Source organism: Erythrobacter sp. S267 (assembly GCF_057365045.1).
Window position 1 is genome coordinate 731115 of the sequence record NZ_CP200298.1, and the last position, 111210, is coordinate 842324.

116 protein-coding genes, 1 tRNA gene and 1 pseudogene (1 of these 118 cut by a window edge) are annotated in these 111210 nt (G+C 61.3%); 62 read left to right on the forward strand and 56 right to left on the reverse strand.

Annotated features, from left to right (window positions below):
• A protein-coding gene (locus AC0V6X_RS03195; RefSeq protein WP_486183151.1) for a prolyl oligopeptidase family serine peptidase crosses the window boundary here: on the reverse strand, window positions 1-608 show its 5' end (the start). The gene continues 1510 nt to the left of window position 1, outside the view; 608 of the gene's 2118 nt are visible here — the first part of the coding sequence; it begins with the start codon at window positions 606-608; the stop codon falls past the left edge of the window.
• 206 nt (window positions 609-814) lie between these two features.
• Between AC0V6X_RS03195 and AC0V6X_RS03200 the strand changes: the two genes are divergently transcribed.
• Window positions 815-1492: a methyl-accepting chemotaxis protein gene (locus AC0V6X_RS03200; protein ID WP_486183152.1), complete on the forward strand. Its 678-nt coding sequence runs from the start codon at window positions 815-817 to the stop codon at window positions 1490-1492.
• A gap of 4 nt (window positions 1493-1496) precedes the next feature.
• On the opposite strand, the gene AC0V6X_RS03205 is transcribed toward AC0V6X_RS03200, so the two are convergent.
• The 6 genes from AC0V6X_RS03205 to AC0V6X_RS03230 are packed head-to-tail and all read right to left on the reverse strand — an operon-like array spanning window position 1497 to window position 6407.
• Window positions 1497-1754 carry an ATP synthase F1 subunit epsilon gene (locus AC0V6X_RS03205; RefSeq protein WP_486183153.1) on the reverse strand — a complete coding sequence of 86 codons (258 nt, stop codon included), beginning with the start codon at window positions 1752-1754 and terminating at the stop codon, window positions 1497-1499.
• 4 nt (window positions 1755-1758) lie between these two features.
• Window positions 1759-1941, reverse strand: a complete 183-nt coding sequence (locus tag AC0V6X_RS03210) for a glutathione S-transferase (RefSeq protein WP_486183154.1) — start codon at window positions 1939-1941, stop codon at window positions 1759-1761.
• A gap of 5 nt (window positions 1942-1946) precedes the next feature.
• Window positions 1947-3404 carry a F0F1 ATP synthase subunit beta gene (gene atpD / locus AC0V6X_RS03215; protein ID WP_486183155.1) on the reverse strand — a complete coding sequence of 486 codons (1458 nt, stop codon included), beginning with the start codon at window positions 3402-3404 and terminating at the stop codon, window positions 1947-1949.
• Window positions 3405-3426: 22 nt separating this feature from the next.
• Window positions 3427-4296: a F0F1 ATP synthase subunit gamma gene (locus AC0V6X_RS03220; protein WP_486183156.1), complete on the reverse strand. Its 870-nt coding sequence runs from the start codon at window positions 4294-4296 to the stop codon at window positions 3427-3429.
• A gap of 14 nt (window positions 4297-4310) precedes the next feature.
• The gene (gene atpA, locus AC0V6X_RS03225; RefSeq protein WP_486183157.1) at window positions 4311-5840 is read right to left on the reverse strand and encodes a F0F1 ATP synthase subunit alpha; all 1530 of its coding nucleotides are present in this window, start codon (window positions 5838-5840) and stop codon (window positions 4311-4313) included.
• A 12-nt stretch (window positions 5841-5852) separates the two neighbouring features.
• Window positions 5853-6407 carry a F0F1 ATP synthase subunit delta gene (locus AC0V6X_RS03230; RefSeq protein WP_486183158.1) on the reverse strand — a complete coding sequence of 185 codons (555 nt, stop codon included), beginning with the start codon at window positions 6405-6407 and terminating at the stop codon, window positions 5853-5855.
• A 251-nt stretch (window positions 6408-6658) separates the two neighbouring features.
• On the opposite strand from AC0V6X_RS03230, the gene AC0V6X_RS03235 reads away from it, so the two are divergent.
• On the forward strand, window positions 6659-7486 hold the full coding sequence (locus AC0V6X_RS03235; protein WP_486183159.1) for a TauD/TfdA dioxygenase family protein: 828 nt from the start codon (window positions 6659-6661) through the stop codon (window positions 7484-7486).
• 33 nt (window positions 7487-7519) lie between these two features.
• Here AC0V6X_RS03235 and AC0V6X_RS03240 read toward each other — a convergent pair whose 3' ends face one another.
• Window positions 7520-9127 (reverse strand): S1 family peptidase, encoded by a 1608-nt coding sequence (locus AC0V6X_RS03240; RefSeq protein WP_486183160.1) that lies wholly within the window; start codon window positions 9125-9127, stop codon window positions 7520-7522.
• An 81-nt stretch (window positions 9128-9208) separates the two neighbouring features.
• Between AC0V6X_RS03240 and ada the strand changes: the two genes are divergently transcribed.
• The 5 genes from ada to AC0V6X_RS03265 all read left to right on the forward strand — a co-directional run bounded on the left by ada (window position 9209) and on the right by AC0V6X_RS03265 (window position 13451).
• Entirely contained in the window at window positions 9209-10261 is a 1053-nt protein-coding gene (ada, locus tag AC0V6X_RS03245; RefSeq protein ID WP_486183161.1) for a bifunctional DNA-binding transcriptional regulator/O6-methylguanine-DNA methyltransferase Ada, read from the forward strand.
• Window positions 10262-10263: 2 nt separating this feature from the next.
• On the forward strand, window positions 10264-11007 hold the full coding sequence (locus AC0V6X_RS03250; RefSeq protein WP_486183162.1) for an isocitrate lyase/PEP mutase family protein: 744 nt from the start codon (window positions 10264-10266) through the stop codon (window positions 11005-11007).
• A 94-nt stretch (window positions 11008-11101) separates the two neighbouring features.
• Window positions 11102-11899, forward strand: coding sequence for an acyl-CoA thioesterase (locus AC0V6X_RS03255; protein WP_486183163.1), 798 nt, complete (start codon window positions 11102-11104; stop codon window positions 11897-11899).
• Between the two features lie 23 nt (window positions 11900-11922).
• Window positions 11923-12303, forward strand: a complete 381-nt coding sequence (locus AC0V6X_RS03260; protein WP_486183164.1) for a nuclear transport factor 2 family protein — start codon at window positions 11923-11925, stop codon at window positions 12301-12303.
• A gap of 89 nt (window positions 12304-12392) precedes the next feature.
• Window positions 12393-13451, forward strand: a complete 1059-nt coding sequence (locus tag AC0V6X_RS03265; protein WP_486183165.1) for a serine hydrolase domain-containing protein — start codon at window positions 12393-12395, stop codon at window positions 13449-13451.
• Here AC0V6X_RS03265 and AC0V6X_RS03270 read toward each other — a convergent pair.
• The 5 genes from AC0V6X_RS03270 to AC0V6X_RS03290 all read right to left on the reverse strand — a co-directional run bounded on the left by AC0V6X_RS03270 (window position 13448) and on the right by AC0V6X_RS03290 (window position 19115).
• Window positions 13448-13900 carry a hypothetical protein gene (locus tag AC0V6X_RS03270; RefSeq protein WP_486183166.1) on the reverse strand — a complete coding sequence of 151 codons (453 nt, stop codon included), beginning with the start codon at window positions 13898-13900 and terminating at the stop codon, window positions 13448-13450. The genes AC0V6X_RS03265 and AC0V6X_RS03270 overlap by 4 nt on opposite strands.
• Window positions 13901-13914: 14 nt before the next feature.
• Window positions 13915-14547 carry a glutathione S-transferase family protein gene (locus AC0V6X_RS03275; protein WP_486183167.1) on the reverse strand — a complete coding sequence of 211 codons (633 nt, stop codon included), beginning with the start codon at window positions 14545-14547 and terminating at the stop codon, window positions 13915-13917.
• Window positions 14548-14564: 17 nt separating this feature from the next.
• Window positions 14565-16136, reverse strand: coding sequence for a cryptochrome/photolyase family protein (locus AC0V6X_RS03280; protein WP_486183168.1), 1572 nt, complete (start codon window positions 16134-16136; stop codon window positions 14565-14567).
• Window positions 16137-16201: 65 nt separating this feature from the next.
• Window positions 16202-16846, reverse strand: coding sequence for a hypothetical protein (locus AC0V6X_RS03285; protein WP_486183169.1), 645 nt, complete (start codon window positions 16844-16846; stop codon window positions 16202-16204).
• Window positions 16847-16937: 91 nt separating this feature from the next.
• The gene (locus AC0V6X_RS03290; protein WP_486183170.1) at window positions 16938-19115 is read right to left on the reverse strand and encodes a primosomal protein N'; all 2178 of its coding nucleotides are present in this window, start codon (window positions 19113-19115) and stop codon (window positions 16938-16940) included.
• A gap of 44 nt (window positions 19116-19159) precedes the next feature.
• Between AC0V6X_RS03290 and AC0V6X_RS03295 the strand changes: the two genes are divergently transcribed.
• Complete coding sequence (locus AC0V6X_RS03295; RefSeq protein WP_486183171.1) at window positions 19160-19843, forward strand: DUF4197 family protein; 684 nt, start codon at window positions 19160-19162, stop codon at window positions 19841-19843.
• A gap of 6 nt (window positions 19844-19849) precedes the next feature.
• Here AC0V6X_RS03295 and AC0V6X_RS03300 read toward each other — a convergent pair whose 3' ends face one another.
• On the reverse strand, window positions 19850-20524 hold the full coding sequence (locus AC0V6X_RS03300; protein WP_486183172.1) for a DUF2490 domain-containing protein: 675 nt from the start codon (window positions 20522-20524) through the stop codon (window positions 19850-19852).
• 195 nt (window positions 20525-20719) lie between these two features.
• On the opposite strand from AC0V6X_RS03300, the gene fsa reads away from it, so the two are divergent.
• From fsa to AC0V6X_RS03340, 8 genes and pseudogenes are all read left to right on the forward strand, one after another.
• Entirely contained in the window at window positions 20720-21373 is a 654-nt protein-coding gene (gene fsa, locus AC0V6X_RS03305; protein WP_486183173.1) for a fructose-6-phosphate aldolase, read from the forward strand.
• A 64-nt stretch (window positions 21374-21437) separates the two neighbouring features.
• Window positions 21438-23288: a cobaltochelatase subunit CobT gene (gene cobT, locus AC0V6X_RS03310; protein ID WP_486183174.1), complete on the forward strand. Its 1851-nt coding sequence runs from the start codon at window positions 21438-21440 to the stop codon at window positions 23286-23288.
• A 134-nt stretch (window positions 23289-23422) separates the two neighbouring features.
• Window positions 23423-23911, forward strand: coding sequence for a hypothetical protein (locus AC0V6X_RS03315; RefSeq protein ID WP_486183175.1), 489 nt, complete (start codon window positions 23423-23425; stop codon window positions 23909-23911).
• Window positions 23908-24570 (forward strand): nitroreductase, encoded by a 663-nt coding sequence (locus AC0V6X_RS03320; protein ID WP_486183176.1) that lies wholly within the window; start codon window positions 23908-23910, stop codon window positions 24568-24570. The genes AC0V6X_RS03315 and AC0V6X_RS03320 overlap by 4 nt, the downstream gene beginning before the upstream one ends.
• A gap of 34 nt (window positions 24571-24604) precedes the next feature.
• Window positions 24605-26080: a cysteine--tRNA ligase gene (gene cysS, locus AC0V6X_RS03325; RefSeq protein WP_486183177.1), complete on the forward strand. Its 1476-nt coding sequence runs from the start codon at window positions 24605-24607 to the stop codon at window positions 26078-26080.
• Window positions 26077-27015, forward strand: coding sequence for a D-2-hydroxyacid dehydrogenase (locus AC0V6X_RS03330; RefSeq protein ID WP_486183178.1), 939 nt, complete (start codon window positions 26077-26079; stop codon window positions 27013-27015). The genes cysS and AC0V6X_RS03330 overlap by 4 nt, the downstream gene beginning before the upstream one ends.
• Before the next feature lie 118 nt (window positions 27016-27133).
• A pseudogene (locus AC0V6X_RS03335) lies at window positions 27134-28793 on the forward strand (acetolactate synthase large subunit).
• A gap of 17 nt (window positions 28794-28810) precedes the next feature.
• Window positions 28811-30187 (forward strand): aldehyde dehydrogenase family protein, encoded by a 1377-nt coding sequence (locus AC0V6X_RS03340; protein ID WP_486183179.1) that lies wholly within the window; start codon window positions 28811-28813, stop codon window positions 30185-30187.
• A 114-nt stretch (window positions 30188-30301) separates the two neighbouring features.
• Here AC0V6X_RS03340 and AC0V6X_RS03345 read toward each other — a convergent pair whose 3' ends face one another.
• Both AC0V6X_RS03345 and AC0V6X_RS03350 read right to left on the reverse strand, forming a co-directional pair.
• A complete protein-coding gene (locus AC0V6X_RS03345; RefSeq protein WP_486183180.1) occupies window positions 30302-30736 on the reverse strand; it encodes a hypothetical protein in 435 nt (144 codons plus the stop codon).
• On the reverse strand, window positions 30726-31004 hold the full coding sequence (locus AC0V6X_RS03350; RefSeq protein ID WP_486183181.1) for a hypothetical protein: 279 nt from the start codon (window positions 31002-31004) through the stop codon (window positions 30726-30728). The genes AC0V6X_RS03345 and AC0V6X_RS03350 overlap by 11 nt, the downstream gene beginning before the upstream one ends.
• A gap of 167 nt (window positions 31005-31171) precedes the next feature.
• Between AC0V6X_RS03350 and AC0V6X_RS03355 the strand changes: the two genes are divergently transcribed.
• From AC0V6X_RS03355 to AC0V6X_RS03365, 3 genes are read left to right on the forward strand one after another with little or no spacing between them, the layout of a single operon-like run.
• Window positions 31172-31849: a S24 family peptidase gene (locus tag AC0V6X_RS03355; RefSeq protein WP_486183182.1), complete on the forward strand. Its 678-nt coding sequence runs from the start codon at window positions 31172-31174 to the stop codon at window positions 31847-31849.
• 54 nt (window positions 31850-31903) lie between these two features.
• Window positions 31904-32206, forward strand: a complete 303-nt coding sequence (locus tag AC0V6X_RS03360) for a hypothetical protein (protein ID WP_486183183.1) — start codon at window positions 31904-31906, stop codon at window positions 32204-32206.
• A gap of 59 nt (window positions 32207-32265) precedes the next feature.
• The gene (locus AC0V6X_RS03365; RefSeq protein WP_486185503.1) at window positions 32266-32907 is read left to right on the forward strand and encodes an MBL fold metallo-hydrolase; all 642 of its coding nucleotides are present in this window, start codon (window positions 32266-32268) and stop codon (window positions 32905-32907) included.
• On the opposite strand, the gene AC0V6X_RS03370 is transcribed toward AC0V6X_RS03365, so the two are convergent.
• Complete coding sequence (locus AC0V6X_RS03370; RefSeq protein ID WP_486183184.1) at window positions 32904-33221, reverse strand: metalloregulator ArsR/SmtB family transcription factor; 318 nt, start codon at window positions 33219-33221, stop codon at window positions 32904-32906. The two genes, AC0V6X_RS03365 and AC0V6X_RS03370, sit on opposite strands and share 4 nt — an antisense overlap.
• 87 nt (window positions 33222-33308) lie before the next feature.
• Here AC0V6X_RS03370 and AC0V6X_RS03375 point away from each other — a divergent pair, with 87 nt between their 5' ends.
• Complete coding sequence (locus AC0V6X_RS03375) at window positions 33309-34325, forward strand: acyl-CoA desaturase (protein ID WP_486183185.1); 1017 nt, start codon at window positions 33309-33311, stop codon at window positions 34323-34325.
• Here AC0V6X_RS03375 and AC0V6X_RS03380 read toward each other — a convergent pair.
• Window positions 34231-34626, reverse strand: a complete 396-nt coding sequence (locus AC0V6X_RS03380) for an MAPEG family protein (RefSeq protein WP_486183186.1) — start codon at window positions 34624-34626, stop codon at window positions 34231-34233. The genes AC0V6X_RS03375 and AC0V6X_RS03380 overlap by 95 nt on opposite strands.
• A gap of 248 nt (window positions 34627-34874) precedes the next feature.
• Between AC0V6X_RS03380 and rpmF the strand changes: the two genes are divergently transcribed.
• The 6 genes from rpmF to AC0V6X_RS03410 all read left to right on the forward strand — a co-directional run bounded on the left by rpmF (window position 34875) and on the right by AC0V6X_RS03410 (window position 38958).
• Window positions 34875-35057, forward strand: coding sequence for a 50S ribosomal protein L32 (rpmF, locus tag AC0V6X_RS03385; RefSeq protein ID WP_486183187.1), 183 nt, complete (start codon window positions 34875-34877; stop codon window positions 35055-35057).
• Between the two features lie 26 nt (window positions 35058-35083).
• Window positions 35084-36190, forward strand: a complete 1107-nt coding sequence (gene plsX, locus AC0V6X_RS03390; RefSeq protein WP_486183188.1) for a phosphate acyltransferase PlsX — start codon at window positions 35084-35086, stop codon at window positions 36188-36190.
• The gene (locus AC0V6X_RS03395; protein ID WP_486183189.1) at window positions 36187-37179 is read left to right on the forward strand and encodes a beta-ketoacyl-ACP synthase III; all 993 of its coding nucleotides are present in this window, start codon (window positions 36187-36189) and stop codon (window positions 37177-37179) included. The genes plsX and AC0V6X_RS03395 overlap by 4 nt, the downstream gene beginning before the upstream one ends.
• A 137-nt stretch (window positions 37180-37316) precedes the next feature.
• Window positions 37317-37613, forward strand: coding sequence for an integration host factor subunit alpha (locus AC0V6X_RS03400; protein ID WP_486183190.1), 297 nt, complete (start codon window positions 37317-37319; stop codon window positions 37611-37613).
• Between the two features lie 48 nt (window positions 37614-37661).
• Window positions 37662-38102 carry a MerR family transcriptional regulator gene (locus tag AC0V6X_RS03405; protein ID WP_486183191.1) on the forward strand — a complete coding sequence of 147 codons (441 nt, stop codon included), beginning with the start codon at window positions 37662-37664 and terminating at the stop codon, window positions 38100-38102.
• 13 nt (window positions 38103-38115) lie between these two features.
• Window positions 38116-38958 carry a DUF4253 domain-containing protein gene (locus tag AC0V6X_RS03410; RefSeq protein ID WP_486183192.1) on the forward strand — a complete coding sequence of 281 codons (843 nt, stop codon included), beginning with the start codon at window positions 38116-38118 and terminating at the stop codon, window positions 38956-38958.
• 3 nt (window positions 38959-38961) lie between these two features.
• Here AC0V6X_RS03410 and smc read toward each other — a convergent pair whose 3' ends face one another.
• From smc to AC0V6X_RS03430, 4 genes are all read right to left on the reverse strand, one after another.
• Window positions 38962-42384: a chromosome segregation protein SMC gene (gene smc / locus AC0V6X_RS03415; RefSeq protein ID WP_486183193.1), complete on the reverse strand. Its 3423-nt coding sequence runs from the start codon at window positions 42382-42384 to the stop codon at window positions 38962-38964.
• A 21-nt stretch (window positions 42385-42405) separates the two neighbouring features.
• A complete protein-coding gene (locus tag AC0V6X_RS03420; protein ID WP_486183194.1) occupies window positions 42406-43182 on the reverse strand; it encodes a thioredoxin domain-containing protein in 777 nt (258 codons plus the stop codon).
• A gap of 145 nt (window positions 43183-43327) precedes the next feature.
• Window positions 43328-44074 (reverse strand): thioredoxin domain-containing protein, encoded by a 747-nt coding sequence (locus AC0V6X_RS03425; protein ID WP_486183195.1) that lies wholly within the window; start codon window positions 44072-44074, stop codon window positions 43328-43330.
• On the reverse strand, window positions 44071-44697 hold the full coding sequence (locus AC0V6X_RS03430; protein WP_486185504.1) for a DUF721 domain-containing protein: 627 nt from the start codon (window positions 44695-44697) through the stop codon (window positions 44071-44073). The genes AC0V6X_RS03425 and AC0V6X_RS03430 overlap by 4 nt, the downstream gene beginning before the upstream one ends.
• 29 nt (window positions 44698-44726) lie before the next feature.
• Here AC0V6X_RS03430 and AC0V6X_RS03435 point away from each other — a divergent pair, with 29 nt between their 5' ends.
• Window positions 44727-45791, forward strand: a complete 1065-nt coding sequence (locus tag AC0V6X_RS03435) for an A/G-specific adenine glycosylase (RefSeq protein ID WP_486183196.1) — start codon at window positions 44727-44729, stop codon at window positions 45789-45791.
• Here the strand turns inward: AC0V6X_RS03435 and AC0V6X_RS03440 are convergent.
• A complete protein-coding gene (locus tag AC0V6X_RS03440) occupies window positions 45788-46009 on the reverse strand; it encodes a hypothetical protein (RefSeq protein ID WP_486183197.1) in 222 nt (73 codons plus the stop codon). The two genes, AC0V6X_RS03435 and AC0V6X_RS03440, sit on opposite strands and share 4 nt — an antisense overlap.
• A 136-nt stretch (window positions 46010-46145) precedes the next feature.
• Between AC0V6X_RS03440 and AC0V6X_RS03445 the strand changes: the two genes are divergently transcribed.
• From AC0V6X_RS03445 to AC0V6X_RS03480, 8 genes are all read left to right on the forward strand, one after another.
• A complete protein-coding gene (locus tag AC0V6X_RS03445) occupies window positions 46146-47483 on the forward strand; it encodes a serine hydrolase domain-containing protein (RefSeq protein ID WP_486183198.1) in 1338 nt (445 codons plus the stop codon).
• A complete protein-coding gene (gene nudC, locus AC0V6X_RS03450; protein WP_486183199.1) occupies window positions 47483-48400 on the forward strand; it encodes an NAD(+) diphosphatase in 918 nt (305 codons plus the stop codon). The genes AC0V6X_RS03445 and nudC overlap by 1 nt, the downstream gene beginning before the upstream one ends.
• 9 nt (window positions 48401-48409) lie before the next feature.
• A complete protein-coding gene (locus AC0V6X_RS03455) occupies window positions 48410-49099 on the forward strand; it encodes a DsbA family oxidoreductase (RefSeq protein ID WP_486183200.1) in 690 nt (229 codons plus the stop codon).
• Window positions 49096-49920 carry an SDR family NAD(P)-dependent oxidoreductase gene (locus AC0V6X_RS03460; RefSeq protein WP_486183201.1) on the forward strand — a complete coding sequence of 275 codons (825 nt, stop codon included), beginning with the start codon at window positions 49096-49098 and terminating at the stop codon, window positions 49918-49920. Before AC0V6X_RS03455 ends, AC0V6X_RS03460 begins: the two co-directional genes overlap by 4 nt.
• 10 nt (window positions 49921-49930) lie before the next feature.
• Window positions 49931-50818, forward strand: a complete 888-nt coding sequence (locus tag AC0V6X_RS03465) for a DUF1295 domain-containing protein (protein WP_486183202.1) — start codon at window positions 49931-49933, stop codon at window positions 50816-50818.
• 76 nt (window positions 50819-50894) lie between these two features.
• Entirely contained in the window at window positions 50895-51392 is a 498-nt protein-coding gene (locus AC0V6X_RS03470; RefSeq protein ID WP_486183203.1) for a c-type cytochrome, read from the forward strand.
• Window positions 51393-51417: 25 nt separating this feature from the next.
• Window positions 51418-52089, forward strand: a complete 672-nt coding sequence (locus AC0V6X_RS03475; RefSeq protein ID WP_486183204.1) for a cytochrome b/b6 domain-containing protein — start codon at window positions 51418-51420, stop codon at window positions 52087-52089.
• Between the two features lie 74 nt (window positions 52090-52163).
• A complete protein-coding gene (locus tag AC0V6X_RS03480) occupies window positions 52164-52742 on the forward strand; it encodes a hypothetical protein (protein ID WP_486183205.1) in 579 nt (192 codons plus the stop codon).
• On the opposite strand, the gene AC0V6X_RS03485 is transcribed toward AC0V6X_RS03480, so the two are convergent.
• Together AC0V6X_RS03485 and mgtE are read right to left on the reverse strand one after the other, a co-directional pair.
• Window positions 52739-53128, reverse strand: a complete 390-nt coding sequence (locus AC0V6X_RS03485) for a DUF1489 family protein (protein ID WP_486183206.1) — start codon at window positions 53126-53128, stop codon at window positions 52739-52741. The genes AC0V6X_RS03480 and AC0V6X_RS03485 overlap by 4 nt on opposite strands.
• A gap of 30 nt (window positions 53129-53158) precedes the next feature.
• A complete protein-coding gene (gene mgtE, locus AC0V6X_RS03490; RefSeq protein ID WP_486183207.1) occupies window positions 53159-54598 on the reverse strand; it encodes a magnesium transporter in 1440 nt (479 codons plus the stop codon).
• A 133-nt stretch (window positions 54599-54731) separates the two neighbouring features.
• Between mgtE and AC0V6X_RS03495 the strand changes: the two genes are divergently transcribed.
• Complete coding sequence (locus AC0V6X_RS03495; protein WP_486183208.1) at window positions 54732-55178, forward strand: peptidylprolyl isomerase; 447 nt, start codon at window positions 54732-54734, stop codon at window positions 55176-55178.
• Between the two features lie 237 nt (window positions 55179-55415).
• On the opposite strand, the gene AC0V6X_RS03500 is transcribed toward AC0V6X_RS03495, so the two are convergent.
• Both AC0V6X_RS03500 and AC0V6X_RS03505 read right to left on the reverse strand, forming a co-directional pair.
• Entirely contained in the window at window positions 55416-56303 is an 888-nt protein-coding gene (locus AC0V6X_RS03500; RefSeq protein WP_486183209.1) for a hypothetical protein, read from the reverse strand.
• A gap of 55 nt (window positions 56304-56358) precedes the next feature.
• Window positions 56359-56754 carry a hypothetical protein gene (locus AC0V6X_RS03505; protein WP_486183210.1) on the reverse strand — a complete coding sequence of 132 codons (396 nt, stop codon included), beginning with the start codon at window positions 56752-56754 and terminating at the stop codon, window positions 56359-56361.
• Between the two features lie 135 nt (window positions 56755-56889).
• Between AC0V6X_RS03505 and miaB the strand changes: the two genes are divergently transcribed.
• The 5 genes from miaB (at window position 56890) to AC0V6X_RS03530 (ending at window position 61860) form a co-directional block, all read left to right on the forward strand.
• Window positions 56890-58212 carry a tRNA (N6-isopentenyl adenosine(37)-C2)-methylthiotransferase MiaB gene (miaB, locus tag AC0V6X_RS03510; RefSeq protein WP_486183211.1) on the forward strand — a complete coding sequence of 441 codons (1323 nt, stop codon included), beginning with the start codon at window positions 56890-56892 and terminating at the stop codon, window positions 58210-58212.
• A gap of 145 nt (window positions 58213-58357) precedes the next feature.
• Window positions 58358-59401: a PhoH family protein gene (locus AC0V6X_RS03515; RefSeq protein WP_486183212.1), complete on the forward strand. Its 1044-nt coding sequence runs from the start codon at window positions 58358-58360 to the stop codon at window positions 59399-59401.
• Window positions 59402-59887: an rRNA maturation RNase YbeY gene (gene ybeY, locus AC0V6X_RS03520; protein WP_486183213.1), complete on the forward strand. Its 486-nt coding sequence runs from the start codon at window positions 59402-59404 to the stop codon at window positions 59885-59887. It abuts the gene before it with no gap.
• A 35-nt stretch (window positions 59888-59922) separates the two neighbouring features.
• Window positions 59923-60879, forward strand: coding sequence for a hemolysin family protein (locus AC0V6X_RS03525; protein ID WP_486183214.1), 957 nt, complete (start codon window positions 59923-59925; stop codon window positions 60877-60879).
• A gap of 96 nt (window positions 60880-60975) precedes the next feature.
• Complete coding sequence (locus AC0V6X_RS03530) at window positions 60976-61860, forward strand: LysR substrate-binding domain-containing protein (protein WP_486183215.1); 885 nt, start codon at window positions 60976-60978, stop codon at window positions 61858-61860.
• Here the strand turns inward: AC0V6X_RS03530 and AC0V6X_RS03535 are convergent, their stop codons facing one another.
• The 7 genes from AC0V6X_RS03535 to AC0V6X_RS03565 all read right to left on the reverse strand — a co-directional run bounded on the left by AC0V6X_RS03535 (window position 61861) and on the right by AC0V6X_RS03565 (window position 66473).
• Window positions 61861-62802 (reverse strand): lysophospholipid acyltransferase family protein, encoded by a 942-nt coding sequence (locus tag AC0V6X_RS03535; RefSeq protein WP_486183216.1) that lies wholly within the window; start codon window positions 62800-62802, stop codon window positions 61861-61863.
• Window positions 62803-62844: 42 nt separating this feature from the next.
• Window positions 62845-63267 (reverse strand): Fur family transcriptional regulator, encoded by a 423-nt coding sequence (locus AC0V6X_RS03540; RefSeq protein ID WP_486183217.1) that lies wholly within the window; start codon window positions 63265-63267, stop codon window positions 62845-62847.
• Window positions 63268-63511: 244 nt separating this feature from the next.
• On the reverse strand, window positions 63512-63949 hold the full coding sequence (locus tag AC0V6X_RS03545) for a Ros/MucR family transcriptional regulator (RefSeq protein ID WP_486183218.1): 438 nt from the start codon (window positions 63947-63949) through the stop codon (window positions 63512-63514).
• Between the two features lie 156 nt (window positions 63950-64105).
• On the reverse strand, window positions 64106-64603 hold the full coding sequence (locus AC0V6X_RS03550) for a GNAT family N-acetyltransferase (RefSeq protein WP_486183219.1): 498 nt from the start codon (window positions 64601-64603) through the stop codon (window positions 64106-64108).
• The gene (gene tsaB / locus AC0V6X_RS03555; RefSeq protein WP_486183220.1) at window positions 64600-65241 is read right to left on the reverse strand and encodes a tRNA (adenosine(37)-N6)-threonylcarbamoyltransferase complex dimerization subunit type 1 TsaB; all 642 of its coding nucleotides are present in this window, start codon (window positions 65239-65241) and stop codon (window positions 64600-64602) included. Before tsaB ends, AC0V6X_RS03550 begins: the two co-directional genes overlap by 4 nt.
• Window positions 65242-65278: 37 nt before the next feature.
• Entirely contained in the window at window positions 65279-65887 is a 609-nt protein-coding gene (locus AC0V6X_RS03560) for a malonic semialdehyde reductase (protein ID WP_486183221.1), read from the reverse strand.
• A 4-nt stretch (window positions 65888-65891) separates the two neighbouring features.
• The gene (locus AC0V6X_RS03565; RefSeq protein ID WP_486183222.1) at window positions 65892-66473 is read right to left on the reverse strand and encodes a NifU family protein; all 582 of its coding nucleotides are present in this window, start codon (window positions 66471-66473) and stop codon (window positions 65892-65894) included.
• Between the two features lie 100 nt (window positions 66474-66573).
• Between AC0V6X_RS03565 and AC0V6X_RS03570 the strand changes: the two genes are divergently transcribed.
• From AC0V6X_RS03570 to AC0V6X_RS03595, 6 genes are all read left to right on the forward strand, one after another.
• Complete coding sequence (locus AC0V6X_RS03570; protein ID WP_486183223.1) at window positions 66574-69627, forward strand: M16 family metallopeptidase; 3054 nt, start codon at window positions 66574-66576, stop codon at window positions 69625-69627.
• Between the two features lie 162 nt (window positions 69628-69789).
• Complete coding sequence (locus AC0V6X_RS03575) at window positions 69790-71166, forward strand: class II 3-deoxy-7-phosphoheptulonate synthase (protein WP_486183224.1); 1377 nt, start codon at window positions 69790-69792, stop codon at window positions 71164-71166.
• Window positions 71167-71252: 86 nt separating this feature from the next.
• Window positions 71253-72467 carry a sensor domain-containing diguanylate cyclase gene (locus tag AC0V6X_RS03580; RefSeq protein ID WP_486183225.1) on the forward strand — a complete coding sequence of 405 codons (1215 nt, stop codon included), beginning with the start codon at window positions 71253-71255 and terminating at the stop codon, window positions 72465-72467.
• A gap of 199 nt (window positions 72468-72666) precedes the next feature.
• A complete protein-coding gene (gene egtB, locus AC0V6X_RS03585) occupies window positions 72667-73893 on the forward strand; it encodes an ergothioneine biosynthesis protein EgtB (RefSeq protein ID WP_486185505.1) in 1227 nt (408 codons plus the stop codon).
• Window positions 73894-73897: 4 nt separating this feature from the next.
• Window positions 73898-74884 (forward strand): L-histidine N(alpha)-methyltransferase, encoded by a 987-nt coding sequence (gene egtD, locus AC0V6X_RS03590; protein WP_486183226.1) that lies wholly within the window; start codon window positions 73898-73900, stop codon window positions 74882-74884.
• 40 nt (window positions 74885-74924) lie between these two features.
• Entirely contained in the window at window positions 74925-75875 is a 951-nt protein-coding gene (locus AC0V6X_RS03595) for an NAD(P)/FAD-dependent oxidoreductase (protein WP_486183227.1), read from the forward strand.
• Window positions 75876-75881: 6 nt separating this feature from the next.
• On the opposite strand, the gene AC0V6X_RS03600 is transcribed toward AC0V6X_RS03595, so the two are convergent.
• The 5 genes from AC0V6X_RS03600 to yghU form a co-directional block, all read right to left on the reverse strand.
• Entirely contained in the window at window positions 75882-76043 is a 162-nt protein-coding gene (locus tag AC0V6X_RS03600) for a metallothionein (RefSeq protein ID WP_486183228.1), read from the reverse strand.
• A gap of 12 nt (window positions 76044-76055) precedes the next feature.
• On the reverse strand, window positions 76056-76370 hold the full coding sequence (locus AC0V6X_RS03605; protein ID WP_486183229.1) for an ArsR/SmtB family transcription factor: 315 nt from the start codon (window positions 76368-76370) through the stop codon (window positions 76056-76058).
• 490 nt (window positions 76371-76860) lie between these two features.
• Window positions 76861-76935, reverse strand: a tRNA-Gln gene (locus AC0V6X_RS03610).
• Window positions 76936-77001: 66 nt separating this feature from the next.
• Window positions 77002-78423, reverse strand: a complete 1422-nt coding sequence (locus tag AC0V6X_RS03615; RefSeq protein ID WP_486183230.1) for an MFS transporter — start codon at window positions 78421-78423, stop codon at window positions 77002-77004.
• A gap of 102 nt (window positions 78424-78525) precedes the next feature.
• Complete coding sequence (gene yghU / locus AC0V6X_RS03620; RefSeq protein WP_486183231.1) at window positions 78526-79389, reverse strand: glutathione-dependent disulfide-bond oxidoreductase; 864 nt, start codon at window positions 79387-79389, stop codon at window positions 78526-78528.
• 402 nt (window positions 79390-79791) lie between these two features.
• Here yghU and AC0V6X_RS03625 point away from each other — a divergent pair, with 402 nt between their 5' ends.
• From AC0V6X_RS03625 to AC0V6X_RS03635, 3 genes are all read left to right on the forward strand, one after another.
• Window positions 79792-81849: an NAD(+) synthase gene (locus tag AC0V6X_RS03625; protein ID WP_486185506.1), complete on the forward strand. Its 2058-nt coding sequence runs from the start codon at window positions 79792-79794 to the stop codon at window positions 81847-81849.
• 97 nt (window positions 81850-81946) lie between these two features.
• A complete protein-coding gene (locus AC0V6X_RS03630; RefSeq protein ID WP_486183232.1) occupies window positions 81947-84238 on the forward strand; it encodes a methyl-accepting chemotaxis protein in 2292 nt (763 codons plus the stop codon).
• An 83-nt stretch (window positions 84239-84321) separates the two neighbouring features.
• On the forward strand, window positions 84322-85659 hold the full coding sequence (locus AC0V6X_RS03635; protein WP_486183233.1) for an MFS transporter: 1338 nt from the start codon (window positions 84322-84324) through the stop codon (window positions 85657-85659).
• 31 nt (window positions 85660-85690) lie between these two features.
• Here the strand turns inward: AC0V6X_RS03635 and AC0V6X_RS03640 are convergent, their stop codons facing one another.
• Window positions 85691-86287 carry an FMN-dependent NADH-azoreductase gene (locus AC0V6X_RS03640; protein WP_486183234.1) on the reverse strand — a complete coding sequence of 199 codons (597 nt, stop codon included), beginning with the start codon at window positions 86285-86287 and terminating at the stop codon, window positions 85691-85693.
• A gap of 82 nt (window positions 86288-86369) precedes the next feature.
• Window positions 86370-87086, reverse strand: coding sequence for a pirin family protein (locus AC0V6X_RS03645; RefSeq protein WP_486185507.1), 717 nt, complete (start codon window positions 87084-87086; stop codon window positions 86370-86372).
• 118 nt (window positions 87087-87204) lie between these two features.
• Here AC0V6X_RS03645 and AC0V6X_RS03650 point away from each other — a divergent pair, with 118 nt between their 5' ends.
• Window positions 87205-88098 (forward strand): LysR family transcriptional regulator, encoded by an 894-nt coding sequence (locus AC0V6X_RS03650; RefSeq protein ID WP_486183235.1) that lies wholly within the window; start codon window positions 87205-87207, stop codon window positions 88096-88098.
• Window positions 88099-88124: 26 nt separating this feature from the next.
• Here AC0V6X_RS03650 and AC0V6X_RS03655 read toward each other — a convergent pair whose 3' ends face one another.
• The 5 genes from AC0V6X_RS03655 to trhO are packed head-to-tail and all read right to left on the reverse strand — an operon-like array spanning window position 88125 to window position 90975.
• Window positions 88125-88553 carry a hypothetical protein gene (locus tag AC0V6X_RS03655; protein ID WP_486183236.1) on the reverse strand — a complete coding sequence of 143 codons (429 nt, stop codon included), beginning with the start codon at window positions 88551-88553 and terminating at the stop codon, window positions 88125-88127.
• Window positions 88554-88559: 6 nt separating this feature from the next.
• On the reverse strand, window positions 88560-88937 hold the full coding sequence (locus AC0V6X_RS03660) for a hypothetical protein (protein ID WP_486183237.1): 378 nt from the start codon (window positions 88935-88937) through the stop codon (window positions 88560-88562).
• 41 nt (window positions 88938-88978) lie between these two features.
• Window positions 88979-89653 carry a glutathione S-transferase gene (locus AC0V6X_RS03665; RefSeq protein ID WP_486183238.1) on the reverse strand — a complete coding sequence of 225 codons (675 nt, stop codon included), beginning with the start codon at window positions 89651-89653 and terminating at the stop codon, window positions 88979-88981.
• 3 nt (window positions 89654-89656) lie between these two features.
• Window positions 89657-90034 carry a hypothetical protein gene (locus AC0V6X_RS03670; RefSeq protein WP_486183239.1) on the reverse strand — a complete coding sequence of 126 codons (378 nt, stop codon included), beginning with the start codon at window positions 90032-90034 and terminating at the stop codon, window positions 89657-89659.
• Between the two features lie 14 nt (window positions 90035-90048).
• Entirely contained in the window at window positions 90049-90975 is a 927-nt protein-coding gene (trhO, locus tag AC0V6X_RS03675) for an oxygen-dependent tRNA uridine(34) hydroxylase TrhO (RefSeq protein ID WP_486183240.1), read from the reverse strand.
• 124 nt (window positions 90976-91099) lie between these two features.
• Here trhO and AC0V6X_RS03680 point away from each other — a divergent pair, with 124 nt between their 5' ends.
• Together AC0V6X_RS03680 and AC0V6X_RS03685 are read left to right on the forward strand one after the other, a co-directional pair.
• Entirely contained in the window at window positions 91100-92053 is a 954-nt protein-coding gene (locus AC0V6X_RS03680) for a hypothetical protein (RefSeq protein ID WP_486183241.1), read from the forward strand.
• 16 nt (window positions 92054-92069) lie between these two features.
• A complete protein-coding gene (locus tag AC0V6X_RS03685) occupies window positions 92070-92708 on the forward strand; it encodes a hypothetical protein (protein ID WP_486183242.1) in 639 nt (212 codons plus the stop codon).
• A gap of 3 nt (window positions 92709-92711) precedes the next feature.
• Here AC0V6X_RS03685 and AC0V6X_RS03690 read toward each other — a convergent pair whose 3' ends face one another.
• The 3 genes from AC0V6X_RS03690 to AC0V6X_RS03700 form a co-directional block, all read right to left on the reverse strand.
• Window positions 92712-93806: a branched-chain amino acid aminotransferase gene (locus AC0V6X_RS03690; protein ID WP_486183243.1), complete on the reverse strand. Its 1095-nt coding sequence runs from the start codon at window positions 93804-93806 to the stop codon at window positions 92712-92714.
• An 890-nt stretch (window positions 93807-94696) separates the two neighbouring features.
• Window positions 94697-95272 (reverse strand): hypothetical protein, encoded by a 576-nt coding sequence (locus tag AC0V6X_RS03695; RefSeq protein WP_486183244.1) that lies wholly within the window; start codon window positions 95270-95272, stop codon window positions 94697-94699.
• Between the two features lie 12 nt (window positions 95273-95284).
• Window positions 95285-95884 carry a hypothetical protein gene (locus AC0V6X_RS03700; protein WP_486183245.1) on the reverse strand — a complete coding sequence of 200 codons (600 nt, stop codon included), beginning with the start codon at window positions 95882-95884 and terminating at the stop codon, window positions 95285-95287.
• 34 nt (window positions 95885-95918) lie between these two features.
• On the opposite strand from AC0V6X_RS03700, the gene AC0V6X_RS03705 reads away from it, so the two are divergent.
• Window positions 95919-96695 carry a TlyA family RNA methyltransferase gene (locus tag AC0V6X_RS03705; RefSeq protein WP_486183246.1) on the forward strand — a complete coding sequence of 259 codons (777 nt, stop codon included), beginning with the start codon at window positions 95919-95921 and terminating at the stop codon, window positions 96693-96695.
• 184 nt (window positions 96696-96879) lie between these two features.
• Here the strand turns inward: AC0V6X_RS03705 and AC0V6X_RS03710 are convergent, their stop codons facing one another.
• The gene (locus AC0V6X_RS03710; protein WP_486183247.1) at window positions 96880-97539 is read right to left on the reverse strand and encodes a DUF6969 family protein; all 660 of its coding nucleotides are present in this window, start codon (window positions 97537-97539) and stop codon (window positions 96880-96882) included.
• Between the two features lie 85 nt (window positions 97540-97624).
• Here AC0V6X_RS03710 and AC0V6X_RS03715 point away from each other — a divergent pair, with 85 nt between their 5' ends.
• The 3 genes from AC0V6X_RS03715 (at window position 97625) to AC0V6X_RS03725 (ending at window position 99384) form a co-directional block, all read left to right on the forward strand.
• Window positions 97625-97897 carry a pentapeptide repeat-containing protein gene (locus tag AC0V6X_RS03715; protein WP_486183248.1) on the forward strand — a complete coding sequence of 91 codons (273 nt, stop codon included), beginning with the start codon at window positions 97625-97627 and terminating at the stop codon, window positions 97895-97897.
• A gap of 384 nt (window positions 97898-98281) precedes the next feature.
• Window positions 98282-98830 (forward strand): TspO/MBR family protein, encoded by a 549-nt coding sequence (locus AC0V6X_RS03720; protein ID WP_486183249.1) that lies wholly within the window; start codon window positions 98282-98284, stop codon window positions 98828-98830.
• A 305-nt stretch (window positions 98831-99135) separates the two neighbouring features.
• Window positions 99136-99384, forward strand: coding sequence for an accessory factor UbiK family protein (locus AC0V6X_RS03725; RefSeq protein WP_486183250.1), 249 nt, complete (start codon window positions 99136-99138; stop codon window positions 99382-99384).
• Between the two features lie 11 nt (window positions 99385-99395).
• Here the strand turns inward: AC0V6X_RS03725 and AC0V6X_RS03730 are convergent, their stop codons facing one another.
• The gene (locus AC0V6X_RS03730) at window positions 99396-100019 is read right to left on the reverse strand and encodes a dimethylsulfonioproprionate lyase family protein (protein WP_486183251.1); all 624 of its coding nucleotides are present in this window, start codon (window positions 100017-100019) and stop codon (window positions 99396-99398) included.
• Entirely contained in the window at window positions 100016-101464 is a 1449-nt protein-coding gene (locus tag AC0V6X_RS03735) for a hypothetical protein (protein ID WP_486183252.1), read from the reverse strand. The genes AC0V6X_RS03730 and AC0V6X_RS03735 overlap by 4 nt, the downstream gene beginning before the upstream one ends.
• 160 nt (window positions 101465-101624) lie before the next feature.
• On the opposite strand from AC0V6X_RS03735, the gene recO reads away from it, so the two are divergent.
• From recO to AC0V6X_RS03750, 3 genes are read left to right on the forward strand one after another with little or no spacing between them, the layout of a single operon-like run.
• Complete coding sequence (gene recO / locus AC0V6X_RS03740; RefSeq protein WP_486183253.1) at window positions 101625-102224, forward strand: DNA repair protein RecO; 600 nt, start codon at window positions 101625-101627, stop codon at window positions 102222-102224.
• A 12-nt stretch (window positions 102225-102236) separates the two neighbouring features.
• Complete coding sequence (gene leuB / locus AC0V6X_RS03745; RefSeq protein ID WP_486183254.1) at window positions 102237-103301, forward strand: 3-isopropylmalate dehydrogenase; 1065 nt, start codon at window positions 102237-102239, stop codon at window positions 103299-103301.
• Between the two features lie 14 nt (window positions 103302-103315).
• Window positions 103316-104407, forward strand: coding sequence for a glycosyltransferase (locus AC0V6X_RS03750; protein ID WP_486183255.1), 1092 nt, complete (start codon window positions 103316-103318; stop codon window positions 104405-104407).
• Between the two features lie 103 nt (window positions 104408-104510).
• Here AC0V6X_RS03750 and AC0V6X_RS03755 read toward each other — a convergent pair whose 3' ends face one another.
• Both AC0V6X_RS03755 and AC0V6X_RS03760 read right to left on the reverse strand, forming a co-directional pair.
• Window positions 104511-105872 carry a phospholipid carrier-dependent glycosyltransferase gene (locus tag AC0V6X_RS03755; protein ID WP_486183256.1) on the reverse strand — a complete coding sequence of 454 codons (1362 nt, stop codon included), beginning with the start codon at window positions 105870-105872 and terminating at the stop codon, window positions 104511-104513.
• 44 nt (window positions 105873-105916) lie between these two features.
• Window positions 105917-106357: a hypothetical protein gene (locus AC0V6X_RS03760; protein ID WP_486183257.1), complete on the reverse strand. Its 441-nt coding sequence runs from the start codon at window positions 106355-106357 to the stop codon at window positions 105917-105919.
• A 110-nt stretch (window positions 106358-106467) separates the two neighbouring features.
• On the opposite strand from AC0V6X_RS03760, the gene AC0V6X_RS03765 reads away from it, so the two are divergent.
• Window positions 106468-107013: a TetR/AcrR family transcriptional regulator gene (locus AC0V6X_RS03765; RefSeq protein ID WP_486183258.1), complete on the forward strand. Its 546-nt coding sequence runs from the start codon at window positions 106468-106470 to the stop codon at window positions 107011-107013.
• A 12-nt stretch (window positions 107014-107025) separates the two neighbouring features.
• Window positions 107026-108243 carry a trans-sulfuration enzyme family protein gene (locus tag AC0V6X_RS03770; RefSeq protein WP_486183259.1) on the forward strand — a complete coding sequence of 406 codons (1218 nt, stop codon included), beginning with the start codon at window positions 107026-107028 and terminating at the stop codon, window positions 108241-108243.
• A 64-nt stretch (window positions 108244-108307) separates the two neighbouring features.
• Here the strand turns inward: AC0V6X_RS03770 and AC0V6X_RS03775 are convergent, their stop codons facing one another.
• A complete protein-coding gene (locus tag AC0V6X_RS03775) occupies window positions 108308-110968 on the reverse strand; it encodes a bifunctional aconitate hydratase 2/2-methylisocitrate dehydratase (RefSeq protein ID WP_486185508.1) in 2661 nt (886 codons plus the stop codon).
• Window positions 110886-111071 carry a hypothetical protein gene (locus AC0V6X_RS03780; protein ID WP_486183260.1) on the reverse strand — a complete coding sequence of 62 codons (186 nt, stop codon included), beginning with the start codon at window positions 111069-111071 and terminating at the stop codon, window positions 110886-110888. Before AC0V6X_RS03780 ends, AC0V6X_RS03775 begins: the two co-directional genes overlap by 83 nt.
• Window positions 111072-111210: the final 139 nt, after the last annotated feature.

Consider the following 111210-nt stretch of genomic DNA (forward strand, 5'->3'; position numbering starts at 1 on the left):
CTGACCATCAGCGTGTTTTCATCAACCCACTGCACGCCGCCCTGGCTCTTCTCAGGCAGTTCGAAACCGCCTTCGACGAAGGTGCCGGTTGCCATGTCAAATTCGCGCATGATGGTTGCGTCTTCGCCGCCATCGGAGAGCGCGATCATGCACTTGTTGAGATCAGGCGGCAGGCAGGTGGAACCTTTATAGACCCACTCGCGCCCTTCCTCAGCCGCCAGCGCATCAATGTCGAGCACCGTTTCCCACTCAGGATTGTCGGTGGTGTAGCTTTCGATTGTCGTGCGACGCAGCAGGCCCTTGGGATTCTCCTTGTCCTGCCAGAAATTGTACAGGCCATCGGGGCGGAAGCTGACGAAGGGGATGCGGTCTTCGCTGTCAAAGATGGCGAGCGCTTCGCTTTTCAGCGTTTCAAAGCGCGCGTCTTCTTCGAGCACGCCAAGGGTCCGCTCGTTTTCCTTTTCGACCCAGGCAAGCGCCTCGTCGCTGCGGGCTTCTTCGAGCCAGATATAGGGGTCTTGGTCCGGGCCGGGGATGCCGTCATCCATTTCAGCGGTGTCTTCGGCGTGGCCATCGGCGACGGCAGAAGTGGTTGTGCTAACAGTCATGATAGCGGCCAGCGAAAGAGCGATTGCGCGGGTAGAGACAAGTTTCAAACGTCCTCTCCTAAAGGGGGAAATGTTGCAGCCGGTTGTGGCGCGGAATGGTGCGCTTGTGAAGGGGGAAGCGGTGCGCTCTACGGACAAACACACAGGATCGCCTTTCGCTCATCTCAACCGCGATGGCGCAATCCTGCTGACGAAGGATACCCTCCATGACAGACCCCAAATTCATTCAGGCCACATGGGACATGGTTTGCCGATCAAGGCTCATGATCCAGATGGACATTGAGGGCCGTGTCCTGTGGGCTAACGACAAATTCTTGAACGAGATGGGATACGCCCTCGACGAGGTGGTCGGCCAGATGCATCGGATGTTCTGTTCTGACGAGATTGCAGAGAGCGAAGAATACGCCAATTTCATCCCCGACTTGATCAAAGCGGGCTGGGTTGAGGGAACCTATCTGCGCCGTAACCGCGCGGGAGACGACATCTATATCAAGGCGATCTACAGCGTCGCTTATGACGAAGACGGGAACCCAGATCGAATCCTGAAAGTCGCCAGCAACGCGACAGAACAGGTCAAACTGCGCAAGCAGGTCAAAAAGCAGCTGAGCGAGAGCGAAACACTGCGCCAGAATCTGTCCAAAGAGCGTCAGGCGCTAGAGGATTTGCTGTCCAAGGTGAGCGGTGTTGTGCGCTCAATCGACGAAATCGCCGACCAAACCCACGTGCTGGCCTTGAACGCCACGATTGAGGCGGCGAAAGCGGGGGAGAATGGACGTGGCTTTGAGGTTGTTGCAAGCGAAGTCAAAAAGCTCGCTGACGACACGCGCTCCGCCACACAATTTGCCGAGGAATTGATCGCCGCGCAGGAGCTGGACGCGGCCTGAGAGATTAGGCTTCGACGTGCTCCGCCAGCACGGTCAGCCCAGCATCGCCAACTTCGGCAAAGCCGCCGCGCACTTCGATGACTTCCGGCTCGCCGCCTTCGGTCTTGTAGACCTGCACCGCCCCATCGCGGATCGTGCTCATGAAAGGCGCGTGGCCTTCGAGCACGCCGAACTCACCCTCAGTTCCGGGTACGACGACCATGTACACGTCCTGCGAGAGGACCTGCTTGGCCGGGGTTACGAGTTCAAAGTGCAGTGCCATTGTTTCAGTTTCCATCCAAAGCCGCGTCAAAAGCGGAAGTGGCTTTCTCAAATTTGTCGCGGCAGCCCGGGTTGCAAAAGCCCACAACCTTGCCGCGATACAGTGTCAGACTGTCCGCAGAGACCGGATCGCCCGACCAAGGACACACCGCGTTGGTGCAGTCCTTGAGGTCGAGCCTATCCGACATCTCTATTAGTCTTCCTCAGCCAGCTTGGCGGCTTTCTCGACCACCATGTCGATGCCGCCGACCATGTAGAAGGCCGCTTCGGGGAGGTGATCGTATTCACCGTCCACAACCGCCTTGAACGACTTCACCGTGTCTTCCAGCTGCACGAACAGGCCCGGAATGTTGGTGAAGACCTCTGCCACGTGGAACGGCTGCGAGAGGAACTTCTGGATCTTACGCGCACGGGCAACGGTCAGCTTATCTTCTTCGGAAAGCTCGTCCATGCCGAGAATGGCGATGATGTCTTGCAGCGACTTGTACTTCTGCAGCGTTTCCTGAACGCGGCGCGCCGTGTCGTAGTGCTCTTGGCCGACAACGGCAGGCTCGAGAACGCGGCTGGTCGAGTCCAGCGGGTCCACGGCCGGGTAGATACCCAGCTCAGAGATAGCGCGCGACAGCGTGGTGGTCGCGTCCAAGTGAGCAAACGAGGTTGCAGGCGCAGGGTCGGTCAAGTCATCCGCGGGAACGTAGATGGCCTGGACCGAGGTGATCGACCCCTTGTTGGTCGAGGTAATACGCTCTTGCAGGTTACCCATGTCGGTAGAGAGCGTCGGCTGATAGCCCACTGCCGAAGGAATACGGCCGAGCAGCGCCGACACTTCCGAACCGGCTTGGGTGAAGCGGAAGATGTTGTCGACGAAGAACAGAACGTCCTGACCTTCCTGGTCGCGGAAGTATTCTGCCATGGTCAGACCCGACAGAGCAACACGTGCGCGCGCACCGGGAGGCTCGTTCATCTGGCCGAAGACCAGCGCCACTTTGGAGCCTTCGCTGATCGCGTTACCGTCTTCGTCCTTGGCGATAACGCCTGCGTCGAGGAATTCGTGATAAAGGTCGTTACCCTCACGGGTACGCTCACCAACGCCTGCAAACACGGACACACCGCCGTGGCCCTTTGCGATGTTGTTGATGAGTTCCTGAATGAGCACGGTCTTGCCCACGCCAGCGCCGCCGAACAGGCCGATCTTACCGCCCTTCGCGTAAGGGGCGAGGAGGTCGATGACCTTAATACCGGTCACGAGAATAGCCGCGTCAGTCGACTGGTCGACAAAGGCAGGCGCATCAGCGTGGATCGGAGCGGTGCTGTCCGCGCCAATCGGGCCACGCTCGTCAATGGCTTCGCCAACCACGTTCATGATGCGGCCGAGTGTCTTCGGACCAACCGGGACAGAGATCTGCTTGCCGGTGTTGATCACTTCATTGCCGCGAACAAGGCCTTCGGTCGCGTCCATAGCGATGGTGCGAACGGTGTTCTCGCCAAGGTGCTGAGCAACTTCGAGGACGAGCGTCTTGCCGTCATTCTTAGTCTCAAGCGCGGTCAGAATGGCGGGCAGTTCGCCGGGGAACTGCACGTCGACGACAGCGCCGATGACCTGGCTGATCGTGCCGTTAGTGGTCTGGTTGAGTACGGGTGCGGTGGCCATTTCGTTTGTCCTTAGCCTTAAATTACAGCGCTTCAGCGCCAGCAATAATCTCGATGAGTTCAGTCGTAATCGCGGCCTGGCGGCTGCGGTTGTATTGGATCGTCAGCTTGTTGATGAGGTCGCCTGCGTTGCGCGTTGCGTTGTCCATGGCGGTCATCGAAGCGCCTTGCTCCGAAGCCTCACGCTCAAGCAGAGCGCCGAAGATCTGCGTCTTCACGTAACGCGGCAGCAGCTCTTCGAGGATTTCCTCTTCGCCCGGCTCATATTCGACCACAGCGCCGCTGTCGTCGGTGGCCTCGGGCGAGGGGACTGGGATCAGCTGGTTGACGGTGGGTTCCTGAGCGAGTGCCGACTTAAAGGTCGGGTAGATCAGGTGAGCAACATCAAACATGCCGCCTTCGAACAGCTCGACCAGCTCAGCCGCAATCGCGTCGGCTTCTTCGAAACCGGGCGTTTTGACGGTTGAGGTGTCGAAGCCGCCGCCAATCTTGTCAGCATAGTCGCGCTTCAGAGGGGCACGGCCTTTCTTGCCGACGAGGTAGAAGTCCACCTCTTTACCTTCTGCGAGCAGCGCCTCCGCCTTGGCTTTGGCAGCCTTGACGATGTTGGAGTTGAGACCGCCGCACAGGCCTTTGTCGGTGTTGACGACAACCAGCAGGTTGCGCTTGTCCGATCCGGTGCCAGCGAGCAGCTTTGGCGCGCTATCGCCCGAGACTTTGCCAGCGAGCGAGGCCATCACCGCACCCAGACGCTCCGCATAGGGACGTCCGGCTTCGGCAGCAGCCTGCGCACGGCGCAGCTTCGCCGCGGCGACCATTTGCTTCGCCTTGGTGATCTTCTGAGTCGACTTAACCGACCCGATTCGATCCTTGAGTTCCTTGAGTGAGGGCATCTGCCGCTAACCCCTTATGCGAACTGCTTGGCGAAGGCTTCAAGACCCGCGACCACGCTGGCCTTGGTGTCGTCTTCGAACTTGCCGCTGTCGCGGATCGCGGAGAGCACATCGGCATGCTCTGAGCGGAAGAAGGCAAGCATTTGCTCTTCATACTCGCCCACGCGCTCGACCGCGATGCTGTCGATGAAGCCGTTGGTCCCGGCAAAGATCGACACGGTCTGCTCTTCAAACGGCATCGGGTTGAACTGCTTCTGCTTCAGCAGCTCAGTCAGGCGCGCACCGCGGTTGAGCAGTTTCTGCGTCGCGGCGTCGAGGTCCGAGCCGAACTGCGCAAACGCTGCCATCTCACGATATTGTGCAAGGTCGAGCTTCATCGAGCCAGAGACCTTCTTCATCGCCTTGGTCTGGGCAGCACCGCCCACACGGCTAACCGACAGACCCACGTTAATCGCGGGACGGATGCCCTGGTAGAACAGGTCGGTTTCGAGGAAGATCTGGCCGTCGGTGATCGAGATCACGTTGGTCGGAATGTAGGCCGACACGTCGCCTGCCTGCGTTTCAATGATCGGAAGCGCGGTCAGCGAGCCGCCACCTTCGGACTTGTTCATCTTAGCCGCACGCTCAAGCAGGCGGCTGTGGAGGTAGAACACGTCACCCGGATAGGCTTCACGGCCCGGAGGACGACGCAGCAGCAGCGACATCTGACGATAGGCAACAGCTTGCTTTGAAAGGTCGTCGTAAACGATCACGGCGTGCATGCCATTGTCGCGGAAAAACTCACCCATGGCGCAGCCAGTGTAGGGCGCAAGGTACTGAAGCGGAGCAGGCTCCGAAGCGGTCGCGGCGACAACAATGGAATATTCCATCGCGCCGTTCTCTTCGAGCTGCTTCACGATCTGAGCAACGGTCGAACGCTTTTGGCCAACGGCGACATAGACGCAGTAAAGCTTCTTGCCTTCGTCGTCGCCCGCATTGACGCCCTTCTGGTTGATGAAGGTGTCAATCGCGACAGCGGTCTTACCGGTCTGACGGTCACCAATGATCAGCTCGCGCTGGCCACGGCCAACCGGGACCAGAGCGTCAACCGCTTTGAGGCCCGTCTGCACCGGCTCGCTAACCGATTCGCGCGGGATGATGCCTGGCGCTTTCACTTCGACGCGCTGACGGGTCACATCAGTGATCGGGCCCTTGCCGTCGATCGGATTACCCAGAGCGTCAACCACGCGGCCCAGCAGACCCTTGCCGACGGGAACGTCCACAATGGTCTCAGTCCGCTTGACGGTGTCGCCTTCCTTGATCTCGGCATCAGAGCCGAAGATCACGACGCCGACATTGTCAGCTTCGAGGTTCAGAGCCATGCCCTGAACGCCGTTGGCGAATTCGACCATCTCACCAGCTTGCACCTTGTCGAGGCCGTGGATGCGGGCGATCCCGTCACCCACACTCAGCACGGTGCCAACTTCGCTGACTTCAGCTTCGGTACCGAAATTGGCGATCTGGTCTTTGATGACCTTGGAGATTTCTGCGGCGCGGATTTCCATGTGTGTAGTCCTTTAAGCCTTCATGGCCTGCGATAGTGAATTCAAACGGGTGCGGATCGAGGCGTCGATGCGCTGCGATCCAATGGTGACGACCATGCCGCCCAAAAGGTCGGGATCGACGTCAGATGTAAGCATGACAGTGCGCCCCTGGCGGGCGGTAAGCTTGTCTTTCAGCGTTGAGAGCTGCGCATCGCTGAGCGGGTGAGCGCTGGTGACATTCGCGCTGACTTCACCGCGCTGCGTGGCGGCGATGGTTTTGAACGCTGTGATCATGTCGGGCAGCTTCGACAGGCGACGATTGCCTGCGAGCACGCCGAGAAACTTGGCGGTGAGGTCCGACAGCTCGAGATGCTTCGCCACCGCCGCAACCGCGTCAGCCTGTTGAGCGCGCGAGAGTTCGGGGTTGGTGGTTGCAGCCACAAGCTCAGCGGACTCGGCCAGAGCAGCGCCGAGCGATTCGAGGTCGCCCTCTACCGCTGTCACGGTTCCGTTTTCGCTGGCCAAATCGAACAAGGCCGAGGCGTAACGCCCAGCAAGGCTAGCCTGAATACCGGCGGAAGTTTCCACGCGCTTTGTGTCCTCTTTGAGGAAAGAAAAAATACGTTCAGCTTATCGGGGCGGGGCCAGTCTCATGAGAGAACCGAATCTCCCTTAGAAAAAAGGGGCGGAAACGGGCCTGATCCCAAAGCTGGCGCGCGCCTAGCAAAGGGGGTGAAAGGATGCAAGCGGGGTTGCGAAGAGTCTTGCGCATGCTTGCACATTCAAGCGAAATCGGCTATGCCCTGACCGAACGGTAAGTAAGCAATGGGAATAGAGAGATGCAACTGACACCGATGGCGCCCAAATGTGGGGTCGAAGTATCTGGAATTACACTCGCTGCATGCAGCGATGGCGAAATGGATGCGGTCAAGCAGGCCATTTATGAACACGGAGTGGCAGTCTTCCGCGATCAGGAGTTCACTCCGGAAGATCACATCACCTTTGGCCGCCGCTGGGGCGGGATCGATGTGAACAACTATTTCCCGCTGCAAGACGATTACAACGAAATCGCTATCGTCAAGAAAGAGCCGGACCAGCAGACCAATATTGGCGGGGCGTGGCACACTGACCATTCCTATGACCAGATCCCGGCGATGGGATCGGTGCTGGTCGCGCGCCATCTGCCCCCATCAGGCGGCGACACGATGTGGGCGCATATGGGCGCTGCCTATGATGCTCTGCCCGATGACATCAAAGCCGAGATCGAAGGGCTGGAGGCGTTCCACACCGCCGATCACGTCTATAAAGAAGACGGCCTCTACGCGCAGACCGACATGGGCAAGAGCCTGCGTGGTCAGGACCTCAAAACGGGTGCCGTACACCCGGTCGTCATCCGCCACCCGCAGACGGGCCGAAAGATGCTCTATGTCAATGGCGGCTTCACGATCAATTTCGTCGGCCAGACCCGTGAAGAGAGCATGCCGCTGCTGCAAAAGCTGCTCGACGCCGCGCTGACTGATGACAATCAGTGCCGCTTGCAGTGGAAGCCGGGAACGATTGCAATCTGGGACAACCGCACGACGTGGCACAACGCGATCAACGACTATCAAGGCCACTATCGCGAAATGCACCGCATCACTCTGAGCGGCGACGCGCTGGCGGCCTGACACGGCTCACGTCACTCAAGGGTAGGTGTCAGCCTACTCCCCGTCACCAAACTCCGCATCAAACGCCGCCTGCACGGGTGTCACCCGCTTCGTCTCGCAGGAATAGACCAGCCGTTCGTTCGGGCGGTCGGGGAGTTGCGCCAACAGCGCGGATTGCTGATCGCCCAGTGTCCGCGCGGCATCGGTCACACCGCAAGCGGGCGGGGTGTATTGGCCGCGCGCCTCGCGTGCTGCCTCCATGGCGTCGCGGCTCAGCAAGTACCGATCCGTGCGGAAGGTGCGCGTTTCGGGGTCGTAGACGCTGACGGAGACCGCCGCTTCATCGCCCGGCACAAAGACCCGCGTCCACTCGCCTGAGACGAGGCCATACTGCGTGCGTTCGTTGACGCAGCCATTGGCGGCCCAGTCGAACTCAACGTCATCGGTGCGCGCGCCTGTCACTCGGCTGCGTTCAGGCACAAGCGTGCAGATCAGCGTACCGTCGCCCGCTGGCTCTCCGGGCGGGGGAGGGGCATCGGGGTCTGCAACCTCGCCTAGTAGGACCGCAACGCGCTCTTCCACCTCGGAATAGCTGGGCCGCGTGATCCAGACGAGCGCTGCGGCGATCACCGCCGCGCCCGCAACGCCCGCTGCGATGATGGCTCGGTTGCGCAGCTCCGGTCGGTCAGCGATCCCGGCCCGGCATTGTGCTGCGACATAGCCAGCGCCGATCCCGATCAGCAGCAGGATCATGGCGAGCGCCATCGCATTCTCACGTTCTTCCATCACTTCGATCTGGGCCTGCGTCATCGCTGCCGCCCGCTTTTCACGCAGTTCCGCCTCGCGCGCCTCTTGCCTTGCTTTGGCCTCCGCCCGCTGCGCATCGAAGCGCGCGCGTTCGGCTGCGTTCAGCTCATCAATAGAGCGGCAGGGCAGGGCATTGACCGAGGTTTCCACCCCGTTTTCGCGCAGGAAGGGGAGCAGCTCTCGCAAGGACACGGCGAAGTAAAACTCCGCATCCGAACCATCCGAATCCGCACCGAAGGAATTGACGCCCAGCACCCGCCCGCAGCCATCGAGCAGTGGCCCGCCCGAATTGCCGCGCGCAATGGGGGCTGTGTGGAGGATCGTATCGAACTGACGGCTGGGGCGCTCTCCTGATAGGAACCCGCGGCTTTTCACCGGCGGCTGCGCGCGGAAGATGTCGCGCATCTCCAACCCTTGGGCCAAATCGACGTTCATGGGGTAGCCGACGGCAGAGACCTCGCCCAAATTGCTCACCGCACCGCCCGCCAGCGTTAGCGGGGGCAGGCGCAGGGAACCGTCGGTGATCTCCAGCAACGCCAAGTCATTGCGCGGACTGACTGCAACGGCGCTCGCAAAGGTCGCTGCATCGCCTTCACTGGGCACGATCCCGATGCGAAGCGTGTCGTCGAGCAGCGCCTCGCGGATCACGTGGGCGTTGGTCACGATCCGCGTTGGCGTAACCGCAAAGCCGCTCCCATGCGTGATGGGGATAACCTCATCCCCGCTGCTGTCGATCAGCACGACGCGCACGACCCCACGTGCAGCTGCGTCAATATCGCCCGGGTCAGCCAGGGCAGGAGTGGGGATCAATACCAGCGCAATAAGCGCGATCCAAAGGCGGGAGAGACATGTCATCACCTGCCCCTTATGACGCTGCTGACATTGACCGCAAGCTTCGGGATGCGCTTATGTCCGGCGGTGAGCATAGGGACGGGCATGACGAACTTGACCGACATCTCAGATGAAGACTCCTGGCGGGCGGTTCTCGCCAAAGACCGCCGTTTTGACGGGGCGTTCCTCACCGGCGTGCATTCGACCGGCATTTACTGCCGCCCGTCGTGCCCAGCGCGCAAACCCTTGCGCAAGAATGTGCGCTTCTACGCCAATGCGGCGGATGCGGAGGCGGCGGGCCTCAGGCCATGCAAACGCTGCTCCCCCAACACCCAGAGCGCGGAGGAAGCCTGTGTGCTGGCCGCCATCGCCGCCATCCGTGCCTCTGTGGAGGAAGGAAAGGGCGCGATGACTCTAGACGAGCTGGGCGATCTCACCGGTTACTCACCGACCCATTTCCAGCGCCTGTTCAAACGCACCGTGGGCCTGTCCCCCGCCGCCTTTGCACGCGCTTTGCAAGAGGAGCGGGTCAAGTCCGCTCTGGAAGAGGGTGCGAGCGTCACGCAGGCGCTGTATGATGCGGGCTATTCCTCGCCCTCGCGCTTTTACGACAACACGAAGGACAAGCTCGGCATGACGGCAAGCGATTGGAGCAGCGGCGGCGCAGGGCGGACCGTGCATTGGAAGGTCATCGCGACCTCGCTTGGAGAGATGCTGGTCGCCGCGACCGACAAAGGCGTGTGCACCCTCTCCTTTGACGAGGGCGAAGAGGAATTGCGCGCCCGCTTTCCCAAGGCGGAATTGCGCGAGGCTGGGGAGGACTTCAAGGCACTGTTCGATTCTGTTGTCGCCGCAGTCGAGCAGCCGGGTAGCGACAATTCGCATATCCCGCTGGATGTGAAGGGCACCGCGTTCCAGCAACGTTGCTGGGAGGCTTTGCGCCAAATCCCTCCCGGAGAAACCCGTTCCTACGGCGAGCAGGCCGCGATGCTCGGAAACCCCAAAGCCAGCCGCGCGGTCGGCAGCGCGAACGGCGCGAACAACATCGCCGTCCTGATCCCGTGCCACCGGGTCGTGCCAGCCAGTGGCGGCGTGGGCGGCTATGCTTACGGGCCTGAAATCAAGGCCGAACTTCTGAAACGCGAAGGCCGAGAATAATCATGACAAGAGACGATTTTGCAGCGCTGCACATCAGCAGCGCACCCTTGGTGTTGTTCAATGTCTGGGACGCTGGCAGCGCAAAGGCGGTGGCGCAGGCGGGCGCCAGTGTAATCGCAACAGGCAGCCTCTCGCTCGCCGGAGCGCAAGGGTTCGACGATGGCGAGGCGATTGCCTTTGCCGACTTGTTGCGCACCGTGCGCCAAATCCGCAGCGTCACCGATCTACCAATCAGCGTTGATGTGGAGACAGGCTATGCCGATGACCTCAACACGCTGAAGGCAAATGCCGAGGCGCTGCTAGAGGCCGGTGCAATCGGCTGCAATCTGGAGGATCGGTTGCTTGACGGCGATGCACTCCGCGATCCGGCGGAGCAGGGTGAGAGGATAGCGGCGCTCAGCAATGCGGGCCTGTTCGTCAATGCGCGCACCGACCTGTTCCTGTCGCCTCTGATGCGCGGCGAGGATCCGAATACTGGTGAGCTAGTGGGAGCCGCGCTTGAGCGGGCAGAGGTCTATGCGAGCGCCGGAGCAGGGAGCCTGTTCGTACCCGGCCTCAGCGCAGCGGACCTGATCGCGGACCTTTGCGAGCGATCACCCCTGCCAGTCAACGTCATGCGCCTACCCGGCATGGCCGGCAACGCAGAGCTAGCCAAGCTGGGCGTCGCGCGGATCAGCTACGGCCCCGGCCCCTGGCGCGACGCGATGGCGGCAGTGACGGAGGGGGCGCGGGAGGCGTTTGGCTAGGCTAGTGTCTTGGCTTGTCCGGGAACGAAAATGAACTGATACGTTCAGTTATTCGGATGCGCTTCTGTATCCTGCCTCAGCTGGACGATCCTGTATGCCTGAATTTCCGCTCGACACTGCAACCAAGCTGACCGCGATTTCCGACACCACGCTGCAATCCTCTGGCGGGGCGGCCTATTGGAATTTCCAGTCGGCCTTTGGTGGTTGGGCGCTCGCTCTGGGCTATTCTGCGGTGCAGGCGGCGAAGCCTCAGGAGGGGATGCTTACAGGCGCGACGGCGAGTTTTATGAAGCCGCTCCCTCAGGCTCCGATCAACATCGATCTGCGCACCATGCGGGAGGGGCGGCGGACCTCGTTTTTTCGCACTGAGTTCACCGCCGTAGACGCGCCCGATGCGCCGATTTTTGCAGCGGATTATGTCTTCTCCAGCATGAAGGAAAAGCCGCTCGATTACGCCTGCGACTTTCCCGATGTGGAGGCTCCTGAAGATGCCCCGCGATTGCCTGACACGCCGGGGCCAAAGTTCCTGAGCCGGTACGATCAGCGCGTGGCTTTGGGCCAACCATTCTCCGCGCAGGAGCGCCCGCACTCCGCCTTTTGGGTGCGCGATGCAGCCGAGCGGCCATGGGATGCGAAGGCGCTGCTCGCGGTCTCCGATACGCCCATGCCGCGCACCTTTTTCCTCGATCCGACCCCACGTTTCGGCGCGACGGTGCAGTACGACTTGCAGGTGTTCTGCTCGGCCGAGGACTTGGGCGCGATTGGCAATGACTTTCTGCTGATCGAGGCGACCAGCGACCGCGTCTTTAGCGGCCGCTTCTCCGCGACAACGCGCATCTGGTCGCCGGACAAACGCCTGCTTGCGATTTCGAACCAGATGGCGTTTTACTGATCCCACTTAGGACAGGGGACACCATGACCGACAACGCACAAATCGCCCGCGCCTTGTTCAACGCCTTCCAAAGCGGCGACTTAGAGGCGGCCGGCGCGCTGCTCTCCGACGATTTCGCAGGCTCCCAGAATGGCGGCCCGGCTATGGACCGTGCGACCGTGCTGGGCTTCACTGCGGCGGTGCGGGCCAAGGTGCCCGATTTCCGCTACGAAGATTGCGTGTGCGAGGCGACTTCCAGCGGCTTTGTCGAAGAGCATACAGTGCGCGGCACTTTGCCCGATGGGGATCAGATCAACCTTCGGCTCTGCGTGGTCGGCACGGTCGAAGGCGGGCAGATCACCGCGATCCGCGAATATCTCGACAGCGCGGGCGCGGCGGGGCTGGCGAAGGCGCTCGCCGGATAAGGCCTTTTCGACGAGCGTCGAGGCATCTGTGTTGACGCAAGGCTATGGCCGCTTACCCCTTGGTCCTGCTGTATAAAGAGGAGAGAACGATGCGCATTGCAGCTTACGGGTTGGGAGGCCTCGTCATTCTGGCCACAGGCCTGTTTGCCTGGGCGCTTTGGATGACCCAAGTGCCTGCTGTCGCCGCGAGTTCCTCCGATCTTGGGCCTGAGCTTGAGGCATGGTTCGATGCCCGCCACGAATCTCGCCGACCGCAGTTCAACGGCGCGGCGTTGGTCATCCATGATGGCGAAGTCATTGTCCGTAAGGCGTGGGGAGTGGACGGCGATGGCCGCGCTCTGACACCGGACTCGCAATTCCGCCTCGCCTCGGTCTCGAAAAGCTTCACCGCTGCCGCGATCCTGAAGCTGGCGCAAGACGGCCTGTTGGACCTAGATAAGCCGGTTGGTGAGCAGATTGAGAACTGCCCCATGCAAGCCACTCCGGCACATTTGCTGCGCCACATTTCGGGCGTTGAGGACAATTACTTCGAGAAGGCAGACCCTGCGCAGGTTACGACAATATCAGCGGTGTTCTACGGCGTCTGCGAGACAGTCGAAAGCGCTGTGGCCCCCTCAGAATTCGCGTACAACAACACTGCTTACGTGTTCCTTGCAGGGCTCGTCGAACGCAAGACGGGCAAAATGTTCGAGACCTATCTCGCTGAAGAAATCCTCACGCCACTCGGCATGGAGAAGACCCGCGTTTGGAACCTTGTGAGCGGTGATGACTTCGCCGCCCGCGCCACCAGCTTCAACGAAGACGGCAAGATGGTTCCGACAAATCTGGACGGTGTGGCGGGTGATGGAGCGGTCTTCTCAACCGTGGACGACCTGGCAAACTGGGCGCGCTTCTGGCGCGATGACCGCTTGCTCTCGGCCGAACTGAAGGATCGCGCGACCGGCAGAGGACTGGGCGACGACTACTACTTCGGCCTGGGCCGCACCGGTGCCATCGTTTCTCACAATGGCGGCTGGCTCGGCGCGCGGACCTATCTGGGCTTCGAAGACGACGGAGCCGATGGCGACGTCGTCATCCTGCTCGACAATTCATCCTCGATCTATGTCGATGACATGGTTAGCGAGGTTTGGGCGGTCTTGGAGGACTAGGCTTCCTTTACGGGTGTGAAGGGCACATCCGCTGCCAACAGAGCCTGAGTGATCCGCGAGGCGTGCTGGGCGAGAGCTTCATCTTCCATCGGCACAACCTCTTTCAAACCGACCGGGCTTTGGGGCGTTTCGGGCCGCCAACCGCCTGCGCCATTTGCCGTGCGGGCAAAAACAGACGTCATGTTGGGATTGCCCCAGGCGATTACGTAGACGCTGATCTCGTCGCTGTCTGATCCATCCAGAATGGCGGCCCGAAGCGCGTCGCTGAGGGCTCGGACCCCGGCCGATTTGGCTTTGGCTTGCTGTGTTCGTTCATCCAACCCTCGGTCATGCTCGACCACCGCACACATCAGGAGCGGTGCGTGTTTCACAAGATAGAGCCGGTGAAACTCAAAATCGCCCAGCGGGTGGGTGATCGCGGCGAAGTCATCAACTATTTCTAGGGGCATAATTATTTCCTCTCTCAATCCAGCTTAGGCGGGAAGCCTGGCTCGGCCTTGGCGATTGCTCGCTGGTAGGCCTCACGCGAGCCGATCCTGTGCAGATACGCTTTCAGGTTCGGCATGTGGTCGATGCTCATGTCGTTGAACGCGCGCGCCGTCGTTAGCGAGAAGCCGAGCATGATGTCTGCGGTCGAGAAATTCGCGCCGCCGAAATAGTCGGTCTCACCCAATGCTTTCTCGATATGCGCCCAGGCGTTGGTGATGCGCTTGGCGAGGGGAGGGGGCATTTCCGCGCCCACGGCACCCACCGCGATGCTCATCATCCCGTTGGTCATCAGCGTCGCATTGGCGAAGTGATACCAGTAGAGATGCTGCGCGAAATCCGGGCTGTCGGGGCCGGGGACCAGGGGTGTGTCAGGCGCGTATTTGCCCACGATATAGTCCATGATCGCGCCGCTCTCACCCAGCACAAGGTCGCCATCCGTGATGACCGGGGCAATCTCCATTGGGTGCAGCGCCTTCAGCTCTGGCGGGGCGAGACGCGTTTCGGGGTCGCGGTTGTAGAGTTTCAAATCGTATTCGAGGCCCAGCTCCTCACACAGCCAGACGATGCGTTCGGATTGCGAGATCCGCAGGTGGTGGACGGTGAGCATGCTCGGGAAAACTCCTGTTATGAATTGCGCGCCCATCCTTCGCGGGCTGGCTCCAGCGTGTCGAGGAATTTTTCCGCGCTCTCCAGATACTCGCCCTTCTTTTCATCGCCCATTCGGTCCCAGGTTGTAAAGATGCGGCCTATGCGGTGGTTGCTGGACAGCCGATCGCGGTGGCGGTCCATGAAGTGCCAATAGAGCGGATTGAAGGGGCAGGCACCTTCGCCGGTTTTCTTGGACACGGAGTAGGCGCAATCCTTGCAGTAGTCGGACATCTTGTTGATGTAATTGCCTGAGGCCGCATAGGGCTTGGTCGCGAGTTTGCCCCCATCGGCATAGAGGATCATGCCCGACACATTGGGCAGCTCGACCCATTCATAGGCGTCGGCATAGACGGCCAAGTACCAGTCCTGCACCGCCTTGGGATCGATCCCTGCGAGCAGACAGAAATTGCCGAGCACCATCAGCCGCTGGATGTGGTGCGCGTGGGCGTTCTCATGCGTGGAGCGGATGCAATCGGACAGGCACCGCATATCGGTCTCACCGGTCCAGAAGAACTCGGGCAAGGGGCGCGTCGCATCCAGCTCATTGGCGTCGGCGAGGCCGGGCATAAAATGCCAGTAAAAGCCGCGCACATATTCGCGCCAGCCGATAATCTGACGGATGAAACCCTCGACCGAATTGAGCGGGGCCTTGCCGTCCTCATATGCCTTCTGCGCACGCTCGCACAGCTTGATTGGATCGAGCAGGCCGAGATTGATGCTGGTCGAGAGCATCGAGTGATAAAGGTCGTCCGACCCGAACACCATCGCATCCTGATAGGGGCCGAAATTCTCGATCCTTGTCGTGAAGAAGGCGTCGGCGGCCTTCTCGGCCTCATCCGCTGTCACTGGCCATTCGAACGGAGTGAGCGCGCCGAAGTGATCGCCGAATTTCGCCTCGACCAGGTCTAAGACTTCCTGAGTGATGTCGTCGGGCTCGAATTTCGGGCGCTTGGGAATGAACAGGTCATCCCCGTCCATGCTCTCGCGGTTTTCGGCGTCATAGTTCCATTTGCCGCCGATAGGCTTCCCATCGCCGTCCATAAGTAGGCCGGTCTTCTTGCGCATCTCGCGGTAGAAATGCTCCATGGTCAGCGCCTTGCGGCCCTCAGCCCACTGATCGAACTCGGCATGTGAGCACACGAAGCGGTCATCGGCGAGGATTTCTACGTCGCAGGCGAATTTGTCTGGCCATTGCTCAAGCGCTTGCTGCACCCGCCATTCGCCCGCTTCGACCACGCGGATGGAGCGCGGATCGTGGCGTTCGACCGCGCGTGCAACCTCGCCCGTGAAATCCCCTGAATTGCCCTCATCGTCGAGCTTTATATAGTCGACGCTCCACCCATCTGCGCGCAGCTCAGCTGCAAAATGGCGCATGGCGGAAAAGATCAGCGCGATCTTTTGCTGGTGGTGTTTGACGTAGGTCGCCTCGTCCCAGACCTCCATCATCAGGATGACGGTGTCGTCTTTGGTGCAGCCTTTGATTGAGGCGAGGGTGCGGGTCAGTTGGTCGCCCAAAACGGGCACAAGAACGCAAGATTTTGAAGCCATGCGCAAGATACGCACGGGATGCCAAAAGGGTGCCGAACCGCGTGCGTTTTACGTGATGGCTCTGCCTATTCGGCGCCCGGTATCTCTGGGACTTCCCGGAGCACCACGGCGTCTGAGGGAGGGGGCGGGAGAACGCCAAAATCGGTCTCGGCAAAGCTGACGGGCGGTTCAAACTCGAACTGTCCCGGGCCCACTTTCACCAGCGTCTCACCGTAGCAGGACCGGTTGCGCGACAAGTGGCCATCGGCGCGAAAGGCTTGCAGGGCTTCCTCGGCGCTGTTGCGGAAATAGACTTGCGGGCTTTGATGTCCCTCAGGGCCGTTGAACCAGGCCCAGGCGCTTGGCGAATGGCCGTGCAGATGCATCATCCACTGCGCCACCACCTCATCGGCGTGATAGGCGGTGAGTGTGTCTGGCCCTTCGAAGACAATCGGTTCGGCGGTGCTGAGTTTGTAGAAGTGGTCGATGCAGCCATTGGGGCCTTTGACCTGCGCGACGGCGATCAGCGCGTACCATGTGGTGACGCCCGATCCTACGGCCTGCACGCGGTCATCTTGGACGATGGTGGATTTTGGGGCGACTTGCGGGGTGCTTGATGCGGAGTCTTCCGCTTCGGACGCGGCTACGGGCTCGCTCACGGCGTCTTGAGCCATGGCGGCGCTGCCCACCAATGCGAGGGCGGCTGCGGTGAAAATGGCGCGATGCTTCATTGGTCGCTCCCCTAGGAAATCTGCACGGGGAAGGGCCTAAACAGCCAATGGTAAGAATTGCCTTAAGGGCGCGCGCACTCGAAGGGCGCGTTCACACGAAGCTGTAGGGGTCGATATCGACGCCGATGCGCACTCCGGGGGCGAAATCTTGAGCGGCCAGCCAATCGCGCAGCACCTTTTGCAGATTCGCACTGCGCCGCGCGTTGATCAGGAAGCGGTAGCGGTAGCGGTTTCGCAGCAGCGCCATGGGAGCGGGCGCAGGGCCGAGGATCATCAGATCGTTCACATGCGGGCGGTTGTGGCCAAGGATATTGGCTGCCTCGCGCGCTTCCTTCTCGTCTTCGCTAGAGAGGATGATCGAGGCCCAGCGCCCGAACGGAGGCGCGCCTGCATCGCGCCGAGCTTCGGTCTCCGCTTCGTAAAAGGCGTCGCGGTCTCCATCGGCGAGGGCGGCGATGACGGCGGCCTGTGTGTGGCGGGTTTGGATGAAGACTTCGCCCGGTTTGGCTCCGCGTCCCGCTCTCCCTGCGACCTGAGCGACCTGTTGGTAGGTACGCTCGGCGGCGCGCAGGTCTCCCCCTTCAAGGCCGAGGTCCGCATCGACCACGCCCACCAGTGTCAGCTCGGGAAAGTGGAAGCCTTTGGTCACCAATTGCGTGCCGACGATCACATCGATCGCCTTGGCTTGCACTTCGGCGAGGAAATGCGCGGCGCGTTCGGGGGAGCCGAGCGTGTCGGAGGTGGCGACGGCCACGCGGGCTTCTGGGAAGCGCTCGGCTACTTCGTCTGCGATCCGCTCCACGCCGGGTCCGCAGGCGACGAGACAGTCCGCCTCTCCGCAATCGGGGCATTCCTGCGGCACTTGCCCCTCGAACCCGCAATGGTGGCAGGCGAGGCGCGAGGATAGGCGATGCTCGACCAGCCAAGCGCTGCAATTGGGGCATTGGAACCGGTGTCCGCAATTGCGGCACAAAGTGAGCGGCGCATAGCCGCGGCGGTTGAGAAACAGGAGCGATTGCTCGCCTTTCTCCAGCCGGTCTTCGAGCGCCTCGACCAGCGGTTCAGCCAGCCAGCGACCCGCGCCCGGTTTGTCTATGGTGAGGTCGATCAGCTTGATGTCCGGCAGCTGCGCACCACCGAACCGGCTCGGCAATTCCAGCTTGGTGTAGGTGCCGGTGTTGGCCATGTGCAGGCTTTCGAGCGCGGGCGTTGCGCTGGCGAGGACCACCGGGATCTGCTCGAACCGCGCGCGCATCACCGACACGTCGCGGGCATTGTAGCGCACGCCGTCATCCTGCTTGAAGCTGATCTCATGCGCTTCGTCGACGACGATCAGGCCGAGGTCGGCATAGGGCAGGAAAAGGGCCGAGCGCGCGCCCACCACGACTTGCGCGGACCCTTCGGATATAGCGCGCCATGCCCGCCTGCGCTCGGTTGATTTCAAGGAGGAGTGCCACTGGACGGGCGCGGCTCCAAAGCGATCCTCAAACCGCGCAAGGAAATTCTCGGTAAGCGCGATTTCAGGCAGGAGCACCAGCACCTGCCGCCCCATACGCAAGGCTTCGGCGACAGGTTCGAAATAGGTTTCCGTCTTGCCGGAACCAGTGACCCCGTCGAGCAGGAAGGGTTCAAACTTGCGCGCCTCCACCGCCGTCACCAGTGCCTTGGCGACGCGCATTTGATCGTCTGACAGGGCGGGCTGGTGATGGTCGGGATCGGCGGGCGGGTAGGGGCGGTCGATGGCGACGCTGACCGGCTCAATCACGCCTTGATTGACGAGGCCGCGCAAGACCCCTTCGGAGACGCCTGCAATCCCCGCCAGCTCTCGGATGGTCGCCTGCTCACCGTCAAGCGCTTCGATGGCCGCTTGGCGTTGCGGGGTCATGCGTTCCGGCGCTCCACCGGATAGGCGGTATTCGGTCGTGGTGGTAGGCCCGCCAAGCGCGCCTCCGCTCGAAAGCACCATGCGCGCGACACTGGCGAGGGGCGCGCAGTAATACTCGGCCGTCCACTCAATCAGGCGTCTGAGAGGCTCGGACAAAGGCGGCACATCGACCACCTCTCGCAGCGCGCGCAGTTTGGAGGCATCGACCTCCGCCCCCGGCAAGCGCCCTTCGTCCCACACAACGCCCGTCACGGTTCGCGGCCCCAAAGGCGCGGAGACGACGCTTCCCGGCACGACCTTCATCCCCTCCGCCAACTTGTAATCAAGCGGGCCGAGCGCAGCATTCAGGACAAGGAGGCGGACGCGGTTCATCTTGCGCTTCATATGGGAGGAGTTAGACCGGCAAAACAAGCACCGGAGTGAGGGATATGAACGCAATCAACAGACGCAACCTATTGGGCACAGCTATGGCGGGAGGCGCACTGCTGACCTTACCCGGCTGCGTAACCGGCTTCCCTCAGCTCAGCATGACCGAGGTGATCCGCAGATTGCTCCTGCGCGCCAGCGATGGTGCGTTTGCGCGCCTGACTGAGCAGGGTGGCTTCTGGGACGAACAGGTAGCACGGCTCGGCCTTGGCAATTTGCTGGGAACCAGAGGCGATGTGCTGGGCAGCATTCTAACCTCCAGCCTCGTCACTGACCGGCTTGAGGATGTGTTTGCCGATATCGCGGTCGAAGGCTCTTTTGTCGCGGCGCCCATCGTGCGCGATGCGGTCGAGACGATCGGCTGGGAGAACGCCTTGGCGCTGGTGCGCGGAGGCCCGACCGCGGCCAGCGATGCCCTGCGCGGCGAGATCGGAAGCGGCCTTGTCAATGCGATGGTGCCAGAATTGGGCGATGCGATCCGCGTCGCTCAAGACCCGTTGGTTGGCCAATTGCTCAGCGCGGCGACAGGCACCGATATTGGCGGCATGGCCACGCAGCTTGCAGGAACTATCGACGATGCTGTGTGGGGCGAGATTGCACGCGAAGAGTCGGCAATCCGCGCCAATCCTGAAGCCACGAACGACCCTGTTTTGATTGGCGCGTTCGGGGTTGGCTCTCGGCTCTAGGTCGGCTTAGAAGCGCGCGGTCACGCCCAGATTGACGATGTGGTCCATCCGGTCCTCACCGTCGCGAAAGACATTCTGGTTGAGATAGCCGGGCGTGAAGGTCACTCCTTCTGCGACCGGCACCGACACGCCCACAAAGTTCCGCCACACGGCCACGCCTTCACGGTTGAAGGCCACGTCGTTGAGGCCAATGAACGGCTCTGTGTAGAGCACCAGATTGTTGTTCTCGGAGATCGGCGTCGTCAGTTGCAGCTGGTTGCGATAGCGCCATCCGGTCGCGTCGCTCTCTTCAAAGAAGCGTTGCTCCAAACGGTTACGGCTGGTCAGCCGAGTGCCGCCTTCGTTGATGAGAGTGACCGTCACCTCTTGGTAGAGGCGGTGCTCGTTCACTTCGACCGGGCCAATGGGGTCGGTCAGGATGAAAGCATAGCCACCGCCCACGCGCACGCCGTCCGCCACATTGGTGCCGATGTAAGAACGCAGCAGCAGCTGGCCGAGGCGATCCGCATCGTTGGTGAAACGCTCTTGCGCTTCCAACCGCAGGATCGTGTCGCCGTCTTCGTCGAGGTCGATGAAGATGAACTGCCCACCCCAGATGTTGAAATCATCCTCCGCCATGGCAGGGGACGCAGACATAGCAGCACCGGCAGCGGCTAGGGTGAGGGCGAGCTTCTTCATCATGGAATTGGCCTTTGATGTGTTGAGCGCAACAGCACTCCGGGAAAGGCGAGCCGACTAGCAGCCACAGGCCGCATAATATCAGTTCACAAGACAGTGTAAGCCACTTGGCCTACATCTGGCGGACCCCCTACAGCTTGTGCCAATCAACGCGCGAAACGCGACTCGCACATTGCAACCTGAGAGAGGCCCGAACCCATGAAATTCTTCGCTGACACTGCCGAGATTGACGACATCAAGGAACTGGCCGCGACCGGCCTGCTTGACGGGGTGACGACCAATCCCTCGCTGATCCACAAGTCGGGCCGCGATTTCATGGAAGTGACCAAGGAAATCTGCGGGCTGACCGATGGTCCCGTCTCCGCCGAAGTGGTGGCGCTCGACCACGAAACCATGATGCGCGAGGCTGAGGTGCTGCGCAAAATTGCGGACAATGTCTGCATCAAGGTGCCTCTGACAGTTGATGGCCTTAAAACCTGCAAGGCGCTGACCGAGGATGGCACGATGGTCAATGTGACCCTGTGCTTCTCAGCCAATCAGGCGATGCTTGCGGCGAAGGCGGGGGCGACCTTTATCTCGCCTTTCGTCGGGCGGCATGATGATAACGGCTTTGACGGGATGGACCTTATCTCCGACATCCGCCTGATCTACGACAATTACGCCTTCGACACCGAGATCCTGGTCGCGAGTGTCCGCCACCCGACCCACATTCTGGAAAGCGCCAAGATCGGCGCTGACGTCATGACGGCGCCGCCCAAGGTCATCATGGCGCTGTTCAAGCATGTGCTGACCGACAAGGGCATCGAAGGCTTCCTCAAGGACTGGGAAGCGACCGGGCAATCCATTGTCTGACGTAACGTTAAGCGGTTTAGACGTTTGACGGGCGCGGTATTTGCCCCCATTTGCTCAGGCTCAAATGGCTGAAGAATCCCCCCTCGATCGTTTCAAACAGGCCCTGACCGGAGCCTCCCGCGCCATCTCCAAGGATGCCGAGGTTGAGGTTGCGTGGAGCGCGGACGTACCCGGAGCGTCGGGCAACCGCTTCCGCGTGCCTCTGCCGGGCCGCGATCTGCCGTCCGATCAAGTCACCGAAGCGCGCGGCTTTGCCGACAGCTTTGCACTGAAATTGCGGCACCACGATGCGGGACTTCACGCACGCAGCGCTCCGCCTGAGCCGGTGGCGCGCGCCTGCTATGACGCGATCGAGCAGGTGCGGTATGAGGCTTTGGGCGCGAACCGTTTTGACGGGATCAAGTCCAACCTCGACAGCGCAACGGAAATGCGCCTTGCGACCGACAACATCGTGCGCGCTCAGAACGCGAGCGAAGTGCCGCTGCAAACTGCGCTCTCTTTGCTGGTGCGTGAGGAACTGACTGGAGAGGCCGTCCCGGACAAGGCGCAAGCGGGCCTCAGCCTGGTGCGCGAGTTTATCCTCGAACAGCTCGGCGGAGACTTGTCGGCGCTGACCGAGCAGCTTGGCGATCAGAAGGCATTTCAGGAAATCGCCCTCCAGATGCTGCGCGACCTCGACCTGACGCAACCCTCAGACACGCCCGACGAGAGCGATGAGGATGACGACGGCGAGGACGAGGACGGCAACGAGGAAGATCAGGATCAGGGCGACGAGCAGCAGGAAGGCGACGCCGATCCCGATTCCGCCGAAGTCGCTGGCGAAATGGCCGAGGGTGACGGCGAGGGCGATGCCGATAACGACTACGCCCCGGACGAGGAAATGCACGACGGCGAACCGGGTGAGGAGGGCGACGCTTCCGACGCGCCCGTCCGCCCAAACCGTCCGCAAACCGACATACCCGATGGCCTCGACTACAATGCCTTCACCGAGAAATTCGACGAGGAAATCGAAGCGCCCGAACTATGCGATGCCGAAGAGCTGGACCGGTTGCGCGCCTATCTCGACAGCCAGCTGACCGGGCTTCAGGGCGTGGTGACACGGCTCGCCAACCGCCTCCAGCGCCGTTTGATGGCACAACAGAACCGCAGCTGGGACTTTGATCAGGAAGAGGGCGTTTTGGACGCCGCGCGCCTCTCCCGCGTGATCGTCTCACCCGGTACCGCGCTCTCCTACAAGGTGGAACGCGACGTCGAGTTCAAGGACACGATCGTCACTCTGCTGATCGACAATTCCGGCTCCATGCGCGGGCGTCCGATCAGCATTGCGGCGATCAGTGCCGACATCCTTGCGCGCACTCTGGAGCGCTGCGGGGTCAAGACCGAGATCCTCGGCTTCACCACAAGAGCGTGGAAGGGCGGGCAGGCGCGGGAGGCGTGGCTGGCCGATGGCAAGCCGCAAAATCCCGGCCGTCTCAATGACTTGCGCCACATCATTTACAAACAGGCTGACGAGCCATGGCGCCGCGCGCGCCGCAATCTCGGCCTGATGATGCGCGAAGGACTGCTGAAAGAGAACATCGACGGCGAAGCGCTGCTCTGGGCGCACTCCCGCCTGATCTACCGCCCCGAAGAGCGCCGCATTCTGATGGTGATCTCCGACGGCGCTCCCGTGGATGACTCGACCTTGAGCGTGAACTCAGCAGGCTATCTCGAAGCGCATTTGCGCGGCGTGATCGACTGGATCGAAAAGGTCTCGCCCATCCAACTCGTCGCCATCGGCATCGGCCACGACGTCACGCGCTACTACCGCCGCGCCGTGACGATCATGGATGTCGAGCAGCTAGGCGGCACGATCATGGAGCAGCTCGCCGAATTGTTCGAGGATGAGAAGGGCACAGGCAGGGGGCGTCGGTGAGCCAGAGCTTGGTCACCCAAACAGGTGTATCGAGTGAATGCCCATTCTGTCTTGCGCGAAGCTCTGCTTTGCCAGCTTTGGGCACCCATGTGGTATTCTTTGGGGGGCGCGAAGTTGGTTTGGAAGGACGGCTCGTGCAACATCAGCTCGGTGGGCGAGAAATACTCGCAATCCAGCTAGATCCAAATGATGAGAGTTCCATTACATCAATTTCTCCAGACCATGATTTGCCTCGCCCGCTTGATTGTATCCGTGTCCCATCGTGGTTCCCGCCATTCAGTTTGGCTAGGGTGGCAAGGCTCGAAGAGCTCGTGCATGAATTCTGCGAAGCATCATTTATCGGATCAAGTTTTCATTGGTCGGATAGCAGATGTGCTGCATTGGTTGCGGCCATCTGGCACGGTCGCTTTGACATCACTCCCAACGAGTTGAGCGCAGTATTGCTCGCGCATGGCATGCCGACTTCGCTGCAATCACGGTTTGAGGACTTTTTTGCAGCGGGAAGAAGCAGTTTAATCGCCGGCTCAGGCAGAAAACCGGTAAAGTCATGGCGTGCACCAAACGATGTAAGCGACCATTTCAACCGCATTTTGCGCTTTAGCTACAATTGGACAAGCAAATGAACGTAACCGAAGCCGTCACCAGCCGCCGTTCTGTGCGGGAGTTTCTCGACACACCGGTCGATCTTGACACGATTCGCCGGGTTATGGACAAGGCTCGCTGGGCGGCGTCGGGGTGTAATTATCAGCCTTGGGAAGCGACGGTGCTCACCGGACAGCCGCTCAAGGATTTGCAGGCCAAGATCACGACCACGCCTCCGCAAGAGCTTGAGTATGACTGGAACGCGCCTCTGGCTGAGGACGATTACAAATCGCGCCTCCACGGTATCTCAAAGGGCATGTTCGAAGCGCTCGGCATTGCGCGCGACGATAAAGCCGCGCGGATGGCGGCGATGGGGCGCAATGCGACCAGCTTTGACGCGCCCGCTGTGCTCTTCGTCTACTTCCCACGCCTGATGAAAGAGCCGCAATGGTCGGACACGGGCATGTGGCTCCAGACCGTTGCCCTGTTGCTGCGCGAGGAGGGGCTGGACAGCTGCTTTCAGGAGTTCATGGCCTACTATGCCAATGTCATCCGCGACCACCTTGGCCTCGACCACGATCGCTACATGCTCTTTTGCGGCATGGCGATCGGCTACCGCGACCCGGAGGCGCCGGTGAACAATTTCGAGCGCGAGCGCGTCGCTCTGGACGATCAGGTCAAGTTTGTCGGTTTCGATTGACCGGGGGGCCTCGGCCTAGCAAAGACCCCGCATCATGACGTCACCTACTTCTGGCCTCAAGCTCTTCAACTCGCTGACGCGCGAGCTCGAAACCTTCACCCCCGTCCATCCTGGCGAGGCGCGGGTCTATTCGTGCGGGCCGACGGTCTACAACTACCAGCATATCGGCAATATGCGCGCCTATGTCTTTGCGGATACGCTGGGGCGGACGCTGCAATATAAGGGCTACAAACTCACCCATGTCGTCAACATCACCGATGTGGGCCACCTGACCTCCGACGCCGATGAGGGCGAGGACAAGATGGAGAAGATGGCGGCGACGCAAGGCAAGAGCGCGTGGGACATCGCCGCCTTCTATCAGGCCGATTTCGAGAATGATCTGGCGCGCCTCAACATCCAGCCGAAGCAGCATCCCAAGGCGACTGAATATGTCGCGGAGATGATCGAGTGGGGCAAGCAGATGGCGGATGAGCACTGCTACGAACTCGACAGCGGGCTCTATTTCGACATCTCAACCGTTGCCGATTACGGCAAGCTCGCGCGCGCTGTGACCGAGGAGGGTGAGGGCCGGATCGAGAAGCTGGAGGGCAAGCGCAACGCGGGCGACTTCGCGATCTGGCGCAAGACCCCGGCAGGCGAGACGCGGCAGATGGAGTGGGATAGTCCGTGGGGTAAGGGCGCTCCGGGCTGGCACTTGGAATGCTCGGTCATGGGCGAGAAGCTGCTGGGCTTCCCCTTCGACATTCACACGGGCGGGATCGACCACCGGGAGATCCATCACCCGAACGAAATCGCACAGAACCAGGCGTTTTCGACCTGCGGTTCGTGCTGTGCAGCGAGTGAAGCGGGGCTGGATGACGCGACCAATTCCGGTGCCAACATCTGGATGCACAACAACTTTCTCGTCGAGCGATCCGGCAAGATGTCCAAGTCCTCCGGAGAGTTCCTGCGCTTGCAACTGCTGGTCGACAAAGGCTTCCACCCGCTCGCCTACCGCTTGATGTGTTTACAGGCGCATTATCGCTCGGAGCTTGAGTTCAGCTGGGAAGGACTTGAGGCGGCTCTGACGCGGCTGAAGAGGATGGTGATGCAGGCGGAGCGGCTCGCCGATGCCGATGCTTCGCCCGTCGCCGAGCATCCCAAATTTGCCCAGCCGCTCGCCAAGTTCGAGGAGGCCATGTCCGACGACCTCAATACCGCGATTGCTCTGACCGCGCTCGAAGATGCGCTCAGCGTCAAGAAAGTTGATGCCGGGATCAAGCGGGCCGTGATCGAGAGCATGGACGCGGTGCTGGGCCTCAACCTGTTTAGTCTCACCCGCGAAGAACTCCGCATCCGCCCGGTCTCCGCCGAGATCACCGAAGCCGAGATCGAGGAGGCGCTCGCTCGCCGCAAGGCTGCGCGCGCGGAGAAGGACTTCGCTACCTCCGACGCCATTCGCGACGAACTCGCCGCCAAAGGCGTAGAGGTGATGGACGGCGACCCCTTGGGCTGGGAGTGGAAGCTATGACCACACTCGCCATCTCAGGCCTCATCCGTCCGCTGCTTGAACCGCAGCTTCCTAAAGACCTCGATGTGCGCTGGTTCATGACCCACGAAGAGGCGCTGGAGGCGGTCAAGGGTGCGGAGATCGGCTGGTTCGATTCTAACAATAAGGATGACATGGTGAAGTCGCTGGAGGCGGCGACGGATTTGAAGTGGCTGAACTCGATCTATGCAGGGCTCGATTTTCTGCCGATGGATGTGCTGATCGAACGCGGGATCACCGTCACCAATGGCGCAGGCATCAACGCGATCACGATTGCCGAATATGTCATCATGGGCATGCTCAACATCGCCAAGGGCTACCGCGAAGTGGTGCGGGCGCAGGAGCGGCGTGAGTGGTTGCTCGACAGTCCCGGCAAGCGCGAACTGGCGGGCGGCAAGGCGCTGCTGCTTGGCTTTGGCGCGATCGGCAAGCTGATCAAGCCGCGGCTTGAAGCCTTCGATGTCGATGTGACCGTGGTGCGCCGCACCCCCTCTGACGGTGTGCTCTCTCCGGACCAATGGCGCGGGAAACTCAGCGAGTTTGACTGGGTCATCCTCGCCGTACCTGCAACGCCGGAGACTGACGGGATGATCGGCGCAGACGAGCTATCCGCGATGAAACCGGACGCGGTGCTGGTGAACGTTGCGCGCGGAGAAGTCGTCGACCAGCCGGCTCTGATCGAGGCGCTCAAAGGCAAACAGATTGGCGGCGCATTCCTCGACGTGACCACGCCTGAGCCATTGCCTGAGGACCACGAGCTGTGGACGCTCGACAACGCGCATATCTCAATGCACCTGTCGGGCCGGGCGCAGGACAAGATGTTCATCCGCAGCGCCCAGCGCTTCTTGGAGAACCTCGCCAATTACCGCGCAGGCAAGCCGGTCGCGCCGATCTTCGATCCCAAATTGGGATACTGATCGCCGCCATTTTCCCCGACCCCCTTGGAATTTGGCGCATTCCTGCAATACTCCGCCCTCGGATGGGAGCATCACTCAGTGCAATCGGGTGGTGCATGAATTGGGGGGAATTCACGAAATGAGCGATACCAAAAAAGCGTCTGACGTCTTCATCGACTGTCTGGAGGCAGAGGGCTGCGAGTATATCTTTGGCGTCCCGGGGGAGGAGAACCTCGATTTCCTCGAACTCGTTGGGCCGCTCTGGCAAGATCAAGTTGATCCTCACCCGCCACGAACAGGGCGCTGGCTTTATGGCTGCGACCTATGGGCGGCACACCGGCAAGACCGGTGTGTGCGTCGCGACGCTTGGGCCGGGGGCGACGAACTTCGTGACCTCCGCCGCCTATGCTCAGCTTGGCGGGATGCCAGTGCTGATGATCACGGGGCAAAAGCCGATCAAGAAGTCCAAACAGGGCCGCTTCCAGATCGTCGATATCGTCTCGCTGATGGAGCCGGTGACGAAGTACTCGATCCAGATCGCAGCCGGAGACAACATCCCCAGCCGCGTGCGCGAAGCCTATCGCCTGGCAGAGGAGGAGAAGCCGGGCGCAACCCTGATCGAACTGCCCGAAGATATCGCCGAGGAACCCACCACCGACTACAAGCCGCTGCCCAAAAGCGTCGCCCGGCGTCCGTCGGCGGAAGCAAAAGCCGTGCGCGCGGCGGTCAAGGCGATTGAGGCGGCGAAGAACCCGATCATCGTCATCGGTGCAGGCGCGAACCGCAAGATGGCGGGGCGGATGCTCGAACAATTGGTCGAGAAGACCGGCATTCCCTTCCTTACCACCCAAATGGGCAAGGGCGTCATCGATGAACGCCACCCCAAATTCGTGGGCTGTGCGGCTTTGTCAGCAGGCGACTTTGTGCACCGCGCGGTGGAGGCTTCGGACTGCATCATCAATGTCGGGCACGACGTGATCGAAAAGCCGCCCTTCTTCATGAAGGACAATGGCGTCACGGTGATCCACGTCTCGACCAAGACGGCGGAGGTCGACCCGGTCTACTTCCCTCAGATCGAGGTGATCGGCGATATCGGCAACGCGATCTGGCAGATCAAGGAAGACATCGTCCCGAACCGCTCGTGGAATTTTGACCAGCTGCTCGCCTATCATCAGGCAGAGCTGGACCACACCCAGAAGCTGGCCGAGGATGACCGCTTCCCGATCTTCCCGCCTCATCTTGTGCAGCAAGTGCGCGACTGCGTGCCGCATGACGGGATCATCTGCCTCGACAATGGCGTCTACAAGATCTGGTTCGCTCGCGGCTACACCGCCTATCTGCCCAACACCGTGCTGCTCGACAATGCGCTGGCGACGATGGGGGCAGGCCTGCCGTCTGCAATGATGAGCGCGATGCTCTATCCCGACCGGCACGTCATGGCGATCTGCGGCGATGGAGGCTTCATGATGAACTCTCAGGAGATGGAGACCGCAGTGCGCCTCGGCCTCAACCTGACAGTGCTGATCCTGCGCGACGATGCCTATGGGATGATCCGGTGGAAGCAGGCCAATATGGGCTTTGACGATTTCGGCCTGACCTATGGCAACCCCGATTTCGTCCAATATGCCGAGAGCTATGGCGCGAAGGGGCACAGGGTTGAAAGCTCGGAGCATCTGAAAGAGCTCCTCGCCCATTGCCGCGACACGCCCGGCGTCCACCTGATCGATTGCCCTGTCGACTACACTGAGAACGACCAGATCCTGAACATCGACATCAAGAAACTGAGCGCAGAGCTTTAATCGGGAGGCCCTGTGCCATGAAACAAGTCGTCAATCCGTTTGACCTGTCGCCCATTGGCAGCGTGCCGGAGGTCGATGCGGCCACGGTTGAGGAATATCTCGCCAAGGCCCATGCGCTCTCGCGTGATCGTTCGCGCTGGAAGAAGCCGCATGAGCGTGCGGCGATCCTCCACCGTGCGCGCGACATCATGGCTGATCGCCGCGATCATCTTGCGATGCAGGTGGCGGCGGAAGGGGGAAAGCCTCTGATCGATGCGCGGGTCGAAGTTGACCGCGCGATCAACGGGATGGAGCTGTGCATCCACGAAATCGGCTCTGTGAAAGGCACTGAGATCCCGATGGGCCTGACGCCTGCGGGCGACGGTCGCACGGCATGGACCACGCGCGAGCCGATTGGCGTTGTCGTCGCGGTCTCCGCTTTCAACCACCCGCTCAACCTGATCGTCCATCAGGTCGCGCCCGCTGTCGCAATGGGCTGTCCAGTGCTGGTGAAGCCCGCTTCCGACACGCCGCTTTCGTGCTTTGAGTTCGTCTCGATCCTGCACGAAGCGGGTTTGGAAGAGGACTGGGCAAGGGCGGTCATGTCCAGCCGCGAGGCGTCAGAGGCGATGGTGACCGACCCGCGCGTGGCCTTCTTCAGCTTTATCGGATCAGCCGGAGTGGGCTGGGGCCTGCGCTCCAAACTCGCGCCGGGCACGCGCTGCGCTCTGGAGCATGGCGGCGTCGCGCCGGTGATTGTCGATCCCAGCGCGGACCTGGACAAAGCCGTGCCGAGCCTCCTCAAAGGCGGGTTCTATCACTCCGGTCAGGTCTGCGTGTCGGTCCAGCGCATCTTCGCGCATTCCTCGATCGTCGGCGAACTCTCCGCACGCCTCGCAGAGGGAGCCAAGGCGCTCAAAGTCGGGAACGCGATCCACGAGGACACTGAATGCGGGCCGCTGATCCGCCCCAAGGAAGTCGACCGTGTCGCGCAGTGGGTCGAGGAAGCGCGCGCAGGCGGGGCGCAAGTGCTGTGCGGGGGAGAGAAACTCTCCGACACCACTTACGCGCCCACCGTGCTGCTGAACCCCGCGCCGGATGCGACAATCTCAACGAACGAAGTCTTTGGCCCAGTCGTCTGTGTCTATTCCTATGACGACGTTGACGCCGCGATTGCACAAGCGAACTCGCTCGACGTGGCGTTTCAGGCGGCGGTCTTCACCAACGATCTAGCCGCCACGATGCACGCCTATCGCGGGTTGGATGCAAGCGCGATCATGGTCAACGACCACTCCGCCTTTCGCACTGACTGGATGCCCTTTGCCGGGCTTCGCCAATCAGGCCACGGGGTCGGAGGTATACCCTACACCTGCCATGAAATGACCATCGAGAAAATGATTGTGATTAATTCCTGAGGTTTGGGCGGACCCATCCGGGCCCGCCTCCTCGGCGCTATTCCTTCGCTTCGCTACGGGCACCTGCGGACGCGCAGTCGCGCTTTGATTGCCATGGCCAAGAGGCGAGCATCATCAACTCTCCTCCAACAACAGCAGCACCGCGGTCACCACCATGCGTTCATCAGCGCCAAATTGGTGGTCGACTTCCTTGATCGTCGCATCGGCGACCAGCTGGCCGGGGATGGTGAATTCGTGCTCGGGCAGCTCGGCGATGAAGTCTTCACCTGCTTCCACCGCTTGCGCTCCGTTAAAGTCCAGCATCACCTCATGGCGCGTCCCGGAAAAGGTGATGGAGGTCCAGGTGGTCTCTTCATGGGTAAGCAGATCGGCCTGACCCTCTGCCAGCATCAACAGCGCCTCACGCACCCGGTCTGACGTTGTGCGGCGCGGGCGATAGCGGCGCGCGACGGGGCGCGCTTTGGGCGTGTCGGTACGCGAAGACGCATCAGCGGACTTGGTTTCAAACCGCGCGGCAGGGGCGGCGAGCAGGGTCGGATCATACAGCATAGGAATAGGCCTTCGTTTCAAAAGTGCTGGGAGTGTTGGCAGAGCGATTGGAGGCGTTGGCGGTGGCCTCGGCGTGGGCCTGCGCGCGGGCCTGCGCGGCGGCATATTGGTCCATCCATTGAACCGTGCGTTCGGTCGTCGCGGTCCGGGGCACGCGGCCCATGCGCAGGTCGAGAACAAAGCGCGGATCGCCTGCCGCTAGCCTCCCGAACTTGGTCGCGGCCATGTCATGTTGGCGCAGGAACTTCTCGACTTTCTGGAGCAGCATTTATGTGATCCCTTCTCGTGTTGAGGCCAGAATTAGCCAAAGTCACAAGAGCCATTGCCTGCACCGCGAATCGCTCAATGTTCCATTTATGTTCCATGCGAAATCCTACTTGTCTAGGAAAAATCTTTCGTGTAGGAATTGAAATAGGAAATCAGAAGGAGTGCGCCGTGGACGAGATCGCTTTGGACGCGCGGAAACGCTTGCTTGAATTGTCGCAGGAGCGTGGGGCGAGCCTCGCTTCGCTCTCGGAATTGCTGGGGCGGAATGCGAGTTACCTCCAGCAATTTATCCGCAAGGGCTCTCCCCGGAAGCTGGAGGAGGGCGACCGTCGGACGCTGGCGGAATTCTTCGGCGTGGAGGAAGCGGAGCTGGGCGGTCCGGCGGGATCGATTCCGCGATCAAAGGAAAAATCCTACACACCCTCCCGGGTGGACGCGCAAGAGGAGTGGGTCGAAGTCGCCCGCCTCAACATCGGCGCCTCAGCCGGTCCCGGTGCACTGCCCGACAGCGAAGCCGCCTTCGACGCGTTTCGTTTCTCGCGACGCTGGCTTGCCGAGCAGGGGCTGGAGGGCGCGCAACTCTCCGCCATCCAGGTCGAGGGGGACTCGATGGAGCCGCTGCTCAACAATGGCGACGAAATCCTCATCGACCGCGCCCCGCGCACCTTTCGCGACGGCGTCCATGTTATCCGCCTGGGCGACACCCTGATGGTCAAACGCGTGGCGCAAGCCGGAGCAGGGCGCTTCTCCCTGCTGAGCCAAAACCTCGCCTATCCGCCGGTGGATGTGGACGCGGGCGAGATGGAGGTGATTGGCCGAGTCGTTTGGAAGGGGGGACGGATTTAAGCGCGATTTAAGACATTTAGAGTAAGACCATGCCTCTGATCGAGAGGGGCGCTCATGCTACGGTTCTTAACCAACCACACCGAATTCTGCGTGATGTTCGTCATCGTGCTTTTTGCCGTGCGCAAGCTGACCGGCGCGAGTGTGCCCGCAATTTCCTACGCGACAATCGCCTGGGCGGTGGTCATCATCTGGACCACCGAGTTTCCTTTCTGGCCTCTCGGCGAAACGCTCACGCACCTTCAACTCGCCGTTGGTTCTGTGGTGAGCTTTGTTGTGATTTCCGGCGTCGCGCTCGTCTTCGACCGCACCGGCCTCGTCAAACAACCCGAACAGCCGCAACGCCCGCTTGAGTTCTAAGCTCGCTTGCGAGTTGGGGTGAGGGCAATTAGATCACCCTCATGACCAAACTTCCTCCCATGAAAGCCGCGATCATTCCGGTGACGCCGCTTCAGCAAAACTGCTCGCTCATCTGGTGCACGAAGACCATGAAGGCGGCGCTGACCGATCCGGGCGGTGATCTCCACAAGCTGAAGGACGGCATCGCCAAGGCGGGCGTCACGCTCGAGAAAATCCTCATCACCCACGGCCATCTTGACCATTGCGGTCAGGCGGGGATGCTGGCGGAGGAGCTGGGCGTGCCTATCGAGGGCCCGCACAAGGATGACCTGTTCTGGATCGAGCAGCTCGACAATGACGGCGCGCGCTACGGGATGGAGGCGAAGAGCTTCACCCCAGACCGCTGGCTGGAACAGGGCGATAAAGTCACTGTCGGAGAGCTGACACTCGACGTCATCCATTGCCCCGGCCACACGCCCGGCCACGTCGTCTTCATCCACGGGCCAAGCAAGTTTGCGATTGTGGGCGACGTGCTGTTCCAAGGCTCCATCGGCCGCACCGACTTCCCGCGTGGCAACCACCAGGACCTGATCGACTCGATCACGAAGCGCCTCTGGCCGCTGGGCGAAGACATAACCTTCATCCCCGGCCACGGCCCGACCAGCACGTTTGGTCAGGAGCGCAAGACGAACGCGTTCGTAAGCGATTACGCGTTATCTTAGGTGGGGTCCTGATCTTCCGCCGCCATCTTTTGGCTCTCACGCTTTAGCGGGCGAGAGACGGGACAAACCTCCTGCACATAACTATTGAGCGTGTTGGTTAGATTCTCGCGCACCAGCCGGTAATGGACATATTGTCCGCGCTTTTCACTCTCTACGAGCCCGGCGTTCTGCAAGACGGATAGGTGCTGGGAGACAGCGGGTTTGGAAATGTCGAAGCGTTCGGCGATCTGCCCCGCAGTCAATTCTGACTCCGAGAGGTAGGCAAGGATCTTGCGGCGAACCGTAGAGGCGAGGGCTTCAAATACCTTTTGCATGTGCTTTGGCATATAAGCACTTGCCTAATTCCTTACTAGGGTGCAAAGGCAATTAAGAATTACATTAAATACCTATGGAGTGAGCCGATGAACCGCCTCCAAACCCGAGACCGCTGTGAAGTGAACTGGATCGCCCAAACGCCGGACGCTGATCCGGCAAATGGCACGGTAAAGTGGGACCCGGTTCACAGCCTTTGGAATGGCGGAATGCGTGTGGCTTCGCTGGTGTTGATCCCGTTCTTTACCACACCCTCTGCCGTCATCGTCGGGCTAGGTCTCACTGGCGTTATGCTCTTGCTAGGCCATTCGGTGGGTTTCCATCGCTTGTTGATCCATGGCAGTTTTGAAACGGCGCCTTGGATGAGGCGCATTCTGATCTGGTGCGGGACTGTCGCAGGAATGAGTGGGCCCTTGTGGATTGTGCGCACCCACGACCTGCGCGACTGGGCGCAGCGTCAGAGTGTGTGCCACGACTATCTCGCCCATCGCCGCCCTATGCTGCACGATGCGTGGTGGCAGCTGCACTGCACCCTAAAGCTCGACAATCCCCCGGATTTCAATCTCGCAAGGCTGGAAGAGAGCCGCTTCATCCGGTGGCTTGAGAGGACTTGGATTTTGCAGCAATTGCCTGTTGCAGCACTGCTCTATTGGGCAGGCGGCTGGCCGTTTGTCGTTTGGGGTGTCTTCGTGCGCATTGCTCTTACGGTCCACGGCCATTGGCTTGTCGGGCACTTGGCGCATCGCCGAGGCCCGCAAAGTTGGGAAGTACGTGACGCTGGCGTGCAGGCGCATGACGTCCCATGGGCGGGACTCATCACAATGGGAGAGGCATGGCACAACAACCATCACGCCTTTCCCGGAAGCGCCCGGATTGGCCTCAAGCCCGGTCAAAGCGATTGGGGCTACCGCTTCATTCAAATGATGGAACGGCTAGGATTAGCTTGGAACATCTGCTTGCCGCAGCACATGATTGGTCGTGGGAAGCAATTGCGTGTGGTCGGAGCCTCTTCTACATCACCCCACCAGCAATCAGTGCAGCAACCACGCCAAGGCCCACCAGCGTCAGCATCGAAACGATCGTCCCGATCATCCGACCTTTGCTAAGGCCTCCGCCATCCATGCCGATGCCGTGGGCGACGCGGGCGAGGATGAAGGCTCCGGCGACGTAGTGCAGCCAGCCTGTGCCGTGGCCGGCGAGTTCTATCGTGGCGATCAGGATCAGGACAAGGGGTGCGTTCTCAACGAAGTTGGAGTGCGCGCGCATGCGGCGGATCACGGCCTCGTTATCTTCGTCCCCGACAAAGATCTTCTCCTGCGTCCTCACGCGCCCGACGCGCACCATCAGCCACACATTCAAGATTGCCGCCGCCGCTGCGGTCGACAAAGTCACTGGAAGCATTTCCATGAAAACAAGCCCTCTCGTTAAATCCCTTTATCCGTGTAGCCTGCTAGAGCGGGCTAGCCCAGCTTGCAACGGCGGCTTGCAACCTCCGATTTTTCCGCTATATCGCGCGCTTTCCCGCCACATTGGCATGGACGCAGCGCATGGGCCTGGTGCTTGTGCGAAAGGCGGTCTTGCCCTAGAGGCGTCATCACAGTTTCGCGCGGTTTCCTCGCGCTTTTGAACGTTTTAATTGAGAAAGTGGCGTAGCCATGGCTGTTCCTAAGAGAAAAGTTTCCCCGCATCGTCGTGGCAATCGCCGCGCACACGATTCGCTCAAAGTCGAAGCATTTATTGAATGTTCGAATTGTGGCGAGCTCAAGCGTCCGCACATGATGTGCCATCACTGCGGCTATTATAATGGCCGTCTGGTGATTGAGCCCAAGGGCATCTAAGCCGTTACTGAACAAGGACAAGGCGCATGACACACCCGCGTATCGCAGTCGACGCGATGGGCGGCGATGAAGGCGTGCGCGTCATGGTTGAGGGCGCGGCGCTTGCCCGGCGTAACCATCCTGAGTTCAAATTCTTGCTGGTGGGTGATGAGACGCGGATCAAAGCCGCGCTCAAAGACCATCCCGGCATGGCAGGCGCGTCCGAAATCCTCCATTGCGACGATGTGATCAGCGGGGACGAACAGCCTTCCAAAGCGATCCGCCGCGCGAAAACCACCAGCATGGGCTTGGCCGTCAATGCGGTGAAGGAAGGCGCGGCTGGAGCAGCGGTCAGCGCAGGCAATACCGGCGCTCTCATGGCGATGAGCAAGATTGCGCTGCGCACTATGCCCGGCATTGATCGCCCTGCGCTTGCGGCACTGATGCCGACGCTTGAGAAGCATGATGTCGTCATGCTCGACCTTGGCGCCAATACCGAGGCTAACGCGCGCAACCTTGTGCAGTTTGCGGTGATGGGTGCAGCCTATTCGCGGATCGTCAACGGGTTTGAGAAGCCGTGCGTGCGTCTGCTCAATATCGGCACCGAAGAGATTAAGGGCACAGAGGCTCTGCGCGATGCAGCGGCGCTGCTGACCGAGGCGACAACGGCCGCGGATAGCGAAATCGCTCTCAAATTCGATGGCTTTGTCGAAAGCGACAAGATCAACCGCGGTGAGACCCATGTGGTTGTGACCGACGGGTTCTCTGGCAACATTGCTTTGAAGGCGATTGAGGGCTCGGCGCGGTTCGTGACCGATCTGCTCAAGCAGGCTTTCACCAGCTCGATCCGATCGAAGTTTGGTTTCCTCGTATCGCGTCCTGCGACGGAGCTGCTGCGCCATCACCTCGATCCGAATAACCACAATGGTGCGGTGTTCTTGGGGCTCAACGGCGTAGTGGTGAAGAGCCATGGCAGCGCGACGGCAAAGGGTGTGGCCCATGCCGTGGCGGTGGCCGCGCGGCTGCTGGAGAACAATCTGACCCAGCGCATTGCCAAGGATTTGGCCGAGCTGGGCGAGGATGCGTTGAAGAGCAACGGTGCCAAGACTCCTCTGAAGGCCGGCGAAACCAAGGACAGCGGGGCAGAGGCGTGACCGGCCAAAAAGCTCCAGGGTCTCGCATTCTGGGATCCGGCTCGGCGCTGCCCGACCGCGTCGTCACCAACGAAGAACTCGCGGCCAAGGTCGACACTTCTGACGAATGGATCGTCGAGCGAACCGGCATCCGCCAACGCCACATAGCGGGCGAGGACGAAACAACTGCGACGCTGGCCACAGCGGCGGCGCGCGCGGCTCTTGATGATGCAGGACTGACCCCGGCTGATATCGACCTGATCGTGCTTGCCACTGCGACGCCGGACAACACGTTTCCGGCGACCGCCACGAAGGTGCAGCACGCGCTGGGATGCCCCAACGGGCCTGCCTTCGACGTAGGCGCTGTTTGTTCAGGCTTTCTCTACGCTTTGACCACTGCCGATTCGCTGCTGACGACCGGCGCTGCGAAGCGCGCATTGGTGATCGGCGCAGAAACTTTTAGCCGCATCCTCGATTGGGAAGACCGCACAACCTGCGTCCTTTTCGGCGATGGAGCGGGCGCGATTGTGCTGGAGGCTCCCAGTCACGGTGTCTCGGCTGGGCAGGAGAGCGCGGGCGTTCTGGCCAGCCGCCTCCACGCCGATGGAGCGCAGCACGACCTGCTCTATGTCGATGGCGGACCCTCAACCACGCAGACGGTCGGCCATTTGCGCATGAAGGGCCGTGAAGTGTTCCGCCATGCGGTGGTGAACCTGTCGAGCGTATTGAACGAAGTGCTTGATGAAGCGGGTGTTTCGGCCGGTGAGGTCGACTGGATCGTGCCCCATCAAGCGAACAAACGTATCCTCGATGCGACCGCCAAAAAGCTCGCAATTCCGCCGGAAAAGGTGATCGTCACGGTCGATAGACACGCCAATACTTCCGCCGCTTCAGTGCCGCTCGCCTTTGACGTGGCGCGCAAGGACGGGCGCATCAAATCGGGCGATCTCGTGATGTTCGAAGCGATGGGCGGCGGCTTTACTTGGGGCGCGAGCCTCGTGCGTCTGTAAACCGACCGTTCGGTCAGGTTTTGGCCCGTGGGGACAAACTGTAGCGGCCCCGGCGTGACTGTTGCGAAATTTACAATTCTTCCATACACTCCGCGCGATAAAGGGGTAAGACCACCGCAAAGGGAGGCAGGCAAAAAATGCGTTCAATGGGCACGTTGACCAGGGCTGATCTGGCTGAGACGATCAACCGCAAAATGGGGCTGAGCAGAGCGGAATCGCTCGATCTCGTCGAAGCTATCTTGGACAAGATGTCCGATGCGCTTGCCGATGGCGAAAACGTCAAGATCTCCGGATTTGGCAGCTTCGTCCTCCGCGACAAGAACGAACGCGTTGGCCGCAATCCCAAAACCGGCGTCGAAGTGCCGATCACACCGCGCCGGGTGATGACTTTCCGCGCGAGCCAATTGCTCAAGGAAAAGATTGCCAAGGGTTGAGGCTTTTCAGGCCTGACTTTTTGCGCACTATGATGGGAGAGAGGCTCAATGGTTGATTTCGATGACGGGAAGGATCGCGCGGCGCTCCGGACAATCGGCGAAGTCAGCGAAGCGCTCGGAATCAAGCAACACGTATTGCGCTATTGGGAGCAGCAATTTGCTCTGCTGCGCCCGATGAAACGTTCCGGCGGGCGGCGCTATTACCGCCCCAGCGACATCGAAATGGTCGAAGCGATCAACCGCCTCGTCAATGAAGAGGGCTACACGCTCAAAGGCGCGGAAGCTGTTTTGCGGGCGGGCGGTGCGCCGGACGGGGCCGGTGTCAATCGTCGCAAGGGCGATGACCGGCGGGTCGGTGATCGGCGTTCTCAAGGCGAGCAAACGTCGGACGCTGTCGCAACCTCCATTCCAGCTAAGGCCGACTATTCCGAAGCCATCGCTAAGCTGAAAGGCCTGCGCGATCGGCTTTCTAAGGCGATCGAAGCCTAACCCGATCACAGCCATGGCATTCGGTCTCGGCAAGCTATTGTCACGCTTCAAACGCGCGCCAAAACCGCTCCAGCTCATCCCTTTTTCCGACAATCCGCCGCGCCGTCTGCATGATCTGATCTGCGACGGCGTGATGGCGGAGAACCTGCCCGACTTCGTGACCTTGCTTGAGATTCACGCGAAGCTGCAGGCCAAGCATCCCGACAAGCGCATCCTCGCGACGCTCGATGATCCGGGACAGGCGGTCTATACCTCTTTCCATGCGACCTTCAGCCATCGCCTAGACTCCACAGAGGGCCATGACCTGAGCGGCCTCCCGCCTGAGTGTTTCCAAGATGGTGAACACATTGGCTCTTTCACCACCGAAGAGGAGTTTCCCTTCAAGCTCGCCAATCTGAAGAAGGCAGCGGAGGGGATCCGCTTCGAGGACGCGCGCGGCGTGATGTATTGGCCAAGCGGTGACTATGCGCCGACGCTGGATGGGGCGAACCGCGATCCTGAAGAGGCGCTGCGGATCAACCGGGATCGAGAAAGCCATTTCCAATTCGTTCCCGTCACGCGCGCGGCGGATGCACTGGCGGCTTTGCCTAACGGTTATTTCTACGGCTCGCTAAACCCGATGCAGAGCTATGCGGTCGCGCAGCATCTAGAAGACGTGCACGGCTTTGAGTTGTTTGGAATCGGCGCAAGCTACTTTGGCTTCAAGCGTGATACGCCTGTGTCCGGAGAGGCCGCCACGAGCCTCGCTGCGGATATCGTAAGCCTGTATCAGAACGCACCAAGCGATGGAGTGGAGCGGCTGGCCGCGGCGATTAAGGGCAAGGACTGGCTGCTCGTCGCCTATACGGAGAGCTAGGCTCTACTCCGCCGCCAACAATTCCGCCTGACCCAGATCCACACTGACGAGGCGCGAGACGCCCTTTTCCGCCATGGTCACTCCGAACAGACGGTGCATCCGGCTCATCGTGACGGCGTTGTGGGTGACGATCAGGTAGCGCGTCTTGGTGGTGCGGACCATGGAATCGAGCAAGTCGCAGAAGCGCTCCACATTGGCATCGTCCAGCGGCGCATCGACCTCGTCCAGCACGCAGATCGGCGCTGGGTTGGTGAGGAACAGCGCGAAGATCAGAGCCGTGGCAGTCAGCGCCTGCTCACCGCCTGACAGCAGCGATAGCGATTGCAAACGCTTGCCCGGCGGCTGGGCGTAAATCTCCAGCCCTGCCTCCAAGGGATCGTCTGAATCGACCAGCGCGAGATGCGCCTGACCGCCTTGGAACAGACGGGTGAAGAGGACGCGGAAATGCCCGTCCACTTCCTCAAACGCGGCGCGCAGACGCTCGCGCCCTTCGCGGTTGAGGTTGCCGATGGAGCTGCGCAGCCGCGCCACGGCCTCGGTCAGTTCTTCCTGTTCGGAGGCATTGGCGCCGTGCTCTTCCTCGATCCGCGCAAGTTCTTCGGCAGCGACGAGATTGACCGGCCCGATGCGTTCGCGTGAGGCGACGAGACGATCCATCTCCTCGGACTCTTCCGTAGCGGGTTTGACGTCTTCCTCGGCGAATTCAAAGCGTTCGCACAGTAGCGGGGGAGGGCACTGGAACCGTTCACCCGAAATCCGCGCCATCTCACTGCGGCGCGCTTCTTCGTTCTCGGCCCGTGTCGCCAGCGTCGCCCGTCCTTCGCGCGCCACGGCCAGAGCCTCCTGCGCATCGGCAAGCTGGCGGTCGATCACAGTGCAGGCCGCTTGGCATTCATCCATCGCGGCCTGCGCCGCTTCTAGCTCCTGAGTGAGGCGGGCTCGGACCTGATCGCCCTGCTCGATCTCTTCCATTAGCGCGGCTGGCTTGGCAGCGATGATGGCGTGCTCTTCCTCGATTTCTTCGAGACGACGTCCAGCCTCCGCCACCCGCGCTGCCGCTTCGCCCGAGCGTGCTTTCCAGTTCGACTGATCCGCCTGTTGCGCCGCGAGCCTTTCGCGCGACACCGCAAGTCCTTGGTCATGCGCTGCAAGCTCTGCGAGGGCTGCCTGGACTGAGGATTTTGCCGCTTCGTGCCGGTCACGCGCGGCGTCGAGCTTCGCCCGGCCCGCATCGGGAGCGGGGAGGTCAGCGCGGGCTTTCTCTGCCTCGGCGAGTTCGGATGCCGCCACGGTCTGTTGTTCCGCAAGATCAGCCTCGGACGCGGCGAGTTCTTCAAGCCGCGCGGCAATGCGCTCCTTCGCGCTCTCCGCCGAGTCTAGCGCCCGCAGCGCCTGCCGCTCCGCATCGACCGCGCCCGAAAGCTCACGTTCGCGCGCCACCAGTCCGGTTTGCAGTGCAGAGAGTTCCTCGCGCGCAGTCGTTTCATTGGTCGCCGCCAGTTCTGCCGCCGCGCGCAGGTCCGGGAGTTGTGCTTCGAGGTCGGATAGGCGATTCGCCGCCTCCAGCTGAGCCGCCTGCGCCGAACCTTCTCCGCGCGCGACAAAGCCGTCCCAACGCCGAAGCGCGCCGCCCTTCGTGACGAGCCATTCTCCGGGATTGAGCGCCCGCCCGTCATCCTCGTCCGTGCAATGCACCAAAGCGAGGCGCGCGCGCAGTTCGTCAGGGCAAGCGGTGATATGGTCAAGCAGGCTGTCGGTAACGCGTCCGGGCTCAGACCCGCCGGTCCAGAACCGTCCATCCGAACCGTCCGGCGCTGCACCCAGAGGCGACTTCGCATCGCGGCCCAGCACGGCGGCGATGGCGCGTTCGTAGCCCTTTTCCACGCGCACTTTGTCGAGCGCTGCAGGCAATCCTTCGCGGCCCTTGGCGCGTTTCTCCCGCGCATCGCGGTCGCGGACAAGGGCGTTGTATTCGCGTTCAATCCCTGCGAGTTCGGCGCGCGCTGTGGCGAGGGTTGCGGCTGCGTCATCGCGCGCGGTTTGTAGCTCGGCTTTGCTGGCCCGTTCGGCCTCCAAGGTTTCGCGCAGAGTGGCGACTGCGTTGGCCGCTTGCTCGGCCGCTTTGCGCGCAGCCACGACGGCCGCTTCGGGGTCTTCACCGCCGGAGATGTCGGCGCGCGTCGTCGCGATCCGTTCCGCCTCGCGCGCTAGGCGGTCGATCCGGCCCTGCGCCTGTTCAATCGCGGCTTCGGCGACGCGCCATTCCGCTTCGACGCCTGCATGGTCGGCGGTTGCCTTGGCGAGGTCGAGTTCGGCGGTGCGGCTGGCGCGTTCGGTGTCCTCGGACTTGGCGGCAAGGGCAGGGCGCGCGGCCTCTGCCTCGGTCACGCGGGCCTGTGAGGCGTCAAGCTCCCGCTCCAGCCGTTTCAGAGCTTCCGCCGCGTCATTGGTCAGCCGGTCGGCGGCCACGCGGTCTTCCTCAAGCCGGGTTTTCTGCCGGTCGAGATCAGCAAGGCGCGTCTCCGCCGCTTCCAGCTTCTCCGACAGAGCCGCCATCCGGTGGCCATGCGCGGTCGCATCGTCGCGGCGGTCGGTCAGTTCCTCGCGCGCTTCGGCAAGGGTTGCAGCTGCCTCGGCCTGCTCCTTTTGAGCCGCGTCAGTCGCCTGCTTGGCTGCCGTGACCCGCGCCTCCGCACCCTCGGCTGCCGCGCGCGCTTCTTTCGCGGAATGCGCTGCATCGCGCCAGCGAGCGAAGAGCAGCCGCGCCTCAGCGTGCTCAATCTGCTCGGTCAGCTTGGTGTAACGTTCGGCCTGCTTCGCTTGACGCTTCAAAGAGGCCATTTGCGAGTCCAGACCCGCCATCAGGTCTTCCAGACGCTCGAGGTTCTTCTCGGTCGAGCGCAACTTGCTCTCAGCATCCTTGCGCCGGACATGCAGCCCTGCGATCCCGGCAGCTTCTTCGAGCATCATGCGCCGTTCGGCTGGTTTGGCGGCGATGACTTGCGCGATCTTGCCCTGGCTCACCAGCGCAGGTGAATGCGCCCCCGTCGCCGCATCGGCAAAGGTCAGCGCGACGTCTTTGGCGCGCACGTCGCGGCCATTGACGCGGTACGCGGAGCCTGCGCCGCGTTCGATCCGGCGGGTGACGACTAGCTCTTCGTCGTGTTCGTCAGAGGCGTGGAGGACCACTTCGGCAAAGGCACGGGCCGGACGACTGTCGGTCCCTGCAAAGATCACATCCTCCATCCCGCCTGAACGCATGGATTTGGGCGAGTTTTCACCCATCACCCAGCGGATCGCTTCGAGCAGGTTGGATTTGCCGCAACCATTGGGGCCGACAACCCCGGTCAGGCCCGGTTCAATGCGCAGTTCAGCCGGCTCTACAAAGCTCTTGAATCCAGAGAGTTTGAGGCGGCTGATCTGCATATCGTGGTGGTTGTCCCCGTCTTACTCAGCAGCCGCAGCTTCAGTCGCCGCGCCTGCCGGACGCGCGCCGCGCCGTTGCAGAGCGGGTTCGATATCAGTCCAGCTGATGCCGTCGACCCGGCTGCCGTTGAGGATGAAGGTCGGCGTGCCTTGGATGTCAGCTTCGCGCGATTGGGTCGTCACCCGGTCAACCATCGCCTGCATCGCCTCTCCATCGCCAAGGCATGCGCGGCCCTGATCTGCCGACACTCCGCGCGCGGCGAAGAAGTCGAGCAGGCCGGTGACCTCGGCAATAGCGACAAAGCGTTGGTCAATCGGAAGCTGTCCAGCGGCCTGAAGACCGGCGGGATCGCGCTGCATGCCCTGTTGCACCGCGCCAAGGTTCTGCCAGACCTCATCTGAGAGCGGCTGATACCGTTCATCCGGGCCGCACATGGCGAGCCCAGCGATGACCACGTCGAACGTATTGAGGAACACTTCGTTCTGCTCAAAACTGACATTACCGGTGGCGATGTATTCTTTGAGGCCCGGCTTGCCATTGATCGCGAAGCTCGCGCAGGCGGGGCAGGTGTGCGATGCGTATTCGACCAGTTTCAGCGGTGCTTCGGGATTGCCGACAACATAGCCACCCTCTTCGCTGATCATGACGGTGGTGTTCCAATCAGAGCCTTCCGGTGCAGCGATTGGGGTCAACACTTCTCCAGTGTCCACGTCGTCAGTGTCTCCACCACAGGCAGCGAGCGCCAGCGCGAGCGGCGCAGCGAGGGCGAGGCGAAGGGAAGTAGAGCCAAATTTCATGTCGAACTTGTCCTTAGATTCGAGGCAAAGACTATAGCCGCACGCTTCTAGAGCGGAAGCGCATCTGGGGAAGGGCTTGTGCAAAAATGTGTCGTTTTTGTGAAATCAGCTGGTTTTGAGTGCTTCTCGCGCGGTTCGTAGGCAATCATTGTTCCGGTTCGGGACGAAATTCGCCCGACAGCACCGCATAGAGCGCGTCCCAATCGTGCACCCCTTCGAGGGTTTCTCCGTTGAGTGCGAAGCCGGGCGCGTTTGCAGGCGCGAATTCCTCTTCGTCGGCCCCGGAGTTTTCGATCAGGGCCTGCACGGAGGCTTCATTGCGCAAGCAGCGGTTGATCTCGCTCCTCGACACGCCCCGGTTTGCAAGCATGTCATCAAGGTCGAGCGTCGCGGCGAGGCTGAGCCGAGCGCGCGACGTCTTCTGCTCCCAATAGATGCGTTGTGAGTGCGGTGCGCGCTGCAACGTGGGCAACCAGCGATCCTGACCCATCAGGAACAGTCGGTGGCGGTTGCGAAAGCCATCAATCCCGCCGCAGCCGGCGAGCAGTGCGATGGTGAGGTCGACATTGTTCTGGATAACGGGTCGCACTTCGACGCTCATCAGACCCGGCGCAAGCAGAGCGAGGTCCAGTCCGCCGCCGCCTTCGCGTTCAAACTGCGCGCATTCCTCGCAGGTGTAGCTGGTGAACAGGATCAGCTTCGCCTCGGCATCGGGATTGCCGATCAGATGCCCACGATCAGTTTTCTGGACCTCAATGTGCCAATTGTTGCGCTCCCCCGGCTTGGCAAAGGCGCTCAAGGGATTGGCGAGGCTCTCGCCCTGATTTTGCGCGCTGGCAGGCAGGGCGAGGAGGGCGAGGGCAGAAAGGCTGCCCAAGAGAGCTTTGGTCATTTGCCTTCGTCCCGCTTTTTCTTGGCCTTCTCATCAACCGAACGGGCGAGCGATTCCAGCACCGTGCGCAGTTCAGGATCGCCAATGTCGCGCAAACTGTCGCCCAGCTCCATCGGAATGGGCTTGAGCGATGGCGGCGGTTTGGGTCGTGCTTCTTGCTCGGGCGGTTTGACGTCGCCCTGACGGATTTTGGCGCGGGCAACAGCGTTGTAGCCGAAAAAGCGGTTCACCCGCTCGATGATCTCCGGCAGCACTTGCTGGATCAGCGGCGCGTGAGCGGGCTTTACCACCAATTGCAGGATGCCTTCTGATTTCTCTCCGGGAGGGAATCGGATTGCCTCGGGTGAGCAGATGAGGGCATGCGTGGGCCCGACAATTTCGGGCCAGCGGGTAACGACTGAGCTTTGGACGAAGCCGAAGCGTCGGAACGCTGTTCGGCCGATATTGGGCATCAGATCGCCAATCGCTTTGGCGGAGCCACCGCGGGGGCGCTCATAGGGGCGTGCAGTCTTGCCGCCCGGTTTGCGGACGCGACGACGCGGGGTGCCTTTGGGCTTCCCCGCTGGCGTCCCGGAAGGTGAGCCTTTCGGCGTCCCCGGACTTTTGGTGTCGTCGCTTCCCATCTTGAGTGCAGCCATGCCATAGGCGCCGCGTGACTGCCAGAGCCGATACATCACCTATCTCCGACCTGTTGCTCGATTGGTACGACGCCCATGCACGCGCGCTGCCGTGGCGGGTGCCTCCGGGACGGGCGCGGCCGGATGATCCGGCGTTTCCCTATCGCGTGTGGCTGTCGGAGGTGATGCTCCAGCAGACCACGGTGGCGGCGGTGAAGCCCTATTGGGAGAAATTCACGCAGCGTTGGCCCACCGTCTTTGATCTCGCCGAGGCGCAGGATGACGAGGTAATGGCTGCGTGGGCGGGGCTGGGCTACTATTCGCGCGCCCGTAATCTGGTGAAATGTGCAAAGGTGGTCGCTGAGCAGGGCGGCTTTCCTGAGACTGAGGAGGAGCTGCGCGAGCTGCCAGGCCTTGGAGCATACACCGCCGCCGCGATCGCCAGCATCGCTTTCGGTCAGCGTGCCGTCGTGGTCGATGCTAATGTCGAGCGGGTTGTGGCGCGATTTTTTGCTCTGGATAACCCATTGCCCGGCGTACGTAAGGCGATCCGGGCGAAGGCCGAAGGCATCACGCCGCAGGAGCGCTCAGGCGACTTCGCGCAGGCGATGATGGATCTGGGCTCGCAAATCTGCACTTCCAAAGCTCCGCGATGCCTGCTGTGTCCGCTGACTGAGGAATGCGCAGGCCGTAAGGTGGGAGAGCCGGAACGCCTGCCCGTCAAACCTCCCAAGAAGGCCAAGCCCGAACGGGTCGGCACTGCTTTCTGGATCGAGCGTGAGGGTAAGGGCGGCGCAGAAGTTTGGCTCGTTACGCGGCCCGGCACAGGTATGCTCGGCGGGATGCGCTGCTTGCCTGATGACGGATGGAGCGCTCGTGAGGACGGTTCAGGCAAGGCTCCGCTAGAGGGCGAGCGTGAGAAGCTGGGCGCGGTCCGCCATACCTTCACGCATGCGCATCTGACGCTCAGCTTGGAGCGGATTGCGACGTCGGAAGCACCCTCAGACCAAGGCGAGTGGTGGCCCATCGCCAAGCTTGAGGATGCGGGCCTGCCCACCTTGTTTACCAAGGCCGCGCGGTTGGCGCTGGCGGAGCGCTAGATAATTCCGCCTCCGATGATCAGCCGGACCGAAGCGATCAACAGCACGACAAGGCAGAAATTGCGCCCGCCATTGCTGGAGGAAAGCGCGCCAATGATCACGCCCAGAACGATCAGGGGCAGGGCCACCCAGTTGCCCCAACCCAGAAAGGGGATCTGCGAGGGGATGACGATGACGAGGCTCAGAAGCCCGATAAGATATGCAATAAGACTGAACATGTGTGTTATATAGGTATAGCACTAACACAGTTCAAGTTTCGTCGATCCGCGCACGGGTTTCATCGGACCACCTAATTGACGGTTCATCTCCGCTGCCCCACAAGCGCAAAAAACAAAACCCATCCGGAGACAATCATTGGCCTATCGCAATTTCGCTGACCCCGCTCGCACGCCAGACATTTCGCGCCGAGCGCTGTTTCGTGGCGGAGCCTATGCCGCGGCGGGTGTGGCGCTGGCGGGGCTGCCTTTTGGGCGCCAGTTGTTGGCTCATGGCATTGACTCAGACTGGCCCAATGTCGCGGCTTTGGCTGAGAAATACCTCTCCGAGCGCAAGGTCGCACAGATGTATATCACGCTCGGCTGGGGGCAGCAGGATCACGTGCATCACATCGGTGGCGGTACGCTGGCACTCGACAGCGCCGTCGAGGTGGATGAAAACTCGCTCTATCGCATCTATTCGATGTCCAAGCCGATCACCGGCATGGCGACGATGATGCTGATCGAGGATGGCGCGTTTCAGCTGGACACGCCGCTTTACGACATCATTCCCGCCTTCAAGGATGTGCAGGTGCTGGTCGATCCTGAAGGTCCGCTGGAGGACACTGTCCCGGCAGAACGTCCGATCACGATCCGCCAACTGCTCACCCATACGGCTGGCATTGGCTATGGCATCACCTCAAAAGGTCCGCTGCTCGATGCGTATAACGAGAACGGGATTGTCGGTGGCCGGGTCAGCCGCTTTCCGATCCCGGGCATTCCGCCGGTAACCCCTGCTCCGGGCCTTGAGGTCTGGACTGAGCGGCTTGCAACTCTGCCGCTGATGTATCAGCCGGGTACCAAATTCAGCTACTCCAACTCGATTGATCTGCTCGGACGGGTCATCGAAGTCGCGTCAGGCATGGAGTTCGAAGCGTTCCTGAAGGCCCGCATGTTTGAACCGCTGGGCATGGATAGCACTTGGATGGCAGTGCCGGAGAGCCAAAAGGGCCGCCTGACCGACAATTACGGCATTCTGGGCGGAACTCTGTTGCCGCTTGACCCGGCGGCAAGCTCGATCTTCTTGGATCCGCCCAAAGTGCCCGCCGGCGGTGGTGGGCTTGTCTCCAGCCCCAAAGATTATGACCGATTCTTGCGCATGCTGCTGGGCTACGGCGCGCTGGGCAATGAGCGGGTGATGAGCGAAGAAGCGGTGCGCGTGGGTGTCTCAAACCTCTTCCCCGAAACCGCCGACACGACCGGAACTTGGATGGAAGGGCAGGGCCATGGCGCAGGTGGCCGTTCGGTGAACGGTACATTTGGCTGGGGCGGCGCGGCTGGAACTTTGGGCGCGGTTGACTTCAACATCGGCCTGCGGACGGGGCTCTGGACGCAATATATGCACGCCAATCCGGCAGAGGCCTATCCAGTGCGCGAGGAATTCCTGGCTGCGATGGCGAAGGACTCGACCGCCATGCGTGAGCAGATGGCGTCGTAATGGCGGACAGCGCTAGCGGGCTGTTCGGCAGCCGGGGCAGCAAAGCGCCTCCACCCATCGCCTTTTCCGGCTCTCCGATGGATCGCGCGGACAATATCCGCGTCGACAAAGAGGCACTTGTCGGACTCATGAATTGGCGCGCCAAGGTACTGTTGCTCGATGGATTGCTGCCGCAGATCGACGAGATGGGCGGCCTCGTCTGGGGCACCTTTGCTGACATTGCCGAGGATGTGGAGGTCGTGTTCCTCGGCATGCTTGACGAGAAAGCGTGTTTTGCGCCTGTCCCCAAGGAGGGAGGGGGAGGCCCCGCCGATCCGCGATCCTGGCAGGTGATCCAGCTGCTTCGGCCTGATGATCTGGCGATCTATGGCGGCGCGCGCAGCCTCGTCGACTGGCACGCTCGGCACCAATTCTGCGCGAAATGCGGCAGTCCTACGACAATCACCAAGGGCGGCTGGCAGCGCTCCTGCTCCAATTGCGGCGCGGAGCACTTCCCGCGCACTGACCCGGTGACGATCATGCTGGTCGAGCATGAGGACAAACTGCTCTTGGGCCGCCAACCGCGCTTTCCGCCGAAGATATACTCCGCCCTCGCAGGCTTTGTTGAACCGGGCGAGACCATTGAGGAGGCCGTGGCGCGCGAAGTCTATGAAGAGGCGGGCGTGAGGGTGCGCGATGTGCAATATCTCGCCAGCCAACCTTGGCCGTTCCCCAGCCAGCTGATGATCGGCTGCACCAGCGTGGCGGATGACCCGGAGCTTACCATCGACGAGACCGAGCTCGACGATGCGCGCTGGTTCACCCGAGCCGAGTTGGAAGAGGCGCGCGCGGCTGGCGAGAAGGGATCGGACCTGATCGTCTTCCCACGCCCCTTCGCAATTGCGCATCAACTGGTAACGTGGTGGCTCGACAAATAGGAGCAGCGGATGGCTGATACGCTCACAATCGACATTTACTCCGACGTCATGTGCCCTTGGTGCGTCATCGGATACGGCCAGCTGACCAAGGCTCTTGGTGAGCTGGAGGGAGAGATCGACGCGCAGGTTCGCTGGCGTCCTTTCGAACTCAATCCCGACATGCCGCAAGAGGGCGAGGAGCAGGAAGCGCATCTTGCCCGCAAATATAACCGCCCTCCCGAAGAACGCGCGGCGATGCGTGGCAAGATGAAGGAGATCGCCGATGGGGCCGGGGTCTCTCTCACCTATGAGGGCGACGTTGATCCTGCACCGCCAGCGATGATGTGGAACACACGCGATTGTCACAAGCTGCTCGGCCTCGCGCTGGAGCAGATGGGGCCGGAGGTGCAGACGCAGCTGAAGCTCGCTTTGTTCAAAGCCCACTTCAATCATCGCCGCGACCTGTCCGATGCAGACGTGTTGCTCGACATCGCCGCCAGCGTCGGCATGCACCGTGAGGCAGCGAAAGCGGCGCTGGAGGACGAGGAGCTGACCGCGCGGGTCGAGGCGGAGGAGCGGCAGGCTTGGGACCTCAACATCACCGGCGTGCCAGCGATGATAGTGAACGGGAAGTTCCTGATCCCAGGTGCGCAGGCTCCGCAAGTCTACGTCAACGCCCTGCGGCGCGTGGCTGAGAAGTCGCGAGTGACTGCGACTTGAGCGATTTCGCTCCCCAAACCGCTGTAATCACCGGCGGGGCGAGCGGGATTGGCCTTGCGCTCGCCAAGAGGCTGGCGGGGCAGGGCGTTCAGGTTGTGGTTGGCGATCTTCCCGGACCCGCGCTTGACCGGGCGAAGTCGTTGGACGGCATCACCGCTATCCCTTGCGATGTCTCAGACCTCGAACAGGTTGAAGCTCTCGCCGACACCGCTTTCGAGACGCTGGGCGAAGTGCATCTCCTCTTCAACAATGCGGGCATCGGCGGGCCCAAGGGCAAGCTGTGGGAGATCGACCCGGCAGAAGCCCGCACGCATTTCGACGTCAATTATTGGGGCATCTGGCATGGCTGCCGTGCCTTCGCGCCGCGCTTGGTTGAGCAAGAGGCCCCTAGCGCCATCTACAACACCGGTAGCGAGAACAGCCTGTTCTGCGCGTTCCCCGAAACCGCCGCCTATATCAGCGCCAAGCACGCCGTGCTCGGCCTCACCGAAAGTTTGCGCGAAGACCTGCCACCCCACGTCCATGCGGGAACGATCATCCCGGGCTGGGTGTTTACCCCGCTGGGGCCTGAGCAGTTCATGAAAGCGGGCATGGAGGTCGAAAGCTATATCGACATCATCCTGCCGCAGATCATGGCGCGGCGGCGCTTTGCGGTCAGTCACGGCTACAACCAGGTGCGGTTGGCAGAGCGGATGGATGAGTTGGCGCAGAGCTTTGACACCTATGCTCTGCCCGCCGACAAGGACGCGATTCACGACGTGCGATTGACGATGGAGCAATGGCGCGCAGCGGCTAAGGCTGCAAAGGAACAACAGGGGTAAGAGAGTTCACATGGGCAAATCCGGCAAGAGCTTGATCGTCGTGGTGGTCGTCACCGCAATCGCGCTTTGCTTCTCGTGGTTCGCAGGCGCGGGCAGCGTGCAAGTGGGCGGCGTGAACGCGATGTTTGCGATCGGGCTGCTGGCGCTGGCGATCAATTGGATCGTCTACATCCCCTCTGCCGTGGCGCAGGCGGACACCTATTACGATACGGTCGGCGCACTCACATATCTGTCTTGCACCGCGCTTGCTTGCTACGCGGCTTACACCACGCTGGGAGGGCTGGACCTGCGTGCCATGGTCATCGCTGCGATGGTGGCGATCTGGTGCATCAGGCTGGGCACGTTTCTGTTCAAGCGCATTCACGCGATGGGCGGAGCGGACAGCCGTTTTGAGAAGATCAAGGTGAACCCCGCACGCTTCCTAGTTGCATGGACGCTACAAGGCCTTTGGGTGATCCTGACAGCCTCTGCCGCCTATGCTGCTATCACGGCCAAACAGACCGCTCCCATCGGCGTGTTCTTCTATGTCGGCGCGGCGATCTGGCTGCTCGGCATGGTGTGGGAGAGCGTGGCCGATGCGCAAAAGAGCGCCTTCAAGGCCGACCCTGCCAACAAGGGCAAGTTCATCAATGTCGGCCTGTGGCGCTGGTCGCGGCATCCCAATTACTTTGGCGAGATTACCCTGTGGACCGGCATTCTGGTGATGGCGATCCCGGTGCTCTCAGGCCTGTCATGGCTGGTCGTGATTTCCCCTGTCTTCGTCACCCTGCTGCTCACCAAGGTCAGCGGCGTGAACCTGCAAAACGAGCAAGCCAAAGAACGCTGGGGCGACGATCCGGCCTATCAGGAGTATCGCAAGAACACGCCCGCGCTTGTCCCGCGCCCGCCGAAAGGGTAGGGACTTGGCCTCAGCGTCCGGGATCACGTTGATAAGTTTGAAGTTTGCAAACTCTCGATAAGAGGAAACCGGAAATATGCTTCGCTCCACTACAACTCGTTTGATTGTCGCCACTCCGTTGGTAGCGCTGCTCGCCGCTTGCGGTGGAGAAACGGCCGATACGCCGGAGGCTCCTGCTGGCGATGCGCCGCCTGAGATCGAACAGCGCCAGGACAATTTCGAAGCCATCGGCGACAGCTTCAAAGCTCTGCGTGAGCAGCTCGACACTGATGCGCCTGATTTCCTCATCATCCAGGCCTCTGCCGCCGATATGAACGAACGGCTGCAGCGTGTTCCCGACCTCTTCCCTGAGGGCACGAGCATGGAAGCAGGCTATGACACAGAAGCGCTCGCGGTGATCTGGGAAGACCCAGAGGGCTTTTCCGCCGCCGCTCAGAAGGCGGTCGCCGCCAGTGAAGAGATGATCGCCGCTGCTGAATTGGGCGATGCTGAAGCGGTGCGCGCTCAGGTCGGCAATTTGGGCGGACAAGGCTGCAAGGGCTGCCACGACAAGTTCCGCAAGCCCGACGATTGATGCGCGACTGAACGCGTCGTAACCCATGGCTGAAAAGACAGAACCCAGACGGATATGGGACTTGCCCGTGCGGCTGACGCACTGGTCGTTTGCGTGTCTTGTCCCGGCCATGTGGTTCACCGCCGACAATTCAGAGTGGGGCTGGCACATTCGGCTGGGCCATGTGCTGCTCGCTCTGCTGATTTTTCGCGTGATCTGGGGCGTGATCGGGACCGACACCGCGCGCTTTGCCAGCTTCGTGAAGGGGCCGGGCGCGGTGATCGGATACATCCGAGGGCGCTATGATGAGCGTGGGAACAAGGGCCACAGCCCGCTTGCCGCGCTGGCGGTGCTCGCGCTGCTTGGCTTGATGTTCGCGCAAGTCGGAATGGGGTTGTTCGCAGGCGATCCTTATGACGGAGCGACCGGTCCGCTGAACCCTCTGGTCGGGGTCGGGACAGCGGACACGCTCACCGACACGCATGAGTGGTTCTGGTGGGTGCTGGTCGGGATGATCGGCCTCCACATCACTGCCATCGGCCTCTACGGCGCGGTGCGGATGGAGAACCTGATTGGCGCGATGATCGGCGGCAAGGGTGAGAAGAAGCCCGAAGTCGCGGACAATTCCGAAACCCCCGTGGTGAAAGCGCTTGCGGCCTTTGCGTTTTCTGCTGGTATCGCATTCTGGATATATCTCGGCGCGCCGCCTTTCACCTGAACGTTCGTTCAGCTTACATCTAACTGCGCGCGCTAGCTTCCCTTACGTCAACTCGAACCATGGTGGGGTAAAGAATGATCAGTGTCGCAAGCGCAGCCGCAATTTCCCTTTTTGCCAACGCAGCTGGAGCAAGCACGGCTTGCGAGCCCGATGCCTATGCCGACGCCTACACGCCCGACGTGTGCGCCGACTGGATCGAAGCTCCCGCTTACTCCGCCACCATGTTTGCAAGCCTGAACCCGCAGCCCGCCGCGCAATCGGTGATGATTACGCGAGTGGACGGCGAGTGGGTGATGTTTGTCGCAGGCTATAGCTGGGAACCGGGCACGCCGGTTGTTGCCACGCGGCGCAACGAAGTCCGCATCAGCGACGAAGAGGCAGACGCCATCGCCAGCATGATGGAGGCCGCCACGCTAGAGCGCCTCGCAGCGCAACCTTACTATGGTTCCGACGACGCAATCTGCGTGGACGGAGCGCGCTACCAACTGACTATGGCGGACGATGGGCAACGGCACATGGCCGCTTCGCACTCCTGCGCAGGCAAGGGTGAGATCAACGATATCTCCAACGCCTTCCGCGAATTGGCGTTGAAGTATGACCCTGAGTTTGAAGGGATGCTGAGCGGACTATCCGGCCCAGCCAATGGCGGCTAGACCAGCCCCAGCCTCTCCAGCTTGGCGGCAAGCTTCCCCGGCAGCGCGTCGCCAATATCCTCGCCCTCAGCCAGGTCGCGGGGTGGTTCGCCTTTGAGGTAACGCCAACCCTGATGCGCGCGTTTGGGGCGGGGGTGGACGCGGATAAGCTCCGGTTTCAGGTCAATCCGCCAGCGCCCGGTATCGGTCTGGGTGAAGCCTTCGATTTCAGAACGAGCCACAATCGAGTGCTGATGGATCCAGTAGAGCGATCCGCCGATGCACTCCTCCCACTTGGTCGGGCGGTACTTGGTCGTCAGAAACGGGCGACGCCGACCGGCATACCAGCTGACAATATCGTCATAGGACTTCGCGCCGAAAGCGATTTTGGTGAGGTGGAGAGGCATGACGTCAATGTAGCGCTCCTGCGCAGTACCTCAACCCAGTGGAGCCAATCCAGCCACAACTGCGAGGCCCAAAAACGCGAAGAAGCCCATCGAGTCCGTAATCATCGTCACGAACACCGATGACGCCACCGCGGGGTCTTGCCCCATCCGCTCGAACGCGACTGGAACCAGCACGCCGGCGAGGCCAGAGACCGCGATGTTGATCATCATCGCAAGCGCAATCACCACGCCCATCTCCCAACCAAACAGCACGCCTGCAGCGATACCGATCAAGACCGCAACGGTCGCTCCGTTCAGCAGTGCCACGCGCAATTCTCGCCCTACGATCCGCCATGTGTTCGCCCGCGTCAGCTGATTGGTGGCGATGGCTCGGACCGCGACCGCCATCGTCTGCGTACCCGCATTCCCGCCAATGCTCGCGACAATCGGCATCAGCACGGCGAGGGCGACCAGCTCTTCAATCGCTGCTCCAAAGAACGCGATGATCGCAGAGGCGACCACGGCTGTGCCAAGGTTCGCAACCAGCCAACGCACGCGGCTTGAGTAAGCCTCTCGAATAGGCTCGTTAATGTCGCCATCGCCCGCGCCGGAGAGCAGCAGCGCATCCTCGCCCGCTTCTTCGGAGATGATGTGGACCACGTCATCGGCGGTCATCTGCCCCACCAGACGCCCACTCTCATCCACCACCGCGGCGGAGATCAGCGCGTATTTCTGGAACATCAGCGCGACTTCCTCCTGATCGGTCGAGGCCGGGATCAGGGTCTGGTCGCGCTTCATCACGTCGGTCAACTTTACCGAGCGCGGGCTGGTGAGTATCCAGTTGAGCGCACAAGTTCCCACCGGATGGAACGCGGTATCGACGATGAAAACCTCGTAAAAATCGTGGGTTAGATCGCCTTCCTCGCGCAAGTAATCGATCAGATCGCCCACCGTCAGATGCTCTGGCACCGCCATCACCGTCCGGTTCATCAGGCGACCGGCGGTCTCCTCGGGATAGGCGAGGGCGCTCTCCACCGCGGCCTGGGTCTCCGGCTCCAGCTCAGCGATGATCGCCTTCTGGTCATCTTCGTCGAGATCCTCGAGCAGCTGCACCGCATCGTCGGTTTCGAGCTCTTCGGCAATCGTCGCGACATCGGCGGCGGACAGCGCCTCCATCATCACTTCGCGGACGTGATCGTTAAGCTCGGCGACGACTTCGCTGCTCATCAGATCGCTGATCGCTGCGACGAAATCCGCGCGGTCGTCCTTGTCAAACAGCTCAATCAGGTCGGCGATATCAGCGGGGTGGAGCGGCTCGACTAGGTCATAGACCTGCCCCTTGTCGCCGCCCTCGAACGCATCGGTGACGGCATTGACATATTCGGGCTTGAGGCGGTTTTCCTCGTCATGCCGCTCATCATCCATGCGGTCATCGGGACGGCCCTCTTCTTCGAGCAGAGCATCGTCAGCGAGGAGCGCAGGATCGACCATGGCTCAAGGGTTTAGGGGCGCACCAATGAAAAGCAAGGCACTTACCGTGCGGGTGGATTGGTGCCCACCGGACGGGTGACACGGCGCTTCAAACCCGTTAGGCGCATGCGCAACTTATCTAGGAGATTCACGAATGGCCGACAAACTTACCCTTACGCTCGACAGCGGCGATGTAGTGATCAAGCTGCGCCCGGACCTTGCTCCCGGCCATGTCGAGCGCATCACAGAGCTTGCCAGCGAAGGCTTTTACGACGGCGTTGTCTTCCACCGCGTGATCGACGGCTTCATGGCGCAAGGCGGCGACCCGACCGGCACCGGCATGGGCGGCAGCGACAAGCCCGACCTGAAAGCCGAATTCAATGACGAGCCGCATGTCGAAGGCGTGTGCTCCATGGCCCGCTCGCAAATGCCCGACAGCGCCAATTCGCAATTCTTCATCTGCATCGACGACGCACGCTTCCTCGACAAGCAATACACCGTCTGGGGCGTGGTCGAGAGCGGCATGGAACACGTCCACGCCCTGCCCAAGGGTGAGCCACCTGCGCAGCCAGGCAAGATCGTGAAGGCGACTGTGGGGTAATCCAACGGTGCATACTCAAGCTGACATCGCTGGATGGATAGTTCCTGTCTGGACAAAGCGTCTCGGCGGCGGTCGAGAAATGCTTGTCGCTTATGCGACTGGCAATCCAGATCAGAGTGCAGCCCTGGAGCTAATCCGCTCAAAGACGACTCAAGATGAGCGGTTAGGCGAGCCATCGCCGCTCTCGCCTCTGACGGTCGCAGATCTCTCTCTGACCGAGGACTCGGCTAGGATGCTCTAACCCTCCCGCCCAACAATCCCCTCCAGCACCCTCCGCACATCGACATGCATTGGCAGCTTCGTGTTCGTGTGATGCCATGCGCCCGGCACGTTCACGTCAACCGCGATGTCGGGGCGGGAGTTGAAGGCGCCGAAGCTGTCCATGTCTCCCATCACGTCCACCACGCGGGCCACTTCGGTGGGCATGGCGATGCGCGCGCCGAAGGTGACGATGGGGACGGCCTTCGCCACTTCCTCGAACCTCTCCCGGTTGGCGGTGCGCAGGCCGTAGAGCGCCTCGGAGATAACCAGAGTGCCCTTCGAATGGCCAACCAACCAGTCGCACTCAACCTTGCCTGAGAGCAGCGTGATGAGGGCCTTCACATCCTCGCTGTAATGCGAAAGCGAGAAGCCTTGTCCGGGGTCCATTGTCGGGATGCTCGCCCACGGCACAAAGGGGTTCATCACCGCCATCGACTTAAACCACCGCTCAAACCCGTTGACCGAGTGGCGCATCGCATTGAGCCCGCCGAACAGGAAATACCCGCCCATGGCCTCGCTCGCGATATCGGCCATCCCCTGGCCCGAGACCACAGCGAGCACTGGCCCCCGCAGAGCATCCGCAGCGTTGCGCGCCAAGGCCGCCGCTCCCAAAGCCGAACTGCCAACGCCCGCCACTGTGATCGCCGCATAATGCGGGGCGAGGGAGGAGCACTCCTCCACACTGTCCCACATTCTGAGGTTTGGCTTCCACGAAGGCCCAACTTCCAGAATGCGCCCCTCGACCTTGCCCGCCGCCCGCAGCTCCTCCTGCTCGGCAGCGCTGAGCGCATCGACATCGTAGAACATCCGATCAAGCGCGGTGTTCTCAGTCGCAGAGGCAAAGGGGAAGAGGGTGAGGGCCATGGCTGGCAAACAGACCTAATGGGTGGTTCTTCAAAAGGCGAGCCGCGCGAAGCTTCTACTTCACAACCCGCGCCACCTCCGCGAAGCTGAAAAACAAGAAGATATAGCCCGCTATCGATATAGCCAGCATACCGCCCGCCGCCGTCAGATAATGCATCTTGCGAAGGATGCCGACGACAATGAGCGCGACGACAAGCGTTGCCAGCGTTGCGGCAAGCAGCATGAGTCCGGTCTCTGGATCATCCGTGACTGCCAAGAACGGAATGGCCAAAAAGCCCACAATTATGATCATCGCAATGACGCCGAGGGCAGCCAAACTGCCATCTTCCTTGGGCACAAGGACGAGCAAAGCCCAGACCGCAGCGGTCGCAGCCCAGCAACCCAGCACATAGGGGTTAGGGAAGCTCAGGCGCGAAAACCAGTCGCCTGCACTCGGTTCGTCGTAAGGCATAAGGTTGACTATCCCCGCTTTCTACCCGGCATTTAGAGAGCACGGCTAAAAACCGGGTTAAAGATGTTCAGACCGCGGTCCGCTTTCCTCGAGTGATTGAACCCACCGCGCAATAGCGCTAGAGCGCGCCGCATCATGAAACCGACCACTCCCCCCAAAACCTACCGCGTCAAAAGCTTTGGCTGCCAGATGAACGTCTATGATGGCGAGCGTATGGGCGAGCTGCTGGCCGAGAAGGGCATCACGCCTGCGCCAGAGGGCGAGGAGGCGGATCTGGTCGTGCTCAACACTTGCCATATTCGCGAGAAGGCGGCGGAGAAGGTCTATTCCGACATAGGCCGGTTGAAGCGCGAGGACGGCTCCAAACCCATGATCGCGGTTGCTGGCTGCGTCGCTCAGGCAGAGGGCGAAGAGATCATGGCGCGCGCGCCTGCGGTCTCCATGGTCGTCGGCCCGCAAGCCTATCACCGCCTGCCCGACATGCTGGACAAAGCGGTGAAAGGTGAGCGGGCGACCGACACCGACATGCCCGCAATTGCGAAGTTCGACAGCCTGCCCAAGCGCAAACGCCGCTCTCCAACCGCGTTTCTGACCGTGCAGGAAGGCTGCGACAAGTTCTGCACCTATTGCGTTGTTCCTTACACACGCGGTGCGGAAATCTCTCGCCCCTACAGTGACTTGATCGATGAAGCTCGCAAACTGATTGAGGCCGGAGCGCGCGAGATCACTCTGCTTGGTCAGAACGTCAATGCGTGGTCCGGCGAGGATGATGCGGGGCGCGCTATCGGTTTGGCTGGCCTGATCCGCGCGCTCGACCGCTTGGATGGCTTGGAGCGCATTCGTTACACGACCAGCCACCCCAACGATATGGAAGATGACCTGATTGCGGCGCACGGAGAGGTTGGAAAGCTGATGCCCTATCTTCACCTTCCGGTGCAGTCGGGCAATGACCGCGTGCTCAAAGCGATGAACCGCGCGCATACGGCGGAGAGCTATCTGAAGCTGCTCGAACGCTTCCGCGAGGCGCGGCCCGATATCGCTCTGTCCGGAGACTTTATTGTCGGCTTTCCGGGCGAGACCGAGGCCGAGTTTGAAGACACGCTGAGCTTGGTGGACGAGGTCCGCTATTCTCAGGCGTTCAGCTTCAAATACTCCCCGCGCCCCGGCACGCCCGCGGCGACGATGGAAAATCAGCTGCCGCGCGAAGTCATGGACGACCGCCTCCAACGACTCCAAGCCCGCCTCAACCGCGACCAACGCGCGTTCAACGATGCGCTGGAGGGCAAGAGCTGCTCGGTCCTGGTGGAGCGCAAAGGCAAGCATACGGGCCAATGGCTCGGCAAGTCGCCGTGGCTGACGAGTGTTTGGTTCGAGGGCGAGAGCGAAATCGGCGATATGGTCGAGGTGAAGTTGGCCGAGGCTGGACCAAACTCGATCCGGGGTGAAATCCTCTTCTAGCCAAGCGTTTAGCGGGCGATGTCGCTGGCGTTACGATGTGTCGGCCAAGTGACTATCCACCGCTGCGAGGGCCTAACCCGCTTGCCAAGCGGCGATCTGCGCTTACCTTTCCGACTCGAGCACACGCCCGAACGAAAAGGAACTTATGGGCCGCAAACCGACAGCTAAAGCAGCAGGCGCTATCGATCCGGCCGTTGTACCGGAAGCGATCAACACCAATGAAGTGAGCCGCGCGCAGGCGGAGCTTGCTTTTGAGAACCAGAGCCTGCTCGGCGCACTCTTCGGACAGTTTGATGCCAATCTGGTGCAGGTCGAAAACCGGCTCGGCGTCTATATCCATGCCCGCGGTGACAAGGTGCTGATTGAGGGGCCCGAGGATGCGGTTGCCCGCGCTCGCGAGACGCTCACCACCATGTATGACCGGCTCGCCCAAGGGCAGGACTTGGATGCGGGCGCGATTGAGTCGCTGATTGCCATGTCGAATGAGCCGACGCTCGAAGGGATCATCAGCGGCGACAAGAAAGAGCCGCCGATCATGATCCGCACGCGGCGCAAGACGATTGTGCCGCGCTCGGCCACTCAGATCACCTATATGCGCAGCCTTGTGCGCGACGACATCATCTTCGCTCTGGGACCGGCGGGGACCGGCAAGACCTATCTCGCGGTGGCCCAAGCGGTGTCTCAGCTGATGACGGGCAGTGTGCAGCGCCTGATCCTCTCGCGCCCGGCGGTGGAGGCGGGAGAGAAGCTGGGCTTCCTGCCCGGCGATATGAAGGATAAGGTCGATCCTTACTTACGTCCACTCTACGACGCGCTCTACGATTGCATGCCGCCCGAGCAGGTCGAGCGGCGGATCGAAAGCGGCGAGATTGAAATTGCTCCCATCGCCTTCATGCGCGGACGTACTCTTGCCGATGCCTTTGTGATCTTGGACGAGGCGCAAAACACCACGCGTGAGCAGATGAAGATGTTCCTCACCCGCTTTGGCCAAAACAGCCGCATGGTGATCTGCGGAGACCCGCGGCAGGTCGATATTCCCGGCGGCGACCGGATGAGCGGCTTGGCCGATGCGGTCGACAAGCTGGAGGGCGTCGACGGCTTCGGCACCATCCGCTTCACCGCCGCCGACGTCGTGCGCCACCCCATCGTCGGGCGTATCGTCGAGGCGTATGAGGGGCCGGTCGCGTAGTTGGAGCTGGAAATAGACATCGAAGATTGGCCTGCGGGTGAGTGGGAGGCTCTGGCTGCGCGCGCCTCCGAAGCCGCCAGCGCAGCCGCGCCGGAACTTGCCAATTCGCGCCTGTCGGTCAGCTTGCTGTTTACCTCCGATGCCGAGGTCCACACGCTCAACCGTGAGTGGCGCGAGCGGGACAAGCCGACCAATGTGCTCAGCTTTCCGATGTTGGAACGGGAGGAGTTGTTAGCTCTCGATACCGAAGGCCCTCCCGAAATGTTGGGCGATATCGCGCTCGCTTACGAAACCTGCGCTCGCGAAGCGAAGGAGAAGGGCGTGCCATTAGGCCATCACGCAGCCCACCTCATCATCCACGGATTGCTCCATCTCGCGGGCTACGATCACGTTCACTCTGACAAAGAGGCCGAAGCTATGGAGGCTTTGGAGATAACGGCTCTTGCAAAAATGGGCATTCCAGACCCATATGGTGATCGTGACTAGCTTGGAGGAAAGCTCGTAAGGGCCCCACAACAATAATGCCCGATTCCCAATCAACCGCCGGAGAGGCGGAGAGTAGCAGCGGCCAAGGGTTAAGCCTCTTGTCCGCATTCCGCAGGATTCTAAAGCTCGATGATGGCGACCGCTCCCTGCGTGCGCAGCTCGAAGAGGCAATCGACGAGCATGAGGGAGAGAACGAGGACGAGGAAGTCCACGATCACTCCAGCTCCAACGGTGACCTTTCGCCGGTTGAGCGGCAGATGCTGCGCAACCTGTTGCACTTCAGCGAACACGATGCCGACGATGTCGCTGTCCCGCGCGGAGAGATTATCGCAATCGACGTCGCTTTAAGCTGGGAGGAACTGGTCGCGCAGTTTTCCGAACACGGCCATTCGCGCATGCCGGTCTATCGAGAGACGCTCGATGACGTGATCGGGATGATCCACATCAAGGACATCTTCCCCTATCTCGCCACTGGCAAAAAGCCGCCGCGCGACTGGACCGTGCTGATGCGTCAGCCGCTCTATGTCCCGCAAGCACGCGGTGCGCTTGACGTGCTGGCTGATATGCGGACCCGGCGGGTGCACTTGGCGATCGTGCTGGACGAATTTTCCGGGACCGACGGGATCATCACGATTGAAGATCTGGTCGAAGAAATCGTCGGCGAGATCGAGGATGAGCATGACGAGACGCCCGAGGCGCTGATCGTGCCCATCGGCGACGGCATGTGGGATTGCGACGCGCGCGCCGAGTTGGAAGATGTCGCCGAAACCGTCGATCCGCGCCTTGGTGAGGTCGAGGAAGCGGTGGATACGCTGGGCGGGCTCGCTTTCGTGCTGGCTGAGGCTGTGCCAACGGTTGGGACGATGCTTGACCATCCCAGCGGCTGGCGCATCCAGGTGACGGCAGGGGATGAGACCCATGTGAAGCGGTTGCGGCTTCATGCTCCGGCAGCGGATGCCGAACCTTCCGAAGCTGAGAGTGACTTGCAATAACCGCATTCACCTGCGGTCTTTCCCAAATTTTCTTCGATTTTTTGCATCTAAGCATGGGCGACTTGCGTATAATGATACGAACAAGGAGCCAGACCCATGCCTGCACGTCGCCTACCCCCTTTGCGCGCCCTGGAAGCGTTCATGCGTACGGTCCGATTGGGATCGGCGAGGGCGGCGGCTGAAGAAATCGGGCTGAGCCCCTCTGCGCTCTCGCGGCGGATCACCAATCTTGAAGAGTTCGTCGGCAAGAAGCTGTTCACTCGCGCTCGCCAGTCGATGCAGCTGACCGACGAAGGCCAGGCGTTTTACGAGGCGGTGAACCCGCATCTGGAGTCGCTCACTCGCGCGGTGGAGAGCCAGTCGGACAACATCTCACTGCTGCGCCTGCGTTTGGGCGTCCTGCCGATGTTCGGCAGCCAGCGCCTGTTCCCGCGTTTGGGCGAGCTGCGCAAGCGGCACCCGCTGCTCCATATCGACATCGACACCGCGCCTCACCTTGAGGACCGGGTTGGCGACACTCTGGACGCCGCAATCATCCTTTCGCGCGGGCCGGCAAGTGGTCTGCATGCCGTGCGGCTCGACCACAATCTGGTCCACGCCATCTGCTCGCGCGATCTGGCAATTGCCCTGGGCGAGCAGATCAGTGACGAGGCGATGGCAAAGCAGACCTTCCTGATCCACAACGAACTCCCCGAAAGTTTCGTCGCGTGGAAGAACGCCAATGGGCTTGAGGAAATGGAACCGGCGGCCATCGACCATTACGATTCCGGCGCATTGATGCTGGAGGCGGCGGCGCAAGGTCTCGGCATTGCGATCATGCACGATGACCACCTTCGGCGCGCGGCGGATAACCGCCTGACAAACCTGCCCGGAGCAGAGGTGCAGAGCCCCTACAGCTACTGGTTCGTGTGCAAGCCCACTGCGCTGGAAATGCGCCCCGTGCGCCTGTTCCACGACTGGCTAGTGCGCGCTGGGCTCTAACTAAGTCTCAGTCTTTTCCGGCGCATCTTTCGGCGCATCCACCTTACCCGGATGCTCGGCGGAGTAACGCACTGGCGGCACGTCATGCGCAAAGTCACGCAGCGGCTTTCCCAGCGCTTCCAGCAGAGCTTCCTCGATCCGGAAACGTGCTTCCTTGGCAATGGCCTTGCGGCCCCGGAATTCGGCGGGGCTGAAGGGGTCCAAGAAGTGGATGTTGAGCTCAAACGTGCCCTTGCGGGCCAGCACGCGCTTGGCATTGTTGAGGCCGTCTTCTTCGCCGACCCAGCCTATCCACTCAGCCACCTCACCATAGTTGAGCAGCACGGGCTGGACCATCACGCCGGGGGGAGGGGGTTCGAGGACGGAGAGCATGCTTGACTTAAACGGCAGCAGCGATTGGCCATCGGTGGTCGTGCCTTCGGGGAAGACTGTGACTGACCAGGCATCGGCCAGAGCCTCTTTCAACGCGTTGATCTGCTCGGCCACGCCCATACGGTGTTCACGCTTGACGTAGACGGTGCGGTTCATCGAGGCGAGCCAGCCGACGACAGGCGCTTTCTCCAGCTCAGCCTTGGCCACAAAGGCGGTGCCGCTCGCGCCGGCAAGGCTGAGGATGTCCATCCATGAAATGTGGTTGGCGATATAGAACACATCGCGCTTGAGATGCGTGCCATGGGTCTTCACGCGTGCCCCGCAGACCCAGGCTGCATAGCGTAGGAACCACATGGGAAAGGGTGATCCATAGGCGATCACGCGGAACAGATAGTGCAGCGGCACCATCACGATGATCAAAGCCAGCAGCATCAGCGTGCGACGAATGATCCGCAGCCAGCCCCGGATTGAGATCGGCGTCTTCTCTCCGCGAGCAGCCGCCACGCGCAGGGCCCATGCCTTGTCCTCTGTCACGGCTTCGGTGCCGGTGGCTTCGGCTTGATCGGTCATCGGGCCTGATCTGTCATGGTAGGAGAGTGCCGCGCTCGCCGCTTAATCGTCACGCGAAAGCCGCACGCCATAAAGCTCCATCCGGTGATCGACGAGGCGATAGCCCAGCTTCTCCGCAATCTGCTTTTGCAGCGCTTCAACCTCAGGATCGACGAATTCGACGACCTTTCCGGTCTCGACGTCGATCAGGTGGTCGTGATGCGCTTCGGGCACTGGTTCATAGCGAGAGCGGCCATCGCCGAAATCGTGGCGGTCGAGGATGCCAGCCTCTTCGAACAGGCGCACGGTGCGATAGACGGTGGCGATCGAGATCTTGTTGTCGATGGCAGAGGCACGTTGATGCAGCAGCTCAACATCGGGGTGATCGTCGCTTTCGGACAGAACCTTGGCGATCACACGGCGTTGTTCGGTGATGCGCAGGCCCTTCTCTGCGCACAATTGTTCAAGATCAATTCGCTGGTTCACGCGGTCCATCCTAATCAGGCGCCGGCGTGCATGCCGACTGTCGCTGTAATCCCGACAAGGCTTTAGCTAGGCTGTGCGCAATGCTCAAGTTTGCGGGCAGGGTCGATCCACGGCGGGGTTGAGCTTTGAGCAGAACCATGGGGCCAAATGGCGCGCGCAGCCGACACAATAAGGGCGAGAACGGAAGTGTCCGCCTCGCCCTGATTGGTTCAAACGAGAGCGGAGCTGTGGCCCCGCGCAGGTTTTACTTTGCTTTGCTACCCTTGCGGCCCGAACCAGGCTTGCGACCAAGGCCGATTTTCTTCGCCAGATCACGGCGTTTCTCGGCATAGTTGGGGGCAACCATCGGATAGTCCGAAGGCAATCCCCAGCGGGCGCGATACTCTTCGGGGGTCATGTCGTAATTGGTGCGAAGATAACGCTTCAGCATTTTGAGCTTCTTACCGTCTTCCAGACACACAATGTAGTCCGGCTTCACTGAAGCGCGGATCGAAACGGCGGGTTCGGGAACCACTTCCGCTTCGTCTGTGTCATCGCCGAGACCGGAGAGTGCACCGTAAACATTGGTAATAAGCCCAGGAACGGCGTCGACTTCGACGTTGTTATTGCTGAGATGGGCGGCGACGATATCACTCGTCAAAGTGATGAGCGTCTCCTTCATCTCGATTTCCAGGTCCTGCATTTTAACCTCGGTATTCTGTCAGGGGCGACCCGATGGAAACCGCATGCCGCAGTGCAGCGCACTTGGCAAGTTAACAAAACAACGGAAGTGGAGGAAATCGACGACTTGCGCAGTTTTGCTGTGGAAGACCTCTATTCAGACGGCAGCATTACAATACTATAATTGACAGCGAAAAGTGATCGCATCGACCCGGCTTCCATTTGAAAGGCGGTAGTACTCTGGCCGTTCACCTATGGGGGCGAAGCCCATTTTCTCGTACAGGCGCACCGCCGGATTGCCGCGGCGCATCTCCAGGAAGACCGTGCGTGTCCCGCGCGCTTTGGAACGGGTGAACATGTGACGGATCAGCGCTTCGCCTATCCCGCGGCGGCGACATTCCGGCACGACCGCGATCAGCAGCAGCTCCTCCTCATCCGCAGCGTGGCGGGTCAGGACAAAGCCGGCCGGCACACGCGGGTCGCCATCAGGGGCAGTGTCAGGAATGGGGTGAGCGTTTTCGTCAAGGATCAGCACATGGGTGCTGGGCAAGACCAGCGCGTCGGTGATCTGCCGCCGGTTCCACGCCTCGCCATAGGCTGGATCAAATGCCGCCTCCATCACGTCCATGATGCGGCTGACCAAAGCAGGCCGTGTGTTGATCGGAGCGGTGCTCATGACGCTTTTGCCTGCTCCGCAATCGGCTTGGCATCAGGCGCGCGGCCATAGATCGGGGCGAGGTCGGAGGTGAGGTGCGTCTCGTGCAGCAAGTGCCCCTTGCTTGCGTCCGGCAGGAGGTCGAGAGCGAGGCGATCATCATCGAACAGGGCCGCACATTCCTTGGCCCGGTTGCCAACGATCACGTGTTCGGCACCCTCGGCCTTCACCTGCTCAGGCGTGAGCGAACGCGCAGCAGGGTCCGCTGTCCCATCAGCGGCAAAGCTCTGCACGAACCATTCGCCATGACCGCCATTCATGCAGACAGTGACGGTCCGAAGCTCAGGCTGCCAAGCACGTTGGGCAACCAGTCGAAGCGTCGGATAACCCAGCACCTCAGCGCCCCAAGCAATGCCAAGCGCCCGCGCTGCCGCTATTCCGATCCGCACGCCGGTAAAGCTGCCCGGGCCAAGGGAGACAAGGATTCGATCAGCGCGGCCCTTTTCAGGAAGCGCAGCGATCATCGGGATCAGCTGCTCCGCATGGCCACGCCCCAGCACGCGGTGGTCGTGTGCGACCAAGCGCGAGCCATCAAACAGCGCGACCGAGCAAGCCTCGCTCGCGGTTTCGATGACAAGAGTTTTGCCAGGCATGCTCATGCGAAAAGCCCTGCCTCAGCAAGGGCCGCGCTGCAAGTCACACTATTGTATTGAATTTCTCAAAGTCGGGGCGAGGGGAGCGGTCAAAGACACTCTTCGGGTCGCCGTAACCGATGGAGCAGATGAAGTTCACCTTGTGGCGCGGATTGTCGCCGAAGAACGCCGCATTCACGCCGTCCGCATCAAAACCCGACATCGGCCCGCAATCGAGGCCTAATGCGCGCGCTGCAAGCATCAGGTAAGCGCCTTGCAAAGAGGAATTGCGGAACGCGCCTTCGATCCGGCCATCTTCGTCGCCCTCAAACCAGCTTTTGGCGTCGGTATGTGGGAAGAGCCAGGGCAGCTCTTCGTGAAAGTCGATGTCGTACCCGATCACGGCGGTGACGGGTGCGGCCATGATCTTGGGCTGGTTTGCATCCATCGCGCATTTGGCGAGCATTGACTTCGCTTCATCCGACTTCACCCACACGATCCGCGCAGGCTGCATATTGGCAGAGGTCGGCGCCATCTTGGCGAGGTCCCAGATCGCATAGAGCTGCTCATCGGAGACCGGTTTGTCGAGCCAATCGTTGTAGCTCCTCGCATCGTTGAACAGCTGGCCCAGCGCGGCGAGCGACAGCGAGGTGTCGTGATACTGCGTGGTCATGGAGTTAGGCTGCGCGCACTTCGGTGACTTCTGGGACGTAGTGCTTCAGCAAGCTCTCAATCCCGTGTTTCAACGTCGCGGTGCTCGACGGGCAGCCTGAACATGCGCCTTGCAACGTCAAATAGACCACGCCTTCGGAGAAGCCGCGATAGGCGATGTCGCCGCCATCGGCTGCGACAGCGGGGCGGACGCGCTCTTGCAAAAGCTCTTGGATATTGGCGATGATTTCAGCGTCTTCTGCGCGGTCTTCGACTACCATCTCATCGGTCTCAGCCGGCACGTTGATGCCGTCCGCATTGCCGCCCACGAATAGCGGAGCTTCCGAGACGAAGTGGTCGAGCAGGATGCTCACCACTTGCGGCTTGAGCGAGCCCCAATCCGCACCCGGAGCGCCGGTCACAGTGATGAAGTCCCAGCCGAAGAACACATTGACGACTTCGCCTGTGTCAAAGATCGCCTGAGCCAACGGGCTCGCCTCTGCCGCCTCGGGCGAGGCAAATTCGCGTGTTCCCGTGGGCATCACGGTTTTACCCGGCAGAAATTTGAGGCTGGAGGGGTTCGGAGTGGTTTCGGTCTCGATAAACATGGCAGTTAGATAGGGAGCCGGGACGAACCGAGCAAGATGGCTATGCTCGCCTGTGCAGCATTCACTGGTCCTTCATGCCTTGGGCGCCTATACTGGCTCCATGAAATTGACGCTCCGGGCCTTGGCTGCCCTCTCCTTTATCGCTGTTCCGACTTCGATCCTGCTGGCTCAGGACGCGCCTGCGCAATCGCAGAGTGCCGTGGAGATTCCCGCACCGCAGGCGCTCCAGCCAGAGGGCGAGGTGCCGTGGCTGTACGAAGACAGCAACATTCCGGTGGACGATGAGTGGCTGTTCGGGCGGATGGACAATGGCCTGCGCTATGCTGTGCGCCGCAATGGTGTGCCGCCCAACGCTGTCTCGATCCGGGTGAGGGTCGATGTCGGCTCTCTGCATGAGACCGACGAAGAACAGGGCTATGCGCACTTGCTGGAACACTTGCTGTTCCGCGAGAGCACGTATCTTGGGCCAGCAGAGGCGATTGCCGCGTGGCAGCGCATGGGCGCGACCTTTGGCGCGGACACCAATGCCGAGACGAGCCCGACCCACACGGCCTACAAGCTCGACATTCCCGACATCAATGATGCGAAACTGCAAGAGAGCTTCAAAATGCTCTCCGGTATGATCCGTGGCCCGGTTCTGAGTGATGAAAACGTCGCCGCGGAACTGCCCATCGTGCTCGCGGAAAAGCGCGAGCGGGGCGGGGCGGCGCAGCGGGTAAGCGAGTTGACGCGGCAAACCCTGTTCGCAGGCCTGCGCTTGGCAGAGCGTTCTCCCATCGGCCTTGTCGAAACGCTGGAAGCCGCCAATGGCGGCACTATGCAGGCGTTCTATGATCGCTGGTATCGCCCGGAGAACACCGTCGTGGTGGTCGCGGGCGACGCGGACCCGCTGGTGCTCGCCGGTCTTGTCGAGCAGTGGTTCGGCGATTGGGAGGGCACCGGAGAGGCTGGTGTTGCGCCGTTTTTTGGCGATCCTTCTGCGCCTAACGGTTCTCAGATTGCTCCGGGAACTGACCTTCCTATCGGCGAAATCGCGGTGGCGGTTGAACCTGATCTGGCGCGCAATCTGACTTTCGCGATCCTGCGCCCTTGGCGACAGGTTGCGGACACGATTGAGTATAACGAAGGCAAGACAATTGACAGCCTCGCGCTTGAAATCGTCAATCGCCGGCTGGAGATGCGCGCGCGCAGCGGGGCCTCTTTCCTCGTCGCGGGCACATCCAAATCGGACATCTCCCGCTCGACCCGTGCGACCTTCGTTTCATTGAGGCCGGTGGGCAATGACTGGCAGGCAGCTCTTGGCGAAGTGCGCGCGATCATCGCCGACGCTATCGCCACTCCGCCAACGCAGGAGGAAATCGACCGCGAGGCTGATGAAATGGAGATCGGCTACGTCAACTACCTTGAGACGGCGCGCGTACAGGCGGGCCGGGCCTTGGCCGACAATCTGGTGGGAGCGGTCGACATTCGTGAGACTGTCGCCAGCCCGCAAATCTTCCTCGACGTATTCCGCAGCGCGCGTCCCAAGATGACGCCGGAAGAAGTGCACGCTCGCACCCGCGCTCTGTTCTCGGGCGAGGTCATGCGCGCGGTCTACATCACGCCCGCCATCGGCGAAGCGGACGAGGATGCGCTGCAACTCGCGCTCGCAAGCGAGGTGGAGGTAGACAACAGCGCGCGCTTTGCCGCCAGCGACATCTCCTTTGATGAGCTGCCCGCCGTGGGCACTCCCGGCACTGTGACGGCTGAGAGCCCGATTGGCATTCTTGATATTGAGCAGGTCAATTTCAGCAACGGCACCCGCGCGCTGCTGTGGGCCAATGACGCAGAGCCGGGACGTGTGACGGTCCGCGTGCGCTTTGGCGCTGGCTATAGAGCGTTTGACGAAAGCAATGCGGAATACGCGATGCTGGGTCAGGCGGCTCTGATGCGCTCTGGCATCGGAGAGCTGGGCTTTGACGAGATTGAGCGTCTGGCGACGGGCCGCAAGCTCGGCTTTGAATTCGGGATTGAGGATGCGGTGTTCACCTTCACCGCGCAGTCGCGCTCAGAAGATGTGGCCGATCAGCTTTACCTGTTCGCCGCCAAGCTCGGCATGCCGGGTTGGGATCCCGCTCCCGTTGAGCGCGCGCAGCAGTTGGCGCAGATGGGGTACAATTCGTACTCGACCAGCCCCGATGCGGTGCTGGCAAGGGACCTTGAATTCATCCTCACCAGCGAAGACCCGCGCTTTGCGACGCCGACGCCAGAGCAGCTCGCCGCTGCCACGCCGGAGGAATTCCGCGAAGTGTGGGAGCCGCTGCTGAAACAGGGCGAGATCGAAGTGCTGGTCTTCGGCCAGTTCGATCGCGACGCCATCGTACAGAAGCTGGCGGAGACCTTTGGCGCTCTGCCCACCCGCGATCCGATCCCGCCTGCGATTGCAGCGCGTGTTCCAAGCTTCCCGCAGGCCGATTTGCAGCCTCAGGTGCTGACCCACCGGGGTGATGACAATCAGGCGGCAGCGGTTGTCTCTTGGCCCAGCGGCGCAGGCATGGCGAGCATCCGCGAAGCGCGCCAGCTCGAAATTCTGGTGCAGATCTTCCAGAACCGTCTCTTCGATGCACTGCGCGAGGCGGCAGGGGCAACCTATGCGCCGCGGATCTATTCCGAATGGCCAACCGACATATCGAGCGGCGGGAAAATCGTCGCAATGGCGCAATTGGAGCCTGACTTCGTCCCGCTCTTCTTCACTGAGGCAGAGCGGATTGCGGCGGAGTTGGTGACGACGCCTCCGACGGCGGATGAGATCGAACGCGTGACCGGGCCGCTGGCGCAGCGTGTGCGGCGTTCCTCCACCGGCAACCAGTTCTGGCTCTACAATCTGGAAGGCGCGAGTTTTGATCCGCAGCGCATCCAATTGCTCCGGTCACTGCTGCCTGATTACTCGCAGACCAGCCCGCAGATCATGCAGTTCCTCGCGCGGCGCTACTTCAGTGGCGGCGCTCCGGTGAAGCTGGCGGTGATCCCGGAGGGACAGGAATTGGCAGAGGCGCCTCCGTCGGCTTTCGAGCCTGCGCCGACCCCGGCTCCATCGCAGGGGAGCACACAAGGCACCCTCCGCGGAGCAACGCAAGGCCCCGAATTAGAGCCTGCAAGCACCTATGGACGCTAGAGTTTCGGCGCTGATCGATCCGTCCGATCACGCCATACGCGAAACATAATTGTCCAAACGCGCGCTTTGACATTACAAAGAGTGCTGGACTTTGATTTTGGGGCGGCTTAGGCGCGCTCCCCGCCAACTTGGCGCTGTTTAGAGAAGAAACGAGTAGAACCCGTGGCCCAGACCTGGAACCCTGCAAGCTGGAAAGAACACGAAGCGCGGCACTTGCCGCATTACGAAGACCCCGCCGAATTGCGGGAAGCGGAGGCCACTTTGGAGGCCTATCCGCCGCTGGTCTTTGCAGGCGAAGCGCGCGCTCTCAAATCTGATCTTGCGGATGTTGCCAATGGTCACGCCTTCCTGTTGCAGGGAGGGGATTGTGCGGAGAGCTTTGCCGAGTTCCACCCGAACAACATCCGCGACACTTTCCGCGTGCTGCTGCAAATGGCGGTCGTCATGACCTTTGCGAGCAAGCGTCCGGTCGTCAAAGTTGGCCGGATGGCGGGGCAATTTGCCAAGCCACGCTCATCTGCGACCGAAACCAAAGGTGACATGACCCTGCCGAGTTACTTCGGCGACAATATCAACGGGATTGAGTTCGATCCGGCCCAGCGCCGCAATGATCCGAACCGCATGGTGCGCGCTTACTCGCAGGCCGCCGCAACGCTGAACCTGCTGCGTGCTTTTGCGGGCGGAGGCTATGCGAACCTGCGCCAGGTGCACCAATGGACGCTTGAATTCATGGGCCGCACGCCGTGGACCGATAAGTTTGCTGAGACCGCTGATCGGATCGGTGAAGCGCTCGACTTTATGGAGGCTTGCGGGGTGGACCCCGGCACTGTGCCTCAACTGCAAGGGACCAGCTTCTACACCAGCCACGAAGGGCTGCTGCTGCCATATGAGCAAGCGCTGACCCGGCAGGATTCGCTCACCGGCGACTGGTATGCGACTTCGGCGCACATGCTGTGGATCGGCGACCGCACCCGCTTTCCGGGAAGCGCGCATATCGAATTTGCACGCGGCATTGGCAATCCACTGGGCATGAAATGTGGGCCGAGCCTTGAGCCGGATGCGCTGATCCGCTTGCTCGATGAGCTGAACCCCAATCACGAAGCGGGCCGCATGACGCTGATCAGCCGCTTTGGCCATGACAAGGTTGAGGACGGCCTGCCCAAACTGGTGCGCGCGGTCAAAGCTTCGGGCCATCCTGTGGTGTGGAGCTGCGACCCGATGCACGGCAACGTCATCAAGTCGGACAGCGGCTACAAAACCCGCCCCTTCGACCGCATCCTGACCGAGGTGAAGGGCTTCTTCGCCGTCCACCGCGCCGAGGGCACGCATCCCGGCGGTATCCATATCGAGATGACCGGTCAGGACGTAACCGAATGCGTAGGCGGGGCCGTCGCCATCACCGATGAACGTCTGGGCGACCGCTACCACACGCACTGCGACCCGCGCCTCAATGCTGAGCAATCGCTGGAGCTGGCCTTCACGCTGGCAGAGATGCTCAACAGCGAGATCGGCGAACAGCGCGCGGCTGACGCGGCCTAAGGCTCCTCAGACAAACCCCTAGGTAACCGTCCGAGGGGCACGGGCTGCATTGCTGTCACTGGTGATCGCGTATCGCCAAGCCTGCAATGACACCGCTTGAACCCAGCTCGGCCACTTTGACACAGGCGCCCCAATCGGCGGCCACCGTGCAGGCTGCGGCTGAAGGAGAGCTGGGCACGCTCAGCAGTGTCGGCGGAGCGCTGGGCACGGATGCTCTGCTGATCGGCTGTCTGGTGCTTGCTGCGATTGCTCTGGCGGCTGTCCTCGGCACGGTCTCTCAACGCCGCAAATCCCGCTCCGCTTCGCGCGCGGCCAAGTCGCAATCCGATGCGATGCGAGATCTCCTGCGCACGGCCCGACTGGCTGAAAGCATCGCAGGGATTGGCGTGTGGCAATATGTCCCTTCAACTGGCGAGCAAGAATGGTCCGACGGCGTCAAACGCCTGTTCGGGATCGAACGCGACGCGGCGCTGGTGGAAGGCGATGCAGAGGCCTTGCTCTACGCCAATGGCACGGATCTGATCGGCATGGTCGAAGCCCACGCTGACGACGTCGAGCCCTTCATGCTCGAATTCAAAGTCAAAGGCTTTGACGCGGTCCAGCGGACCATTTCCATCCACGCCTGCAACATGCGCGCAGGCGATGGATCGGTGCAGCGGGTGATCGCGATTGTCCGCGATGTGAGTGATGCGGATTTGAGTGACGTGGGTGCCTCGGCCCAGATGGCTGATAAACCTCGACGAAACCCCAGCACCCCAGTCGCTGCTTCACCCGGTGCAAGTTGTGCTTCTGATGAGGAAGACGCCGAAGCAACCGACGCTCTTACCGGCCTGTTGACCCGGCGTGCGGTGATGCATCAGCTCGATGCGCTGGTTCTAGAGTCGCGCAAGCTCGACCAGCCGCTTGCGGTGTGCATGTTCGATATCGACCACCTAAGGCGCATCAACGATCAGCATGGGCGGCCCGATGGCGACCGCGTGCTGCAAAAGGTTGCCCGTATCGCCCGCGAGCAAGCGCGCATGATCGACCCATTGGGACGGATAGGGGGGGAGGAGTTCGTGTGGATCATCCCCGGCGCCAGCGAAGGCATGGTGCGGGTGATGACAGAACGCATGCGTCAAGCCGTGGCCAAGGGCAGCGCGATCGGCGGCGCCAAAGGCATTGTCGGTCCGGTCACCGTCAGCTTGGGCTTTGCCGTGATGAAAGAGGGCGACACGCCCCTGTCACTGTTCGCGCGGGCGGACGCTGCGCTGTTTGATGCGATGCATTCGGGCCATAACCGAGTGCGGGCGGCCGCCTAAGTGAGGTGAGTAGACAGGTTTTTTGCGTCAAGCAGGACTGTCAAATTCAGCCCTCAACCCTTTCAATTGTAACCTCATTGCGTCATAAACCGCTCCTGAGACGGCGCAATTGCGTCGCCAACGAAGGAGCGGCAACGTGCCAGCCAGTGAGCCAAAGGCCGCATCATCGCCCAGCGCGCAGGAGAGGGCGGCCAGCGACCTGGCAGACGAGTTTGCCTCCACCCGAGCCCTCCACGAAGCGCTGGCCCAGCCGCTGAGCGATGCGGATGCAAGCATTCAGTCGATGCCTGATGCCTCTCCCGCCAAGTGGCACCTGGCGCATACGACATGGTTTTGGGAAACCTTTGTCCTGGGAGAACACGCGCCTGGATATCAGCTGCATGACGAAGCCTATCCGTTCCTGTTCAACTCCTATTACGAAGCCAAAGGCGCGCGCATTGCCCGTGACCGGCGCGGGATGCTCTCGCGGCCTTCGCTTGAGGAGGTGCTGGAGTGGCGCGCAGTGGTCGATGCGGCGATGGAGCCGCTGCTAGAGGATCCTGCGCTCGCCGACCTGATCGCTCTGGGCATCGCGCATGAACAGCAGCATATCGAGCTGTTCCTGACCGACATCAAACATGCTCTGTTCCAGAACCCGATGGGGCCAGCCATGTTTGAGGGGGAGAGGGAGACCTGGTCTGCCCCTGATGGCGGATGGCACTCCCATCCCGGTGGCGTGGCGCTTGTCGGCCATGGTGGCGAGGGTTTTGCTTTCGACAATGAAGGCCCCGCGCACCGCGTCTTGCTTGAACCCTTTGCGCTTTCCGACCGGCTGGTGACCAATGCTGAGTGGGCGGAGTTCATCGCCGATGGCGGTTATGAAACGCCGTCGCTTTGGCTGTCCGACGGGCTGGCATGGGTGCGCGAACACGGCATCACAGCGCCGCTCTACTGGGCCGAGGTACGAGAGCGCGCAGAGCACTTCACCCACCAAGGCTGGCAAGCCCGCGACCCCAATGCGCCGGTCACGCATATCTCTTATTACGAAGCGGACGCCTTCGCGACTTGGGCCGGCGCACGCCTCCCCACCGAGTTTGAATGGGAGGCGATTGCGCGCGGTCAGGATGCAGCCGACAGCGCGCCCGCCCATGATGCGTCCGCCGGAAATCAGCTTGACCAAGCTACCGCGCCGCTCCCGACAGGCGCGCCCGGCCTGTTTGGCGATTGCTGGCAGTTCACCCGATCCGCCTATCTCCCATACCCCCGCTTCCAGGTCGCTGAGGGCGCCGTGGGCGAGTATAACGGCAAGTTCATGAGCGGCCAGTTCGTCCTCAAAGGCGCAAGCTGTGCGACCGTGCGGGGCCACTCACGCGCCTCGTACCGCAACTTCTTCTACCCGCATCAACGCTGGCAATTTACAGGGCTCAGGCTCGCGAAAGACGTTTAGACCCATGAGCACCAAAACCGGCCTCAAACTGGTCACTCTTGATGAAAGCGGCGTTGATACAAAGTTCCGCGCCGATGTGCTGGCGGGCTTCGCACAAGAGCCCAAGGCGATCCCCGCGCGCTGGTTTTACGACGATGCGGGCTCGCAATTGTTTGAGGATATTACGCAGCTGCCAGAGTACTATCCGACGCGTGCAGAGACGGAGATTCTGCGCGCGCGCGGCGACGAATTTGCGCAGCTGATCGGGGAGGGGCGCGCGGTGGTCGAATTCGGCTCGGGTTCCTCGGTCAAAACCCCGCTCTTGCTCAGCGCGATTGCGCCTGCCGCCTATGTGCCACTCGACATATCGGGCGATTTTTTGAGGGCGGCGGCGAAGGACCTCTCTGCCAAGTTTCCAGGCCTCCCGGTTCATCCGGTCGAAGCGGATTTTATGCGCGAGGTTGCTCTGCCAGCTGAGGTCGCAGCGCTGCCAAAGCTGGGCTTCTTCCCCGGCTCCACCATCGGCAATATGGTCGCGCGCACCGCGGTTGATCTGCTCCGCACCATGCGCGAGACTTTGGGCGTTGGGGCAAAGCTGCTGATCGGGATGGACCTGATCAAGGATGAGAGCACTCTGGTTGCGGCTTACGATGATGCGGCGGGCGTGACCGCGGCGTTCAACGCCAATCTCCTCCACCGCATCAACCGCGAACTCGGCGGCGACATTCCGGTTGAGGCTTTCACTCATGAAGCGCGCTGGAACGACGACTACGCCCGGATCGAGATGCATCTGGTGGCAAGCCGCGATGTCGAATTCGAGGTTGCAGGCAAGCGCTTTGCGATGGTGAAGGGCGAGAGCATCCACACCGAAAACAGCCACAAATTCAATCGGCGCACCGCCAATATGCTGCTGCTTGCGGCTGGGTGGGAACCGCAGGCGCGCTGGCTGGACGAAGGCGAGCAATTCTCGCTCCTGCTCGCTGAAGCACGCCCTAATCGCAGCGCGCCGTAATTACTCCGGAAACCATCCGCGATCGGCGCGTTAGGCTCGCATGGACGGACAACACAGCGATATTCTCATCATCGGCGCAGGGATGGCTGGGCTCACCTGTGCCACGCAGCTCAAGGGCGCAGGGCGGAAAGTCACCGTGCTCGACAAGGGGCGGGGACCGGGCGGGCGCATGGCGGCGCGGCGGGCTGAGGTGGCGGGAAGCCAAGTCTCCTTCGACCACGGCGCGCAATACTTCACCGCGCGCGATTCCGGTTTTCAGGCGCAAGTGGTGCGGTGGGAAGCGGCAGGTGCAGTGGCGCGTTGGCCCGCTGCAGGCGAGGACGCTTGGGTTGGCACTCCCGGCATGAATGGTCCGATCAAGGCGATGGCCTCACCGCTCGATGTGCATTGGAGCACGCGGGCCATGGCTCTGACGCGCGATGGTGACATCTGGCGGGTTGATGCGGAGGACGCGCAGTTCTCAGCCGACACAGTGCTGGTCGCTGTTCCTGCCGAGCAAGCGGCCGACTTGCTGTCCGGTCCCGCTCCAAAGCTGGGCGCGGTGGCGGCGGGCGTGACCTCGCAACCCTGCTGGGCGGTGATGGTGGGCTTCTCCGAGCCGCTGGCCAATTTGCCGGACTGCTTGCGTAATGCGGAGGAGCGGATTTCTTGGGCCGCGCGCAATTCAGCTAAGCCGGGCAGGGCAGGTGCGGAGAACTGGGTACTCCACGCTTCGCCGGAGCGCTCGAAAGAGATTATCGACCTGCCCAAAGAGGAAGCCGCTAAGCTCCTCCTCGCCGATTTCTTTGCGCAGACGGGACAAGCTCCGGTGGAGCCAATTCACAGCGTCGCGCATCGCTGGCTCTATGCCATGCCTGCGAGCATCATGGGTGAGCCAGCCCGCTATGACGCCGACCAAAGAATCGGCATTGCAGGCGACTATCTGCACTCACCACGCGTAGAGGGAGCCTGGATATCAGGCTCCGCTCTCGCACGGTTGGTGCTCAGCTAAAGAGGCTTAGCAGCCGCACCCGGAGTGACCGCAGCCTGCCGTCGTGGCGTGACCGTCGGCGCAGGCTTCGCTGCAATAATTCTTGCCATCGCGCGCAATCGCATCAGCGGTGCTGACGACGCAAACGCAGGGCTCGCAAGCGCAGACTTGTTGAGTGACTTGGACCATTGGAAGTCTCCTTTAGTTTTCGGTTCCGTGACAATCGAAGAGGTGCTCGATCATGATGTTCAGCACGCTGTCCACACAGTCATCCGCCATTGCGTAAAACACCTGTTTTCCGCGCCGTTCGGATTTGAGGATCCGCGCAGAGCGCAGCAGACGCAGATGGTGGCTGGTAAGCGAGGCCGAAATGCCAAGCTTTTCAGCAATCTCACCCGTGGCACGTTCCTGATCCTTGCAAGCGATCACAATGGACAGGCGCGTGGGATCAGACAGCAGACCGAACGTGTCGGCCAGCTCACTGGTTTGATCGAAATTGATCTCTAGCGTGCTCATGAATGAACATTTGAACGACTGTTCAATTGTTGTCAAGAGGAATGTGCGCGGGTGACGGTTGTGGGGGAGGGGTTTTGAGTTTTTGTTTTGCGCACCCGCATCCGCGGGCGCGTCCTCGCTAGACGTGCTTCGCTACGCTACGCACCTGCTGCGGGCGGGCGGTCGCCCTTGTGGTCCGCTTCGCGGCCCGTGCTCCGCGATTACGCAGCGATGTTGTCCAAGGCGGCTCGCGGCCAGTCTAATCTATCGGCTTGCGGGACGTCCGCCAGCTCTGACGCAAGCATCCATGCTGTCAAAGGGGCGGTACTTCTTTGTGCGGTCGTAGTAGGCGCCACCGCGAGGATGGCAGATGCCGCTGTCCGAGAGCTTGACCGGAGGGTTTGAATTGCTCTGAGCGGCGAGGGAACTGGTGCTCCCAAGGAGGCCGGCTGCAACGAGGGCAAGGATCGGACGCCGGTTCATAAGGCAAACAAACCAAAATCAAAGATTTTGGCTGGGGTGGCAGGGATCGAACCTGCGAATGCCGGTACCAAAAACCGGTGCCTTACCACTTGGCTACACCCCAGCAGAGGGCGCGGATATAGCGGCTCTTCCGGGAATGTGAAGGGGCTTTTCGCGCAAGTGTTGACGCTTATTCACGTTCTGCGCGGCGCGTGGCGAGATCGGCCTCCGCCTCGGCCAGCACGCGCCGGTTGATCCCATAGAACATCAGTGCAATCGCGGCAGGCACCAGAACCGCCGCCGGGATCACCGCAAAGGCGATCTGGATACCCATCAAAGCACTCTCGCTCTGCGGGCCATCAGTGGAAAAGCCCGTCGCGGCAAGGACAAAGCCGGGCACCGCTGAACCAAAGGCGATCCCCGCCTTCACGCCGAAGACCGACGCGGCGACCACCAGAGCAGTCATCTGCCGGTGCGACTTCCACTCGATGAACTCGGCAATGTCGGTGAACATGGCGAAGGAGAGGACCATCAGCAGACCAAAGCCGAACCCGACCAGATATTGCACACCAGTCTGCGGCCATATCGCATCGAGCGGTAGCAGGTAGAAGGCGACAATCATGCTCGCCTTTAATGCTCCGGCGAAGATCAGCAGATGCGACTTCTCAATCCACTTTTGCACGATGGAGCCGATGATGACGCCGCTCACCTGACCGATGGCGAGGGCGGTCAGAAACAGGGCCGCGCGGTCGAGGAAGCCGAAGACCGGAGCGCCATCATCGCCAACGACATATTGGAAGAAGAAAGGAGCGGTTGCCGCGCGTGCCGCGATGGAGGTTACTCCCAGTATCGCTGAGATCGCCACCACGATCCACGGCAAGGTCGTCAGCAACACGCGCAGATCCCCGCCAAGCGAGCCGTTTTGCGGGGCAGGGGGAGTCCGCTCCCGCGTGCTGAGCGCCGTTGTGAGCAGGCAAAAGACCGAGACGACTGCGATGCAGGATATGGTGAGCAGGACGCCCAGGCTTTGATCCTCGCCCCCCAACTCGCGCACCAGGGTCGTGCCCAGCGCGCCAAACAAAATGCCTCCCAAAGCGGAGAAAAACATGCGGAATGCGGTCACATTCTGGCGCACTCTGGAGGAGGGATGGATCACGCCTAGCAGCCCGCCATAGGGCACATTCACCGCTGTGAAGGCCAGCGTGCACAAAGTGTAGGTGACATAGGCCCAGATCAGCAGTGAGGTCTCACCCAGATCATCGGGCGCTGCGAAGATCAGCACCATCGTGACGCCCAGCGGCAGGGCGCCGAGCAAGATGTAAGGGCGATAGCGGCCCCAGCGCGTGCGTGTGCGGTCGGCAATCGCTCCCATCATCGGGTCGGTGAAAGCATCGACCAGCTTGGTGATGAGCAGCATTGTTCCAATCGCCGCCGGCGCAATCCCGCCCAGCGCGATGAAGAAGAACGGGATGTAATAGCCGAAGAAGTTGAGCATCAGGCCAGAGGCCAGATCGCCCACGCCATAGCCCAACTTCTCACCCAGCCCGATCCGGTCAGATTTCTGGGCCGAAGTCGGCTTAGCGTTTGCGGGTGCAGCGGCGCTGGTGGCCAAGCTTTATTCCTTTTTGAGAGGCTCCAAACGACAATGGGCCGGAAGTCTGTGAACTTCCAGCCCATTCTTTGCTTTTCGTGACGCCCTTTTGTCAGCGCGCCGTCAGAAGGTGAAGTCGAGGTTCAGCCCGTCAAAGTCGACAGGGGAGTGGCGCTCTGCCAATTGCTGGTCTTCATCGCCCCAGACCTTGTTGACGAGCCGTCCGCGCTGAACGCCGGGGCGGACTGCGATCTCGCGGGCCCAACGAGCCACGTTCTCGTATTCATCGATGGAGAGGAAGCGCTTGGCCTCGTTGTAGATCGTGCCAGCGACAAACGGCGCGAGCCACGGGAAGTTTGCCATGTCGGCGATTGTGTACTCGTCTCCGGCAAGAAAGCGGCTCTCGCCAAGGCGCTTGTCCGCGACGTCGAAGATGCGCTTTGTCTCCATGGCGTAGCGGTTGATCGGGTACTCGTATTTCTCCGGCGCATAGGCGTAGAAGTGACCGAAGCCGCCGCCGATGAATGGGCCGGTGCCGACCTGCCAGAACAGCCAGCTGAGCGTTTCTGCGCGGCCCGCGGAGTCGGCGGGGAGGAAAGCTCCAAACTTTTCGGCCAAGTAGACGAGGATCGCGCCGCTTTCGAAAATGCGGATATCCTCATCGCCGGTTGTGTCGATCAGAGCGGGGATTTTGGAGTTCGGATTGATCCCGACAAAGCCGCTGGTGAATTGCTGCCCGTCGCCGATATTAACGGTGTAGGCGTCGTATTCCGCGCCTGCGTGACCGGCTTCGAGCAATTCCTCGAGCATGATCGTCACCTTCACCCCGTTAGGTGTGGCGAGCGAGTGGAGCTGAAAAGGGTTGGAACCGCGCGGCAGATCCTTCTCCTCGCGCGGGCCGGCGGTCGGACGGTTGATGCGGGCGAATTTGCCGCCGCTTTCCGTATTGGTCCAAACCTCGGGCGGGGTGTAAGTGGGATCGGCCATGTCTGCGTGCCTCCTAATGCGTTGTTCCTGAATGTTGGTTCGGGAAGTGGGGCATGGGGGTTACATTGGCAAGTCGTCGATCCCAGCGCTTTTGCTTTGCGCGCCCCAAGCTAAGCTTGAAATGCGTATCCCAAAAGGATACTTGGGGCCATGCACCTCGCCGGACACAGGATTCGCCTCTGGAGAGAGGCCCATGACCCGCCGCTCTCAGCGGAAGAGTTCGGCGCGCAATATGGTGAGGGCTGGCCCAGCCGCACGGTCTATGGCTGGGAAGCCAAGGGCAAGATCGCGCGCCCTCCGGTCCAGAAACGCCTCGCCGAGCTGGGCATTTGTGATCCCGCCGATTGGCTGGAACCCGCCCCTCCCGAAACGAACGACACCCCCGAAGCGAAAGCACGTCCAATGACAGACACGCACCCCTTCTACGACATGCACGACCACGGCTTCGTCCGTGTGGCGACCGCGACGCCGTGTCACCGGACGGCGGATGTCGCCTACAATGTGAAGGGCATTCTGGCGGAGGCGCACAAGGCGCATGAGAGACAAGTTGACCTCGTCGTCTATCCGGAGTTGTGCATCTCCTCTTACGCGATCGACGATCTCCTGCTGCAGAACGCTTTGCTCGATGCCTCGGAAGAAGCGCTTGCCGAAATCGCAGAGGCGACCGCTGACCTGACGCCCGTGCTGGTGGTGGGAGCGCCGCTGCGCCGCAATGCCAAGCTCTACAATTGCGCTATCGTGATCGCGGGCGGAGAAATCCTCGGCGCGATCCCGAAGAGCTATCTGCCCAACTATCGCGAGTTTTACGAGAAGCGCCACTTCGCCCACGGCCGCAATTGCCAAGACCTGTGGATCGGCATCAATGGCGAGGAAGTGCCGTTCGGAACCGACCTCGTCTTTGCCGCCTCCAACCTGCCGGGCTTCCGCTTTGGCGTCGAGATTTGCGAGGATTTCTGGGCGCCCAATCCTCCGGGCACTCTGGCCGCGATGGCCGGAGCGTTGATCTTGTGCAACCTCTCGGCCTCTCCCATCACGATTGGCCGCGCGGATGACCGCCACCTGCACTGCCGCTCCTCCAGCGCGCGCTCGATCTGCGCCTATGTCTACTCGGCGAGCGGGCATGGTGAGAGCACGACCGACCTCGCATGGGATGGGCAGGGCGTCATCTACGAGCTGGGCGGATTGTTGGCGGAAAGCACCCGCTTCGACCTTAAGCCCGAACTGTGCGTCACCGACATCGACACCGACCGGATCGCGGGCGAGCGGATGCGCAACCAGACCTTTGCCGATGCGGCTGAGGCTCACGACAGGCCAGAGGACAGCTTCCGTCGGATCGTGTTCGACCATGCCTACGCTGAAGGCGATATCGGCCTCACGCGAAACGTTGCGCGCTTCCCCTTTGTGCCCAACAATCCCAAGACGCTGGACGAGGATTGCTACGAAGCGTTCAACATTCAGGTCGATGCCCTGATGCGACGGATTGAGGCAACGAAAGCAAAGAGCCTCGTCATCGGTATTTCAGGCGGTCTGGACTCCACCCACGCGCTGATCGTCGCGGCCAAGGCCTGCGACCGCCTCGGCCTGCCGCGCACGACCATCCGCGCCTATACTATGCCGGGCTTTGCGACCTCGGACGGGACCAAATCCAACGCGTGGAAGCTGATGGAGGCTTTTGGCGTTACCGCGGAGGAGATCGACATCAAACCCGCCGCCACCCGCATGCTCGAAGACATGAAGCACCCCTTTGCCGATGGTGAGCCGCACTATGATGTGACCTTCGAGAATGTGCAGGCAGGGCTGCGCACCGACTATCTGTTCCGCCTGGCAGGCCAGCATGGCGGCTTTGTCGTGGGGACCGGAGACCTCTCCGAACTCGCGCTTGGCTGGTGCACTTATGGCGTGGGCGACCATATGAGCCATTACGGCGTCAATGCGGGCGTGCCCAAAACGCTGATCCGCTACCTGATCCGCTGGACGGTGGAGACGGAGCAATTCTCACCCGATTGCGGCGAGATCCTGATGAGCGTCTACGACACCGTCATCTCGCCTGAGCTGGTGCCAGCGGGCGAAGATGGCGCGATTCAGGACACGGAAGCGAAGATCGGGCCGTATGAATTGAACGACTTTTTCCTCCACCATTGCGTGCGTTTCGGCCAACGCCCCGGAAAGATCGCCTTCATCGCGTGGCATGCTTGGAAGGATGCAAGCGCGGGTGAGTGGCCAGCCGGTTTCCCGGAGAACCGCAAGAACCAATATGAGCTCAGCGAAGTCGCCAAATGGCTGGAAAACTTCCTGCGCCGCTTCTTCGGATTCTCGCAATTCAAACGCTCCGCCATCCCCAACGGGCCCAAGGTTTCCTCCCAAGGCGCGCTCAGCCCCCGAGGCGACTGGCGCGCGCCGAGCGATGCGGTTGCGGATGTCTGGCTGGCGGAATTGAAGCAGAGTTTGCCACTCGGCTAAGGGGTATACCCTCAGTCAACACTAAATGGCGCGTTTACCATATGGTAAAGCCCCTAGATTATTGAGCGTTTCTGGTCGCTTAATCTAGGGGGTCGTAGTGGCTGTTCAGATCTGGCTTGGGATTGCCTGCGTTCTTGTCGCAGCTATGCAAATCGGCTTCCTGTTTCTGGAAGCGGGTTTCGTTCGCTCGAAAAACTCCATCAATGTTTCGATGAAGAACCTTGCGGACTTCGTCGTTGCGATCCTCTCGTTTCACCTGCTGGGCGCGGCCATCATGTTTGGTGGCGGTTTTGGAGCCTTTGGCTTTGACCTGTCGCTGATGGCCTATTCGGGTTCGGGCGAGATAGTTCTGTTCCTCCTGTTTCAAGCGATGTTCTGCGGCACGGCGGCGACGATTGTGTCGGGCGCTGTGGCAGAGCGGATGCGTTTTACCGCTTACATCATTCTCACTTTGCCGCTGACGCTGCTGATCTACCCGATGATCGGCCACTGGGCCTGGGCAAGCCTGCTTCCGGGCGGTTCAGGGCAAGGCTGGTTGGAGGCTCTGGGCTTCTTCGACTTTGCCGGGTCTGCGGTCGTGCACCTCACTGGAGGGGCAGCGGCGCTCGCGATCCTGATGGTTGTCGGCGCGCGCCACGGACGCTTTGACAAAGACGCGCAGCAAATGCGCTCAATCCACGGCCACAGCCCGATCCTTGCTGGCAGCGGAGCCTTGTGCCTGCTGGTCGGCTGGCTCGGTTTTAACTCCGGCACGCTTGCGCCGGGGAGTGACGAATTTGCCCGCGCCCTTTCCAACACGCTCTATGCCGGTTGCGCAGGCGCGATTGCGGCGGCCTTTATGGGTTTGAAGGTCGATGGATATTACCGCGCGGACCGGATGATCAACGGAATGCTGGTGGGGCTTGTGACGATCACAGCATCAGCTCCGTTCGCAAGCTCGCTGGGAGCGATCCTTGCCGCGGGCCTGTCGGGCGCTCTGTCCGTTCACGTTGCCAATTGGATGGAGCGGACCCGCCGGATCGACGATGCGGTCTACGCGGTCAGCGTCCATGGTTTTGGCGGTATTATGGGCGTGCTTTCTGTGCCCTTCATCGTCCCTGCCGCTGCTTTGCCCAACGGGCTGGTCGCGCAATTGGGCGTGCAGGCTCTAGGTGTTGTTGCCATCGGCGGCTTCGCTTTCATCGCGATGGGCTTTGCCGCCCACGCCATGCATTCTCGCGGCAAATTGCGCGTCAGTATCGAGGATGAGCAGCGCGGGCTCAACCTGTCGGAACACAATGCACTGATGGGCAATGCCGAGCTGGTGAAGACCTTGAACGGCATCAACAATGGCGTCTCCAATATCGGCACGCGGATCGAAATGGACCCGTTTGACGAGGGCGGAGATATCGCTGCGGCCTTGAACGTCTTCCTTGACCGGGTGGAGGCCTCCGAACGCTCCGCTTCCGAAAAGCTCAAAGCCGAACAGCGCGCGACCCAAAGTCTGGCTGAACGCGAACGCCAGCGCGCCAATGACAGTGAGACTTTGTTGCGCAGCTTCCAGATGGAGTTTGCAGCGCTGGTCGAGCAGCTCAAATCCCAAGCGCAAGATCTTTCAGCCGGTTCAGTTGCGCTCTCCCAGCGCTCCGCCCAGTCGGGCGAACTGGTCGATGAAGCCAGCGAGCAAGCTGAAGACACCGTCGCCATGGCAGAGCAAATGGCGCAAGGCGCAAGCCTGCTCGCGCAGACGCTCGAAATGGTAGGCCACCGCGTTGAACGCGCACAATTGGCCGCAAAAGAGGCCGAAACAGCGAGCGAGAAGGGCAGCCAGATCGCCGCGACTTTGGAGGCTTCCACGCGCGAAATTGGCAAGCTCGTCGCTTTGATCGAAGCGATTTCTGACAAGACGCGGCTACTTTCGTTGAACGCGCAGATCGAAGCGGCGCGTGCGGGCGAGGCAGGGCTGGGCTTTGCCGTGGTCTCCAGCGAAGTCGGTGAACTGGCCAAGCAGAGCGAGGCGGCGACCGATGAGATCACCGATATTGTCAGCTCTCTCACCGATCTGATCGGCAGCTCCATTGCGCAGTTCCGCGCCATCGACGCCTCGATGCAGACCGTGCGGGGCAGCGCGGAGGAAGCATCCAAAGCGGTGAGCGATCAGCGCACGACAGGCTCCGACCTGCACAACCTTATCGACGGTGCGCGCAGCCGGGCCTTGGCGAGCGGCGCGGCAGTCTCGCGCGTGTCGGAGAACTTTGCTGAGGCTGCGACGACGATTGACCGGATCGACAGCAGTTCGGAACAACTGGAAGAGCTGGCGAAGCGCATCGACGCTGAGGTCAGCGCCCTGCGCACCCGCTTTGCTGGCCTCGCCAAGGACACCCCACCCACAGCCATCCCCGCCGAATAGGGCACTTACCCTCAGGCAAACTTGCCTAATCCTGCGATCCCGCTAGCCTTCGCTGCTTATGGGGCGCCTGATGGGGGAATTTGATGGCGAGCGAAGCAGTGCAAGCAGAGGGCGGTATGATCCTGGAGAGGTCGCGCCCGCTGCGCTTCTTCACCCTGTTCATCCTCTATGTCGGGCAAGGCATGCCTATCGGCCTGTTCTGGTTCGCGATCCCTGCATGGATGGCAGTGAGCGGGGCGAGCGCGGCGGAGGTTGGCACTGTCGCAGGCCTAACCGCTTTGCCGTGGTCGTTGAAGCTGGTGAATGGCTTTTTCATGGACCGCTACACTTTCCTTGCCATGGGACGCAGACGGGTCTGGATTCTGGGCGCGCAGGGGGTGATGATCGCTGCTCTCATTGTGGCCGCTTTGCTCAACCCGGCTTCGCAAGACGTCGCCGTGCTGGGCGCTATTGGCTTTGTCGTGAACATGGCGACGACGTTCCAGGACGTCGCGGTAGACGGCCTTGCGGTCGATATCATGACCGAGGATGAGCGTGCGCGCGGGTCTGGCATGATGTTTGGCGGGCAGGCCATCGGCATCGCGGTTGCGACCGCCATTACGGGCTTCGTGATCGAGGATTTTGGCGCGCCGGCTGCTTATCTGTGCGTCGCCGCGATCATCTTTGGCCTGTGCCTCTACATCGCATCCTTCCGCGAGCGTGTAGGCGAAAAGCGCATGCCATGGAGCGCAGGCGAGGCGCATGAGAGGAACCTTTCAATTCAAGCGGATGCCTGGTTGCCGATTCTCAAATCGACCTTCATCTCACTCAAGACACCAAAGAGCCTGCTGTGGATCGTCGTCCTGTTCGGGACTGGCAGCATGTATGGCGGTTTGACCGGGGGCGGGCCGATGATCGGGGCCAATTATGTCGGCTGGGACACCTCGACCATATCCTTCCACACCGCGGCCGCCGGGCTGGTGTCGGGCGTCTTGTCGATGACTTTGGGCGGCTGGCTGGGCGATCGCTATGGCGCGAAGGCGATTGGCATCATGTGGATTTCGATCACGCTGGTTCTGCTGACTGCGATGTACCTTCTGGTCGACCAGTGGAGCAGCCCGATACTGTTCATGATCTTCCTCTACGGTTGGCTCTCGCTCAACAATTTGCGCACGGTCGCCATTCTGCCGATTGCAATGCGGCTATGCGATCCCAAGGTCGCCGCGACGCAGTTCACGATCTATATGTCGATGTCGAATTTCGGCATTTCCTTTGGCAGCTTCATGCTGGGCCTGACCGACCAAATGGGCGGGCTTTCCTCGATTTTCCTGATCGTGGGAGCGGGCCATCTGGTGGGTCTGATCCTGCTGCTGACCGTCAAATTCCCGCGCCGTCCGGAGTACTACGCAAAGCAGACCGAACCCGCGCTTGTCTTCAGTTGAGGCATGCGCGGGCTATCAGGTCCGATAAGGGCTAGGCCGCAATCTTGGCGACCCGTTCATGCGCGGCGGTAATTTTGTCGGCACCGTCTGCGCCCATGACCCCGTCAGCGGCGACCACTTCGACATCGGTGATGCCGAGGAAGCCGAGGAAGAAGGTGAGCCAGCTCGACATGAAATCCATGTCCGAACCGACCGGCGTGCCGCCTGAGGCAATCGCGATATAGGCCTTCTTGCCGGTCAGCAGACCTTCGGGGCCGTTGGGCGTGTACTGGAAGGTGGTTCCGGCGCGGGCGACCAGATCAGCCCAGGCTTTGACGCTGGCAGGCACTCCGAAGTTATAGATCGGGGAGGCGATGACGATCGTGTCGGCCGCCTGAAGCTCTTCAATCAGCGTGTCGGAAATCACGGCGAGTTCGGCCTGTTCAGGCGTGCGCTCGGCGGCAGGGGTGAGGTTCGCGTTGAAGCGCGCTTCGCTGATCAGCGGCAGGTCTTGCGCGGCAAGGTCGCGGGTGGTGACGCTCGCGCCCGATGCAGCCGCGAGGCGGTCGGTTAGATCCTGTCCCAGCTTGCGCGAAACGCTCTCGGCGTCCGAACGGATGCTGGCGGAGATGTGGAGGATGTTGCTCATGGGATTTGTCCTTTGGTTTCGGAAAAAAGGGTGGGGCCGACCGATGAGAGGGGGAGGGGACGGTCGGCCCCGAGGGAGTAGTTTAAGCGGCGTCCACCAGCACGACTTCGCTGTCTTCGAGCGCGGTGATGGTCACCTCCTCGATCTGCGTCATCGCAACGCCGTCGCGGGCCTTGGCGATGGTCTCCCCGATCTGGACCTTGCCGGTGGCAGGGACGAGATAGAGGTGACGCCGCAGGCTTGAGACATCGTAGGTGACGCTCTCGCCAGCCTTGATCGTGGCGCCCAGCACTTTCGCATCGGTGCGGATGGGCAGCGGCGCGTCGTTGTCGTTTGAGCCTGAGGGCACGTTTCCGCTAGCCAAAGTCACGAACTGACCGGCACGCTCTCCCTTGGGGAACTGCTTCGCGCCCCAGCTGGGATCGCCGCCACGCTCATTCGGGATGATCCAGATCTGGAAGAGCGTCGTGTCCTCTTCCTCTAGATTGTACTCCGAGTGCTGCACGCCGTTCCCTGCGCTCATCACCTGGACGTCGCCAGCCTCCGTGCGGCCGACATTGCCCATCGAATCCTTATGCGTGATCGCGCCTTTGCGGACATAGGTGATGATCTCCATGTCCTCATGCGGGTGGGTCGGGAAGCCAGTGCCGGGAGCGATCGTGTCGTCGTTCCAGACGCGGATCGGTCCCCACTGGACGCGGGCCGGATCGTGGTATCCTGCAAAGGAGAAGTGGTGATGCGCGTCGAGCCAACCGTGATTGGCACTGCCGAGGCTCTCGAAGGGACGCAGTTCGATGATGGGAGTGGTCATAGTAAGTCTCCTGTTCGTGTGTTGAGGCCGAGATAGGCTGACTCGATCAATCAGATAAGTGCGATAAAACTTGCGGTAATGTTCAAATTATCCGAACATATGAGCCATGAAACTCGGCGAACCCAGTCTCGACCATCTGCGCATCTTCCTCACCGTGGTGGAGGAGGGCAGTTTTGGAGCAGCAGCGCGCCGGATGGGGCGGGCGGTCTCGGCCATTTCCTATGGTATCGCGCAATTGGAGGCGCAGCTTGCGGTCTCGCTGTTCGAGCGGGAAGGGTCACGCAAACCTGTCCTGACCGAAGCAGGCGAGGGGTTGCTGGCCGAGGCTCGCAGCGTGGCGGACGGGGTCGATGCTCTGCTCGCCAAGACGCGCTCACTTCATGCAGGGCTGGAGAGCCAGCTCGCACTTGTCATTGACGTCATGGTGCCAGGCGATGTCACCGCGCGGGTGCTGAGCGATTTTCGCGCGACGTTCCCGACCGTGGCCCTGCGATTGCGGGTCGAGGGGCTGGGCGCGGTCGCCGCCTGCCTGATCGAGGAGGAAGCGCAGCTCGCCATCGGAGGACCGGTGATCGCGCGCGACCCGCAATTGGAGCGGCAGGTGATCGGCAGCGTGGAGCTGATCCCCGTCGCCTCTCCCGATCATCCGCTAGGACGACCTCACATCGCTCCGGGAGAGAGCCGCAAGCATCTGCAACTCGTCCTCTCCGACCGCTCTTCACGCACCGAGGGGCGGGAGTTCTCGGTGCTCAGCCCTCTGACATGGCGGCTGGGCGATCTCGGCGCGAAGCACTCGCTGCTCAAACAGGGGCTGGGATGGGGCAACATGCCGCGCGAAATGGTGGAGGGCGATCTGAAAGCGGGCCGGTTGGTGGAGTTAGACCTGCCGGAGAAGCCGGGCGACACCTACACCTTGGCAGCGCTCTGGCGCCGCGACACGCGGTTGGGGCCTGCGACCAGTTGGCTGATCGATGCATATCGAGAGGCGCTGGCCCGATAGGCGGCACGCGTCCGTTTAGCTAAGCATCAGACCTTGGACGCGCCCTCTTGTGTGGCGGACACATCAGGGACCTCAGGCGCCTCACGCAGCCACGCAATCGCCTCTACCTTGTCTTCGAAGAAGCCGACATCGACGCCCTTGCTCACGCGCTTGTACTGCATAGCGGTGAGGGGAGTGGCGTTGAGGATCGCAATCCGCTGAAGCCCGAACTTGACGCACAAAAGCAGATGCTCGCGAATAGCTTCAGCAGTTGTGCGGTCCTGCGGGACAAAGCCGGTGAAATCGACCATTGCGTAGATTGGTTTGCGGTTCTCGATCAAAGGCAAACAGACCCGCGCGATGTCGTCAAAATAGGCTTGCATCGACTCCACGTCCCAAAAGCCGGTAATGGCGGATTGGAGCTCGCATTTGCTTTCGGTGAGCGTGTTGGAGAATGTCTTTTCTAGGGTTTGCATGGGTCTCTAACTCCGCAGCCATTTCAGGGCATCGACTTCGTTCTCAAAGAACTCGCAATCCAACGCCTCGCTTACCCGTCGGAATTGTTGCAGCACCAGCATGGATGAATAGAGGATCGCCATTCGCTCTACGCCCATAGCGGCGGATGCTTTTTGTGATTCCTCGATCAGGGGAACAATTTCGCGGGACTGGACAGCGAAATCGCGCAGATCGCTCATCACCCGGAAGCCTTGCTTGTCGTGACGATAGGGTTGCGACGCGGACAGAAGTTCCGAGAACAACTTCATGGAAGTGGCCTGATCGTGCAAGCCACTGGCAGACCAGTGAATCTCGCGATGCCTGTCAATGCGCTTGACGCTGTATCGAGGGGCTAAGTCTTGCATGCCCCAATACATAGGGGGAAATGGTTAAATCCCTCTAACGCTCAACCTGTACTTACTGGCTGGTCCGGCCCAAAGGAAATCGGCACATCGCCCGCTTTCCAGGGCGCGAATTTGGGCATGATACGCTTGAACAGATCGGATGCGAGATGGGCTTCAAGCCATTGCTGAAGATGCGGCAGACCTTGCGCGTCGAACCAGTCTCGATCGGTGTTGGCAAATTGCCGGATGAAGGGGAAGAGCGCGATGTCGGTGAGGGTGCGCGTCTCTCCGCAAAGCTGCTTTTGCGTCCCCAGCCGCATGTCGAGATCGTTGAGGATCGCCAGACCGCTTGAGCGATGATCGTAGCGGAAGGTCTCCACATCGCCGCCCGCTTCGTCTGGATAGCGGGTGGGGTATTTGTAGCGGTCCAAGTGATGCTTGAATGCCCCGTCAAAGCGCGCGATCAGCTCCTCGTCCTCGCCTTCCAGCCAGCCTTCGGGATCACTCTGCGCCAGCGCCCAGCGCATCACGGCTAGGCTTTCGTCAATGACGGTTCCGTCCTCTTCGACCAGCACGGGGACGGTCGCTTTGGGAGAGGCTTCGATCAATTCCGGCGGTTTGTTGGCAAGCTTCACCTCGCGCAATTCCACACTGATCCCAGCGATCCACAAAGCCATGCGCGCCCGCATCGCATAGGGGCAGCGGCGGAAGGAATAGAGGATGGGCCGGGCCGACATCGCCTACGAACGCATCCAAGCGAGCGCTTGTTCTTTGGTCTCGAAGATTTCCAAACTTGCAGCCGTGGCGAGCCGTTTGTGTTGCATCGATACGATTGGAGGTGGGTTGAGAAGTGCCATGCGCACGAGGCCGTTGTCGCTGGCTTCCTTGACGCTCTTTTCAATGATCTCTGCGGTTTCCCGGCCTTGGGGAATGAAATCCGTCAGATCGCCAAGGACCGACCATTCCTTCCCTGTGGCAATGAAGGGGTAGGCGGCACGCGCCAGCTCGGCCATGAACGCTGTGGCGGCATTGGCATCATAGAGGCCTTCGATCCGGTAGTGGACTTCGTGGTGCTTCTCGATCCGTTGAACCGAATGGTTTGGTTCATACGTGCTCATGCAAAAGCTCTCCGTCAGTTGCTGCGATCAAGGTGTAAATCGCGCCGCTGCTTTTCAAGTTCACGCTGACGCTGGCGTTCTGCATAGCGGGCGCGTTGTTCTTCGCTTTTCTCATCTGCGCAGTAAGGGCACGACACGCCTTCAACGTAGAGATCGCTGCCCATGTCCTCGTCCGATATCGGACGGCGGCAAGCGCGGCACAATCCGTAATCGCCCGGTTCAAGGCCGTGTTTGACTGTCACCCGCTCGTCAAAGACGAAGCAGTCGCCGTTCCACTTGCTCTCGTCCTGCGGTACGGTTTCTAGATATTTGAGGATGCCGCCTTTCAGGTGGAAGACGTCTTCGATGCCCTCGGACCGCAGAAAGCTGGTCGATTTCTCGCAGCGTATGCCGCCGGTGCAGAACATCGCGACCTTCTTCTTGCCTTCGAGCAGTTCATCGCGGTGGGTGCGGAACCACGCGGGGAAGTCGCGGAAGGCGGCCGTCTTGGGATCAACCGCGCCCTCAAACGTGCCCACTGCGACCTCGTAATCGTTTCGCGTGTCGATCACGAGCGTGTCAGGATCAGAGATCAGCGCGTTCCAGTCTTGCGGGTCAACATAGCGCCCGACGCTCTCACGTGGATCAACTTCCGGTTCACCCATGGTCACAATCTCGCGCTTCAGCCGCACCTTCATGCGGTGGAAGGGAGGGGTGGTGGCATAGGAAAACTTGACCTCCAACTCCGCGCATCCAGGGAGCTTGCGAATGTGATCGAGCACCGCACCAATCGCGTTGTCGGAGCCAGCAATCGTGCCGTTGATCCCCTCATTGGCCAGCAGCAGAGTGCCTTTTACGCCTGCCTCCTCACACGCGGCGAGCAGCGGTTCGCGCAGGGCCTCAGGCGCCTCGAACGGCGTGAAACGGTAAAGCGCGGCGACGGTGTAGGATTGCTCAGCCATGGCTGACGCGATTTAGTCACTGCCTGCCGCGCTGGCAATGATGGGCGCACGCCCTTCAACTGGACAGTGCCGGCATGCCTTGCGATACTCCTCGCTTTACAACGCAGTAACGGGGGCACGAAAGTTGGCTGAGGAAGATAACGGTCCTGACGAAGCCGTCGGCCACGCTGCGCCAGAGCCGAACCCGATCCGGCGCGCGGTTGAGTTCATTGGAGAACATCCTCTTGCAACTGGGCTGCTGGCGATTCTGGGCTTTGTGGGTTTCATATTGTCGCTTGGCGGCTTTTTTCTCGATCGGGCTGACGCCGACGCGAGCACTGAGCAGATGGCCGGAGTAGGTGATGACACGACAGTGATTCGTGACGTGGTGACGGCTGAGTGCACCTCCCCGCCGTGCTGGAGCTTGATGGAAATCGCTCAATTCAGCACTTTGGGGCGGCCCAAGGATTTGCTTGATCGCAAGCTTCCTGATCCTGACCGACGCGAGGAAGGGGCGACCTTCTACATCGTCGAAGGATGCCGTGTTCGGGTCGAATATATCGACGATTCCGTTGTTTACTTCTCAATCGCGCTTGAGAAAGAAGGCGATCCTTCCAACCCCGATGGCCGCAGCGCAGAGCCATGCAACTTCGATTTGCGGGCGATGGAAGTGAGCGATCTCGACGACGTTCCTCCCTTCAGCGTCATGACGCTGGGCAGCGTGCTCAATTTCACATCTTCGGGGCTCGAAGCGGGCGATTATGTGCTCGACGGTGGGAATATGATGTCTCCCTATTTCAACTTCTACGAGGAAGGTTCGCAGGCCCAAAGCAATCGCCGGCTCTATTTCGAAACCGATTTCAGCACCTTTGGTGAGAGTGATTTTGAACCGCTCCGATCATTCCGTGAGGCGATGTCCGCATTGGAGGATCGCAACCGCGACTATCGGGGGAACCCCCTCAACAATGTCTGCGAGACCAGCCTGAACAGCGCGATCGAAGCGCATTTGCGCGATGTGCGAGTGACCGCGATTGGGCTTGGTTTCAACCAGCGCACCCTCGACCGCTCTGGCGGATCACCGCGCGTGGTTTGCCCGTGAAGCGCTGAGAAGACCTATGCCCTCAGGCCTGTTTTTCCCCGCGCTCCTGCTGTCCCTGCTTCCGCCGGACGCGCCTGAGCCTCAGGCGAGTTCTTGCGGCACTTTTCCGGCGGCCATCAGCGACACCATCTATGGGGGCTATGCCGACTGCAACCTGCGCGATATTGGCGAGAAGCCGCTCTGGCGCGGGCTGCCCGAAGGCAAGACGCAGGTGATGCGGTTCACCTTCAATCATGGGCACAGCTTCTACTTCCGCACGGTGCGGATCGAAACGCGCGAGGATGGCACCAGCGAACTCATCTACGATGGTGAGGACTTTCAGCGCCCAGCATCGCGAGGCTCTCCGCGTCGCCCGTTCGGTCGTATCGCCAAACGCCGTGTCCCGTTGACGGAAGAGCAGATGGCGCGGATCAACGAGCTGGTCGATGCCTCAGGCACGTTCAATCATGAAATCGGGACTTGGCACAGCGAAGATGGAGAGCGCATTTTCCTCTCCTGCCAAACCCTCGACATGGAGCGGGTGAACGCGCAAGGCTATCGCTTCTCGACCGTGAATATCAGCTGTTCACGCCCGGCGAAGCTGGTGCCCTTGGTTGAAGAGATCGCGCGGCTGGCAGGGATGGAGACGATCCACAACGGGTGGACGTATCGGTAGGGCCTAAACCCGCATCACCCAGTCATTCTGGTCCGCAATCGCGCCGTTCTGCACGCCGACCAGCTTTTTGCGCATTTTCTCGGCCATTTGCCCGATGCCGCCAGTGCCGATTGTGAACTCACCAGCGGGGGAGGCGACGGTGCCGACGGGGGTGACCACCGCAGCCGTGCCGCAGGCGAGCACTTCGAGCAGCTCTCCGCTCTCCGCTTCCTCGCGCCACTGGGTGATGGAGTATGGCTCTTCGCGCACTTCCAGGCCTTCCTCGCGCAGCATCGCAATCAGCGAATCGCGGGTGATGCCGGGCAGGATCGTGCCGGTGAGGGGAGGGGTGATGACGCTGCCGTCGCGGCGGATGAAGAACAGGTTCATGCCGCCCAATTCCTCGACCCACTTCTTCTCGACCGCATCAAGGAAGACGACCTGATCGCAGTCATTGGCGATAGCCTCGGCCTGAGGGACGAGGGAGGCCGCGTAATTGCCGCCTGTTTTCGCCGCGCCGGTGCCGCCGGGGGCTGCGCGGACGTAATCTTGGGAGACCCAGATTTTCACCGGGTTCACGCCGCCTTTGAAGTAATTCCCGCTCGAGACGAGGATGACGACGAATTTGTATTGCTTGGCCGGACGCACGCCGAGGAAAGCCTCGGAGGCAAACATGAAGGGCCGGATATAAAGCGAGCCGCCGTCAACCGGGGGCATCCATGCTGCGTCTTTCTGAACGAGCAGACGCACCGCTTCGAGGAACAGTTCCTCGGGAATCTCCGGCATTGCCATCCGCCGCGCGCTGGCGTTGAAACGCTGAGCATTCGCCTCAGGCCGGAACAGCGCCATGCCGCCATCCGCGTGGGCAAAGGCCTTCATCCCTTCGAAGATTTCCTGCGCATAGTGGAGCACGCTGGCCGCCGGATCGAGCGGAATAGCCTCACGCGGACCAATGCTCGCCGAGTGCCACCCGCCTCCCACAGAACCGGGGGCGCCTTCGTCATAGTCGATCACGACCATGTGGTCGGTGAAGACCTTGCCGAAACCGGGGTCCTGGATGCGGGCAGCGCGCTCTGTATCAGGCGTGGGCGAGGGGTGAGGAATGTGCGTGAACTGCATGGGACAAGCGATTAGTGCGGAGCGGCTTGAGTTGCAAGAACTGTGGTTGTTGCGCGAGGGAGTCTTTTGCTTGTGTTCGCCCATCCGGGGAGAGTTTTTTGTTTTGCGCAGCCCCATCCGGGGCTGCGTCCTCGCTAGATGTCCTCCGCTACGCTTCGGACCCGCTGCGGGCGGGCAGTCGCCCTTGCGGTCCGCTAGTCGCGGCCCGCGCTCCGCGGTCACGCAGCTAGGTCGCACTAGGCCCTCGGACTGGAGGGTTCGGGGAAGCGCTGATAGCGAGCCGACCAGGCGAGCCAAAGGCCGACTGGCCGCCGCCGCTTATGCGGCGAAGCCAAGCGGGCCGGATGGCCCGCGCCCGGCGTTTGAGGGCGCAAAACAAAAGACTCCACCCGGATGGCCCCGCCGGCGCTTGAGGCTAAACAAAAATGAAAAGGGCGTTTCCAGCTTGTCGCGGGAAACGCCCTTTCATGGTCAGCGGCGGTAAGCGCCGCTCACGAAGTCTTACTCGGTGTTGAGATTTACCGAATATACCTCGCGCGGAAACTTGCCGACCTCTCTACTGAACCATGAGACATCGGATCACCTCCTTTCGCGCTAGTAAGCCAAGACCCCGAGCCGTTTCACTGGGGGGCCGAGAGCCGCGTTCGCCGCTGGCCTCACCGACCTTTCTGAATCATCGCGTGGGCGCACACAAGACTTGTATTTTACTTTTCCCACGTCATACTTTTGCGGCTGCCCAGAACAGATATGTGATGATGCCTAAGGGCTTGCCGAGGAGCTCCTAGGGACGCTTCTGCTCGACCGCCCAGCATGTGGATAGGCTGTGGGCGGTTTGGGGACAAGCCTGTGGATATTAACGTATAGAATCGGGTAAGGGTGAAGTGCCCTCCTCACCTACAATCCTCAATCACCCGGCTCAGTTCGGGCCATGCGGGGATGTAGAGCGTGAAGTGGCCTTCCATTTCAACCGCAAACCGCCCTCTTGTAATAGCCATTGCGTCGAGCATCGGTGCATCCACCGGCAGTTCGACCGCGGCATAACGGCCGCTGTGGGAGAGGCTCTGGAAGGTCTCGACCCGCGTTTCGGTCACAATCCGGATGGCCGGGGATTGCTCAAACTGGCCGGGACGCACGATCCGCACCTTTTGGTTGGTGAGGTCGCAGATAACGGACAAAGTGCGCCGGTCCGGGTCATTGCCGAAACTGGCCATTGTCGCCTCAAAGCGCGGGGCGATGGGGTCATCGCTTTGGGTGAAGAAGTTGGACGATGTGAAATTGCCATCATACCGCCAGTCACCGCTCGTTTGCGGCGCGTCGAGATAGTCCTCTTCGAGTGGCTCCAGCGGACTTTCATCCACGTTCTGCGGTGATGCAGCCTCGCTGACCCTTCGATCTTGCGCGAGCACCAGGCCTAAGCCCAGTGCGATGAGCGCCGCTAAACCAAAGGAGATGTGCCGGGACTGCATATCAACCGTGCGCTACCTGCAATCCTCGATCACTCGGCTGATCTCCACCCATGCGGGCAGGTAGAGCGTGTATTCGCCTTGCACGCCAATTGCGACACGGCCTTTGGTGATGGCCATGGCATCCAGCAGAGGGTCTCGCGGGTTCAGCGTTGCGGCAATCAGCAATGTGCCACTTCCAACCGGCTCGGCCTGCAATTCGCGTGTGGTTGTCTCTGTCGCAATGCTCATTGCGAGCGGCGTCGACGGAGCGTAGGCCAAGACCCGGCCAAGACCCACCTCGCGCGTATTCTTGTCGCAGCGCACCATGAATTGGATATCCGTCTGTGATCTGAAAACCGCCAACGTCTCCCCTGCCTCTTCAACATATGACCAGTCGCCCGGCGTCTGAGGCGCATCCAGGTAATTCTCAAAAACCGGTTCTGGAATGATGGGTGGCGGAGGAGGCGGTGTGGGCGTAATGGCTGGCGGTGGAACGGGAGTGGGTGCAGGGGCGGGCGCAGCCGCGACCTCCTCAACCGGTTCTGCAACGAAGTTGCCACCGGCTGAGACACAGCCGGAAACGGCCAGACAAACGGCGAGCGCGGCGGCGGCGTGGAGATAGGTTGCTTTCATGTGCCCTAAATGCGCGCTAACGCCTGAAGGGTCCATGAGTAATTCGCCCAAACCTCACAAAAAAGCGCCGAAAAAAGGGCCCAAGAAACGCGTCGACCATTTGCTGGTTGAGCGTGGCCTCGCTGAGAGCCGCACGCGTGCTCAGGCGCTGGTGATGGCTGGAGTGGTTTTCCTGGGCGAGGCAAAGGTGGACAAGCCGGGGCAACAGGTGCCCGAAGACGCCGATCTCGATGTGCGGGGGCGCGATCATCCTTGGGTCAGCCGGGGTGGGATCAAGCTGGCGCACGCTATCGAGCATTTTGGTTTAGACCCTAAGGGCGCGGTGGCGATGGATATCGGCTCCTCCACCGGCGGCTTTACCGATGTGCTGTTGCAGGGCGGGGCTACCCACGTCTTTGCAGTCGACAGCGGCACCAACCAGCTCGCCTGGAAGCTGCGGCAGGATGAGCGCGTGACCGTCCACGAACAGACCAGCGCGCGCATCCTCACCCGCGATCACATCACGCGCGACTGCGACTGGGTGGTATGCGATGCGAGCTTTATTGCCCTGTCCAAAGTGCTCGAGCGGCCGCTGGAACTCGCGGCTCCGAACTGCCGCCTCGTCGCCCTCATCAAACCGCAATTCGAAGTCGCCCGCGAGGAAGTCGGCAAAGGCGGCGTGGTCCGAGACCCCGCTCTGCACGAGAGGGTGTGCGGCGAGGTGCGCAATTGGATTGAGGGCCTCGGCTGGCAGGTCGAGGGAATCGTCCGCAGCCCAATCACCGGACCACAGGGCAATGTGGAGTTTTTAATTAGCGCGGTGAGGGTTTAGCCTAGTTCCAGCACAATCTTGCTGCGTAGTGGCGGAGCACGGGCCGCGCAGCGGACCGCAAGGGCGACCGCCCGCCCGCAGCGACACGACCTTAAGGTCGTGTGAGCGAGGACATCGCACCCCGGATGGGGTGCGGAAAACAAAGACTCCATGGATTGCTTCGCCTTCGGCTCGCAATGACGAGCTAACCCAACTCCAGCGATCCCAGCTTCTCATCCAGATCGATTGGGATCTGGCTGAGTACCTCGATGCCGCTCGCCTTTTCGTAAGCCGCTTCCTCGCCATGCTCAGCCACCAGCTCTGCTTGTTTGGCGTCGCGTTCGCGCAGCAGCTCTGCGATTTCCTCGCGGTAGAGGGCGACCATCGCGGTGACGAAGCGGTTGACGCAGTCGTCTTCCTTGGTGTGGTCGACGTTGAAGTCTTCCAAATGCTCGATCATCACGTCGGCGGGGAAGAGAAATTCGTTAGTGACGAAGCGGTTCACTGTGAACCACGCGCGCGGGATGCCGAGTGTGTTGATGGATAGGCCGACCAGGTGCGTGACATGCGCCTTGCATTCCTCACCTTGGGGCGGCCACACTTTGGGCTCCAACCCTTCGGGCAATTGCGTCCGGTGGAGGAAGAGGTGGAAGTGGCCATGCTCGTCCTCATCCCGGCTGCCCGGCGCATGGACGTGGTAGTACCAGCGCGATTTGCAATGTTTGTCGCGCGCATCCTTGGGCGGATAATGCTTCCAGAAATTCGCCCCATCTTCGGGCACGACGCGAAGCATCAGCGGGCGCTGTTCTTGCGCCATCTGAGTGATCGTTTCGATAACGATATGAGCGGCTTGGACCTTATCCATCGGAGGCCTTGCTAAGATACAAAACGGCCGACGACAACCGTGGTTATCGTCGGCCGGATTGTTTTACGCAAAAGCGTAGCTGTGCTTGCGATTACTCAGCAGCGGCGCAGCAGCCTTCAGCCGCGCAACCTTCAGCTTCGCAACCTTCAGCAGCGCAACCTTCAGCGGCGCAACCTTCAGCAGCGCAACCTTCAGCGGCGCAACCTTCAGCAGCGCAGCCTTCAGCGGCGCATGCGTCTGCATTTGCTTCGGTGTCAGCACCGGTGTCTTCTTCAGCAGGCGGGGTGCACGCTGCGGTCGAGATGGCGAGGCCGCCAGCAACAGCCAGCATCGATGCAAAATTGGTCTTTTTCATTAATTTCGTCCCCTCATTGAGCTGTCCCGAATTCGGGTTGAAGCTCATGTGACACAAGTTCGGCGCGCGAGAATCAATCCTGCCGAACCGCGCCTCGAATCACGGCAAGAATGTGGCGAAGCTATCACAATGGACTGGAAGCGCGAGGGGAAAAATGCGTTTCTTATCGCCAGCCCAAGTCATCCTGGCGCAACAATTTGTCAGCTACCCTCGGCAAATGCACGCTTTTCAGGGGAAGTGTGGCAGGTTTTCGGGGAAGTTTTATTGGGCAGCGATGTTGCGATTTGGCGGCTTGTTGCCGCTCGTGTATCGCCCGTTCGCGTCAAAGGGATCGCCTCAAGAGGGCGCGAATCGAGCGCCCATTTGTGAATTGGTTCAGGAGAATAGATGAACTTTCTGGCTTCCAAGTCTCAACTGCGTGCCAGCTTCATTCGCTGGGCGCTGTTTCTGGTGCCACTGATCGTGCTGCTTGGCTTTACCGCTGGCCGTTTGGGCAGTCCGGATACGGTCTGGTTTGAGAGCCTGACAAAGCCATCCATCTTCCCGCCGCCGATGTGGTTCGGCATCGTGTGGAGCGCGATTTACGTCCTGATCGGCATCGCGCTGGCCCTGGTCGTGAGCTCCTGGGGAGCTTACGGGCGTGGGCTCGCGATTGTCGTGTTCGTCCTGCACTTCATCGGCAATCTTGCCTGGACGCCGGTCTTCTTCGGGATGCAGAATATGCAGGGCGGGCTGATCGTGCTGATCTATGTGGTGGTCACTTTGCTAGGCGTCATGGTCGCCTTCTGGCGCGTCAGGCGGCTCGCAGCTGTGCTGCTGATCCCCTATCTTGCATGGGCGAGCTTCGCGAGCGTCCTGAACTACCAGTTCATCGTCGAGAACCCCGATGGCGGGGCGGGTGATGGCGCAGGGGCAGCGCAGCGGATTGAGTTTTGAGGTGAGGTGAGTGGCTCCGCCGCGGGGAGTCTTTTGTTTGCGCCCTCAGACGCCGGGCGCGGGCCATCCGGCCCGCTTGGCTTCGCCGCATAAGCGGCGGCGCGCGGTCGCGCGCTGGCTCGCCTGAGGGCTCGCGATTATCGCCAACCGGAACCTTGGCCACGGCAGTCAAAGCGCGACCGCGCGTCTGCAGGCGCCCGTAGCGAAGCGAAGGAACAGCGCCGAGGAGTTCGCCCGGATGGGCGAACACAAACAATCAAATCAAACTCTGGACAAACCCGTCTTGGTTCACCATTTGCACAACCATGCAAAGCCAAAACCCGATCATCGCCGACTTCGTCAAAATCGCAAACAGCGCCGCTGGCACTATGGCCGGTATGACGCGAGAAGCGCGGGAAAATGCGCGCGAGCGTATGCGCGAAGCTTTGGGCGGCATGGACTTCGTTAGCCGCGAGGAATTCGACACGGTCAAAGCCATGGCGCAAAAGGCGCGTGAGCAGGCCGATGCTCTCGAAGCCAAGGTCGCTGAGATGGAAAAGAAGCTGGGCAAGTAAGCCCTACGCATTCATTCCATTTGTGAAGGCGTCGCCACGTCGCCGACCCACATCCATGGGGCGAGCAGAGCGTTCTCGCCTGCGCGCATCGCGTGGAAGGCGAAGCTGGGATGGACGATGACTTCGCCAAAGTCGCGGGTCGCAAAATCATTGTGATCCATCGCCCATTGGGATTGCGGCGCAAGGGTGATGTAGACCTCTGCTGCCGGGTGATTGTGCCAGGCGTAATGCGTCTCGGGCGCGATCAGTGTGAGGCCTGCTGCAAATTCGCGTGACTGCACGGGCGCACCGTCGCCGACCAGCACGCAAAAGCCGAAGCTTTGCTGAAACCGCGTGGTCGCGCCTTCCGGATCATAGCCAAACTCCCAGCGCGAATTGCCTGCCACTGCAGCCACCGCATCGACCAAGCTTTGGGCGTGGTCGCTGACGGCAAGCGAGCGCGCCTTGCTCAAGGCATAGTCCAGCACTGATGTCACGGGCGGAGCGGGCAGGGCATCGACTTCGCGCCAATCGGGATTGGCCAGGACAGCGTCCGCCGCTTTGATGCATTCCGAAATCTCCGAAGCACGCTCCTGCTCTTGCGCTGCGTAATCACGCACGGCGCTGACAAAGTCGAGGATCGCTGCGTTCTTCATGATCCGTTGACCCAGCCCTTCAACTTGTCAAACGCAGAGACGATGGTGTCCGACAGCGCCCAGATCAGCGCCGCCAATCCGCTCATCACCAGCACGCCCAGCACCAACAGCAAAGAGCGATCCGGTGCGCCGACCATGTTGTTGACGTCGTGCAGCACGATCATATCGGCAATCACGCTCAGCAGAGTGAGGAAGGTGAACAGGCCGACGATCCGCGTCGTGCGGCGGCTGGAGATTTTCTGGGCTTGATCGCGCAGGCCCTGAATTGTCGCTGCCGCATCCTGCTGGATCTGGTCGAGCGATTTGAGCAATTCCTCTGAATCGTAAGCATGCCAGACAGAGCGGTAGCGGGTCCGGTCCTCACCCTCGACCACAACTTTCTCCGGCTGGCTTTCAAACTTCATCATCGCAACGATCTTCTGGAAATCCTCGATCTCGTCCATGTTGCGGGTGATCTGGCGCAGCGAGAGCTTGTGCTGCCCGCCATAACTCGCCGCGATCCCGTAAAACCCTTCCGAGGCGCAGAAGAGGCCCGACCAATACATCTGCACCAGCGCCCAGAGCAGTTTGGTGCGGTGAACCTCTCCGCTTTCGGCATGGACGCGGTCATAGAAGCTCACTTCCTCCAACGCTTCGCCCCTGATGCGGTCGCCCGAGGCGGCGCTGCGGCGAACCAGAGCAACCGCGCCTTCAAACCCTTCATGGCTGACCGGGATCTTGTCAGATCCGGTATAGCCGCCGTCTTCGTTGGCTTCGTTGAGGAAGTTGTAGGCGGCGCGGCTCAGCTGCTCTTCGGTGACCATCTGGGCGGGCTTTTCAAACCCGGAATCGATGAAGAGGAGATTGCGCGAAACCGGCCCGCAGAAGAACGCGGCGCGGCGAGGGAGCACCTGCGCGTCATAGCTGGGCTTCAGCCGGTTGGGCACGCCGCCCAGATGCTTTTTCAGGAACGCACTGATATGTTTGTCGACGACGGTGAAATCGACCTGCGCTTCGTTGATCCCCGCATTGAGCGCCTGCACCACGAACAGCTTTGCGCGTTCGGCACGGCAGGCAAAATCCTCTACCCCGATGGAGGAGACATTGGTGCACTCGACATGGATTTCGAGGCACCCCATGCCGTAATCGAAATAGGTGAGCCGCGCGCACAGGTCGGAGAAGATATCCTCTCCCAGCAGCTGGGCGATTTCGTCGATGAAGCTCTGATCCAGTTCCAGGTCGGCATAAAGCTGGCCATAGCGCCGGTTCTTGATCGTGCGCGGAAAGGCAAAGCGCTCCATCTGCCACGTGAGGCCGGTGCGCGCGTTGAGGTATCCCATCAACGATGTGAGCAAGCGGGGCCGCTCTGCCGGGGCCATGCCGACCGATGCGGTGGAGGTCCAATAGGGCGCGACAAAGAACAGCTGCGCGCGGTCGTCGGCGGCAAATTGGACCAGTTCAGGCATTTCGCCGCTTTTCCCCCTGTTTGCGCGCGGCACATGCGCGCTTGACGGGGCTATGGTGCGCAAGGTTGTCCTGTCAATGGCGAAGCCCCGCCAAACTGAGGGGCCCGGGCGAGCAAAGCCGCTTGCATCTTGCGCGCCAGTGCGGCCAAAGCGTGAGGCCATGAACCTTAGCGCTCCCGCCATTCTTGTCGCTGCCCGCCCGCATGGCGAGACGGCGGTGATTGCGCGTTTGCTGACTGAGAGCCATGGCCTTGTCGCGGCCTATGTCGCAGGCGGGAGAGGGCGGCAGCTGCGGCCCGTCATGATCCCCGGCAATGCGGTGGAGGCGGAGGTGCGCTCCAAGTCGGACAGCCAACTGCCCTTTGCCCGCGTCGAATTGTCGGAAAGCCGCGCTCCGTGGATGACCGAGCCTTTGCCGGCGAGCGCGATTGGCTGGGCTTGCGCTCTCACGGCCAGCACTCTGCCCGAACGCAACCCCTATCCCACGCTCTACACCGGCCTCGACGCGCTGCTTTCTGCCATCTGCCATGCACCCTCGGCGCGCGGCTGGCTCTCCGTCATGGTCACCTATGAAGCGATGCTGCTGCGCGAGCTGGGCTATGGCGGAAACAAGCCTGACGCGAGCGGCGATTTCGAAGCGCAATTCGAAGCCTTCCGCCTGCTCCACCGCCCGATCCGCGACTACCTGCTTGCAGGTACCACCCGCGATGTTATGGCGGCACGGGTTCAGCTGGGTGAGCGGCTGAAGAAGATGCTGTAGGGGAGGGTCTCCATGAAAATTGCCATTCTGCCCGGAGATGGGATCGGACCAGAAGTCACATTGCAAGCGGTGAAGGTCATCAAGGCGCTCGACCTGCCGGGCCTGACCCTGTTTGATGCCGATGTGGGCGGAGCCGCGTACCACCGCCACGGCCATCCGCTGCCTCCCGAAACGCTCGACATTGCGCGTGGCTGCGATGCGGTCCTGTTCGGAGCGGTAGGCGATCCGACATGCGACAAGCTGGATCGCCATTTGCGCCCCGAGCAAGCCATCCTTGGCCTGCGCAAGGAGCTGGACCTCTTCGCCAATCTGCGCCCGGCAAAGGTGTTCAAGGGGCTGGAGCATCTCTCCCCCCTGCAACCCGAAATCGCGAGCCAACTCGACATGATGATCGTGCGGGAGCTGACGGGTGACGTCTATTTCGGCGACAAAGGCGAGCGGGTAGCGAATGATGGCAGCCGCGAAGGCTGGGACATGATGTCTTACTGCGAAACCGAGGTGCGCCGCATTGCGCAGGTCGCTTTCCGCACCGCGCGCGCTGGCGGGGACAAGCACCGCGTCACCTCCGTCGACAAGGCCAATGTGCTGGAAACCTCGCAGGTCTGGCGCGACACGGTGACGGACGCGGCGAGCGCGCATCCTGATATTGAGCTTAGCCATATGTATGTCGACAACGCCGCGATGCAGATCATCTCCAATCCGGGCGGCTTTGGCGTGATCCTGACCGGCAATCTGTTCGGCGATATCCTGTCCGACCTTGCCAGCGCGGCCGTGGGCTCGATCGGCCTGCTTGCGAGCGCCTCTATGGGCGACCGCCGGACCGAGCATGGCATCTTTGGTCTTTACGAACCCATCCACGGCAGCGCGCCGGACATTGCCGGACAGGGCAGCGCCAATCCGATGGCGACGATCCTGTCGGCGGCGATGATGCTGCGCCACTCCTTTGGGCTGGAGGCAGAGGCCGCGCGGATCGAAGCGGCGGCGGAGAAGGCTCTCGCAGATGGATTCCTCGGACGAGACCTCGGCGGAGAGCACGGAACTGAGGCGATTGGTGCTGCTGTGCTGGAACGGCTCTAGGAGCAAAACCCGCCATGACCCTTGATCTGGCGATCATCCTTCCGACGCTGAACGAGCGCGGCAATCTTGCGCCTTTGGTGGAGCGGATCGAGGGGGCGCTCGGAAACGACGGATGGGAAGTCCTGATCGTCGATGACAACAGCGCGGATGGCACGGCTGACGAAGCGCGCGATCTTGCCCACTCCGACCGCCGGGTGCGGGTTATCCAGCGGATCGGCAGGCGGGGCCTCGCCAGCGCCGCCATCGAAGGCTTCTGTGCGACAGCTGCCACATATGTCGCCGTGATGGACGCTGACCACCAACACGATCCAGCCTTGCTCGCCGGAATGCGCGAGGCCTTGCGGAGCGGAGAAGCCGACATTTGCGTCGCCAGCCGTTTTGCTGAAGGGGCGAGTACCGTCGATTGGGCAGAGCCGGAGCGCGAGAAGCTCTCCGACTTCGCCAACGCACTCGCCCGCAAGCTGACCGGCGTGGAGCTGACCGACCCAATGAGCGGCTATTTCATGCTCCCCTCCGCCACGGCACGCGCGCTGGTGCCGCGCCTGTCGGGGATCGGGTTCAAGATATTGCTCGACCTGCTCGCGACCTCTGAGGAGACCATGCGGGTGAAGGAATTCCCCCTAAACTTCGCCAAGCGCCGCGAGGGGGAGAGCAAATTGGACCGTGCCATCGCCTTCGATTTCCTCGCCGGGCTCTATGACAAGACGCTGGGCCGCGTGATCCCGACGCGGTTTGCGCTGTTCGGGACAGTCGGAGCCGCCGGAGTGGTGGTCCACTATGCGGTGCTGGGCGCTGCCTTCATGGGCGGGATCGGCAAATTCTGGCAAGCGCAGCTCGCCGCCGTGCTGGTGGCGATGAGCTTCAACTTCCTCCTCAACAACTGGCTGACCTATCGGGATAAACGCCTGACCGGAGCTGGCGCTCTGCTGCGCGGCTGGATCGGCTTTTGCCTCACCTGCGCGGTCGGAGCCTTCGCGAATGTGGCCGTGGCGAGCCTGCTCAACCTGCAAGGCCTCTATTGGGCGCTCGCGGCGCTGGCGGGGATACTGGTTGGCTCGGTGTGGAACTACGCCCTTTCGAGCCGCTTTGTGTGGGGGAGGTATTAATCCATCGTCATTGCGAGGCGACGCAGTCGCCGTGGCAATCCAGAGCGTATCGCGATCCGCTCTGGATTGCTTCGCTTCCGGCTCGCAATGACGAAGGTATCCCCTAACGCCAGCCCTCAATCCATGCCCAGTCGGCGAAGCTCATTGCGTCGTCGAGTGGGCCGGCTGAGAGGATCGGGAAGAACAGCGCGAAGAACGCTACGCTGGCGACCAGCACGCCATATGCGATCCGCTCACGCCCCGCTTGGCGCAGGTCAGACAGGGCGAGGGCGAGCGCTCCCAGCAGGAACAGGCTGGGCGTTACATAGTGATAGTAGAACTGCACCGACTTGGGCGCGATCAGCCATAGGCCAAGGCTCACGCCGTAGCCGACCACGACCGCGATCTTCGCCCAATCGCTGCGCATCAACCCGTTGATCAGGCACCATAAGAGCGCGAACAGCCCCAGCACCATCGTCAGCGGATTGCCGATCAGCAGCACGCCGCGCTGCGCTCCATCGGTGTGTTCGTAAAGATACCAGATGCCGCGCGTATTCGTGACCCATTGCGGCCAGTTGCTCTGGTAGGCGTGGGGCTGGAGCACCTGTTGCTGGAGCGCGAGTATCTCCTGATGCAGGCCGATAATGCCGTTCGTGCTAAGCGGGGAGGGGCGCAGATATCCTTCCAACCAATAGCCCGGCGCAAAGGTCGCGGCATAGACGGCAAGCGGCACGATGCCGAGCCACAGAAACGCCTCCAACAGGCTGATCCCCGGCACCGGAATGCCCCTCCGACTGGTGAGAAGCCTTTGCCGCCCCGCCGACAGCCGCGCGGCGAAGAAGGTGAGGCCGAAAACACAAGCCAAAGGCACTGCGTTCCACTTGGCCCCAAGCGCGCAGCCAATGGCGATGCCTGTGAGCGCCAGCCGCCAGCGCCCGGTCTCCGGCTCGCGGATAGCAGCGGCGAATTGCCAGGCGGCGAGCGCGAGGAAGCACACCATGAAGATGTCGAGCATCGCGATGCGTGACTGGATGAAGAGGTGGAAGCCGCTCACCAGCAACACCCCGAAGGCAACAGTTGCGAACCGATCATGGCTCGCATGCCACAGCGCGCGCATCGAGGCCCCTACCGCGACCACTCCGGCGATCCAAGGCATGATCCGCCAGCCCAGCGGCGTGTCTCCGAACAGCTGCATGCCCAGCGCGATCAGCGTCTTGCCCAGCAGCGGATGCTCACGGTTGATGTATTCCGCATCCACGCCCGCCCATGCGTTGAGCAGCTCGCGCGCGGCGGGCAGGTAGTGGACTTCATCAAAGAACGGGGTGGAGGGCGTGGTCAGCCGGATCATCGTGATCGCGGCAAAGACCAGCGGGACGGCAAGGCACCACGCCCATGGGTCGGCAGGGTGGTGCGGCATGCTTGCCGAAACCGCGTCGTGCAGCTCGTCGGCAGAATCGGTTTCGACGGGGGAGGCGACCTCAGACATCGGGCGCGAGCGTTAATCCCGCGCCCGGTGCCGGGCAAGAGGGATTAAGCAGGCGCCGCGTCAGCAGCGGGCTGGGCAGGCGTGGATGCCGCGTCCTTTGAACCTTGCGCCGCATTCTCCAGCCAGAACAGCCGCGCGCACATGGCGAGGATGCCGATGCTGGCGGTCGAGGCGCAGAAGAGCGCCCATAGCGGCACGTTCATGCCGACAGCGCGGGCTCGCGGAGCGATGAAGAAGAAGGCGACGATCACGCACATCACCAGATCCCACCAAACCTGGATGCCGGTCAGGTTGGCGGAGTGATTGGTGAGGAACATCACGATACCCTCCTGCCAGATCTGGACGCCCGTATATCCTGCAAACAAAGCCGAAAGCGACGCCGCGGCGAGCGCATTGCCGGCGGTTGGCTTCGCAATCAGAATATAGGCGGCGGCAATCGCGGCGGCACCAAGGATGATGAAGAAGAGAATTTGCAGATAATCCATCGGAGGTTCTCCCAGAGAAGGCTCGAAGTGTAGCACTCGCTACAAGGGCTTCTAAACTAATGTAGCATACGCTACAACCCCTCCTGATTATGGCAACCACAAAACCCCAAATGTCCAAGGAAACGCTGCTCCCGCTGATGGCGGCCCATGTGCTTGAGCATGGGCTGGGCGGGGCGAGCCTGCGTCCGCTGGCCAAGGCGGCGGGGACTTCGGACCGGATGCTGATCTATCACTTCGGCAACAAGGAAGCGCTGCTCGCCGATCTGCTTGAGTATATCGCGGGGGTCTATTCCGCCGCGCTCGAAATGGCGTTGGGGGACGAGCGGCCGACCAGCCGGCAGGAGTGCTTTGCACGTATCCTCGCGCTGGGGCGAGGCGCAAACATGCAGCCCTTCATGGTGCTTTGGTGGGAGATTGTCGCGGGCAGCGCACGCGGCATCCCGGGCTATAAAGAAGCAGCCGAGGCGATGATCGCCAAGCAGCTCGACTGGCTTGAGAGCCAGATACCTGAAGGCGACCCTGATCCTGTGGGCGGGGCGCGCTATTTGCTGACGCTGCTGGAGGGCACTTTGATGCTGGGCACAGTCGGCCATGCGAGGACGGCGCGCGAAGGACTTCTTGCCAGTGATCTTGCGGGCGACCTCTCGGGCGACTAAGCGGCTCAGGCGATGAAGAAGACCACCGGACAGACCCGCGCCACGACGCGCAAATGGCGCCCTGCGACACAAGCGGTGCGCGGCGGCACTTGGCGCTCCGAACATGGCGAGACGAGCGAGGCGCTCTTCCTCACCTCGGGCTACACCTATGATGACGCGCAGACGGTTGCGGACCGCTTTGCTGGCGAGGCCGAGGGCATGACCTATTCGCGCCTCCAGAACCCGACGGTGGCGATGTTGGAGGAGCGGATCGCGCTGATGGAGGGGGCGGGCGCCTGCCGCGCTCAGGCCTCAGGCATGGCGGCGATGACTGCCGCGCTTCTGTGCCAGCTGGAGACCGGAGACCATGTCGTCGCCGCGCGTGCCGCGTTTGGATCTTGCCGCTGGCTGGTCGACAATCTGCTCCCCAAGTTCGGGATCGCAACCACCGTGATCGACAGCGCCGACAATGCGCAATGGGAAGCGGCGATCCGCGACAACACGCGAGTTTTCTTCTTCGAGAGCCCCGCCAACCCGACGCTCGATGTGGTGGACCTCGAATTCGTCTGCGGGCTCGCCAAGTCGCGCGGGATCACCACTGTGGTCGACAACGCCTTCGCCTCGCCAGCCTTGCAACGCCCGATGGAGTTCGGCGCGGACGTGGTGGCGTATTCTGCGACCAAGCTGATGGACGGGCAGGGCAGGGTCCTCGCCGGGGCCATTTGCGGGAGCGAAGAATGGATCGAGGAAACACTCCTCCCCTTCCAGCGCAACACCGGGCCAAACCTCGCGCCGTTTAACGCATGGGTGGTGCTCAAGGGCCTCGAAACCCTCTCCATGCGCGCGCACCATCAAAGCCGCAGCGCTGTGACCCTCGGCGAATTCCTAGAGCCGCGCGTGACCGCAGCGGGCGGAGCCATGCGCCACCCCGGCCTGCCGGGCGATCCGGGCTATGAACTCGCCAAGAAGCAGATGGAGGCGACGGGTCCGATCTTCGCCTTCGACGTCGGAACCCGCGAGCGAGCCTTCGCGATCCTCGACGCGCTCGAGCTGATCGACATCTCCAACAATATCGGCGATTCCCGAAGTCTGATGTGTCACCCGGCGAGCACAACCCACGCGGGCCTCTCCGACGAAGCCCGCACCGAAATGGGCGTCACCGAGGGCCTCTTGCGGATCAATGTAGGTTTGGAGGACATCCAGGACCTGACCGAGGACATGGACGCCGCGTTGAAGGCGGCTGGGATTTAGGCTCCAACGAAAAGGCCGGGCGTCACCACCCGGCCTCTCCAAATTTCGCTTCGTCGCTCCCGCCTTACGCTGCCTGTAGCGGCGGGGCGTATTCGGTCAGTTTGATGCCTTCCACCGCCGCTGTGTATTCCTCGAGCGACGGCGTGCGGCCGAGGATTGTCGAGAGCACCACGACCGGGGTGGATGAGAGCAGGCTCTCGCCCTTTTTGTCGTCGGCGTCTTCGACCACGCGGCCTTGGAAAAGCCTCGTCGAGGTTGCCATCACCGTGTCGCCCTTGGCGGCCTTTTCCTGGTTGCCCATGCACAGGTTGCAGCCCGGGCGCTCAAGGTAGAGCATGTTCTCATATTCGGTGCGCGCGGCGTTTTTGGGGTTCGTGTCGTCAAACTCGAAGCCTGCATATTTGGCGAGCAGGTCCCAGTCGCCTTCCGCCTTCAGCTCATCGACGATGTTGTAGGTTGGCGGGGCGACAACCAGCGGGGCCTTGAACTCGACCTTGCCGTGCTGCTTTTCGAGGTTCTGGAGCATTTGCGACAGGATCTTCATGTCGCCCTTATGCACCATGCACGATCCGATGAAGCCCAGGTCCACTTCCTTGTTCCCGCCATAGTATGAGATCGGACGGATCGTGTCGTGGGTGTAACGCTTTGAAATGTCGTTGTTGTTGACGTCGGGGTCAGCAATCATCGGCTCGACGATCTGGTCGAGGTCGACGACGACTTCTGCGGCGTATTTCGCATTTGCATCAGGGCGCAGCGCAGGCACTTCGCCCGAGCGGATTTCCGCGATCCGCGCGTCCGCCTTGGCAATCAGGCCTGCGAGCACGCCCTTGGCGTTGTCCATGCCCTTGTCGATCATGATCTGGATGCGCGACTTGGCGATTTCGAGCGATTCAATCAGCGTCTCATCCTCGGAGATGCAGATCGAGGCCTTGGCCTTCATCTCGGCGGTCCAGTCGGTGAAGGTGAAGGCCTGGTCGGCAAGCAGAGTGCCGATGTGAACTTCGATCACGCGGCCCTGGAAGACGTTGTCGCCGTGGGCTTTCAACATCTGCGCTTGCGTCGCGTGGACGACATCGCGGAAGTCCATGTGGTCTTTCAGCGTGCCCTTGAAGGTCACCTTGACGCTCTCAGGGATCGGCATGGTCGCCTCGCCCGTGGCCAGCGCCAGAGCGACAGTGCCAGAGTCAGCGCCGAACGCAACGCCCTTCGACATGCGCGTGTGGCTGTCGCCGCCCACGATGATCGCGCGGTCGTCGATGGTCAGGTCGTTCAGCACCTTGTGGATCACGTCGGTCATCGCCGGATAGTTCCCCTCAGGGTCACGCGCGGTGATGAGGCCGAATTTGTTCATGAAGCTCATCAGCTTCGGAATGTTGGTCTGGGCCTTCTTGTCCCAAACCGACGCTGTGTGGCAGCCCGACTGATAAGCGCCGTCCACCGTGGGCGAGATAACGGTCGCCGCCATCGCTTCGAGTTCCTGAGAGGTCATCAGGCCGGTCGTGTCCTGCGAACCGACGATGTTCACGCCAACCCGCACGTCAGAGCCTGCGTGGAGTGTCTTACCCGGCGTAGTGCCCACAGCGTTGCGGTTGAAGATCTTCTCGACAGCCGTAACTCCTTGGCCTTCGTGCGAAATTTCGCGGTTGGGGGCGTAGGCGGAGACCAGCTCTTGTCCGAGCGTCTCGCACGCAAAGGTCTGGAGCTTTTTGCCAAAGACCACGGCGTAGGAACCGCCTGCCTTCATGAACTCGACCTTTTGCGCGGTGAAGGCGGAGGACACATCGGCGAGCTCTTCGTCGCCATTGTAGAGCTTCTTCAGCTTCGTGTTGATCGTCAGCACCGTGCCGGTTGCGACCGAATAGGCCTGCTCCAGCACCGGATCGCCATAGCCGTCGCGCACAATCTCGCCGTTTTCGTCGGTCTTCTTGACCCAGTTTTTAAGGTCTAGCCCGATCCCGCCGGTCACGCCGACGGTGGTTAGGAAGATTGGCGAAATGCCGTTCGTGCCCGCCACAACCGGCGCGACGTTGACGAAGGGGATGTAGGGGCTCGCAGGCTTACCCGCCCACAGTGCCACATTGTTGACGCCCGACATGCGCGAGGAGCCAACGCCCATCGTGCCTTTTTCCGCGATCAGCATGACGCGGGCGTCCGGGTGCTTTTCCTTGAGCGCAGTGATCTCTGCCTGAGCGGCCGGCGTAATCATGCACTGGCCGTGCAACTCGCGGTCGGAGCGTGAGTGCGCTTGATTGCCCGGTGAGAGCAAGTCGGTCGAAATATCGCCTTCGCCAGCGATGTAGGTGACGACCTTGATCTCCTCGGGGATGTCGGGGAGCTGGGTGAAGAACTCGGCCTTGGCATAGCTCTCCAGAATGTCGGTGGCGACCGCATTGCCGCCCTTGTGCGCCTCGGCGAGGCGTGCGGTGTCGGCGTCGTAGAGGAAGACCTGCGTTTTCAGGACGCCTGCCGCCTGCGCCGCGATGGCTTGGTCTGCTCCCAGAGCAAGGTCGAGCAGCACCTCAACCGAAGGCCCGCCGCGCATGTGGGAGAGCAGTTCAAACGCGAAGTCCGGGGTGATTTCCTCGACGCTGGCCTTGCCGAGGATGATTTCCTTCAGGAACGCCGCTTTCACGCCCGCTGCGCTAGTCGTGCCGGGCAGCGTGTTGTAAATGAAGAATTTGAGGGAGTTCTGCGCGCGCCGGGTGCCGGACCTCTTCGATGTGATAGATCAGCTCTTTGACGAGCGCCCCGTCTTCGATCGGCTTGGGCGAAAGCCCCTGCGTTTTGCGTGTTTCGATCTCGGCGAGGTAATCGTCGTAAAGGCTCATGGGAATCCCGTCCATTTCCGTCTGCCCGCAATGGGCGTCAAATTGTGAGGGCGCAGCGCTGATCCTGACCGTCCAATGGTGGGCGCTGCGCATGTGAGGCCGCTGGTATGGGAGATGGCCAAAAGGCGCAAGACCCTCG

Coding starts and splice junctions, on each gene's coding strand:
- AC0V6X_RS03200 (WP_486183152.1), top strand. CDS start 815: ATGACAGACCCCAAATTCATTCAGGCCACATGGGACATGGTTTGCCGA.
- AC0V6X_RS03205 (WP_486183153.1), bottom strand. CDS start 1,754: ATGGCACTGCACTTTGAACTCGTAACCCCGGCCAAGCAGGTCCTCTCG.
- AC0V6X_RS03210 (WP_486183154.1), bottom strand. CDS start 1,941: ATGTCGGATAGGCTCGACCTCAAGGACTGCACCAACGCGGTGTGTCCT.
- atpD (WP_486183155.1), bottom strand. CDS start 3,404: ATGGCCACCGCACCCGTACTCAACCAGACCACTAACGGCACGATCAGC.
- AC0V6X_RS03220 (WP_486183156.1), bottom strand. CDS start 4,296: ATGCCCTCACTCAAGGAACTCAAGGATCGAATCGGGTCGGTTAAGTCG.
- atpA (WP_486183157.1), bottom strand. CDS start 5,840: ATGGAAATCCGCGCCGCAGAAATCTCCAAGGTCATCAAAGACCAGATC.
- AC0V6X_RS03235 (WP_486183159.1), top strand. CDS start 6,659: ATGCAACTGACACCGATGGCGCCCAAATGTGGGGTCGAAGTATCTGGA.
- AC0V6X_RS03240 (WP_486183160.1), bottom strand. CDS start 9,127: ATGACATGTCTCTCCCGCCTTTGGATCGCGCTTATTGCGCTGGTATTG.
- ada (WP_486183161.1), top strand. CDS start 9,209: ATGACGAACTTGACCGACATCTCAGATGAAGACTCCTGGCGGGCGGTT.
- AC0V6X_RS03250 (WP_486183162.1), top strand. CDS start 10,264: ATGACAAGAGACGATTTTGCAGCGCTGCACATCAGCAGCGCACCCTTG.
- AC0V6X_RS03255 (WP_486183163.1), top strand. CDS start 11,102: ATGCCTGAATTTCCGCTCGACACTGCAACCAAGCTGACCGCGATTTCC.
- AC0V6X_RS03260 (WP_486183164.1), top strand. CDS start 11,923: ATGACCGACAACGCACAAATCGCCCGCGCCTTGTTCAACGCCTTCCAA.
- AC0V6X_RS03265 (WP_486183165.1), top strand. CDS start 12,393: ATGCGCATTGCAGCTTACGGGTTGGGAGGCCTCGTCATTCTGGCCACA.
- AC0V6X_RS03270 (WP_486183166.1), bottom strand. CDS start 13,900: ATGCCCCTAGAAATAGTTGATGACTTCGCCGCGATCACCCACCCGCTG.
- AC0V6X_RS03275 (WP_486183167.1), bottom strand. CDS start 14,547: ATGCTCACCGTCCACCACCTGCGGATCTCGCAATCCGAACGCATCGTC.
- AC0V6X_RS03280 (WP_486183168.1), bottom strand. CDS start 16,136: ATGGCTTCAAAATCTTGCGTTCTTGTGCCCGTTTTGGGCGACCAACTG.
- AC0V6X_RS03285 (WP_486183169.1), bottom strand. CDS start 16,846: ATGAAGCATCGCGCCATTTTCACCGCAGCCGCCCTCGCATTGGTGGGC.
- AC0V6X_RS03290 (WP_486183170.1), bottom strand. CDS start 19,115: ATGAAGCGCAAGATGAACCGCGTCCGCCTCCTTGTCCTGAATGCTGCG.
- AC0V6X_RS03295 (WP_486183171.1), top strand. CDS start 19,160: ATGAACGCAATCAACAGACGCAACCTATTGGGCACAGCTATGGCGGGA.
- AC0V6X_RS03300 (WP_486183172.1), bottom strand. CDS start 20,524: ATGATGAAGAAGCTCGCCCTCACCCTAGCCGCTGCCGGTGCTGCTATG.
- fsa (WP_486183173.1), top strand. CDS start 20,720: ATGAAATTCTTCGCTGACACTGCCGAGATTGACGACATCAAGGAACTG.
- cobT (WP_486183174.1), top strand. CDS start 21,438: ATGGCTGAAGAATCCCCCCTCGATCGTTTCAAACAGGCCCTGACCGGA.
- AC0V6X_RS03320 (WP_486183176.1), top strand. CDS start 23,908: ATGAACGTAACCGAAGCCGTCACCAGCCGCCGTTCTGTGCGGGAGTTT.
- cysS (WP_486183177.1), top strand. CDS start 24,605: ATGACGTCACCTACTTCTGGCCTCAAGCTCTTCAACTCGCTGACGCGC.
- AC0V6X_RS03330 (WP_486183178.1), top strand. CDS start 26,077: ATGACCACACTCGCCATCTCAGGCCTCATCCGTCCGCTGCTTGAACCG.
- AC0V6X_RS03340 (WP_486183179.1), top strand. CDS start 28,811: ATGAAACAAGTCGTCAATCCGTTTGACCTGTCGCCCATTGGCAGCGTG.
- AC0V6X_RS03345 (WP_486183180.1), bottom strand. CDS start 30,736: ATGCTGTATGATCCGACCCTGCTCGCCGCCCCTGCCGCGCGGTTTGAA.
- AC0V6X_RS03350 (WP_486183181.1), bottom strand. CDS start 31,004: ATGCTGCTCCAGAAAGTCGAGAAGTTCCTGCGCCAACATGACATGGCC.
- AC0V6X_RS03360 (WP_486183183.1), top strand. CDS start 31,904: ATGCTACGGTTCTTAACCAACCACACCGAATTCTGCGTGATGTTCGTC.
- AC0V6X_RS03365 (WP_486185503.1), top strand. CDS start 32,266: ATGAAAGCCGCGATCATTCCGGTGACGCCGCTTCAGCAAAACTGCTCG.
- AC0V6X_RS03370 (WP_486183184.1), bottom strand. CDS start 33,221: ATGCAAAAGGTATTTGAAGCCCTCGCCTCTACGGTTCGCCGCAAGATC.
- AC0V6X_RS03375 (WP_486183185.1), top strand. CDS start 33,309: ATGAACCGCCTCCAAACCCGAGACCGCTGTGAAGTGAACTGGATCGCC.
- AC0V6X_RS03380 (WP_486183186.1), bottom strand. CDS start 34,626: ATGGAAATGCTTCCAGTGACTTTGTCGACCGCAGCGGCGGCGGCAATC.
- rpmF (WP_486183187.1), top strand. CDS start 34,875: ATGGCTGTTCCTAAGAGAAAAGTTTCCCCGCATCGTCGTGGCAATCGC.
- plsX (WP_486183188.1), top strand. CDS start 35,084: ATGACACACCCGCGTATCGCAGTCGACGCGATGGGCGGCGATGAAGGC.
- AC0V6X_RS03400 (WP_486183190.1), top strand. CDS start 37,317: ATGCGTTCAATGGGCACGTTGACCAGGGCTGATCTGGCTGAGACGATC.
- AC0V6X_RS03405 (WP_486183191.1), top strand. CDS start 37,662: ATGGTTGATTTCGATGACGGGAAGGATCGCGCGGCGCTCCGGACAATC.
- AC0V6X_RS03410 (WP_486183192.1), top strand. CDS start 38,116: ATGGCATTCGGTCTCGGCAAGCTATTGTCACGCTTCAAACGCGCGCCA.
- smc (WP_486183193.1), bottom strand. CDS start 42,384: ATGCAGATCAGCCGCCTCAAACTCTCTGGATTCAAGAGCTTTGTAGAG.
- AC0V6X_RS03420 (WP_486183194.1), bottom strand. CDS start 43,182: ATGAAATTTGGCTCTACTTCCCTTCGCCTCGCCCTCGCTGCGCCGCTC.
- AC0V6X_RS03425 (WP_486183195.1), bottom strand. CDS start 44,074: ATGACCAAAGCTCTCTTGGGCAGCCTTTCTGCCCTCGCCCTCCTCGCC.
- AC0V6X_RS03430 (WP_486185504.1), bottom strand. CDS start 44,697: ATGGGAAGCGACGACACCAAAAGTCCGGGGACGCCGAAAGGCTCACCT.
- AC0V6X_RS03440 (WP_486183197.1), bottom strand. CDS start 46,009: ATGTTCAGTCTTATTGCATATCTTATCGGGCTTCTGAGCCTCGTCATC.
- nudC (WP_486183199.1), top strand. CDS start 47,483: ATGGCGGACAGCGCTAGCGGGCTGTTCGGCAGCCGGGGCAGCAAAGCG.
- AC0V6X_RS03455 (WP_486183200.1), top strand. CDS start 48,410: ATGGCTGATACGCTCACAATCGACATTTACTCCGACGTCATGTGCCCT.
- AC0V6X_RS03465 (WP_486183202.1), top strand. CDS start 49,931: ATGGGCAAATCCGGCAAGAGCTTGATCGTCGTGGTGGTCGTCACCGCA.
- AC0V6X_RS03470 (WP_486183203.1), top strand. CDS start 50,895: ATGCTTCGCTCCACTACAACTCGTTTGATTGTCGCCACTCCGTTGGTA.
- AC0V6X_RS03475 (WP_486183204.1), top strand. CDS start 51,418: ATGGCTGAAAAGACAGAACCCAGACGGATATGGGACTTGCCCGTGCGG.
- AC0V6X_RS03480 (WP_486183205.1), top strand. CDS start 52,164: ATGATCAGTGTCGCAAGCGCAGCCGCAATTTCCCTTTTTGCCAACGCA.
- AC0V6X_RS03485 (WP_486183206.1), bottom strand. CDS start 53,128: ATGCCTCTCCACCTCACCAAAATCGCTTTCGGCGCGAAGTCCTATGAC.
- mgtE (WP_486183207.1), bottom strand. CDS start 54,598: ATGGTCGATCCTGCGCTCCTCGCTGACGATGCTCTGCTCGAAGAAGAG.
- AC0V6X_RS03495 (WP_486183208.1), top strand. CDS start 54,732: ATGGCCGACAAACTTACCCTTACGCTCGACAGCGGCGATGTAGTGATC.
- AC0V6X_RS03500 (WP_486183209.1), bottom strand. CDS start 56,303: ATGGCCCTCACCCTCTTCCCCTTTGCCTCTGCGACTGAGAACACCGCG.
- AC0V6X_RS03505 (WP_486183210.1), bottom strand. CDS start 56,754: ATGCCTTACGACGAACCGAGTGCAGGCGACTGGTTTTCGCGCCTGAGC.
- miaB (WP_486183211.1), top strand. CDS start 56,890: ATGAAACCGACCACTCCCCCCAAAACCTACCGCGTCAAAAGCTTTGGC.
- AC0V6X_RS03515 (WP_486183212.1), top strand. CDS start 58,358: ATGGGCCGCAAACCGACAGCTAAAGCAGCAGGCGCTATCGATCCGGCC.
- AC0V6X_RS03525 (WP_486183214.1), top strand. CDS start 59,923: ATGCCCGATTCCCAATCAACCGCCGGAGAGGCGGAGAGTAGCAGCGGC.
- AC0V6X_RS03530 (WP_486183215.1), top strand. CDS start 60,976: ATGCCTGCACGTCGCCTACCCCCTTTGCGCGCCCTGGAAGCGTTCATG.
- AC0V6X_RS03535 (WP_486183216.1), bottom strand. CDS start 62,802: ATGACCGATCAAGCCGAAGCCACCGGCACCGAAGCCGTGACAGAGGAC.
- AC0V6X_RS03545 (WP_486183218.1), bottom strand. CDS start 63,949: ATGCAGGACCTGGAAATCGAGATGAAGGAGACGCTCATCACTTTGACG.
- AC0V6X_RS03550 (WP_486183219.1), bottom strand. CDS start 64,603: ATGAGCACCGCTCCGATCAACACACGGCCTGCTTTGGTCAGCCGCATC.
- tsaB (WP_486183220.1), bottom strand. CDS start 65,241: ATGAGCATGCCTGGCAAAACTCTTGTCATCGAAACCGCGAGCGAGGCT.
- AC0V6X_RS03560 (WP_486183221.1), bottom strand. CDS start 65,887: ATGACCACGCAGTATCACGACACCTCGCTGTCGCTCGCCGCGCTGGGC.
- AC0V6X_RS03565 (WP_486183222.1), bottom strand. CDS start 66,473: ATGTTTATCGAGACCGAAACCACTCCGAACCCCTCCAGCCTCAAATTT.
- AC0V6X_RS03570 (WP_486183223.1), top strand. CDS start 66,574: ATGAAATTGACGCTCCGGGCCTTGGCTGCCCTCTCCTTTATCGCTGTT.
- AC0V6X_RS03580 (WP_486183225.1), top strand. CDS start 71,253: ATGACACCGCTTGAACCCAGCTCGGCCACTTTGACACAGGCGCCCCAA.
- egtD (WP_486183226.1), top strand. CDS start 73,898: ATGAGCACCAAAACCGGCCTCAAACTGGTCACTCTTGATGAAAGCGGC.
- AC0V6X_RS03595 (WP_486183227.1), top strand. CDS start 74,925: ATGGACGGACAACACAGCGATATTCTCATCATCGGCGCAGGGATGGCT.
- AC0V6X_RS03600 (WP_486183228.1), bottom strand. CDS start 76,043: ATGGTCCAAGTCACTCAACAAGTCTGCGCTTGCGAGCCCTGCGTTTGC.
- AC0V6X_RS03605 (WP_486183229.1), bottom strand. CDS start 76,370: ATGAGCACGCTAGAGATCAATTTCGATCAAACCAGTGAGCTGGCCGAC.
- yghU (WP_486183231.1), bottom strand. CDS start 79,389: ATGGCCGATCCCACTTACACCCCGCCCGAGGTTTGGACCAATACGGAA.
- AC0V6X_RS03625 (WP_486185506.1), top strand. CDS start 79,792: ATGACAGACACGCACCCCTTCTACGACATGCACGACCACGGCTTCGTC.
- AC0V6X_RS03635 (WP_486183233.1), top strand. CDS start 84,322: ATGGCGAGCGAAGCAGTGCAAGCAGAGGGCGGTATGATCCTGGAGAGG.
- AC0V6X_RS03640 (WP_486183234.1), bottom strand. CDS start 86,287: ATGAGCAACATCCTCCACATCTCCGCCAGCATCCGTTCGGACGCCGAG.
- AC0V6X_RS03650 (WP_486183235.1), top strand. CDS start 87,205: ATGAAACTCGGCGAACCCAGTCTCGACCATCTGCGCATCTTCCTCACC.
- AC0V6X_RS03655 (WP_486183236.1), bottom strand. CDS start 88,553: ATGCAAACCCTAGAAAAGACATTCTCCAACACGCTCACCGAAAGCAAA.
- AC0V6X_RS03660 (WP_486183237.1), bottom strand. CDS start 88,937: ATGCAAGACTTAGCCCCTCGATACAGCGTCAAGCGCATTGACAGGCAT.
- AC0V6X_RS03665 (WP_486183238.1), bottom strand. CDS start 89,653: ATGTCGGCCCGGCCCATCCTCTATTCCTTCCGCCGCTGCCCCTATGCG.
- AC0V6X_RS03670 (WP_486183239.1), bottom strand. CDS start 90,034: ATGAGCACGTATGAACCAAACCATTCGGTTCAACGGATCGAGAAGCAC.
- trhO (WP_486183240.1), bottom strand. CDS start 90,975: ATGGCTGAGCAATCCTACACCGTCGCCGCGCTTTACCGTTTCACGCCG.
- AC0V6X_RS03685 (WP_486183242.1), top strand. CDS start 92,070: ATGCCCTCAGGCCTGTTTTTCCCCGCGCTCCTGCTGTCCCTGCTTCCG.
- AC0V6X_RS03690 (WP_486183243.1), bottom strand. CDS start 93,806: ATGCAGTTCACGCACATTCCTCACCCCTCGCCCACGCCTGATACAGAG.
- AC0V6X_RS03695 (WP_486183244.1), bottom strand. CDS start 95,272: ATGCAGTCCCGGCACATCTCCTTTGGTTTAGCGGCGCTCATCGCACTG.
- AC0V6X_RS03700 (WP_486183245.1), bottom strand. CDS start 95,884: ATGAAAGCAACCTATCTCCACGCCGCCGCCGCGCTCGCCGTTTGTCTG.
- AC0V6X_RS03705 (WP_486183246.1), top strand. CDS start 95,919: ATGAGTAATTCGCCCAAACCTCACAAAAAAGCGCCGAAAAAAGGGCCC.
- AC0V6X_RS03710 (WP_486183247.1), bottom strand. CDS start 97,539: ATGGATAAGGTCCAAGCCGCTCATATCGTTATCGAAACGATCACTCAG.
- AC0V6X_RS03720 (WP_486183249.1), top strand. CDS start 98,282: ATGAACTTTCTGGCTTCCAAGTCTCAACTGCGTGCCAGCTTCATTCGC.
- AC0V6X_RS03725 (WP_486183250.1), top strand. CDS start 99,136: ATGCAAAGCCAAAACCCGATCATCGCCGACTTCGTCAAAATCGCAAAC.
- AC0V6X_RS03730 (WP_486183251.1), bottom strand. CDS start 100,019: ATGAAGAACGCAGCGATCCTCGACTTTGTCAGCGCCGTGCGTGATTAC.
- AC0V6X_RS03735 (WP_486183252.1), bottom strand. CDS start 101,464: ATGCCTGAACTGGTCCAATTTGCCGCCGACGACCGCGCGCAGCTGTTC.
- recO (WP_486183253.1), top strand. CDS start 101,625: ATGAACCTTAGCGCTCCCGCCATTCTTGTCGCTGCCCGCCCGCATGGC.
- leuB (WP_486183254.1), top strand. CDS start 102,237: ATGAAAATTGCCATTCTGCCCGGAGATGGGATCGGACCAGAAGTCACA.
- AC0V6X_RS03750 (WP_486183255.1), top strand. CDS start 103,316: ATGACCCTTGATCTGGCGATCATCCTTCCGACGCTGAACGAGCGCGGC.
- AC0V6X_RS03755 (WP_486183256.1), bottom strand. CDS start 105,872: ATGTCTGAGGTCGCCTCCCCCGTCGAAACCGATTCTGCCGACGAGCTG.
- AC0V6X_RS03760 (WP_486183257.1), bottom strand. CDS start 106,357: ATGGATTATCTGCAAATTCTCTTCTTCATCATCCTTGGTGCCGCCGCG.
- AC0V6X_RS03765 (WP_486183258.1), top strand. CDS start 106,468: ATGTCCAAGGAAACGCTGCTCCCGCTGATGGCGGCCCATGTGCTTGAG.
- AC0V6X_RS03770 (WP_486183259.1), top strand. CDS start 107,026: ATGAAGAAGACCACCGGACAGACCCGCGCCACGACGCGCAAATGGCGC.
- AC0V6X_RS03780 (WP_486183260.1), bottom strand. CDS start 111,071: ATGAGCCTTTACGACGATTACCTCGCCGAGATCGAAACACGCAAAACG.